Origin of the sequence: Photobacterium sp. DA100 (genome assembly GCF_029223585.1) — a bacterium.
Classification (GTDB): domain Bacteria; phylum Pseudomonadota; class Gammaproteobacteria; order Enterobacterales; family Vibrionaceae; genus Photobacterium.
In genome coordinates this window covers 2,014,042-2,129,384 of sequence record NZ_CP119423.1, presented here as the reverse complement: position 1 = coordinate 2,129,384, position 115,343 = coordinate 2,014,042, and the positions used below count along the sequence as shown (strand labels likewise).

The 115,343-nt window shown below is 46.8% G+C and carries 93 protein-coding genes and 2 pseudogenes (2 of these 95 only partly in view); 61 read left to right on the top strand and 34 right to left on the bottom strand.

The features are described 5' to 3' along the window. Positions 1 to 785 carry the 5' portion of a WYL domain-containing protein gene (locus PTW35_RS09915; RefSeq protein ID WP_281024843.1) on the bottom strand. Its footprint begins 142 nt before the window's first position, so only the first 785 of its 927 coding nucleotides appear in the window; it begins with the start codon at positions 783 to 785; its stop codon lies off the left edge, out of view. 459 nt (positions 786 to 1,244) lie between these two features. Here PTW35_RS09915 and PTW35_RS09910 point away from each other — a divergent pair, with 459 nt between their 5' ends. The 4 genes from PTW35_RS09910 to PTW35_RS09895 all read left to right on the top strand — a co-directional run bounded on the left by PTW35_RS09910 (position 1,245) and on the right by PTW35_RS09895 (position 6,511). After that, complete coding sequence (locus PTW35_RS09910; protein WP_281024842.1) at positions 1,245 to 1,742, top strand: hypothetical protein; 498 nt, start codon at positions 1,245 to 1,247, stop codon at positions 1,740 to 1,742. 134 nt (positions 1,743 to 1,876) lie between these two features. Further along, positions 1,877 to 3,601 carry a class I SAM-dependent methyltransferase gene (locus PTW35_RS09905; RefSeq protein ID WP_281024841.1) on the top strand — a complete coding sequence of 575 codons (1,725 nt, stop codon included), beginning with the start codon at positions 1,877 to 1,879 and terminating at the stop codon, positions 3,599 to 3,601. A gap of 503 nt (positions 3,602 to 4,104) precedes the next feature. After that, on the top strand, positions 4,105 to 5,682 hold the full coding sequence (locus tag PTW35_RS09900) for a BCCT family transporter (protein ID WP_281024840.1): 1,578 nt from the start codon (positions 4,105 to 4,107) through the stop codon (positions 5,680 to 5,682). A 118-nt stretch (positions 5,683 to 5,800) separates the two neighbouring features. Beyond that, entirely contained in the window at positions 5,801 to 6,511 is a 711-nt protein-coding gene (locus PTW35_RS09895; protein WP_281024839.1) for a GntR family transcriptional regulator, read from the top strand. 99 nt (positions 6,512 to 6,610) lie between these two features. Here the strand turns inward: PTW35_RS09895 and PTW35_RS09890 are convergent, their stop codons facing one another. Beyond that, positions 6,611 to 7,810, bottom strand: coding sequence for an enolase C-terminal domain-like protein (locus tag PTW35_RS09890; protein ID WP_281024838.1), 1,200 nt, complete (start codon positions 7,808 to 7,810; stop codon positions 6,611 to 6,613). 483 nt (positions 7,811 to 8,293) lie between these two features. Here PTW35_RS09890 and PTW35_RS09885 point away from each other — a divergent pair, with 483 nt between their 5' ends. Both PTW35_RS09885 and PTW35_RS09880 read left to right on the top strand, forming a co-directional pair. Next, complete coding sequence (locus PTW35_RS09885) at positions 8,294 to 9,742, top strand: PTS transporter subunit EIIC (RefSeq protein ID WP_044623447.1); 1,449 nt, start codon at positions 8,294 to 8,296, stop codon at positions 9,740 to 9,742. Positions 9,743 to 9,905: 163 nt separating this feature from the next. Next, complete coding sequence (locus PTW35_RS09880; RefSeq protein ID WP_281024837.1) at positions 9,906 to 10,445, top strand: RimK/LysX family protein; 540 nt, start codon at positions 9,906 to 9,908, stop codon at positions 10,443 to 10,445. A 90-nt stretch (positions 10,446 to 10,535) separates the two neighbouring features. On the opposite strand, the gene pepE is transcribed toward PTW35_RS09880, so the two are convergent. Both pepE and PTW35_RS09870 read right to left on the bottom strand, forming a co-directional pair. Further along, complete coding sequence (pepE, locus tag PTW35_RS09875) at positions 10,536 to 11,267, bottom strand: dipeptidase PepE (RefSeq protein WP_281027480.1); 732 nt, start codon at positions 11,265 to 11,267, stop codon at positions 10,536 to 10,538. Positions 11,268 to 11,377: 110 nt separating this feature from the next. Beyond that, on the bottom strand, positions 11,378 to 11,575 hold the full coding sequence (locus PTW35_RS09870; protein WP_281024836.1) for a hypothetical protein: 198 nt from the start codon (positions 11,573 to 11,575) through the stop codon (positions 11,378 to 11,380). Between the two features lie 507 nt (positions 11,576 to 12,082). Between PTW35_RS09870 and PTW35_RS09865 the strand changes: the two genes are divergently transcribed. The 3 genes from PTW35_RS09865 (at position 12,083) to PTW35_RS09855 (ending at position 15,631) form a co-directional block, all read left to right on the top strand. Next, positions 12,083 to 13,366, top strand: a complete 1,284-nt coding sequence (locus PTW35_RS09865; RefSeq protein ID WP_281024835.1) for an OFA family MFS transporter — start codon at positions 12,083 to 12,085, stop codon at positions 13,364 to 13,366. A 113-nt stretch (positions 13,367 to 13,479) separates the two neighbouring features. After that, positions 13,480 to 14,286, top strand: a complete 807-nt coding sequence (locus tag PTW35_RS09860) for a bifunctional 5,10-methylenetetrahydrofolate dehydrogenase/5,10-methenyltetrahydrofolate cyclohydrolase (protein ID WP_281024833.1) — start codon at positions 13,480 to 13,482, stop codon at positions 14,284 to 14,286. 175 nt (positions 14,287 to 14,461) lie between these two features. Next, on the top strand, positions 14,462 to 15,631 hold the full coding sequence (locus PTW35_RS09855; RefSeq protein WP_281024831.1) for a DUF3179 domain-containing (seleno)protein: 1,170 nt from the start codon (positions 14,462 to 14,464) through the stop codon (positions 15,629 to 15,631). Positions 15,632 to 15,693: 62 nt separating this feature from the next. Here PTW35_RS09855 and PTW35_RS09850 read toward each other — a convergent pair whose 3' ends face one another. After that, on the bottom strand, positions 15,694 to 16,617 hold the full coding sequence (locus PTW35_RS09850) for a LysR family transcriptional regulator (protein ID WP_281024830.1): 924 nt from the start codon (positions 16,615 to 16,617) through the stop codon (positions 15,694 to 15,696). Between the two features lie 201 nt (positions 16,618 to 16,818). Between PTW35_RS09850 and PTW35_RS09845 the strand changes: the two genes are divergently transcribed. Beyond that, positions 16,819 to 17,721: a S1/P1 nuclease gene (locus PTW35_RS09845; protein ID WP_281024829.1), complete on the top strand. Its 903-nt coding sequence runs from the start codon at positions 16,819 to 16,821 to the stop codon at positions 17,719 to 17,721. Between the two features lie 144 nt (positions 17,722 to 17,865). Continuing rightward, complete coding sequence (locus PTW35_RS09840) at positions 17,866 to 18,834, top strand: helix-turn-helix domain-containing protein (RefSeq protein ID WP_281024828.1); 969 nt, start codon at positions 17,866 to 17,868, stop codon at positions 18,832 to 18,834. Between the two features lie 21 nt (positions 18,835 to 18,855). Here PTW35_RS09840 and PTW35_RS09835 read toward each other — a convergent pair whose 3' ends face one another. Further along, positions 18,856 to 20,424: an amidohydrolase family protein gene (locus PTW35_RS09835; RefSeq protein ID WP_281024827.1), complete on the bottom strand. Its 1,569-nt coding sequence runs from the start codon at positions 20,422 to 20,424 to the stop codon at positions 18,856 to 18,858. 367 nt (positions 20,425 to 20,791) lie between these two features. Here PTW35_RS09835 and PTW35_RS09830 point away from each other — a divergent pair, with 367 nt between their 5' ends. The 3 genes from PTW35_RS09830 (at position 20,792) to PTW35_RS09820 (ending at position 23,727) form a co-directional block, all read left to right on the top strand. Continuing rightward, positions 20,792 to 21,547: a hypothetical protein gene (locus PTW35_RS09830; RefSeq protein ID WP_348637737.1), complete on the top strand. Its 756-nt coding sequence runs from the start codon at positions 20,792 to 20,794 to the stop codon at positions 21,545 to 21,547. Positions 21,548 to 21,915: 368 nt separating this feature from the next. Beyond that, positions 21,916 to 22,854, top strand: coding sequence for a triacylglycerol lipase (locus PTW35_RS09825; RefSeq protein WP_281024825.1), 939 nt, complete (start codon positions 21,916 to 21,918; stop codon positions 22,852 to 22,854). A gap of 3 nt (positions 22,855 to 22,857) precedes the next feature. Next, positions 22,858 to 23,727 (top strand): lipase secretion chaperone, encoded by an 870-nt coding sequence (locus PTW35_RS09820; protein ID WP_281024824.1) that lies wholly within the window; start codon positions 22,858 to 22,860, stop codon positions 23,725 to 23,727. 73 nt (positions 23,728 to 23,800) lie between these two features. On the opposite strand, the gene PTW35_RS09815 is transcribed toward PTW35_RS09820, so the two are convergent. Further along, positions 23,801 to 24,169 (bottom strand): hypothetical protein, encoded by a 369-nt coding sequence (locus PTW35_RS09815; RefSeq protein WP_039464035.1) that lies wholly within the window; start codon positions 24,167 to 24,169, stop codon positions 23,801 to 23,803. A 221-nt stretch (positions 24,170 to 24,390) separates the two neighbouring features. Here PTW35_RS09815 and PTW35_RS09810 point away from each other — a divergent pair, with 221 nt between their 5' ends. The 3 genes from PTW35_RS09810 (at position 24,391) to PTW35_RS09800 (ending at position 28,936) form a co-directional block, all read left to right on the top strand. Further along, a complete protein-coding gene (locus PTW35_RS09810) occupies positions 24,391 to 24,951 on the top strand; it encodes a glutathione peroxidase (protein ID WP_281024823.1) in 561 nt (186 codons plus the stop codon). Between the two features lie 440 nt (positions 24,952 to 25,391). After that, positions 25,392 to 27,953 (top strand): ExeM/NucH family extracellular endonuclease, encoded by a 2,562-nt coding sequence (locus tag PTW35_RS09805; RefSeq protein WP_281024822.1) that lies wholly within the window; start codon positions 25,392 to 25,394, stop codon positions 27,951 to 27,953. A 122-nt stretch (positions 27,954 to 28,075) separates the two neighbouring features. Beyond that, entirely contained in the window at positions 28,076 to 28,936 is an 861-nt protein-coding gene (locus tag PTW35_RS09800) for a DMT family transporter (RefSeq protein WP_281024821.1), read from the top strand. 7 nt (positions 28,937 to 28,943) lie between these two features. Here PTW35_RS09800 and PTW35_RS09795 read toward each other — a convergent pair whose 3' ends face one another. From PTW35_RS09795 to PTW35_RS09785, 3 genes are all read right to left on the bottom strand, one after another. Continuing rightward, positions 28,944 to 29,219 (bottom strand): hypothetical protein, encoded by a 276-nt coding sequence (locus tag PTW35_RS09795; RefSeq protein ID WP_044623440.1) that lies wholly within the window; start codon positions 29,217 to 29,219, stop codon positions 28,944 to 28,946. A gap of 155 nt (positions 29,220 to 29,374) precedes the next feature. Beyond that, positions 29,375 to 29,914, bottom strand: coding sequence for a DUF3332 family protein (locus tag PTW35_RS09790; protein WP_281024820.1), 540 nt, complete (start codon positions 29,912 to 29,914; stop codon positions 29,375 to 29,377). A gap of 245 nt (positions 29,915 to 30,159) precedes the next feature. Next, positions 30,160 to 32,145: a bifunctional metallophosphatase/5'-nucleotidase gene (locus PTW35_RS09785; protein ID WP_044623438.1), complete on the bottom strand. Its 1,986-nt coding sequence runs from the start codon at positions 32,143 to 32,145 to the stop codon at positions 30,160 to 30,162. A 665-nt stretch (positions 32,146 to 32,810) separates the two neighbouring features. On the opposite strand from PTW35_RS09785, the gene PTW35_RS09780 reads away from it, so the two are divergent. The 3 genes from PTW35_RS09780 to pepT all read left to right on the top strand — a co-directional run bounded on the left by PTW35_RS09780 (position 32,811) and on the right by pepT (position 36,535). Next, complete coding sequence (locus tag PTW35_RS09780; protein WP_044623437.1) at positions 32,811 to 33,671, top strand: MurR/RpiR family transcriptional regulator; 861 nt, start codon at positions 32,811 to 32,813, stop codon at positions 33,669 to 33,671. Between the two features lie 183 nt (positions 33,672 to 33,854). Continuing rightward, positions 33,855 to 35,216 carry a C4-dicarboxylate transporter DcuC gene (dcuC, locus tag PTW35_RS09775; RefSeq protein WP_039464047.1) on the top strand — a complete coding sequence of 454 codons (1,362 nt, stop codon included), beginning with the start codon at positions 33,855 to 33,857 and terminating at the stop codon, positions 35,214 to 35,216. A gap of 77 nt (positions 35,217 to 35,293) precedes the next feature. After that, complete coding sequence (gene pepT, locus PTW35_RS09770) at positions 35,294 to 36,535, top strand: peptidase T (RefSeq protein ID WP_281024819.1); 1,242 nt, start codon at positions 35,294 to 35,296, stop codon at positions 36,533 to 36,535. Positions 36,536 to 36,630: 95 nt separating this feature from the next. On the opposite strand, the gene PTW35_RS09765 is transcribed toward pepT, so the two are convergent. Next, positions 36,631 to 38,118 carry an alanine/glycine:cation symporter family protein gene (locus PTW35_RS09765; RefSeq protein WP_281024818.1) on the bottom strand — a complete coding sequence of 496 codons (1,488 nt, stop codon included), beginning with the start codon at positions 38,116 to 38,118 and terminating at the stop codon, positions 36,631 to 36,633. 1,072 nt (positions 38,119 to 39,190) lie between these two features. Continuing rightward, the gene (locus PTW35_RS09760; protein WP_281024817.1) at positions 39,191 to 40,120 is read right to left on the bottom strand and encodes a LysR family transcriptional regulator; all 930 of its coding nucleotides are present in this window, start codon (positions 40,118 to 40,120) and stop codon (positions 39,191 to 39,193) included. Between the two features lie 127 nt (positions 40,121 to 40,247). Between PTW35_RS09760 and PTW35_RS09755 the strand changes: the two genes are divergently transcribed. The 6 genes from PTW35_RS09755 to PTW35_RS09730 all read left to right on the top strand — a co-directional run bounded on the left by PTW35_RS09755 (position 40,248) and on the right by PTW35_RS09730 (position 47,189). Beyond that, positions 40,248 to 41,741: a DUF1254 domain-containing protein gene (locus PTW35_RS09755; RefSeq protein WP_281024816.1), complete on the top strand. Its 1,494-nt coding sequence runs from the start codon at positions 40,248 to 40,250 to the stop codon at positions 41,739 to 41,741. Positions 41,742 to 42,002: 261 nt separating this feature from the next. Further along, the gene (locus PTW35_RS09750; RefSeq protein ID WP_281024815.1) at positions 42,003 to 43,313 is read left to right on the top strand and encodes a DUF1214 domain-containing protein; all 1,311 of its coding nucleotides are present in this window, start codon (positions 42,003 to 42,005) and stop codon (positions 43,311 to 43,313) included. Between the two features lie 124 nt (positions 43,314 to 43,437). Continuing rightward, positions 43,438 to 44,250: a hypothetical protein gene (locus PTW35_RS09745; RefSeq protein WP_281024814.1), complete on the top strand. Its 813-nt coding sequence runs from the start codon at positions 43,438 to 43,440 to the stop codon at positions 44,248 to 44,250. Positions 44,251 to 44,441: 191 nt separating this feature from the next. Further along, entirely contained in the window at positions 44,442 to 45,683 is a 1,242-nt protein-coding gene (locus tag PTW35_RS09740; RefSeq protein WP_281024813.1) for an outer membrane protein transport protein, read from the top strand. 13 nt (positions 45,684 to 45,696) lie between these two features. Next, the gene (locus PTW35_RS09735; RefSeq protein WP_281024812.1) at positions 45,697 to 46,161 is read left to right on the top strand and encodes a magnesium transporter; all 465 of its coding nucleotides are present in this window, start codon (positions 45,697 to 45,699) and stop codon (positions 46,159 to 46,161) included. Beyond that, positions 46,158 to 47,189, top strand: a complete 1,032-nt coding sequence (locus PTW35_RS09730; RefSeq protein WP_281024811.1) for a biotin/lipoyl-binding protein — start codon at positions 46,158 to 46,160, stop codon at positions 47,187 to 47,189. The genes PTW35_RS09735 and PTW35_RS09730 overlap by 4 nt, the downstream gene beginning before the upstream one ends. Positions 47,190 to 47,516: 327 nt before the next feature. On the opposite strand, the pseudogene PTW35_RS09725 reads toward PTW35_RS09730, so the two are convergent. From PTW35_RS09725 to PTW35_RS09710, 4 genes and pseudogenes are all read right to left on the bottom strand, one after another. Next, positions 47,517 to 48,334 (bottom strand): annotated as a pseudogene (locus PTW35_RS09725) (IS5 family transposase); the annotation flags it as partial. A gap of 994 nt (positions 48,335 to 49,328) precedes the next feature. Further along, positions 49,329 to 51,017 carry an NAD-dependent malic enzyme gene (locus tag PTW35_RS09720; protein ID WP_281024810.1) on the bottom strand — a complete coding sequence of 563 codons (1,689 nt, stop codon included), beginning with the start codon at positions 51,015 to 51,017 and terminating at the stop codon, positions 49,329 to 49,331. Between the two features lie 377 nt (positions 51,018 to 51,394). Beyond that, positions 51,395 to 52,333 carry a LysR family transcriptional regulator gene (locus PTW35_RS09715; protein WP_281024809.1) on the bottom strand — a complete coding sequence of 313 codons (939 nt, stop codon included), beginning with the start codon at positions 52,331 to 52,333 and terminating at the stop codon, positions 51,395 to 51,397. Between the two features lie 473 nt (positions 52,334 to 52,806). After that, positions 52,807 to 54,372, bottom strand: a complete 1,566-nt coding sequence (locus tag PTW35_RS09710; RefSeq protein WP_281024808.1) for an arylsulfatase — start codon at positions 54,370 to 54,372, stop codon at positions 52,807 to 52,809. 334 nt (positions 54,373 to 54,706) lie between these two features. Here PTW35_RS09710 and PTW35_RS09705 point away from each other — a divergent pair, with 334 nt between their 5' ends. From PTW35_RS09705 to PTW35_RS09665, 9 genes are all read left to right on the top strand, one after another. Then, positions 54,707 to 56,254 (top strand): arylsulfatase, encoded by a 1,548-nt coding sequence (locus tag PTW35_RS09705; protein ID WP_281024807.1) that lies wholly within the window; start codon positions 54,707 to 54,709, stop codon positions 56,252 to 56,254. A gap of 118 nt (positions 56,255 to 56,372) precedes the next feature. Then, positions 56,373 to 58,658 carry a multiheme c-type cytochrome gene (locus PTW35_RS09700; protein ID WP_281027479.1) on the top strand — a complete coding sequence of 762 codons (2,286 nt, stop codon included), beginning with the start codon at positions 56,373 to 56,375 and terminating at the stop codon, positions 58,656 to 58,658. A gap of 102 nt (positions 58,659 to 58,760) precedes the next feature. Next, entirely contained in the window at positions 58,761 to 59,747 is a 987-nt protein-coding gene (locus PTW35_RS09695) for a MoxR family ATPase (protein ID WP_281024806.1), read from the top strand. A 12-nt stretch (positions 59,748 to 59,759) separates the two neighbouring features. Next, positions 59,760 to 60,722, top strand: coding sequence for a DUF58 domain-containing protein (locus tag PTW35_RS09690; protein ID WP_281024805.1), 963 nt, complete (start codon positions 59,760 to 59,762; stop codon positions 60,720 to 60,722). Between the two features lie 2 nt (positions 60,723 to 60,724). Next, positions 60,725 to 61,318, top strand: coding sequence for a DUF4381 domain-containing protein (locus PTW35_RS09685; protein ID WP_281024804.1), 594 nt, complete (start codon positions 60,725 to 60,727; stop codon positions 61,316 to 61,318). Then, on the top strand, positions 61,311 to 62,354 hold the full coding sequence (locus tag PTW35_RS09680) for a VWA domain-containing protein (protein ID WP_281024803.1): 1,044 nt from the start codon (positions 61,311 to 61,313) through the stop codon (positions 62,352 to 62,354). Before PTW35_RS09685 ends, PTW35_RS09680 begins: the two co-directional genes overlap by 8 nt. Continuing rightward, on the top strand, positions 62,347 to 64,047 hold the full coding sequence (locus PTW35_RS09675; RefSeq protein ID WP_281024802.1) for a VWA domain-containing protein: 1,701 nt from the start codon (positions 62,347 to 62,349) through the stop codon (positions 64,045 to 64,047). The genes PTW35_RS09680 and PTW35_RS09675 overlap by 8 nt, the downstream gene beginning before the upstream one ends. Beyond that, a complete protein-coding gene (locus PTW35_RS09670; protein ID WP_281024801.1) occupies positions 64,044 to 65,366 on the top strand; it encodes a hypothetical protein in 1,323 nt (440 codons plus the stop codon). Before PTW35_RS09675 ends, PTW35_RS09670 begins: the two co-directional genes overlap by 4 nt. A 68-nt stretch (positions 65,367 to 65,434) precedes the next feature. Next, on the top strand, positions 65,435 to 66,340 hold the full coding sequence (locus PTW35_RS09665) for a LysR family transcriptional regulator (protein WP_044624504.1): 906 nt from the start codon (positions 65,435 to 65,437) through the stop codon (positions 66,338 to 66,340). 137 nt (positions 66,341 to 66,477) lie between these two features. Here the strand turns inward: PTW35_RS09665 and PTW35_RS09660 are convergent, their stop codons facing one another. From PTW35_RS09660 to PTW35_RS09640, 5 genes and pseudogenes are all read right to left on the bottom strand, one after another. Then, entirely contained in the window at positions 66,478 to 68,178 is a 1,701-nt protein-coding gene (locus PTW35_RS09660) for an alkaline phosphatase family protein (RefSeq protein WP_281024800.1), read from the bottom strand. 90 nt (positions 68,179 to 68,268) lie between these two features. After that, a pseudogene (locus PTW35_RS09655) lies at positions 68,269 to 68,976 on the bottom strand (SUMF1/EgtB/PvdO family nonheme iron enzyme); the annotation flags it as partial. A gap of 274 nt (positions 68,977 to 69,250) precedes the next feature. Further along, a complete protein-coding gene (locus PTW35_RS09650) occupies positions 69,251 to 69,610 on the bottom strand; it encodes a hypothetical protein (RefSeq protein ID WP_281024799.1) in 360 nt (119 codons plus the stop codon). Beyond that, the gene (locus PTW35_RS09645) at positions 69,607 to 69,924 is read right to left on the bottom strand and encodes a hypothetical protein (RefSeq protein WP_281024798.1); all 318 of its coding nucleotides are present in this window, start codon (positions 69,922 to 69,924) and stop codon (positions 69,607 to 69,609) included. The genes PTW35_RS09650 and PTW35_RS09645 overlap by 4 nt, the downstream gene beginning before the upstream one ends. A gap of 17 nt (positions 69,925 to 69,941) precedes the next feature. Next, entirely contained in the window at positions 69,942 to 70,319 is a 378-nt protein-coding gene (locus PTW35_RS09640; RefSeq protein ID WP_281024797.1) for a hypothetical protein, read from the bottom strand. Positions 70,320 to 71,154: 835 nt separating this feature from the next. On the opposite strand from PTW35_RS09640, the gene PTW35_RS09635 reads away from it, so the two are divergent. The 3 genes from PTW35_RS09635 to PTW35_RS09625 are packed head-to-tail and all read left to right on the top strand — an operon-like array spanning position 71,155 to position 74,767. Beyond that, positions 71,155 to 72,489, top strand: a complete 1,335-nt coding sequence (locus PTW35_RS09635) for an anaerobic sulfatase maturase (protein ID WP_281024796.1) — start codon at positions 71,155 to 71,157, stop codon at positions 72,487 to 72,489. A 15-nt stretch (positions 72,490 to 72,504) separates the two neighbouring features. After that, positions 72,505 to 73,542, top strand: coding sequence for a tetratricopeptide repeat protein (locus tag PTW35_RS09630; protein ID WP_281024795.1), 1,038 nt, complete (start codon positions 72,505 to 72,507; stop codon positions 73,540 to 73,542). A gap of 40 nt (positions 73,543 to 73,582) precedes the next feature. Continuing rightward, the gene (locus PTW35_RS09625; protein ID WP_281024794.1) at positions 73,583 to 74,767 is read left to right on the top strand and encodes an outer membrane protein transport protein; all 1,185 of its coding nucleotides are present in this window, start codon (positions 73,583 to 73,585) and stop codon (positions 74,765 to 74,767) included. A 235-nt stretch (positions 74,768 to 75,002) separates the two neighbouring features. On the opposite strand, the gene PTW35_RS09620 is transcribed toward PTW35_RS09625, so the two are convergent. Continuing rightward, entirely contained in the window at positions 75,003 to 75,803 is an 801-nt protein-coding gene (locus PTW35_RS09620) for a LysR family transcriptional regulator (RefSeq protein ID WP_039464099.1), read from the bottom strand. A gap of 269 nt (positions 75,804 to 76,072) precedes the next feature. Here PTW35_RS09620 and PTW35_RS09615 point away from each other — a divergent pair, with 269 nt between their 5' ends. Continuing rightward, the gene (locus PTW35_RS09615; protein ID WP_281024793.1) at positions 76,073 to 77,203 is read left to right on the top strand and encodes a diguanylate cyclase; all 1,131 of its coding nucleotides are present in this window, start codon (positions 76,073 to 76,075) and stop codon (positions 77,201 to 77,203) included. Between the two features lie 121 nt (positions 77,204 to 77,324). Here PTW35_RS09615 and PTW35_RS09610 read toward each other — a convergent pair whose 3' ends face one another. Both PTW35_RS09610 and PTW35_RS09605 read right to left on the bottom strand, forming a co-directional pair. Further along, positions 77,325 to 78,266, bottom strand: a complete 942-nt coding sequence (locus PTW35_RS09610) for a LysR family transcriptional regulator (RefSeq protein ID WP_281024792.1) — start codon at positions 78,264 to 78,266, stop codon at positions 77,325 to 77,327. 196 nt (positions 78,267 to 78,462) lie between these two features. Next, the gene (locus PTW35_RS09605; RefSeq protein ID WP_281024791.1) at positions 78,463 to 79,518 is read right to left on the bottom strand and encodes a DUF1214 domain-containing protein; all 1,056 of its coding nucleotides are present in this window, start codon (positions 79,516 to 79,518) and stop codon (positions 78,463 to 78,465) included. Positions 79,519 to 79,808: 290 nt separating this feature from the next. On the opposite strand from PTW35_RS09605, the gene PTW35_RS09600 reads away from it, so the two are divergent. Genes PTW35_RS09600 through PTW35_RS09570 form a run of 7 tightly spaced genes read left to right on the top strand, consistent with a single transcriptional unit; the run spans position 79,809 to position 86,400 of the window. Further along, positions 79,809 to 80,756, top strand: coding sequence for a MoxR family ATPase (locus PTW35_RS09600; protein WP_281027478.1), 948 nt, complete (start codon positions 79,809 to 79,811; stop codon positions 80,754 to 80,756). 11 nt (positions 80,757 to 80,767) lie between these two features. Next, entirely contained in the window at positions 80,768 to 81,739 is a 972-nt protein-coding gene (locus PTW35_RS09595) for a DUF58 domain-containing protein (protein WP_281024790.1), read from the top strand. A 21-nt stretch (positions 81,740 to 81,760) separates the two neighbouring features. Continuing rightward, positions 81,761 to 82,270 carry a DUF4381 domain-containing protein gene (locus tag PTW35_RS09590; protein ID WP_281024789.1) on the top strand — a complete coding sequence of 170 codons (510 nt, stop codon included), beginning with the start codon at positions 81,761 to 81,763 and terminating at the stop codon, positions 82,268 to 82,270. Continuing rightward, complete coding sequence (locus PTW35_RS09585) at positions 82,263 to 83,297, top strand: VWA domain-containing protein (protein WP_281024788.1); 1,035 nt, start codon at positions 82,263 to 82,265, stop codon at positions 83,295 to 83,297. Before PTW35_RS09590 ends, PTW35_RS09585 begins: the two co-directional genes overlap by 8 nt. Position 83,298: 1 nt before the next feature. Continuing rightward, a complete protein-coding gene (locus PTW35_RS09580) occupies positions 83,299 to 84,294 on the top strand; it encodes a VWA domain-containing protein (protein ID WP_281024787.1) in 996 nt (331 codons plus the stop codon). Next, positions 84,288 to 84,995, top strand: coding sequence for a hypothetical protein (locus PTW35_RS09575; protein WP_281024786.1), 708 nt, complete (start codon positions 84,288 to 84,290; stop codon positions 84,993 to 84,995). The genes PTW35_RS09580 and PTW35_RS09575 overlap by 7 nt, the downstream gene beginning before the upstream one ends. After that, the gene (locus tag PTW35_RS09570; protein WP_281024785.1) at positions 84,982 to 86,400 is read left to right on the top strand and encodes a hypothetical protein; all 1,419 of its coding nucleotides are present in this window, start codon (positions 84,982 to 84,984) and stop codon (positions 86,398 to 86,400) included. The genes PTW35_RS09575 and PTW35_RS09570 overlap by 14 nt, the downstream gene beginning before the upstream one ends. Before the next feature lie 73 nt (positions 86,401 to 86,473). Here the strand turns inward: PTW35_RS09570 and PTW35_RS09565 are convergent, their stop codons facing one another. Together PTW35_RS09565 and PTW35_RS09560 are read right to left on the bottom strand one after the other, a co-directional pair. Further along, a complete protein-coding gene (locus PTW35_RS09565) occupies positions 86,474 to 87,370 on the bottom strand; it encodes a 1,4-dihydroxy-2-naphthoyl-CoA synthase (RefSeq protein WP_039464104.1) in 897 nt (298 codons plus the stop codon). A 216-nt stretch (positions 87,371 to 87,586) separates the two neighbouring features. Then, positions 87,587 to 88,582, bottom strand: coding sequence for an NADP-dependent oxidoreductase (locus tag PTW35_RS09560; RefSeq protein WP_281024784.1), 996 nt, complete (start codon positions 88,580 to 88,582; stop codon positions 87,587 to 87,589). Positions 88,583 to 88,822: 240 nt separating this feature from the next. On the opposite strand from PTW35_RS09560, the gene PTW35_RS09555 reads away from it, so the two are divergent. The 4 genes from PTW35_RS09555 to PTW35_RS09540 all read left to right on the top strand — a co-directional run bounded on the left by PTW35_RS09555 (position 88,823) and on the right by PTW35_RS09540 (position 93,851). After that, entirely contained in the window at positions 88,823 to 89,242 is a 420-nt protein-coding gene (locus PTW35_RS09555) for a MarR family transcriptional regulator (RefSeq protein WP_044623416.1), read from the top strand. A 124-nt stretch (positions 89,243 to 89,366) separates the two neighbouring features. After that, positions 89,367 to 91,745 carry a helicase-related protein gene (locus PTW35_RS09550; protein ID WP_281024783.1) on the top strand — a complete coding sequence of 793 codons (2,379 nt, stop codon included), beginning with the start codon at positions 89,367 to 89,369 and terminating at the stop codon, positions 91,743 to 91,745. 188 nt (positions 91,746 to 91,933) lie between these two features. Then, positions 91,934 to 92,992: an alpha/beta hydrolase fold domain-containing protein gene (locus PTW35_RS09545; protein ID WP_281024782.1), complete on the top strand. Its 1,059-nt coding sequence runs from the start codon at positions 91,934 to 91,936 to the stop codon at positions 92,990 to 92,992. A 10-nt stretch (positions 92,993 to 93,002) separates the two neighbouring features. Continuing rightward, on the top strand, positions 93,003 to 93,851 hold the full coding sequence (locus PTW35_RS09540) for a DUF3313 domain-containing protein (protein ID WP_281024781.1): 849 nt from the start codon (positions 93,003 to 93,005) through the stop codon (positions 93,849 to 93,851). A gap of 77 nt (positions 93,852 to 93,928) precedes the next feature. Here the strand turns inward: PTW35_RS09540 and PTW35_RS09535 are convergent, their stop codons facing one another. Next, complete coding sequence (locus tag PTW35_RS09535) at positions 93,929 to 94,210, bottom strand: DUF3861 domain-containing protein (protein ID WP_281024780.1); 282 nt, start codon at positions 94,208 to 94,210, stop codon at positions 93,929 to 93,931. A 101-nt stretch (positions 94,211 to 94,311) separates the two neighbouring features. On the opposite strand from PTW35_RS09535, the gene PTW35_RS09530 reads away from it, so the two are divergent. Further along, entirely contained in the window at positions 94,312 to 94,743 is a 432-nt protein-coding gene (locus PTW35_RS09530) for a MarR family transcriptional regulator (protein WP_281024779.1), read from the top strand. Positions 94,744 to 95,014: 271 nt separating this feature from the next. Here PTW35_RS09530 and PTW35_RS09525 read toward each other — a convergent pair whose 3' ends face one another. Both PTW35_RS09525 and PTW35_RS09520 read right to left on the bottom strand, forming a co-directional pair. Continuing rightward, positions 95,015 to 95,476 carry a TerB family tellurite resistance protein gene (locus PTW35_RS09525; protein ID WP_281024778.1) on the bottom strand — a complete coding sequence of 154 codons (462 nt, stop codon included), beginning with the start codon at positions 95,474 to 95,476 and terminating at the stop codon, positions 95,015 to 95,017. 233 nt (positions 95,477 to 95,709) lie between these two features. Next, positions 95,710 to 96,243: a hypothetical protein gene (locus PTW35_RS09520; RefSeq protein WP_039464119.1), complete on the bottom strand. Its 534-nt coding sequence runs from the start codon at positions 96,241 to 96,243 to the stop codon at positions 95,710 to 95,712. 258 nt (positions 96,244 to 96,501) lie between these two features. Between PTW35_RS09520 and hrpA the strand changes: the two genes are divergently transcribed. The 7 genes from hrpA to PTW35_RS09485 all read left to right on the top strand — a co-directional run bounded on the left by hrpA (position 96,502) and on the right by PTW35_RS09485 (position 108,395). After that, positions 96,502 to 100,341: an ATP-dependent RNA helicase HrpA gene (gene hrpA, locus PTW35_RS09515; protein WP_281027477.1), complete on the top strand. Its 3,840-nt coding sequence runs from the start codon at positions 96,502 to 96,504 to the stop codon at positions 100,339 to 100,341. Positions 100,342 to 100,666: 325 nt separating this feature from the next. Continuing rightward, entirely contained in the window at positions 100,667 to 103,093 is a 2,427-nt protein-coding gene (locus tag PTW35_RS09510; RefSeq protein WP_281024777.1) for a DMSO/selenate family reductase complex A subunit, read from the top strand. 10 nt (positions 103,094 to 103,103) lie between these two features. Further along, the gene (locus PTW35_RS09505) at positions 103,104 to 103,721 is read left to right on the top strand and encodes a DMSO/selenate family reductase complex B subunit (RefSeq protein ID WP_281024776.1); all 618 of its coding nucleotides are present in this window, start codon (positions 103,104 to 103,106) and stop codon (positions 103,719 to 103,721) included. A 2-nt stretch (positions 103,722 to 103,723) separates the two neighbouring features. After that, the gene (locus PTW35_RS09500; RefSeq protein WP_281024775.1) at positions 103,724 to 104,503 is read left to right on the top strand and encodes a DmsC/YnfH family molybdoenzyme membrane anchor subunit; all 780 of its coding nucleotides are present in this window, start codon (positions 103,724 to 103,726) and stop codon (positions 104,501 to 104,503) included. A 217-nt stretch (positions 104,504 to 104,720) separates the two neighbouring features. Next, positions 104,721 to 106,241, top strand: a complete 1,521-nt coding sequence (locus PTW35_RS09495; RefSeq protein WP_281024774.1) for a DUF1254 domain-containing protein — start codon at positions 104,721 to 104,723, stop codon at positions 106,239 to 106,241. Between the two features lie 169 nt (positions 106,242 to 106,410). Beyond that, positions 106,411 to 107,724, top strand: coding sequence for a molybdopterin-dependent oxidoreductase (locus tag PTW35_RS09490; RefSeq protein ID WP_281024773.1), 1,314 nt, complete (start codon positions 106,411 to 106,413; stop codon positions 107,722 to 107,724). Between the two features lie 20 nt (positions 107,725 to 107,744). Beyond that, positions 107,745 to 108,395, top strand: coding sequence for a c-type cytochrome (locus PTW35_RS09485; protein ID WP_281024772.1), 651 nt, complete (start codon positions 107,745 to 107,747; stop codon positions 108,393 to 108,395). Between the two features lie 36 nt (positions 108,396 to 108,431). Here the strand turns inward: PTW35_RS09485 and PTW35_RS09480 are convergent, their stop codons facing one another. Both PTW35_RS09480 and PTW35_RS09475 read right to left on the bottom strand, forming a co-directional pair. Then, complete coding sequence (locus tag PTW35_RS09480) at positions 108,432 to 109,736, bottom strand: inosine/guanosine kinase (RefSeq protein WP_281024771.1); 1,305 nt, start codon at positions 109,734 to 109,736, stop codon at positions 108,432 to 108,434. A 276-nt stretch (positions 109,737 to 110,012) separates the two neighbouring features. Then, positions 110,013 to 110,708, bottom strand: coding sequence for a DUF2786 domain-containing protein (locus tag PTW35_RS09475; protein WP_039461320.1), 696 nt, complete (start codon positions 110,706 to 110,708; stop codon positions 110,013 to 110,015). A gap of 275 nt (positions 110,709 to 110,983) precedes the next feature. On the opposite strand from PTW35_RS09475, the gene PTW35_RS09470 reads away from it, so the two are divergent. Further along, positions 110,984 to 111,946: a hypothetical protein gene (locus PTW35_RS09470; protein WP_044623407.1), complete on the top strand. Its 963-nt coding sequence runs from the start codon at positions 110,984 to 110,986 to the stop codon at positions 111,944 to 111,946. A 61-nt stretch (positions 111,947 to 112,007) separates the two neighbouring features. On the opposite strand, the gene PTW35_RS09465 is transcribed toward PTW35_RS09470, so the two are convergent. Then, positions 112,008 to 112,457 carry a DUF411 domain-containing protein gene (locus PTW35_RS09465; protein ID WP_281024770.1) on the bottom strand — a complete coding sequence of 150 codons (450 nt, stop codon included), beginning with the start codon at positions 112,455 to 112,457 and terminating at the stop codon, positions 112,008 to 112,010. A gap of 114 nt (positions 112,458 to 112,571) precedes the next feature. Next, positions 112,572 to 112,955: a hypothetical protein gene (locus PTW35_RS09460; RefSeq protein WP_281024769.1), complete on the bottom strand. Its 384-nt coding sequence runs from the start codon at positions 112,953 to 112,955 to the stop codon at positions 112,572 to 112,574. A 271-nt stretch (positions 112,956 to 113,226) separates the two neighbouring features. Here PTW35_RS09460 and PTW35_RS09455 point away from each other — a divergent pair, with 271 nt between their 5' ends. Beyond that, positions 113,227 to 113,583 (top strand): helix-turn-helix transcriptional regulator, encoded by a 357-nt coding sequence (locus PTW35_RS09455; RefSeq protein ID WP_039461314.1) that lies wholly within the window; start codon positions 113,227 to 113,229, stop codon positions 113,581 to 113,583. 120 nt (positions 113,584 to 113,703) lie between these two features. Here the strand turns inward: PTW35_RS09455 and PTW35_RS09450 are convergent, their stop codons facing one another. Beyond that, positions 113,704 to 114,456, bottom strand: a complete 753-nt coding sequence (locus PTW35_RS09450; protein ID WP_281024768.1) for a phosphatase PAP2 family protein — start codon at positions 114,454 to 114,456, stop codon at positions 113,704 to 113,706. A 105-nt stretch (positions 114,457 to 114,561) separates the two neighbouring features. Here PTW35_RS09450 and PTW35_RS09445 point away from each other — a divergent pair, with 105 nt between their 5' ends. Continuing rightward, positions 114,562 to 115,343, top strand: the 5' portion of a protein-coding gene (locus PTW35_RS09445; RefSeq protein WP_281024767.1) for a Gfo/Idh/MocA family oxidoreductase. The gene runs 178 nt beyond the window's last position; the window shows 782 of its 960 coding nt (coding positions 1–782); it begins with the start codon at positions 114,562 to 114,564; its stop codon lies off the right edge, out of view.

The following is a 115,343-nucleotide window of genomic DNA, read 5'->3' as shown; positions in this document are numbered from 1 at the left end:
AACAGGTAGCCGGCGAGGGCTGCGCGAACCTCAATCACAAGCTTGCCGTCTTTCATTTCGTAATCCAGCTCGATAGCTTCTGGGTTGCCCTGCCGCGGGTGAGGGATCAGCTCGACTTCTATGTATTTCTGCCACTGGCGATCAGCCTCGATACGCTCTTCGGCGGTAGGCTCCTCGTCAAGGATCGTCACCGAGATCACCCGGTTGCAGACTACATCCATGAATTGGTTATTTTTGCGGTCAAAGGAGCGCACGTGCCAGCGGTTACCGGAATCGACAAGGCTGTGGGGGGCGATCACACGTTGGCCTTTACCACTGGATGTGGAGATGTATTCAATCTGCAGTAATTTGTTACGGTAGATCCCTTCGCACAGCGCCGCCATGATTGGTGTACGCGGCACGGTAAGCGATGTCGGGGACTCACACTGGATGGGAAAATCCTGATGGCCAGAGAAGCCATCGCCATAACCGAGCGAGATGGTCGCCAGGGTCTTTTTCAAGTCCAGATTAAATACAGGGCAAAACTTCGGCTGCTTGTAGTACTTCTTGGAGCGCATATCCAGCTTGAGGTTATCCGGCGCTATTTCTTTATACAGCGCGAAATCCCGAGTAGTGGCCGCATGACCAACCGCAAAACGATCTATCAAATCTTTCCTTGTTACCTCACCCAAAAAGTAAAGGGCAAAGTCAATAAAGGCTAATCGCTCTCGTTGTGCCGAGCCAACGGCATTGAGTTTGGCCTCGACATCCATGTGTGATAGTCCAGCGTTGTTGTATGAAGTCATGTGTATTTATCCAGTACTTTGGCTTGCCACTAATATATACCGAAAATCAGTAGAAGCAAGGCTATTTATAAAGATAACAGCGTATTGAAGTGATTTAAGTTAATTAAATCAATGGTGTAATCATAATCAGTACTGTACTGGTTAAATTAACAGGTTTACATAATCATTATGAGTAGATAAAGTGCTTGTACTTGTTTTGAGTAGGTGTATTCATTTGTGGTACTTAGCCAGTTAATGGTATAAAGCATTAACTGATTGCGCAAAAGTGCTTTGCTTTGAAGGGATTAAAAGCGAACACGTGTTTGCTCTAAAGTCCACAAAACATTAATGGTGAAATTTTGCTGTTAATGTGGACAATACTGCGGCGAAACATAATTTTGCAGGTAAATAAAGTTTCAGCGACCTGCAAGACAAGCTGAATGGCTAGTTCTGACAATATCAATAAATAGGTGATCAACCGTGAACTTGACGAGACATCAATTGAAGCAAGCTTATCTATCGTTGAAAAATGGGGCGGTATGCTTGGACGATCACTTAGCTCAAGGTGTGTTGGTCTATGTCGAAGGATTGATGATCAGTGAAGGGATCGAGCGAGATAGTTACCTGAGCCTTGACACATTGACCAAAGTCAGTGCCAAGGTACGTATGGGGTCGTTGATGCCGATTGACTTTTTCGGGCTCAATGCCAGGCCATGTGAGGAAGACAATTTCAAGCCAATCAGCCTCAAAGTGTGCGAACTGGTCTCGCAGCCAAATGGCCAGTCAGTCCGCCGTTGGAAAACCCTGGCGAACTTTTCGGCAAGCGATTTCACCATCGCCATGGAAATCTTGCTGCTGGTGATCAGCGAGCTGTCAGCGCTTGATGATTACTCGGCAGGGGAGTGTGTACCGGCGGGAGTTGTGGCTCAGTTTCATGACTATCAATATCGACAAAGTGAACATCGATACTGCGCCTGAATTTAACAAGCCTGTAAGCATGGATCCTTCAGAAATTAACTAACCCAATAATGATAATCATCACTTTAACTTACTAAAATGTCAGGTAAAGTGATGATTAATCATCTGTAAGCCAATTCCATACCACCACTTCAATGCAAAATAGCTTTTACCATAACAATGCTTCGCGCCTTGCCAGCGACTACCAGAAACTTGTTTTTGAAAACGTGCACGCCAGTTGGAAGCGTTTTTGGCCCGTTGCTGAAGACACGGCCAAGCCACCATGTGTTTTGGATGTAGGAGCCGGCAGCGGCCGTGATGCTTTGTGGTTTGCTGAAAACGGGTGTGAAGTATATGCCGTTGAGCCAGCAGAAGCGCTGCGTGGTATTGGCAAGCGGCATACCCAAGCAAAGGAAGTTGTCTGGCTTGACGATAGCCTTCCTGAACTGAAAAAAGTCATCTCTTTGGGTATCCGCTTCGATTATATCCTGCTCTCAGCGGTATGGATGCACATACCACCTTCAGAGCGTGAACGCACATTCCGAAAGCTCAGTAACCTTCTTGCGCCAAATGGCAAGCTGATCATTACACTCCGCCATGGCGACTTTGACGATGGCAGGAAAAATCATGGTGTATCGGCAGAAGAGATTGAACAGTTTGCTAAAGAGCGAGCCCTGCATGTTTGCTTGAAAACCGAGCTCAGTAGTGATGCGATGGGACGCAGTAGCGTTCAGTGGCAGACGGTGGTGCTTAACCTTCCTGATGATGGCTCGGGGGATTTAACCAAGGTACGCCATATCATCGTTAATGACAGTAAATCAGCAACGTATAAGCTGGCTTTACTCAGGACACTTGTTCGTATTGCTGATGCCCACCCCGGAGCAGTGTTGGACCGTACCGATGGTAAGGTTGCCTTGCCTCAAGGTCTGGTTGCGCTATATTGGATCCGCCAATTCAAACGCCTTATCGATATTGAAATCGATGGTATTCAAGGTATTCAGCAAAACAGTAATACCAGCAAAGGGTTGGGTTTTGTCAAAGAAGACGGCTGGCATAAGCTCCGTCATCTATCCGCAGATGATCTCGCTGTCGGTGCATTGTTTACCGGTGAAGATGCAAAAGCGCTTCAGAAAACACTATCAGCCACGCTTGCAACCATTAAGAGTGGTCCGGTTAAGTTTATTTACCAAGGCCCGAAAGATAATCATTTGTTTGAAATGGTTGCGCCGACTCAGAAACGGAAGTTATTGAGCTCTCTGTTCATTGACAGTGAGTTCTTGGCAAGTTTTGGTACTTTTGTGCTGGATGAAAGCTTGTGGGACTGCCTGCGACTCTATAGCAGTTGGATTGAGCCATTGGTGGTTAATCAGTGGGTCACAGAGATGAAGCGATTTGAAAACAATAGGTTGAGAAACATTAATCTCCAAACCTATTACGATTGCTTGATTTGGGTCGATAAAGATCACGATACCCGAGAAGTGCGCAAGAAAGTCGATGCGCTCCGCCAGTGTGGCACCGAAATCCAGAGTGTTTGGAGCGGCACTAAACTGCGCGAGCAGTACCATGTCGATCACTGCCTGCCATTTGCCTATTGGCCGAACAATGACCGCTGGAACTTGCTGCCAACGACCACAGCAGAAAACCTCAATAAAAAAGACAGGGTGCCAAAATCCAAGCGCTTGAGCAGCTCGAAAGACCGAATCTTGGATTGGTGGCAGGCCGCCTGGCAAACCGAACAAGAGCAAACCCGCTTCTTCGATGAAGCCGTGCTCTCCCTGCCAAACTTGCCGCCGCAGTGCCGTAACTTCGAAGACGTGTTCGAGGCAATGGGGTTGCAGATCAAAGGCGTTAAAAGCCGCTTGCTGGTGGGGGAGTGGTGAGGGCTCTCCTGTTTCACTTCAGACTTTAAAACACCCTCTAAATCAACTTGTAGCCCCTAATGACTAAATGATTATCGGGGGCAGCAGTGTTGTACCTTTTCAAAACTTAGCAATATGTTTTTTTAAACAAAATCGTTAGGCAAAAAAGCTAAATTCTATTCAATGCAGTCCATTGAGTTTTGCCGCTTTGCGATATGGTCAAAGAGGAATCTTTCCGGACAAAAATATCCCAAACCATAAAATGTTTCGACCGCTAAGTAATTGGTTAGTGCGATGCTTTGTGGGGTGTTGTTTAGTGCCCGTACCAATAAATCCCGCCTGTTTCGCAAGTCTTAGTACAAAAAACCAACATATTGCTGTATTTGAATTATCTTTTAGGAGCTGTTACCCTGTGTCGACATTTTAAATTGTTTAGTGGTCTAAGTTAAATTTTCATCACCAGCAATTGAAAGGTGCTTTTCTTGGATGGGAAAGCATCAATGACAAAGCGTTTAAAGAGTATTATGGATAGTGTACTAAAGAAATATAGTATCGAGACGACCGACTATCAGGTGGGTCAGGACAACATTCAAAAATGGGGTTTTGATATACATAACCCTGTATTCGGCACCAGTGCAGGACTGATTATTCTGTTTCTCGCCGCCCTTCTTTTTATTGATCCGGAAACCGCCAAGCAAGGCTTGAACAGCCTGAAGAACGGTATCCTCAATGACTTTGATGTGTTCTTCATGTGGATCACCAACTTCTTCCTGTTTTTCTCATTGGTGCTGATGTTTTCACCGTTGGGTAAAATCCGTATCGGAGGCAAGAATGCTAAGCCGGAGCACTCTAGAGTGTCTTGGTTGGCCATGCTGTTTGCGGCAGGGATGGGGATCGGCCTGTTGTTTTGGGGAGTGGCCGAGCCGACGGCGTACTTTACCAACTGGTGGGGCACGCCGCTCAATGTCGAGCCGTATACCGAGGAGGCCAAAGCGCTGGCAATGGGCGCGACCATTTTCCACTGGGGTGTCCATGGCTGGGCGATTTACGCCATTGTAGGCTTGTCGCTGGCATTCTTTGCGTTCAACAAGGGGCTGCCGCTTTCCATTCGCTCGGTGTTCTATCCGGTATTTGGCGATAGGGCCTGGGGCTGGTTGGGGCATGTTATCGATATCTTGGCGGTGTTGGCGACATTGTTTGGCTTGGCAACATCACTAGGCCTGGGGGCGCAGCAGGCAACCAGCGGTATCAACTATGTGTTCGGCACCGAGGGCGGGATCGGCATGCAGATGGGGGTTATCGCCTTTGTCACAGCCATTGCGATTTTCTCGGTTATTCGCGGTATTGATGGCGGGGTGAAACTGCTCAGTAACATCAATATGGCGTTCGCCTTTGCACTGTTGGTGTTTGTCGCCTATGTAGGTTTCGATGTGGTGACGGTTGCACTGCCTGAAACCATCATGGCTTACTTTGGTAACATTGTTGAGCTGAGTAACCCGCATGGTCGCGATGATACTACCTGGATGCAAGGCTGGACGGTATTCTACTGGGCGTGGTGGATTTCATGGTCGCCATTTGTCGGTATGTTTATCGCCCGAGTGTCTAATGGCCGTACTGTACGTGAGTTCTTGTTCGCGGTGATCTTCATACCAACGCTGATGACTATTATCTGGATGTCGATTTTCGGCGGGATTGCTATCGATCAGGTGGTGAACAAAGTTGGTGAACTAGGTGCCAATGGCCTGAATGACATCTCGCTGACCTTGTTCCATGTCTACGATGCACTGCCATTTAGCTCGGTGATTTCAGTATTGTCTATCGGCTTGGTGCTGATCTTCTTCATTACCTCGTCTGACTCGGGCTCGCTGGTGATCGACAGTATTACTGCCGGCGGTAAAGTGGATGCGCCGGTTCCCCAACGTATTTTCTGGGCGACGGTGGAAGGGGCGATTGCCGCTGTAATGCTGTGGATTGGTGGTCAGGAAGCGCTGCAAGCTTTCCAGTCCGGCGTGGTGGCGACTGCTTTGCCGTTTAGCTTTGTGCTGTTGCTCATGTGCGTGAGTTTGGTGAAAGGGCTGAGGACTGAACGAAGCATTTACTAGGTTCACTCGGCTATGACGACAACGGCTCCAAACTGTGTTTGGGGCCGTTTTGTTTGTTTGAATACTCCCCGGGCTTTTAATAAAATAGTCACATAGCTCCTGTTATTTATTTCCCCCTATGAAGAAGTTTGAATTTGTTGTTCAAGATCTCTTAAGTAAAATTTACCAAGGTGTGATCACCGATAAACTGCCCGCCGAGCGGGAGTTGGCAGAAAACTATTCGGTGTCACGTTTTACCGTTCGTAAAGCACTTAACAAGCTTGAAGCCATTGGCGCTGTATTTGTCAGGCAAGGGGCCGGGCATTTTGTCAAAGACTCTAATCGTAACAACCCTTTGGTTTATAACTCGATTACAGAAAATAGCTTCGAGGAGATGTCGTATAAAAAAGTCAGCTTGCATAAGAAGATCACAGACTCTCACGATAAAAATTCATTCTTGATTGATGAGAATGATTATATCTGGTGTATCAAGCGATTGCGTTTGGTTAATGGGAAAGTTGTGCAGCTGGAAAGTACCAAGCTGCCGGTGAAGTTATTCCTGAAAATGAATGATGAAATTATCGAAAGCTCTTTGCAAAATCATACATTGGATCTTGGTCTGCAAATCGACAGGTATTTAACTAGCTATAAGGCGATCAATATATCGAAGGAAGAAGCAGAGCTATTGGGGTGTAAAAAAGGTATTGCGGCAATGAAGATCACTAATCGGGGCTTTTTGTCTACCGGTGAGGTGTTTATTGTCAGTGAGGTGATTGATATCGATTATCAATGTACCTATGTGATCCCGTTTAATAGTGAAAATATTAAGTTTAGGGGTAAAAAAGAATAGCTGGTTATTTCAGGAAGAAATAACGCAGCTATTTGTGTGATAGGTCTGAGTTCCTGGTTCCTAGTTCCAGGATCTAGGATCTAGGATCTTATAACCCGTTTAAGGTGTATGAATAGTGCCATCGGGCAGGCGGCTCTGCGTCCACTCGTGGGGGCGGTAGGTCACCGGGAAATCCCGAGCTGCTTGCACATCCATCTCGACGCCGATGCCGATTTCCTCTGATGCGTACAGGTAGCCGTTGCGTGGCTCCTGGGCATTAGGGAAAACACGCTGGGTATTTTCTTTGTACTCCACGTGCTCCTGAATCGCAGCGTTATGCAGGTGAACGTTCATATGGGTGTTCACTGCGGCGCCAATCGGGGTCATGTCCGGCGGGCAGTGCCAGGCAATACGTACGCCGAATGTCTGGCATAGGTGGCCCAGCTTAAGGGCCGGGGTGATCCCGCCGATTTGCGAGACATGGCAACGGATGAAATCAATCCGACGGTTGATTATAAGCTGCTTCCACTCTTCCGGGTTGTTGAATAGCTCACCCAGGCCCAGTGATACAGAGGTTTGGCTGCGGATATTATCGAGCCATTCTGTCTGGCTGGGTGGCAGAATGTCTTCAATAAAGTACGGCTTGTATTGCTCGACTTCTTTGGCGAACTGAACCGCCTGATTCGGGAACAAACGTTCGTGAACATCATGAAGAATATGGAATTGGTTGCCATATTTTTCACGAAGCAACTTGAACATGGTCAGGGTGTTCTCGGTGTATTGGTCCTGGTCGAAGTAGGAGCCTTCGGTCGGGCTTTCGGTGGTGTGGATGTTTTCTGGCACACCACCGTAGAAGCCTAGCTGGCAACGGATATGTTTGTATCCTTGCGCCAGGAAGCCATCAACAAGCTCATAGATCCCTTCCATCGTGTCGCTGGTTGCGTGGGTATAAACCGGAATTGCATCTCGCGATTTACCGCCAAACAGCTGGTGCAAAGGCATTTTGGCCAGTTTTGCCTTGATGTCCCACAACGCCATATCAACACCCGACACCGCATTGTTGATCACCGGCCCATTGCGCCAGTACGCATTGACCATCATCATCTGCCATAAATCTTCAATGTTATTTGCGTCTTTGCCAACAAGCAGTGGTTTAAGGTATTCATCCACCATGGTTTTAACGGCGAGTGGACGCTGCTGGAAAGTGGCGCAGCCATAGCCTGTAACGTCTTGGTCGGTATGGACAATAACAGTAATTAAATTGTGACGATCTGGTTTAGTAATAATGCATTCAACATCTGTGATTAAAGTTTTTTTCACAATGAATTTCTCATCTGAGCCGGAATCTTTTTTTATATATACCAATTGGAAAAGTGTTATTTCAAGCCTATTTTTTCATTAAATTTAATTGGTACGGTAACAGAGTAAAAGGAGGCAAAAAAACAGACCAATCATAGAAAATTCATTGTTTTGGTATTAAATGGCCTGATTTTCGTGATTTAACTCTCAATTTCGTCCGTTGGTTTTTTAGATTGGTTCGATATCATTTGTTTCATCAAATGGAACTTCAGGTGTTGAACAGCGCTTCAATTGTGCAAGTCGATGCACTGTCTCAGGGCCAGAAGGAAAAGAAAATAAATGAGTACGGCGTGAATGTTTTAACTGAGTTTTTTACTCAAATTAAATGAAATCATGAATAAGACATATCTTAAGTGTGAATATACCAAGCCGATTGGGAAAATACCTTTTTACAAAAGGTCGCTATTCCACTAGATTTCTTTTCTTAAAGAGAGTTATTTAAATATGCAAATTAGTGAGTCGATGGGTGGTTTTGGAAAAAAGGCATCCGCATCTAAGCAAAATGCGATGACAGAAAAGCTTTCGCTAATGATTGATGCGTTGGGTGGCATTGGCAATATTAGTGATGCAACACACTGTATGACCAGACTGAGGCTGAAGATTGCCGATCAGTCAAAGGCATCGGAAGAGACCTTGAAATCTATCAAAGGGGTTCAGGGCGTCGTCTTTGCAGAAGGGCAAATCCAAATCATTATTGGTGTTGAAGTCGAGAAGTGGCACAAAGCCTTGCAAGCTATCATGGCGGGTAGCGGCGCTGCGGTGGGCGATGAAGACAAGCCAAAAGACAAAGATGACGGCAAGTTGTTCCAGAACGTCATGCGAGTTGTTGCCGGTATCTTCGGCCCCGTTGTTCCTGCTATCGCCGGGGCCGGTATGCTGATGGGCCTGCTATCAGGGCTTATTGCAACCAATGTGATTTCTGAAACCTCCGACACGGTATACTTCTTCCGCTCAATTTCTGTCGCTGTTTTCTTCTTCCTCCCTATGCTGGTGTCATTCTCGGCCGCCAAGATGTTCCGCGTCAATGAGTACATCGCGCTGGCTGTTGCCGCGGCCATGCTGTCGCCTCAGCTGGCGGATAAAGCCGCCGCGCTCAAGGCGGCCAGTGATGCTGCAGAGCTGACGGTGCTGGGAGTCGTGCCCATTGAATTGATGAACTACGGCGGGGCTATCGTTCCGGCTATCCTGGCTGTGTGGTTGCTTTCCAAAGTCACCCCACTGGTTGACAGCATGGTACCTACGGTGGCCAAGCCGGTATTTACCCCGCTGCTTGCTTTTACCGTCACTGCCACGGCGACCCTGTCGGCGGTAGGCCCGCTTGGCATGTGGCTGAGTAATGGTGCAGGCTGGGTTGTGAGCTCGCTACTTGAGATTTCCCCTACGCTGACAGGCTTTGTGTTCGGCCTGACGCGTCCAATCACTATCGTATTTGGTATCCACCACAGCATGACGCCAATCAGCTTGAACAACTTCGCGCTGTACGGCAAGGACCTGCTGATGCCTATCATGTGCCTGGGTAACCTGGCTATCGCGGGTGCGACAATGGCAATTTGGTACAAGCAGCGCAAGAGTGTATCGAAAGAGCAATCTTCAATCACTGCAGGCTCTGGTGTAACGGCAATCCTAGGCATTACTGAGCCAGCACTGTTCGGTGTGCTGACCAAGTACACCAAAGCGATGTTTACCGCGAGCCTGGCAGCCGGCGTGTTCGGTGCAATCTCTGTCACACTGGATACCCATCTGACCAGCTACATCCTGTCATCGGTGTTCAGCTTGCCTGCTTACCTGTCAGCTGGCACACAGAACTTCATTCAGGCAGTAATGGGTGTGTGTGGTGTGTTTGTATTGTCATTTGTCCTAACGACTCTGTTCGTAAAGCTGGATGACGAGTAATACATAACAAGTAGTCAGCCTTCTTCTTCAAAGCCGCGGTTAGCAATAGCCGCGGCTTTTTGCGTTGGCAAAATTGTAAATGGTCTTTTCTCCTACTTGTTGCTGGCAAACGGCTTTGCAATGATGGTTGGAGGACGATAAAAGACCGCGGAAGGGAGTCGTTATGTTGATAAATGAAAGATCCGGCGTTGGCGCATTGGTTTTTGCTTTATTGTTTGCTGCTTCGCCAACTATCGCGGCAAGCGATTATGCCCAAGAATGCGGGGTAGAAGCTGCGGACAAAGTCGTCATCGGGCAGAAGGAAAGTTTTTATGCACCGGCGGCAAACCTCATTTTCCGCTCTCGAATTGACACGGGAGCAACCCGGACATCCATGCATGCCACCAATATAGAGATAGAAAACTTCTCGCCCGAAGCGGGTGACAATATTGGTAAAATGGTCAATTTCATAACGGCCAATGAACATGGCGAGACCGTACACATGCGCGAGAAAATCACTCATGTACGCCAGATACAGAATTCGCTTGGATCCGAGATGCGATACAGCATCGAGCTGGATTTAACCTTGGCCGAGCGTGATTATCGTGTCGAGGTTAACCTTAAAGACAGAAGCCTGATGTCCGACAAACTGCTTATCGGGCGCAACCTACTGGCCTGCAATTATGTGGTAGATGTGTCTATACACAGCACCTATGGGGTATGAGCTTAACCAAACAGGTAAACTCGCTAGGGTTTACCTGTTTGTGTTCTCGGTGCTGCTGTGGCGAAGCGGTGTTTTATCTCAAGAGAGGTATTAACCGTCCAGGCCCATTAGCTCTGTGACGTCAGAGCCGGCTTCAACCAATTTGCGCTCCTGGTTGAGCTTGAACCAGTGGAGAGGTTTGCCGTTCGCGGCTTGGTAGGTCATGGTAGCACCGGATATTGCCAGCCAAGAGCCTTCAGGAATGCCGATTACAGATTGATGCGGGTTGACCACAAGGAACTCTTCGATACGCTCGTCGCGAGTTTCGCCCATATGGCCTTCAATAGTGGCGTCAATGTAGTGCGCGTTGATCTGGAAGGGCACAAAGCCAAGGGAAGGGGTGATAGCCGCCGAGACAATACACATGTCATTGGTGGTGCGGATAGTCGGCGCGCTGATAACGGCACCGGCACTCCAGCCAATATACGGCACACCGCGTTGGGTGACAGCTTGCTGGATAGGGCCAATCAAGCCAAGGTCGTGCAAGGTTTTGTTCAATACCCAAGTATTGCCGCCACTGCAGATAATCGCGTCTGCTTGGCGTACGGCTTCTACGGGATCTTCTGCACGGTGAAGACCGCTAACTTTCACATCAAGGTGGCTTAGAGACTCGGCAATCATTGCGGTTCGCTCGTCGTGGCTGCTGCGAATAACCGCGTACGGGATGACAAGTACATTTTTGACTTGTTTACGGGTCAATACTTCTGTGATTGCTGGAAGGGCGAATTCCATCACCTTGGTGTTGCCGGCAATTTTGCCGTTACTTAATAGTAAGAGATCCATCATATATTCTCTTGTTTGGGTAAAGAGAGCTATCATATATGAATCTGTTAGCAGCTAAGGTGAACAAGAGCACAATTTTGTCTCTGCTGATCAGGCTATTTATTTACTTGTTAGTGTACCCATTTTGATGATTGATCATAGGTGGCTTCCAGTTGAAGCTGAGCGGTTTCTAATAGGCTGAGCAATTGACTCACTTTCTGGGTTTTCCCGTGGGCAACTGCTTCCCTGATTTGCTGGTGATAGTCACGAACTTTTTGAATACATTGCTGACGCTTAAATATGCTGCGTAAACCTTCTGCCTGATCCATATTAACCTCAATTTTATGCTTTGAATTATTCTGTGGATGTATACCCTGGTGACTTGGGTATATATATTTAAGCAGTAAATTAGCGGTAAAAGTTCAGGGTATTGTCAATTTACTATCAATTTATCTTTTGATTTTATTTTTAATGATAAATATAATTGATTAATATTTAGACAAATCTAAGTCGGATCTTGATTGTTTTACTTACCAAGAATGGAAAGTTAGATTGCACTATGTAGGTATGGTCGACATAACACTGCGGTTTAACCGAGTTTTTGGAAGTGTGTAAAATCATAACTAAATATTAAAGTTATTTTTTATCAGCTATTTATCTAGTGGTGATTTCGATGTTTTATATTCTTAAAAAATCGCCTGATTTCATTTTGTATGCCATTGAAAATCTTTATTTCAGTATTAACTTTTCGTAATGATGGCGTTATTTTGCCTTTATTTTTCTCACAATTAATTTCATATAGGGTATTGCTGTCTTTGAATTTTAGGTAACTCAAAATGAAAACAGCACAAGTGAAAAATCGCTGGCTAATTGCGCTATCTGCGGTAGGTATTCATATTTCAATTGGTTCTGTTTATGCGTGGAGTGTATTTTCCAATCCACTTCATGAGGCGTTTGGTTGGGATTTGCAGCAAATCTCCCTGACCTTTGGTATCGCTATTTTCTTCTTGGGCGCTTCGGCTGCCGTTATGGGTCATGTGGTTGAGAAAAAAGGTCCACGTTTCACCGGTATGATCGCTGCGACTTTCTTTGGTGCAGGTATTGCCGGCTCAGGTATTGCCGTTGCAATGGAAAGCCTATACCTATTGTATTTCAGCTACGGTGTGCTGGCGGGTATCGGCCTGGGTATGGGTTATGTAACGCCGGTTTCGACCCTTATTAAATGGTTCCCAGACCGCCGTGGTTTGGCGACAGGCTTGGCCATCATGGGTTTTGGTTTTGCGTCAATGATTGCAAGTCCGGTTATCCAAGCGTTGATTAGCGCTGTCGGCCTATCTACGACCTTCTTCATTTTGGGTGCAACGTACTTTGTTGTTATGCTTTCGGCATCGCTTTACCTTGAGCGTCCGCCTGAAGGTTGGAAGCCAGCGTCTATGGTTGAAAGTAACGAAAATGCGGCAGCTAAGAAACCTGCGGCAGACTTGAATCAATCAAGCGCAAACGATGCAGTTCGTACACCAACGTTCTGGGGTCTATGGGTGATGATTTTCATCAACATCACTTGTGGTATCGCGATTATTTCTGCAGCGTCACCAATGGCTCAGGAAATTGCTGGTCTAACAGCAATGGAAGCGGCCACCATGGTGGGTGTGATGGGGCTGCTTAATGGTCTGGGCCGCCTACTGTGGTCTGCAGCATCTGACTACCTAACGCGCCCGAACACCTTTATGCTGTTCTTTGTTATCCAGATTGCGGCTTTCTTCATGCTGCCTTCACTGTCAAACGCAATTGCATTCCAGATTGTGGTGTTCGTTATCATGACTTGTTACGGCGGTGGTTTCTCTACACTTCCTGCTTACATTGGTGACTTGTTCGGTACTAAGCAACTTGGTGCGATCCATGGTTACGTATTGACCGCATGGGCACTGGCGGGTCTGTCTGGCTCTTCTCTAGCTGCGTTTGTTCGTAACCTAACAGGCAGCTACACCATGACCATGTATATCTTCGTTGGTATCTTGTCGGTAGCCTTGGTGATTTCTGTTGTAATGAAAGCACACGTAGCAAAAGTTCTGCGTGCAAAAGCACAAGATGCGGTGGAAACACAGCCAGTTACTGCATAATCTACTAAATAGGGCAATTATGTGAGGGCAACCACATTTTAATTGTCCTATCTCAATGTTGAAGTAGAATCAGTTGGTTATAAACAAGAGATTCGTCACAAACAGTAAGTAGTATGAAAGCAGTAATTAATACACTTTATGAAGCCAAGTTGGCTGAGCTTAAAGAGAAAATCGACGCAGGCAGCGTTTCCGTTCAACTGACTATTGTTACTGTCGGTGATGATCCTGCCAGTAAGGTCTATGTGAGGAACAAGGTACGCCTGTTCGAAGCGCTTGAGCTTCCTTGCCATCACATTGTCTTACCTGAAGAAGGGACAACGCAGGCAGATCTTGATGGCTTGGCCGAGAAAGCGGATCATCCAATTTTATTCCAGCTGCCTCTACCTAATGGACTGGAAGCTCCAGACCTGCCGGCCGCGGTCGATGTTGATGGCTTTGGCTCTGAGGCGCTGGGCCAGCTAGTACTCGGGCAGAACCCGGTCTTGCCATGTACGGTTCAGGCGGCGATAGATATTATCGAAGCCCACTGTGGTGAGTACAGCTTCCCTGGCTTGAAAGTAGCCGTACTTGGCCGCAGTAATATTGTCGGCAAACCGCTAGCGATTGAACTGATCAACCGTCAGAGTACTGTATCGAGCTTCAACAGCCGCTCTGATCTAGAGGCGGTCGACTGGAACCAGTTTGATGTGATTGTGGTGGCAACGGGTTTCCACGGCACACTGGACAATACCCAGTTTATTGAAGGCCAGCTGATTATCGATGTCGGCATCAACCGTGTGGACGGTAAGCTGGTGGGCGATATCAAGCACCAGGATGGTCATCTGTCAGCGGCTGCTATCACTCCGGTGCCGGGTGGAGTTGGCCGTCTGACCTGCCTGAATGTGTTGGGCAATGCGGTTAAGCTCTGTCAGTCTAAATAAAGGCTTTAAACCTATCAATTTATTGGAAAAGCGCTACCTAGGTAGCGCTTTTTTTATATCAGAGATCGCGATATACCAAAGTTGGTATATCAACGATACAGATGGTGTGATTGCTGCTTTTATCAGCTCTTTTAGAATGCACCCATTACTTCACTTCAGTCTGTTGGAGGCGAATATGAGTGATTCTCGAAAGGTGCGTAAAATCCACTTCTATATTGTTGCTATTGTTACGGCTTTCTTTTCCATTTTTTCAGCCGTTGTGATGACCGAGCCCGGTCAAAGTTTGAATTTACCACGTAGCTGGACCGTGGCGTACTATCACTACAGTGAGTACTTTATTGCATTGAACATGGCATTGCTGGCTTACCTCTGGTATTTGCATACTAAGGCGAAGCTGTGGACGAACCGCAGGATGCGGTGGGCCAGCAAAGGTGTGTTGGTGTGTATTATTTCGGCTAATTTCTTACTGAGTTTGCTGTTTCCGCCCAGACAAACCGATGCCATTTACATGACCGTTGCCCAGGCCAACAATCAACTACGTAAAGAAGAAATTATTTATGCGGTAGAAATCAATGGTGATGTACGGGGCTTCCCGCGCTCGCACCTGAGGATCCCCCATATTGCCGGGGATACTATAGGCGGCGAAGAGGTGGCGATGACGTTTTGTGGTTTGAGCAACCTGCCTGTGGTCATCGATCAAGATATTGGACACGGTGAGAAAGCCGATCTTGGTATACTTATCCAAACCCACAATAACTTAGTGATGGTCGAGCGTAACTCCGGTGATCTTATTCAACAAATCACTATGGAAACTGAGTTTGGTGAATCTGATATCAAGCAGTACCCAAATACAATGATGACATGGGAGGCATTCAAAGAGATCTATCCAGATGCCGAGGTGTTTATCTACCCGTTTGACCGTTGGATGGACAAGCTGTTAGTCAAAGCTTTTGATAAGCCAATGGAGAAGCAGTTCGATCCGGAGCGTGGCGCTATCTTTCCGACTTTGGATATGGCCGATGAAAGGTTAAATGCCAAAGAGCAGGTATGGGGACTGAACAGCGACGGAAAGCAGATCGCCTTTACTCATGAGTTTGCCAAGCAAAACCCGGTATATGAGTTTGAAATGGCTGGGAAACCCTATGTCTTGGTCTACAGTGAAGAGTACGACATTGTGAACCTCTTCAGCCTGGAAAAAGAAGGGCAGCGAGTAACGTTTGGTGAAATAAACTTCAAGGGCGAGACAGACTCGGAATGGGGGCGCTTGGAGCAAGTGCCGACCCAGAACGGTATATTCTGGATGGTGTGGTCGCACTGGTTCCCAGAAACGAAGTTGATGAGCTAGGTAACAAGCGATAGGTGCCGAGGTTGAGGGGGGAAGTGCAGGGCGCTTCCCTTTTTTGTTGCTTATGACTGTTGTTGATCGGCGCTGGCGAAGACCTTTCGCACCAATTCTTCGAGCCAAAGGTACTTGGCACTGCGGAATAGGTTATTGTTGAAGGTCAGGCAAATCTGCATGGTGAGTTTGTCCTCGAGGCCGGCAAACTCGATGAATGCATATTCACTGGGAGAGAGGTTGGCGAGAGATGTCTTCGGGCAGATACAAATCGCATTGTTGTCGCTGATATATCTGAGTACATTGCTCAGGTACTGGCTTCTAAGCTTGGGTTTTAGCACTGTCCCTTCAGGAAACAATTGCTGGATCAGCATGTACTGGTTGTTCAAATCCGGCAAAATCAAACCAGTGATGGGATAGTTCAAGATGGTGGCGATAGGGGTGGTTTGCCCGGCTAATTCGTGCGAACTTTTGCAGACCCCTCCAATTAAGGTTTGTGCGACAGGAACTTGCCGCAATGCCTTGGGGACACCGACCGGATAGAAGCTGATCCCGGCATCCAGCTCCTGATTGATTAATTGGCTGACCGTTGCCGCGCTGTAATTGTGGATTTCAATATCGAGGTTCGGGGCCTGTTGGCTTATGGCTTCGAATAGCGCATAGCCGTGGCTTTCGGATAAGTAACTGTGCAGCGCAATACGGAACTGGCCGGACAGTTCACTGGGATTGAAGTCATCCCCTTGCAATGTACTGGCAAGAAGGGACAACACTTTCGGAAGTTCTTGCTCTAACCCTTGCGCTTTCGGGGTGAGCTTTAAGCCTCTGGGCTGGCGGATAAACAGTGGATCGTCAAAATGGCTACGGATTTTGACCAACGCACGACTGACCGCCGGTTGGCTGATCCCTAAGCGCTCGGCAGCCTTGCGAGTATTCTTTTCTTGCAGCAGGACGACTAACACTTTGAGTAAATTTAAATCGAAGTTATCCAGTTGCATCTTCTGCCTACAATGATTTTTGTTTGTCGGTTTAATCCTAGTTGATGATAGCAAGAACGTTTTGTTTGATAAATGAACGTTTTAGGTGCTGTTAATCGATTACGTGCTCAATTAAATGCTTATCAGGGATATTTTCTTGACCACGGCTGTGAGGAGGCGCAAAGTAGCGCCGAATGTAACAAAATGTAAATGTGGTCAAGTATGAAAAAAATTACTCTTGTAGCCTCGGCAATGGCAGCGTTGGCGCTAGCACCGACTTCAGCGCTGGCATGGAACTACCAAGGGCATATCACTGTGGCGGAAATTGCCTACCAGAACTTGGAACCAGCAGTGAAAGTGCAGGTTGATGAACTTGCGCACAAAGCTTATCAGTCGATGCCTCACGACGTTCAGCAGAAAATGGACAGTTTTGAGGGCGCAAGCCAGTTTGCGAAAATGGCTATGGTACCTGATCTGATCCGCAAAACACCGGCAGAGCAGGTATGGCAGCAAATGGGAGAGACAATCCCTGCGACACTGAATCAGTGGGACGAGAAAGAAACAGGTGCATGGCATTACATTAACCAAACGTACCCGGCAAGCAGCCAGTGTGACTTTGTCCATACCCCGAATATCAAGCTGGTGGCGGGTTACCTCTACGAAGACTTCAAGCACAACCCGCAGGCCGCAAGCCTGATGTTCATGAGTCATGTTGCTGGCGACTCGCACCAGCCAATGCATTCTATTTCGCAGAGCCTGAGTACAACGGAATGTGTCACAGACCTTGGCGCAAACAAGCATACGTTGGATGTCCCGCAAAAAGATCTGCATCATCTATGGGATAGCGGCATGGGTATGTTGGATAAAGCGCATAACATTCATGCCTTCGCGGCTTCGCTACAGCAAGACTTCCCTAAGGGAAACATGGAACTTGGACCAGTGGCAGACGTGGATCTGTGGGTCAAGGAAAGCTTCGCTTTGGCTGACTTTGGTTACAGTGTCGAGAAAGATACCGCGCCATCTCAAGCCTACTACCAAAAGGGGACTGAGTTGGTAAAACAGCGATTGACCCAGGCTGGTTACCGCTTGGCCGACGAGCTAAATACGGCTTTCGGCACACACTAAGCCTTTTGATCCGATAGCGTAAGCGGCATTCATATGCCGCTTTTTTTGTTGTTGATAGGAGCATTAGGTATCTCCAATTGACTCTCCAATGGCTATAATCAAGCAAAGAATCCTTATTTGGGTCATTTTGCGCCAGGAGAGCCTGTGACTTCCAATGTTAATACTACAAGTTCACAGAATTTAGTGCCTTTCATTCGTTATTTTGAAAATAATCGAATTGAGTGGAAAAGTGTTGCTAGCAAGTTCGATATCCCAGAAGACATAGGCACCAGGCAAATCTGGTTATCTTCCCAGCAAATGATGTTTTTCTTGATGGAGATGGTCCGTCAGACAAACCAGGGGGTTGGTTTAGAGGTTGGGAAATTAATCACAGTAGCTCAGATATCGCCATTTCTTGAAGAGAGCCTCAATCGTTGTCGGGATTTAGGTGAGGCGATAGAAACACTGATCAAATTGATGCCTGAGCTAAGCAGCCATGTCGTGATTTGGGTTGAGAAAATTGAAGGGTATTGGTATCTGTGTCACCGCAGTGCGTATCACCCCTCTGCTCCCGGGTTTGATCAAACAGAGTGGTTTCGCTCTTTCGCACTGCTCTCTATGTGTCGCCTTTTTCTTGGTGAACGATGGGCGCCAGAGCATGTTTATATGAGCTTCCCTGAGCACTTAACCCATGGGTTAGCCCTGTCTTTTCCAACCACACGCATGAGCTTTGCGCATCCGTATGGCGCATTAAGAATTCAGTTGGCAGATACGTTTCAGCCGATTCCGCCTGCTAGCAGCGATGTTGAATGGTCTGAACACATTAAACGCTTGTCTCATACTTACGCCATTTTGCCTTGGTTTACCGTTGACTGGTTTGCAAAGTTTCTCAATATGTCGTCACGCACTCTGCAAAGAAAGTTGGCCGAAAAGGGGCTATCGCTAAAACGACTTCGAGATGAGTCGAGATCAAAAGTAGCTAGGACGCTGCTCGGCGAAGAAGTGTTGCCGCCAGAAGAGGTGGCATGGCGGTGCGGTTATAGTGATCTATCTAACTTTAATCGTGCGTTTCGCGCTTGGACGGGAATGACGCCAGCGCAATATCGTAGGCTCAATTTAAAAAGCGCGCAGTAAAACTGCGCGCAGTGCCATGGGTTACTGACCGGTTTGGGTACGACGGATCGGTTGGCCGGCCTGAACCGTGGTATCGAGATTGGTGTCTTTAACAACAATTTCCCCATTAACCAATAGCCAATGTACCCCAACGGCTGGATGGTTTGGATCTTGGTAGGTACTCATATCTGCAATGGTTTCTGGATCAAAGACAACGATATCGGCATCCATTTCTGCTTGAAGTCGACCTTTGCGCTTCATCTGTGGAACAAAGTCTTCCAGTAGTTGTGCGGGCATGAGTGTCATTTTGCGCAATGCATCAGACATCGAGAGTAGGCCGCGCTCTCTGACGTATACTCGCAGTACTTTTGCAAAAGTGCCGTTTGAACGAGGGTGTGAGAACAAGTCTTTCGGTAAAGGCCATTCGTCACCAGCATAATTATCGACATGTCCATCTTCGTCCATGTGCATCCAAAACATCTCATCCGACTCAATAAGTACATCCGGGCTCAAAATAGAAGCGTCAAGTTTAGCCAGATCTTCTGGGTTGTTTTCATCGAGGAAATGCCAGACGATGAAGGTACCCGGGTTGTTCTCTTGGTAGTCTGCCAGTTGTTCCTCGGTCATACGCTTTTTACCCAACTGGAAGTTTTCTGCCGTTGAGCCCATACGTTCACGCCAACCTTCACCTTGGAACATTGCAGCCCCGACAACAGTACTTGCTGCGCCATATGGATAGGCGCCCACGGTAACGTTAATACCTTGATCTTTGGCCTTTTCGACCATAGGTAAAATCCTATCGATATCCTTCAAAGAGGTACTGTTAATGTGGCATAGGTGCATGTGCGCGCCGGTGATCGCCGCATTGCCAATCAATTCTTTCACTGCTTCAAATGAGCTCTGAGGCTCAGCGTTGCTGGCATAACGCACATGGGTATATGTGGCCACGCCTTGTTCAGCGGCGAGCTCTGCTAATGCGTAATATTCTTTCTGGCCGTGACCGGGTGCATAGCCTGCATTGATACCAATACCTAGTCCACCTTCATCCAAGCCCTGTTCGATTAGCTTCAGGATCTTCTCTTGCTGTTCTGGGGTTGCAATGTCCATTTTCCAATCATCACGTGACTGTGCTTTCTGGAAGTAACCTGCGGTTGCCTCTGGCTGAGTATCGCTGAATGTCGCGATACGAGCATACGTCCAACCTGCAGCGGCGCCATAGTTGAGGGGCAAGCCTTTTTCACCCTGTGCTTTGTACCAATCACTAATAGGTAGAACACCTGACTCTAGCTCAAGCATAGTGGTAACGCCTTGCATGGCTTGCATACGGTAATCACCAATGTTCTGACCATGGGCATGAACGTCAATAAAACCCGGAGCCACGACTTTACCTGTTGCATCGATGGTTGTTTCACCGCTAATCGATTCAGTGGTGATAGTCGCGATTTGATTGCCTTTAATACCGATATTGGCGATCGCATCAAATTGTGTTTCGGGATCAATGACACGACCATTGAGGATCACCGTATCGTAGTTTGCCGCGATCGCAAACGGAGATAGCAAGCCAAGGCTTAGGATTGATGCCTTTTTCGCCCATGAGTGCATAGATTTCATCTGTTTGGCTCCTGATAGAGATTGGAGGTAATGTTGATCAAAATTGATAACAATAGATTTAAAAAGAATTCGTTCAGGTTTTTGCTACAACTAAGCTGTGTCGAGTAATATAGAGAATTTAACCAATATATTTTAGGTCATAACGCGCCAATCATAATAGCCGGGTTAAAAAAGGACCAAGTTAAAGCTTATTCATGGAATAAAGAGCCTCAGAGCGTTACGGCTGTAAATTAATAAATTCCAATTTCATTGGTTGGTGTTTGTTTGTGGATGTAAAACACAGATTAAAATTTGGCGTGATATGACCTACTTGAACGATATGTAAATCCATATAGTTCACCGCGTTTTTTAATACCGGAGAACTATGATGAAATATTTTGCGAAAACATTAATTGCTACCACTCTTTTGCTTGCGGGGCTTAATATTGCGTTTGCAGCAGAAGCGGCGAACAATAACATTGATCCCTCTAATCTAACGGCTGTAAGTACCTCAGGCTATGTTGGTATGAATAACCAGGGTGATGTAAAACTTTCAGCATCGGTAGGATTTGGCTTGAATAATGGTCAAATGGCGATGGGTACGGTTGAAGGCACCATGGGAAATGATGGCAAATACAAAGATAGCCGCTTACAGTATTTCCACGTATTTAATACTGGTAACAAGTTTGCACCAACCGCAGCTGTTTCTTTAGATCTCATTGATAATAATAACTTTACCACGGCAGCAGTTGGTGCGATTTCAATGTTCGATCCAGGTATCGACAATTTTGTGGTATTTGGCCGTGTAGGTGCTTTGGTTGGACAGTATGACGAAGGCTTTACCAAAATGATGGGTGAAACCGATGACAGCATTACCGGTGGGATGGCCGCGGCATACCTTTCTTGGAAGCCTGGTGCTGATGGTACCTACCTAATGCTTTCTCCTGAATATACATATATGGATGGTAGTATTGAAACAACAACATTAAAAACGTCATTAACGGTTGGTACACCGCTTTCCGCTGATGGCAAGCGCTGGGGCCAATTTAAGATTGAGAATACATACGGGAGTATGGAAGCATCGAAAACAAAAATTGATATAGATGAAACGGTTGCATGGGCGTTTTATAAAGTATATTTCTAACTTAGGAATAAATAATCACGAAGTATCCCCACTCGTTAAATACATTTTAAGTCAGAACGGCCGCAGAGCGGATTTATTAAATTTATTGCTTTTTTATATGAGGCGCTGAAAATAGAGACGTAGCGATGGTTGTTGTGGGTACCTAAATAATAAAAGTAGGGGCTGCACTTGAGCGAAACCATAGCGGCTGCATTCTTCTGACTGATTAGCATGCGTCATGCTGGCTCTACTCTTGTTGACAGTTTAATCATCCTGTTGAATGTTGGTAACCAGTCACAAATAAACACTTTGCTTGGTAATTGCCAGATCCGACCTGTTATTTCTCTGCTAGCTTTATTTTGCTTATAAAAGTCAAAGGGAAAGACAAAATGAAAAAAATGTTGGCAGTGGTTTTATGTGTTTTCAGTCTGGGCGTCACCGCAGCGACCAGTAGCGGGAATTTAGGCAGTACAGGGTATACCGAAACGAAATATCCGATCGTACTGGTGCATGGCTTGTTTGGTTTCGATACATTGGCAGGGGTAGATTACTTCTATGGTATTCCACAGTCTTTGACCAAAGATGGTGCGACGGTGTACGTCGCACAGGTTTCGGCAACAAATAGTACAGAGGTGCGAGGCGAGCAACTGCTGGCTCAAGTTGAGCGTCTATTGGCCGCAACGGGTGGCAGCAAGGTGAACTTGATTGGCCACAGTCACGGTGGTCCGACGGTTCGCTATGTTGCTTCGGTCAGACCTGATTTGGTTGCTTCAGTGACCAGTATCGGCGGCGTACATAAAGGCTCTGATGTGGCTGATCTGGTGCGCAATACCGTAGAGCCGGGATCGCCTGCAGAAGCATTGTCAGTGAAGCTGGCAGAAGGCTTGGTTACTTTGATAGGGCTACTTTCTGGCGGAAGTGACCTGGAACAAGATCCACTGGCCTCGCTTGATGCCCTGACGACCGAAGGCTCTCTGGCCTTTAACCAGCATTACCCGGAAGGGGTACCTACAACAGAATGCGGCAATGGTGATTTTCTGGCCAGTAACGGGGTCTATTATTATTCATGGACCGGTTCATCAACCTTCACCAATCTGCTTGATCCGAGCGACGCAGCAATGACGGTGCTTGGGCTGGCGTTCGATGGGCCTAGTGATGGCTTGGTGGGAACCTGCAGTACCCACTTGGGCAAAGTGATCCGCGATGACTACAAAATGAACCACTTGGATGAAATTAACGGTCTGCTGGGCATTCACCATTTGTTCGAAACTGATCCCGTCACCTTGTACCGCCAGCACGCCAACCGCCTCAAACTGCAGGGACTGTAGGTTATGGCTAAGCGGTCAAAAGTAATTGTTGGTGTATTGGCGATTGTCGTTGGTTGGGCTGGCTACCAGTGGATCCAACAGACAGGCACGCCTGCGTCGGCAAATCTGGTACAGGCACCATCCCAGCAAGATACCGAAGTGGATGAGTCATCGAGCCGAGAATTGCTGGAGTATGCCTACTCGGCCCAGGGTGAAATTGCGTTGCCGGATATTGAGCAACGGGTAGAGGCCTATATTGAGCACTCAGGGACGTCGTTATTGGATCAGTCGTTGCTTGCCGCGTTTATCGGGTACAAGAAGGCCTTGATGGGCTTGGAAGAGCTGGCGATGGGGCAGTCGATGGGGCTGGACGAAATGGAGCAACTGCATATTGGTTTACTGGCGTTACAGCAGCAGTATTTCACCCCGGAGCAAATTGCCGCGCTATTCGGTGATGAAAATCGACTGCGCTCGATGGCAATAGAGAAAAAACGCATTGAGGAGAATGCGCTTGATGCCCAGGACGCAGAGGAGCAATGGATGGCGCTGCTAGCCGAACAGCCGGGGTATATTCGAAGGAGTGAGCAAAATACCCAGTTGATGGCAGCACTGTCTAATGACCAGCAATTGTCACAGCAGGAGCGTTACTTGCACCATGTAGCCTTGGTCGGAGAGGCCGGAGCGCAGCGCTTGGAGGCGGTTGAAGTGGAAAGGGCAGCCTTTGAGGCGTCGCTTGCAGATTACCTGACGCAAAGAAGCGTAATTTTGGCTGATGAACAGGTTGGAGAAGAAATGAAGGAGCTCCAAATTGAGCAACTGAGGCAGCAGTCGTTTGAACCTAAACAATGGAAGCGGGTGGCTGCACTTGAGCGCATCCATGACAGGCGCAGCTAATGGATTAGTTATTAGGTCGTAAATACAAAGCCCGGTTAACAGCCGGGCTTTGTTATATCGATAGGTTTTTCGTTTAGCGGGTTGCTGGCTTAAGCAGCTCACCCAGGTAGCGAACCACATGGGCGGCATCCTGCGCTGCATGGGTGATTTTCTTGATAATGGCCTCAGCGCGCTCGTCATCCTCGCTCAGCGCCGCTTTGACTTTAGCATTCATCGCCTGGGCATTTTCAAGTTTTTGCTTACAGTCTTCAAACAAAGCAGACAGAAACTCCATATCGACTTCACCCCCTTTGATAAACATGTCAGCCGCAATTCGGTACACGGTGTGGAACTTGTTGGCCATGTCTTTTTGGTTAGTCTGACCTTCTTTGGCCCAGTCTTCAGCCCAACCTTTGAAAATGATGGCGATTTGTGGGTTTGGAACAATGTTTACTTGTGGCATTCGAACTGTCCTTCGGGGGTATCAGAAGTTTTAACAGGGCAAGTGTAATAGAGCCGGCGATAGGGTTAAAGGGTAGAAGCGGTATATGCTTAATTTACGAGCAGGTTGTGATCAGTACATCGTGAAATTGCGTACACAATCATATGTTTTACCGTCTTTTTTAGCTTCTTGCTATGTAGGAGTCAACAATGCGCCTTCGCCAAATATCGCGGGAGTTGTCAGTGGCTAAGCCACATCGCCTCCTGGTTTATGCTGGCCTGATAGCAACGCTTTTAGCTGGTCCGGCAGGAGTCCAATCTCAGCCGGAATGTGAAAGTTGGCTTGATCAGCAGTTCAACAAGCTCAATTCCACTGAGACAGTCCGTCTATGCGAGCAGTTTGCCGGGCAGGTCTTGCTGGTGGTGAATACTGCGAGCCAGTGTGGTTTTACGCCTCAGTTCGAACAACTTGAGGCGGTATATCAGGACTACAAGGAACAAGGCTTTTCTGTCATAGGTTTTCCTTCTAATGACTTCAACCAAGATCGTGGCAGCGAAGAAAATTCTGCTAAGGTCTGTTATCTCGATTACGGGGTGACTTTCCCCATGCTAGAAAGAACCCACATAAGAGGTGAAAAGGCGAATCCTGTATTTCAGCACCTAGCGAAACAAACGGGAATACAGCCAAAATGGAATTTTTATAAATATATTATCGACAGGCAGGGTGAAGTGATCGCGGTATTTTCTAGCCAGACCAAACCTACGGACGCTACCATGCTTGATGCCATTGAGAAAGCGCTATAGGCATTTGCGATATAAACATTGAACATTCTGTCAGAAATACGTTCTTAATGTATCTTGGGGGCGGAGATAAAGTTGATTGAGTTACCCTGTGACTTTTTCGATGCTACCTGTGATTTTTAATCTAAAGGGCTGGAGCAAAAGTGCGCTTGCATTTTTGGCTTTTAAAATCAAACAATTGGTTTTCTATTTGTGAGCTTCAACTGTATTGATGTGTAACCTTGTGCACTTGAGTCAGGAGTTGAAGAAAAACTGCGTTTCATGTCATTTCAAATTGATATTTGTAACACTGATATATAAAAATAGGCGTGCTCATAATGATATTTTTGAAATTAAAATCAAACTTATCTTTATTAAATAATTATTCACTGAGCATGAAAATATCAGTTGGAAAAACCTGAGTGCAGGATGTGCTTGGGTTTTATTTATATCGGAGTTTACACATGACACGAATAAACGCATTATCTGGTGCTATTGCACTGGCCTTGATGTCATCGTCAGTTTCTGCACAGCTATTAATAACAGAGTACGTCGAGGGTAAAAGTTATAATAAAGCGATAGAAGTCACTAATTTGGCTGATTCTGGAATTAATCTCTCAGAATACAGCGTTAGGCTTGCGATGAATGGGGCCGATTCATTTGGTACCACCATCAACTTGAACGACGTAAATCTAGCGGGTGGCGAAAGTTATGTGCTTTACCACAGCTCAGCGGCACAAGATATTAAGGATGTCGGCGATCAATCATCGGGCAGCCTTGGTTTCAACGGCGATGATGTGGTTGCTTTGTTCGAAGGCGAGGAGCTGATTGATAGCCTAGGCCAGCTGGGCGTACGTGAAGACTTTGCCAAAGATGTCACGCTTCGCAGGGAGCCGGCTGTAACTTCAGGCAGAACCGATGTAGATAGTGAGTTTGACGTTAACGCCGAATGGGTGACTTTTCCAACAGATACCTTCGATGGCCTAGGCTGCAGTGGCCTTGAGGCGTGTGATAGTACTACTCCGCCACCGAATCCGTTTGTGTGTGATACCGATAACCTCGTCCCGATCTATGACGTGCAAGGTGATGGCAACCGTAGTCCGCTGGTACCAGAGGGAAGCTTCGAAAGCCCGGAAAAATATTTTGTCCGTGGCGTTGTCACCGCTCGCGGCGAGAGCTTGTATAAGGGCTTCTACCTGCAAGACCCGTATGGCGACGGTAATGAGAATACCTCGGATGGGGTTTTTGTCTTCTTGGGTGGTAGTACCACACCAAGTGAAATTCAGCCGGGTGCAGAGGTGTGCTTAGAGGCGACTGTTAAGGAATACTACGGCAATACTCAGCTTGATGTACGCGATAGCGCCTTCAAAGTATTGAGTACGGATAACCCAATTCCTGCGCCGACACGCTTCCGCGTGAAAGAAGGGGAAGATCTGCATACTGCGCTCGAGCGGCATGAAGGCATGCAGGTGCTGCTTGATGCTGATAGCCCGTTGGTGATCACGCGCAACTTCAGTTTTGACTATGCGTCATACCGCAATAACTTAATGCTGGCTCATAATGCTCCTCTTTATAATCCAACCCATCTTTACGCGGCTGAAACCGACGCGGCTAAAAATGTGGCTGCTGAAAATGCGATAAGTCGTGTATATGTTGAATCAGATTACAAGGCCAAAGACGGAGAAGTGCCATGGTTCGATAACTTCAACCCGGTCGATGGCTATATGCGTATGGGGGACAAGCTAACCGGATTGACGGCAATGGTCGGTTACAGCTATGGCGAATACCGTCTAGTGACGACTAACATAATCGGCAGCGGTGACTTGCTGCGTCTGCCTGAAAATGAAAGGGCCGATGAGCCAGTTACAGCAACTGAAGAGGGGCTTAAAGTTGCTGGCTTCAATGTGCTGAACTACTTTACCTCGTATGCGGAATCGGGCAATCCTAATTACATGTGCTCTGACGCATCGGTAACACCTGGTGCTAAATGCTACCGCGGCGCGCCATCGGTTGAGGAGTTTGCCCTGCAGCAAGCCAAGCTAGTCAACGCGATTGTGGCCATGGATGCTGATATCGTTACCTTGATGGAGCTGGAAAATAACGGTTTTGATGAGAACAGCGCACTGGCATCTTTGGTCAATGCTCTTAATGATGCCCAGCCGAACAAGAAAGATCACTACCGTGCGGTGAAAGTGCACAAGTCCGATCTGACATTCAAGGATGAACCTGGCTTTGAGGAGATCGGCTACTTCGGTACGGATGCCATCACTGTCGGTATCATCTATCGTCATGACAAAGTGAAAGCCAAGAACCAAGCTCGCCAGATCATGATGCCAGAGCAGCATGCGCCGCTTGCTGAAGGCGGGGTGAAGAGCGCCTATCAGCGCCATGCCATGATGCAGAAGTTTAATATCCCTGGGGCCAAGGATGATCTGACCGTCATTGTTAACCACTTCAAGTCAAAAGGTTCAACCTGCTGGGAAGACGATTTTATCTTCGGTGACGAGGAAGATGTTCAGGGCAGCTGTAATAACTTCCGAGTCTCTGCGGCCAAAGTGCTCGGCGAGGCGGTTCAGGATCTTAAGGGCGACGTGCTGGTCATGGGTGATTTGAACTCTTACGGTATGGAAGACCCAATTCTAACGCTGACTTCATTCGACGAAGCTGACCGTGGTGGGAAAATCTTTACCGCCTCTTATACTACACTGGACGGTAAAGTGTTTGAGCAAGAAGGGCAGCTAGTCAGAAAAGGCTATGGCTTAGTTAACCTCAAGCACAAGACCGACTACAGCTATAGCTTTGAGGGTGAGCTCGGTAGCCTCGACCATGCACTGGCCAGCCCATCACTAGTGAATAAGGTGGCAGCAGTAGAAGCGTGGCACATCAATGCAGCTGAAAGTAACCTGTTTGAGTACAGCAGCAAGTACACCGGCAAATTGGAAAAATCAGACAATATTTATTCGTCGTCAGATCATGACCCAATCATTGTGACACTGGAGTACAAACACAAGAACGGCAAAAAATAACGTCGTTTGAAAAGTAACAAAACAACCGGCACCCTGCCGGTTGTTTTATTTATGCCATTATTATGTTCATTGAGTATTGAAAACATAGGCCATCGACATTGCATAAATCGCCGCTGAGAATTGTGTTTCTTGTCACTTGCGCCATGCTGGCGTTTGCCGGAAATTCCATATTATGTCGACTGGCGTTAGCAGAAGGCTTTATTGACGCGGGTAGTTTTACTTTGATCCGATTGGTGTCCGGCGCTGTCACGCTAGTGCTGTTAACGCTAGCTATGTACTCAAAGGCTTCTTATTCGCCGTCGAACTGGCATAAATCCGACATGCTGGGTGCGCTGATGTTACTTGGTTATGCGGCAGCCTTTTCTTTCTCGTATATCAACATCACAACAGGTACAGGGGCATTAATTCTGTTTGCTTCAGTCCAATTCACCATGATTGGGTATCACCTATTCAGTGGCAACAAACTACAGTTTTGGGAGTGTATCGGGCTTGGGCTATCACTGAGTGGGTTTGGTTATCTGCTTGTTCCCCATGCCTCACGGCCCGATCTGCTCGCGGCGGCGTTGATGGCCATAGCCGGAATATGCTGGGCGGCTTTTACTATTTTGGGGAAGAGTTTCAGTGAACGGCCCGCAATGGTCACCATGGCCATGAGTTTTGCACTGGCAACACTGCTTGGCGGGCTGATAGCGGCAGTGTCGTTTCCTTATCTGGCGGCCGCTGCCAGTCTTTCATATCGCGGAGTAATACTTGCCGTGACTTCTGGCGCGGTGGCTTCCGGGATCGGTTACGCCATCTGGTATGCGGTATTGCCAGCGTTGTCGATATTGAAGGCGTCAGTTGTCCAACTCTCTGTTCCAGCATTGGCCAGTATCGCGGGCTGGATAGTGTTGAGTGAGAAAATTACCATCTCCACAGCAATTGCGACAACGCTTATCCTAGGCGGTATTGCACTGGTATTTGCGGCAAGAAGCAATCAGTGATGTTTGTTTATTTCACCCGAAGCAACCGGTATCTCACGTCCTCTATATGAAATACCAATACCTGTGATACTTTCATCGCTTCAACCTTTTCTAGCATCTCAGCATCAAATTGCTTCTTCTTCATCCACTGCAATGGCTGGTTGAAACTATCCTCGCTGACCACAAATGACTCATCTTGAAAGGTACTGCTACGAATATTGACAACCCAAACGCGTGATTGAAAATCAAGGACGTCTGCGGCGGCTGTTTTGAGGCGTTGCCATAATGAAGAGTTTTTGTTCATCGGTGAATCAGTGACTGTGTTCAAAGTGGGGTAGTGTAGCGTGCTTGGTGATAGGAGGCTAGGCTTGGGGGAGAGAGGCTGACGTCGTTGTGGTATGAAAGAAAGCTCCTAATGGCATATGTCAGGAGCTTTCCCAAAAGGATTCGTTGGGGGTTTTACACTGCGTGGCTGTTGAGCGCTGCTAGCTTGGCAATGGTGGTTTGGGCGACCAGTTTGCCATCCATGTAGTAGCTGACGTTCTCACCATTCTTGAATCCTTCAAGCACAGCGGTCTCGCCATTGTTGTAGACAATATGCATTTTGACAGAGTTCTCGTCAGCCTGAATCATCTCTCCGGTATCAATCTGTCGGTTGTTTGAAATAGGGCTAATAGGAGCCTCTTGCAGGCTTGGGTCAAGATCGTCATTAACCTTGATATGTGTCTCAACCTTACTGTCAAAGATATGTGGAGAATCCGTAATTGGGTTTTTACCGGTCCAAAACTCCAAAGAGTTAAATACGACGTAGTCTGCCGCACTGGTAATGCCGTAGACAGGCGCGAGAAGAAAGTTAACACCAGCACGAGCATAGCGGTTATCAACAGCTTCAACATTAAATTTCATTACTTTTCCGGTCACCGCATTACTTCCCACACACCCGGTCAGTGCTGATGCAAATAATGTTATTCCTACCGCTTTTAATACGATGTTGTTCATGTTGCTTCCTGTACAAAATAATAAGTTATTGTTTGCGCCGGGGAGTATATTTAATGTTTATTGGTGATTCTTACCAAATTGCGCCAATTATATTTAATCGTATTTTTTAGCAAGCAGGTTTGTTTTAACTTGTTGTTGTAATTGATTTATTTAAATGAAATTTTTTCTTCTGGTGTGGGAGACAAAAAAGAAGGGCCCTAAGGCCCTTCATCTAGTATTAACCAGTAATAGTGAATTAACTGATATTAGTTTGCGCGATTCAATGTCACCACATTGTACTCAAGCGGCTTAAGAGTCGGCATGTTGTCAGCGATGTAGTCGATAACAGCCTGTGCATCGGTATTGCAGCGGACGTTGTCAGCCTTACAGTTCGGCGCTTCGCCTTGGTAGTTCACCTTGAATCGGCCGCCGGCCTCTACGATGTTTTTCACTTTGAAGCCTGTTAGCTTGCCATCGACATAGGCAAGGTCGACACGGCCTGAAGACTTCTGCTGGGCAGTAAAGAGCGGAGTCCAGCCATCGTTACCCGTTGCATTGTAGTTGTTGATAGCGACGTTGTAGGTCTTGTTGTCTTCAATTGGTGTCCAGATAGGCGCATCAGCGGTGCCGGTCATTACTTCCACGTAATCCAGTTTGCCGCTTTGGTAAGGCGTGGTTTCGGTGTACTGGTAACGGATGTGGCCGCCGTATGGGAACTTACCTGCGTGAGAGCCTTCAGGTAGTGTCGCAGTGACAGTACCGTCGATCAGCTCTTTGATGTACTTGCCTTTCACCGGAACAACAGACATGAAGTTAGAGAAAGGGAGTAGCTCTAGCGATACATTACCCTCACGGTATTCTCCTGCTTCGATGTTGGTGCGAATACCACCGGCCCCAATCAACGAGAAGTCAACTTTCATGCCAGTAACAGCAACCACTTCCGGAGAGTTAGCCCAGTAGTATTGGCCAGCGGCCAGGATAGGGGCAACATCAGAGCCGTGCGCGTCTGTGCCTCCGTCACCAGGGCGACGCTCATGGTTGATTTCTTCTGGAACTTGAGCAATCACTTTACCGTAAGCTTCGTCGACAGCTGGCTTGTACTTAGTGTCGATGATTTGGCGCATTACTGCTTCTTCTTCAGTAATGGTGATGTTGTCTTCACCTTCGATGAAACTAACGACAGACGCTGTTTCAGTTGCGCTGAATTCACTGCCAGCTTCACGCATCGGGGAATGGAAGTATTCATCGTTACTTAGAAGTACATTCAAGCCGGCACAGTTGGTAACTTGGCCGTCAGCGTCAAATGTTACGTCTAGCTGACCGATGGCTTGGGCATACTGGCCTGCTTGTACTACACAGGTTTGGCTTTGGCCATTCGGGTTCTGAACCATTTGGGCGTATTCGCCACCGTGGTTGTGGCCAAGGTTGGTGAAGTCACCCAGTAGGGTGTGGGAGTGGCCACCAACGATCAGGTCGATACCGTTTACTTGTGAGGCGACCTCAACATCAACGGCGTTACCAATGTGGGTCACCGCGATGATATTGTTGATCCCTTTGGCTTGCAGCATGTCAACGGTTGCCTGCGAGGATTCCACCATGTTGTGGAATTCGACCTTACCCGTGTTAGGTGCAATGTTTGGCATGTCGTCTAGCGCGATACCGAATACCGCAACAAGGTCTTTGTCTGCAGGTAGGTTATCTAGGTCGGTGATTTTTGTTTTCTGATTACCGTCGAAGGCGAAAACAATGTAAGGCTTGAGGTTGGTTTGATCTTTGAGGTCTGGATCGTTGCTGGTGTCGATATTAGCTGCAAGAACTGGGAAGTTAATGTCACTGATGAACTGGTTGAGCTTTGTGTTGTTCAGGTCAAACTCGTGATTGCCCAGAGCCATTGCATCTAGCCCCAATCGGCTGAGTAGTTCGGCATTCATAGCACCTTCGTTTAACTTGAAGTAAGCACTGCCTTGCCATGCGTCACCGCCGTGAAGGAAAAGAAAGCTTTGGTTATTATCTTCGGCTGCTTTCTTGTATTCATCAGCCATGGTCTGTAATCGCGGGAAGCCACCAAACTCGTTGTACACTAGGGTGTCATTGGCCTTGAAACTCGATTTGACTGGGTCGAAATTTGAATGCGTATCGTTGATATGCGCGACGGTCAGGGTAAAAGAATCTCCTGTCTCGACAGTGGACTGAGCACAACCGGCCAGTGCAGCGGCGACAGAAAGCGCAATAAGAGGCTTAGAAAAGTTCATTAGACAACCTATTTATAATTATCTGTTGATGATAAATCGGAGTGAGTGGCGATTTATCCCTGAGAAAAGCCTTAAATAAGCAAGGCTTGCGAACTATATACGAGATAAAACAGAGGGGCAATTACAAAACGGAGACATAATTTCTCAGTTTTTCAATCCAGAGCAAACGTTTGTGCTTATCGTTTGCTAGATGATTGCAGGTTATTGAATGTAAAGGACAGGGGGCGAAAAATCTGGCTTTGTTTGGTGATGTATAAACTTGTAACGAAGTGTACTGAAAATTGCGCTGCTGCTTATGTGAGCAATATGGCGTTGCTTAATTGACCATGGTGGCCGCATTGGGAAAAATATCCCGTGAATAAAATTCCCCATATTATCTAAATTGATTTAACTCAAAATATAACCTGTATTTTAAATGCTCCTTATTGTGTTTCAAAAGAAATAAGAAAATAGCATTATGCTGGGGCCCAAATGACATTCTCTATAAGCATTGGCTGTTAACTTTTTGTGATGGGATAATCAAGAAAGGTTTAAAGCTTGATGATGACGTGTATTGCTTAAGCGGGTGATCACAAAATTATGCTGGGAAAATCGTATTCCCTTGCCTATTTTTCGTCTGAGTGGAAAAATTTCCCACATAAAGAGAATCACGGGAAATAAAACCCATGAATAAGCAAGAGTTTATCAGTGCGGTCAATAAATTTGATTCATATACAGCTGCAGAAAAACGAATTGCGGCATATTTTATGGACCACTACACCATGTTGCCGTTTGCAAAAATCGATGAACTCTGCAAACAAATTGGGGTAGGCAAGGCGACATTAGGGCGCTTTCTGCAACGGTTAGGATTTAGCGGTTTTATTCAATTTAAAAAAGAAGTCTCTGATGACTTGGCGCAGACGTTAACAACGCCTATCGAGCGCTATGAATATCATACCCATGAACCATCACAGGATACGATAGAAGGTCTGCTTGCGAACCATTATCAAGAAACAATAGATAATGTTGATAAGACATTCAATGGATTATCGGAGCAAGACTTTAAATCAGCCATGAAACTGATGCGCCATACAACAGGCAAGCTCTATGTCATGGGAAGTGCCTCATCAGAAGCACTGGCGACATATTTCTACTTATTGGCGAGATACTTACGTAAAGATGTGGTGCTGTTGAAAGCGGATATCTCAACACTGCCGCATCAATTGGTCGATGTGAGTAAAGATGATGTGCTGTTAGCGATTTCATACCACCGTTATTCCTCGATTACGATCAAGCTGGTGAGGTGGTTCCATGAGTGCGGTGGGCATAACATATTGGTGACGGATCAACCGGTAAACCCGTTCGTGTCATATTGCGATGTACAGTTTATTGTTGAAAGTGCAGGGAGGGGGTTCTTCAATAATCGGGCTGCGGGCTTTGCATTGATTGAGGCGTTTATTAAAGGTCTTTCTCTGCATCAAGAAAAAGATAATCGATTTAAACGAATAGAAGGATTATTCGACGAGTTCAGTGTATTTAAAAGCTAACAACTCTCCACTTTAAAATATTTTAATTAATTCAGCAGTGCAGGCTACGCGTTACTTCTTGTTGTGGGTATATATCCCTGCAGGGAGCCGAGCTAATCCGTTGTTGCGCTGTTGTGTTTATAAAATTAAAACCATTTGTGAAATAAATACAATTCCATTGCTTCTCTATTGAAGGGGTTATAAATGATTACATACCTTGCTCTTCCATCCATATTTGGTGTGGGATATTTTATCGTCAAAAAATATAATACACAGGCTGTCTTGTTTTTGGCCGGCTTGCTAATGATTGCTCTAGGGGTGATAAGCGGTAACACCGATTTCATGCCAAAGGGCGGGGCACATACTGGTTCGGTTATTGTCGACTTTTTTGAAGTGATCAAAGTGATTTCATCGACCACGCTGGCCAAGCTGGGTCTGATCATCATGGCTGTTGGTGGCTTCTCTAAATATATGGGACACATTGGGGCGGCCAATGCCATGGTGCAAATCGCGACCAAACCGCTGTCTTATGTCAAAAACCCATATGTGGTATTGGCGATGGCCTATATTATTGGCCAGCTGATTAATATCTTTATTCCAAGTGCTACAGGGTTAGCGCTATTGCTATTGGTGGCCATGTACCCGGTTTTGGTCGGTGTCGGTTGTAACCCAGCGGCCGCGGCGGCTGTTGTCGCGACCACGGGCTGTTTGGATCTTGGCCCTGCGTCATCAGCGGCGAATAAAGCGGCAGAAGTGTCAGGTATTGATGTTGCCACTTACTTTGCGAGCTACCAGCTACCGGTATCGCTGGCAGCCATGGCGGTGATTGCTGTGCTCCACTTCTTCTGTCAGCGTTACTTTGACCGCAAGGATCAGGAAAACGGTGTGACCCATGAGTTCAACCTGGATTCTAAAGAGCAGCGTGAAGCGCCAAAATGGTTCGCTATCCTGCCTGTCCTGCCTTTGATGTTGCTGTTGACCTTCAGTAAGTTCGCCATTACGTCGATCAAGATGGATGTGGTCACCGCGATGTTCATTGCCTTGTTTGTTTCTATGGTGTGTGACTTCATCTATACCCGAGACGGTAAAACGGTGGCGGCATCACTGAAAGTGTACCTGGAAGGCATGGGCGGTGTGTTTGCGGGTGTAGTAACCCTGATTATTGCCGCGCAAGTGTTCGTGGTTGGCCTAAGCGCAATTGGTTTTATCGACCTGCTGCTTAACTCTGCGGCTAACCTGGGTCTTGGCTATTCAGCCATGGTTGTGATGCTGGTGGGTATTATCATCACTATCACCATGCTTTCTGGCTCGGGTAATGCGGCATTCTTTAGCTTCTCAAACCTTGCACCAGATGTTGCTTCTCAGGTGGGTACGGCTGCAGCGCATGTCGCGCTTCCGATGCAGTTGTCAGCAGGCTTGATGCGTTCAGCTTCACCGGTAGCCGGGGTGGTTATTGCCTGTGCGGCTGTTGCCAATGTGTCGCCGATTGAACTGGCCAAGCGAACAGCAATCCCAATGCTTGGTGGCCTGCTTACCGTGATGATTTGCTCCCAAGTGATTGTGTAAGCAATAAGCATAAAAGAATAACAATCATACGGCAGAGTGAACCTCTGCCGTATTGTCGATTCAGAACGGAGCTGAAAATGAATATTGTCGAAAGATTTATCAATTATACCCGTATCAATACCACAACAAGTCGTGAGAAAGGTGCCGCTGGTATCATGCCTTCCTCTCCGGGACAGATGGAATTGGCAACGCTGATCAAGACCGAACTAGCAGGGCTTGGTCTGGAAGATATCGTGTTGCGCGATACGGCGATTCTCACCGCTACGCTGCCGGCAAATACCAATAAAGATCTGCCAACGGTTTCTTTCTTTGCCCATCTCGATACCAGTGCCGAACAAACCAGTGACACCAAGGCCAATATTGTGTCCTACCAGGGGGGCGACATTGTGTTGAACCCTGCATTGGATATTGTGCTCAAGGAGGCAGAGTTTCCGGAAATCGCCCAATATCAAGGGCAGGAAATCATTGTGACGGATGGAACCAGTTTGCTGGGCGCTGATGATAAAGCAGCCATTGCAGCGATTATGCATGCGCTTCAAGTATTGAAAGCCAATCCAGAGATCGAGCACGGCTCGGTGAAAGTGGCGTTTTTGCCTGATGAAGAGCAAGGGTTGCGTGGTGCCAAGGCGTTTGATGTGGAAAGCTTCGGCGCTGACTTTGGCTATACCCTCGACTGTTGCGGTATTGGCGAGTTTGTCCATGAAAACTGGAATGCCGGCAATGCGGTTGTAACCTTCACCGGTCAATCTGCCCACCCGATGTCAGCGAAAGGTAAGCTCAAGAACTCGCTGTTGATGGCGCATAAGTTCATCGCCATGCTGCCTGCGGGCGAGGCACCTGAGTATACCGAAGGACGAGAAGGGTATTATTGGGTGAAAGAAATGGCAGGTAACAGTGCTAAGACAGTGCTGAAGATGGACATTCGTGACTTTAGTCAGCAGGGTTATGCGGATCGTATGGCCTTCTTGCAGCAACTTGCCGATAGCTGCCAAGCGCTATGGGGAGAGGGGCGTATCGATATCGAGCTGTCTGACCGTTACGAGAACGTAGCCAATAGTTTGGAGGGAGAGGCTGGCTTCCCTATCGATATCGCTAAAGAGGCCTATCAGCGCAACGGTATCGAGATGAGGGCGATTCCAATGCGAGGGGGCTATGATGGGGCGGTGCTATCGCAAAAAGGCCTCCCATGCCCGAATATCTTTACTGGTGCGCACAACTTCCATTCGATCTACGAATATTTGCCGGTGAATTCATTGCAGGCGGCGAGTGATGTCGTGGTGGATGTGATCCGCATTACGGCCGAGAGGTTTGCCAAGTAAGCTCAAGGTGGGGGACCACAGACTTAGCTATCCGATAAAAGAAAAGAGCCAGCGTTTCTGAACGCTGGCTCTTTGTTTTTGATTCTAAGATAGAATTACTTGCTGGTAGCAGCCACAGGCTCAGTGCCTTCTGGGTGCCATGCGCCGTCTAGATCGTCCAGCTCAGGGAACTTAGAGCGGTCGAATTCAGGTGTCTTACCAGCCTTCAGCTGTGTCTCGTAGTCCTTGATAACCTTGATTGCCAGCTTAGACAGCATAACTAGAGCAACGATGTTGATCAGCGCCATCATACCCATTGAGGCATCGGCCAGGTTCCAAACAACTGGTAGTGAAGCAACAGAGCCGAACATTACCATGATAAGTACACATACGCGGAAGGCGAATAGGCCTTTCTTGGTGTTACCGTTCAGGAACATAACGTTAGTTTCAGCGTAGCTGTAGTTCGCGATGATAGACGAGAAACAGAACAGTAGAATCGCTGCAGCCATGAAGTAGGTTGTCCAGCTACCAAGCTCGTTGGTCAGGGCTTGCTGAAGCAGGCTGATACCGGTTGCTGCGTTTGGCTGATCCATCACACCGCTTAGCATAATCATTGCTGCAGATGCTGAACAGATAACGATAGTATCAACGAACACACCTAGCATCTGAACGAAACCTTGTGACGCTGGGTGGTTCGGGTTTGGCGTAGCACTTGCTGCGACGTTAGCTGCAGAGCCCATACCTGCTTCGTTCGAGAAAAGACCACGTGCGATACCGCTTTGCATTGCCTGAGCAATGGTGTAAGCCACACCACCGGCTGCTGCTTCCTGCCAGCCAAATGCGCTCTTAACGATTAGCGCTAGAACAGCTGGAAGCTCAGTGATGTTCATGATCACGATGATGAGTGCGATTGCTAGGTAGCCAATTGCCATAACTGGAACAATCTTCGCCGAAGCCGCTGCAATCTTACGCAGGCCACCCATGATGAAGAAGCCAGAGAAAGCAACAATCACAATACCCATCATGGTTTCGTCCAAGCCGAAAGAGTGGCTTAGCGCATCGGTGATAGTGTTTGCCTGAACGGCGTTGAAGACAAGACCGAATGCAATGATCAGGAACACAGAGAACAGTGAACCCATCCAGCGCATACCCAGGCCTTTCTCCATGTAGTAGGCAGGGCCACCACGGTATTGGCCATCGATATCTTTAGTCTTGTAGATCTGTGCCAGTGTTGACTCGATGAAGGCTGTAGACATACCGAATAGGGCAATCAGCCACATCCAGAAGATAGCACCTGGGCCACCGACTGTCAGAGCAACGGCGACACCAGCCATGTTACCAGTACCTACACGGGCTGCCATTGATGTACAGAACACTTGGTAAGAGCTGATACCGTTATCAACATCTTTACCGCTTTTAAGGACATCAACAGAATGGCGGAATTGGCGAATTTGGATAAAGCCGAGACGTAAAGTGAAGTAAATACCGACTGCTACCAGTAGGTAAACAAGGAGTTGGCCCCAAAGTACACCGTTAATTGCGCCGATGATAGTTTCTAAACCATCGTTCAGCGAGGTCAACCAAGTTTCGTTTGTAACACTCATACTAATTTCCTGTATATGACACTCAACCAATTAGCGGTTGGTTAAGCAAACTGAAACGTCCATTTACATGACAGTTCATGAATATGATTCTGAATTTATATTTGTTATTTGCTGGTTAGATCCAGCCATGTGTAACTTGTTGAAGTTACAATTGTGAAACATAGAATCAGGTGTTTCATCTGTAGACGGGGCTGTAAGTTAGCACGAAATTTGCCTGTTTCAGTGTGATATATGTCACGCTTTATGAATGAGAATTGTGAGGATTTGGCTTGCAGTACTTCATTCTGTTTAATTGGTTATTTAATTTCAGTATTTTATCTTGGTGTTGTGAGATTTTGGAAGGGTGTCAACTGAATGGTGTTCAATTGATGATATTTTTGTTTTTTACTCTGCGTTAACCAAAAAATGCAGAATATTTAACCGCTGGATGTTGGTTGAATTTCGATTATTCTTAACATTTGAGAATGGCTGTAAAGCTTTTTGAATGGATTGATGAATATTATTTCATGATTAAGTTAATCAAAAACCGCTCTGTAAAAGCGGTTTTAACCAGTTAAGTGCAATTTAACAGCGTGTGTTAATGAAGGAGGGAGCAAGAGGAGTTGTGTTGATATGGCACTTTACCAGAGGAATGTTTATCTTCCTGATAGGTAAAAGGTTGGGTTTCATCATTATTTGTATCAAGCGCCATCATTTCGAATCGGTGGCCGCAGATACACACATAGCCCCCCGTTTCTGTAACCAGAAACTCTTCATCTTGGCCGCACTGAGAGCAAGTTGGCAGATCCTGCATACTGTTTCCAATACCTCTATTTATAACTTACAGATAGTGGCAGGCTAAAAGCCATACCACCAGTCCATAGTAATTGCACTGTAATTTATTGAGTATCGACTTAATGTATTTTTTAGAGGAAACACAAAAATAAAGAAGATGGGGTTAGGGCAAGTTTGCATATACAAAAAAGATTGTATAGAGGGAAGGTGGAAGAAGGCTCGTCAACAGGCGGCTCTTTTAATCACAAGTCCAGCGCGAGAACTTGTGATGGGTCAAGCCTTCATGTTGAGATGCTTTTTAGATTATCTTGCATATCTCTTTGACGATAAGGCTAGAAAACCATAGGTGAGCGGGGTTGTTTCTGTTTCTCGTATGCTGAACCAGATAAATAGGTACGTGGTGTTCGTCTTTATGATCGAGTGAGAGTAGTAGGTCGAATTCGTTGCCGAAACTACTCAGGGCGCTTACACAGTTAGTACCAAACATAATGGAGTCCGAGTCCTTCATCACGTCCACGAGAACTTGTGTCTGAGAGCTTCTCAGCATTGGTTTCTTATCTAGCATCAGATCTCGGTATATATTCATGATTGGTGCGCTAAAAGATTGATATTGGTCCTCTTCTACCAGCATTCCTATTAGTGGGTAGTCGGAAGTATCATCAAGCTTAAGGTCTTCTTTCTTGAATAGAGGGTGTGCTTTCCTAGCAAAAAGTTGAGGCTTTAATATACCGATTTCTGTGGAAAGGTATTTTTCGTTAGGAGAGGGAGCGTAATGGATCGAAAAATCTAGATTTCCCTGATCAATTAAAGGGTAAGGGTTTGCTTTTGCAGGCAGTTCTGTGATTCGAGCCTTGGGGGCAACGCGATTTATTTCTAACACGAGTTTGGGCAGGAGAACGCTAGAAAGAAAGGCTGGTAATGCAATTGAGAAGCTATAATCACATTTCTCAGGGGTAAAGTCTTCGGATAGGAATACACCTTGTAGAAGAGGGATGATGACTTCAAGTTGCTTGCCGATGTGCAGGGCTTTTTCGGTTGGAATTAACCCATTGGAGACCCGAGTAAACAGAGGATCGTCGAATGTTTCTCGTAGCCGGCCGAGCGCTCTACTTACCGCGGGCTGGGAGACAAAAAGGACCTCTGCAGTGCGTGTTACGTTTTTCTCTTTGAGTAAAGTATCTAACGTAATCAACAAGTTTAAGTCGATTCTTGATAGCTGCTTATTCATCGGGTGGCTATGAGATAATTATTCACTTCGGTAATGTCAGCATATTACTATAAGTAGTTAGATGCAAATTTAGAATAATACTAGTATCAACCTCATCAACTAGAAATATATATTAAAGAGGTTGAGTATGAAATATAAATTACTCTCTACCCTAGTATTTGTTAATACTATTTCTTCAGCGACAGCTGCGACGTTTGAAGCAGATGTTCCGCCTTCTATTATTACTCCTAACCATGTTGAATCTAAGTATTTAGGTGAACTCAATTATACAGATGGCGCCCCATCGCTGGACACACACCTTAAAGCGTCAGACTTTGTTGACACTGCAGATGCCGTTCGTGTTTTTCTATCTGGTATACCGGTTGCGTCTATACAAGGGCTGTTACTCGGCCATGAAAGTGTTGGTATGGAGCCCAACAAAACCATTGCCATCTCTGAAGGGATGCTAAATGCGAACAGTATTTGGCTTACCGCAAATACGACAACCCCATATGTTTCGTCAGAAATTGATGTGAAAGATGGCCCCGTGGTGCTAGAGGTCGGTACGCCAATACTCGGTTTGGTGGATAACGCTGCGTTTAAGTTCACATCCCGAGTAGGTGTTACCCATCCTCAAGATCAAGGGAAGGGTGGCAAATATTTCTTCTATCACACATCTTATCAAGGCGAGCTGCCAAAAGGTTATATCCACGTCAAAACAGACGGTTATCAACATTGGTTGCTAGTTCGTATTATCACAACGCCTTCCACGTTAGAACATGACGTCAGCCAGCTGAAAAAAACAATGAAGCTGTATCCGTATGGCAAAAAGAACCAAACGGAGTTCTTGAATATTACCGGTATTAAGTACAACACCGTACATGCAATGAACCACGAGTTCTATGACGAAATTAATGCACTGATTCAGTATGAACCTAAGGAAATATTTGATCCTGAATGGCTATCGTTAGCGAAAAGAATTGGTATTGAAAAAGGCAAGCCGTTCCAGCCTGATGCCCGTATGCAAGGCATTCTTGAGGAAGCCGCTAAAATCGCGACAGCAGAAGCGAGGAGTTATTACTTCTACCCTGATGAATCACTCATTACTTACGAGGATAGCAACTGGTTTACTCCTTTGATTAATGGCCATGAGTTCCATGATGAAAATGGTGTCATCAATGCCGATGATCGAGCGATGTTCCACTTCATGGCAACGGGTATCACGCCAGATATGGTAACAAAAACAGTCGGCCGGGGTTCTGATTACCGAGTCGGCAACCGAGATAGTGACAATCAATTACTGGATGGTTCCGAGCACTACACTGTGACGCTACCACCAAATGCGCCAGCCACTAAGTTTTGGTCGTTTATGGTCTACGACAATCAAACCAGATCCATGTTAGAGACTGATCAAGCAAGCGCAGGCATAGATGGGCTCAGTAAGGGGCTTCGCAAAAATGAAGATGGATCGATTACGATTCATTTCGCACCGGTTGCGCCAAAAGGTTATGAGAAAAACTGGGTTCAAACCGTACCAGGTAAAGGTTTCAACGTATTGTTTCGTATGTATGGACCAACTGAAGCTTGGTTTGATGGCTCTTGGAAACCATCAGATTTTCAGAAGATAACCCGTTCTGAGTAACGACATCGAAATCCAGTTCAGCATCACCTCAAGGACGAGGTGGTCGCCAATTTATCATTCAGAAAGGTACATACTATGAAATTGAAGTCTTTGGCTCTAAGCCTATTGGACGCGACGACCCTTATGACGGGTCACGTGCACGCATCTGTAACAAACCAATCTTTTGACAATACGGACAATATACTGGCTCGAGCATCTCAAATTGAGGATCTTGAATATAAGATCATGGTGTAAAGAGCAACTCAGACCGCAATCTGGGCGATGCCAGCAGTTACTCAAGTTGATTTTCTCAAAGCGACGCGCCGCGATCTTGGTGGTGACTACAACGACGTGGTTTACATCAATAAGCCATTTGCTTCAAACAAAGGCTTTTTAACGGCCAATGACGTAGCCGCGTATGCTTGGGGAACCATTACATCACGCAATGGCCCTATCGTTATTGAAGTGCCGGCAGCTTCAGACAAAGTGAGTTACTTTGGCTCCGTGGTCAACCAATGGGAGCAACCTATTGTGGATGTTGGCCCTGCTGGTGCAGACCAAGGTAAAGGCGGAAAATATGTCTTCTTGCCACCAAACTATGAAGGTACGCCTTCAAAAGCGGATTTGGAGGCCGAAGGTTACATTGTTTCTGAAACAGAGACGTTGGATTATGGCTTTGCGTTTCGCCCACGCCTATATAATGGCGCGACCGATAAAGACGCAGGGGATTATGCAAAAGGCATTAAAATCTATGAGCTGAAAGATGCCTCTAATCCCCCTGAAACAGATTACCTCAACGCTACAAATGTTGATTATGACTGTTTGCCTTACTACAACGAGACCTTCTTCGAAGATGTGAATGATGTTGTGCAAAACAACCCAATTCGCGAACAAGACAAAGTGATGGTTTCTCTACTTAAGGAGCTTGGGATAGAGAAAGGGAAGCCATTTAATCCTACTGAGAAGCAGCTGAATGCAATGAGAGAGGGCTTGTTGCTAGTATATGCTCATATGCAAAAACGCTTTGTCACTGATGGTGATACTATCTCACCGTTGTGGAGAGATAAAGAAGGGCAGCCGCTATCAAATTGGGCATTTTGGAACTTTGGTGACCAACCATACAAAGGTTTTACCTTTGAAGAAGAAAACGAAGTGCTTGTTGATAAGCGAGCGAGTTCGTATTTCTACGTCACTTACCTGCCTAAGAAGTTTGGCGGGGAAACATTCTATCTTACTGGCGTGAAAGACAGTAATGGTGACATGTTAGATGGTGAATCGACGTACAAGCTTAATGTTCCGAAGGATACGCCGGTAAAAGATTTCTGGTCAGTGATTGTTTATAGCATGGAGACTAAAAACTTCGTCAAGAACGTGGATCGTGTCGGCTTGTCTTCTCGCAACCAAGATACGATGAAAGTGAATGGCGATGGCTCTTACGACATTTACTTTGGTCCCAAGGCTCCAGAAGGAATGGAAGAAAACTGGGTGCCGACCAATGGTGAAGATTTCTTCTTACTGTTCCGCCTGTATGGGCCAAAAACAAAAGACTTCTATAAAACCTGGATGTTGGGCGATCTAGAGAAAATAAACTAAATGGTTAATAAGAGGCAGTAATACTGCCTCTTATTAATTTCCCTTCTAGAAATACCGCTAATTATAAGAATATGGCTTAAATCCTAATTAAAATTACTTAGCAATAAATATAACTGGATATAAGATGAAAAATCATCATATGACGCTGTTGTTTGTTTTTACAGCAGCTCTTTCTGCCAATGTTTACTCATCAGAAGAAATTAAGACCAAAGAGCAGCAAGCTGCTCAATCAGCAGTGAACCCGTTGACTACCAGCTATTGGATTCCGATTCAGTATGAATACAGTGAAAATGTAGGTCCAAATAAGGGGACTAGGCATACAACGAATATACAGCCTATTATTCCATTCGAACTTTCCAAGGATTGGAATCTAATTACTCGAACCATTATTCCTATTATTTCTCAAAGCGATGTTACTCGTGCTGGTGAAAGTGAATCAGGTCTTGGGGATATCAATTCGACGTTTTTTTTCTCACCGACAGAAGCGGTTGGCGGCGTGTGGACGCATGGCTTTGGTCCGACATTTAACTTTGATACTGCAAGCCATGAAGCGCTTGGCACAAATGAAACGGGTATCGGGTTATCTTATGTCGGCCTTACCGTACTGGGCCCTTGGACGGTGGGATTTTTGGCAAGCCATACCTACTCGGTTGAGGAGGGTATTGGCGATACATATAGCACAACATTTGTGCAGCCCTTTATTGACTATACGACAGAGTGGGGCACCACTTTTGAGCTGACATCAGAAACCGCCTATGAGTTGAATAGTGATCAGTGGTCAGTGCCGGTCACGTTAACGGCTTCTCAGTATTTCGAGCTAGAAAATATACCTATGTTGCTTGGGGGAGGGGTGAAATATTGGGCTGAATCGGCAGAGTACGATCCGGAGGGAGCAACCCTAAACCTCAACTTGTACATCCTTTTGCCAAGAACATAAAAGCGCATTTATTTATATTGTAATTTTACTAAACAAACACCTCCAATCAACAGCTGAGACTATAAAAAACGGACAATGAACATTCGGTAATCAAATGGGCTGGTGCCAAGTCAGGTGGAATCAATTGCAACTATTGGTTCCCCCTGATTTTAAAGGGTTATGCAGTTAGTTAATATCTGATATGTGGTTAAATGATTGGTGGTGTCATTGTTAACGCCTTAATCTTCCTCTTATCAATAAAAGAGGCAGGTATCGACATGACAAAAAAGTACCCTATAGGGGCTTTTATCGTGGGGGCAAGCGTTACTCCTATAACATTTGCTAGTGGTATTTTTCTTCAAGAGGCTACTTATTCGAACTTGGGGACGGCTGGTGCGGGTGATGGGGTCTATATCGAGTCCGCTACTTCCATTTGGACCAATCCGGCGGTAATGTCCCATATTGAGGATGAGTTAACCACAGTTACCGGAACGTTATTAAATCTAGAGATTAATTACTACGACGATGGTAACGGTCGGGATGGTAAATCCAGCTCGACATTACCGGTTGCGGGTTTTTTTCACGTCATTGACTTAGGTAATGATTTTAAAGCTGGCCTCGCATTAGGCTCTCTAGGTGGAGCGACATTGGATTATGGTAATGAATGGCGGGGAAGGGCTCAGCTGACGGATGTTGCATTGCTAACTTATCAATTTAACCCGACACTAAGTTATAGAGTGAATGAGCAATGGTCCGTCGCTGGTGGTGTTCAGGTTAACTACGCTTTTTTACAAGGCAACACTGCTAGTATAGAGCTAGATACCTCAACCAGTTGGGCGTTTGGGTACAATATTGGCACTGTTGTTCAAGCAACCGAAAAGCTCAAGCTAGGTCTTTCGTATCGCTCGGAACTTACCCATGAGTTTGAAGGTGATGTGTATACGCAGCGTGCATCTGGTACATATAAGACTTCTTTGCCATCTCCGGCTATTTCTGATTTAAGTGTATCATATCAACTAAGTCCGCAACTCTCCTTGATGAGTTCTATCCAAAATCACCATTGGTCAGCGATGGAGTCCACCGATATTAATATGACGATAGGTAATCAACTCATTCCATATACGATAGACAGAGATTGGGATGATGTGTGGCGCGTGTCTTTGGGGGGGGAGTATCAACTTCATCAAGGCTGGAGTCTAAAAGCGGGATACGCTTATGAATCTTCTCCTTTAGATGATCCTTCAAAGCAATCACCGGACTTACCTGTAGGTGAGCAACATCGATATTCTATTGGTCTAAGCAAAAAGTTCGATGAGAGCAAGCTGGATATTTATTACGAACTTGCTGACTTCGGTAAAATTGATATTAAGCAAGAATCAATGCGCGAACTTTTCTCTCTGAATGGCCACTTTACCGGGACGGTTCACTTTATTGGTGCGGCATATACATTCTAACAAGGAAGTTACTATGAAGAAACTTATTGGTTTTGTTAAATGGTTGGTTAAAGCGATGTTCGTTTTATCGTGTTTGGTCGGCTGTTCTCTCTTTTTTTCTACGCTGTCGAAAATACATGGCAAAGCAATGCCTGCTAGTGATTTTGTTGGTGGTAACCCAACCATAATAAAGTTACTGAACTCGGAAGTTTTCATGGGGGTGATCTTTGTCGTTACTATTTCAATATTTTCATATGTAGGCTATCTATTTTGGCGACTCCATGAGGTTGCGGTTCATGAAAGTGAACATCAAAAAAGCGCGCACACAACCCTTGTTTTTGCACTTTCTCTGTGTGGCTTAATGATCAACAAAGTTTGGTGGGTTTTAGCTCTAATAATTGCCTTTACCCGTTGGGATGTTATTGGTGACGCGTTAAGTGGTGTTATCCGTAAGGGCGTATCTGGTTCTAGGCTTTCTTCAGAGGATTCTAAACAATGAAAGAGATAATGCTACCTTATGTTTTCATAATGTGGGTTCTGGTCAAAGCCGGGGTCATAAAATGGAACCTACGCAATGCAACCATGATAGTCTCTTTTGGGGCGTTCTTGGCCACTACCTTATTTACGGTTAGTCGATTTTGGGCTCCAGTAGATTTGACCGATAGCAGTACCGTCAAAGCGCCACACGCAGTGCTGAGCCCGCTCGTCGGTCAAAAGGTGAAAGAGGTCTATGTCACCCACAACCAAATGGTGAAAAAGGGCGACTTACTTTACACGCTGGAATCTACGGACTCACAGGAGCAAATCAAAGGGCTGTATGCACAACTTGAAGCGTTGAAGCATCAAAAAGAATCGACCAAATCTCAATTAAAAACCGATGAGAAGAATTTAGCTCGCCTGAAACAATTAGATGAATACAGTAGCGAGAAAGAGCGTGATGACTTAACCAATACAATTCAGCAGGGCTATTCTGAATTGTCTGAACTGAGTGCTCAGATGGTGAACATTAAAGCTCAGATTTCGGAAAGCCAATGGCTAAACGAGTTGAATAATGTTGTTGCTCCATTTGATGGTCAGATGGGGGTTGTCAATCTAGCCGAGGGCACTCGAACCGGCAATATGCATATCTATGACACGAGAAAAAAATTCTTAGAGATGCGTGTTAGCGACCAAGCTTATCGTTACATTAAAGTCGGTCAGTTTGCGGAGTTTTATGTAAACTCACATCCTGGTGAGGTATTTCGAGGGAAGGTTCACAGTATCACGAGTGGTACTGGTGAGGCTCAAGTCTCGGTTTTAAATGGCTCTAAAAGTGTTAATCAGCATGTGGCTCAAAATATGGGCTCACATGGCCGGACAGTTATCATAGAATTTAAAGAGCCTGAAGGGTATTCCATACCAATAGGTGCAACAGGTGCTGGTTGGATTTCGGCGACTAAGCCTCATCCGATCTTAGGCTTTATGGATATCATTGGCGGGGCGACGGTTCGCTTGAAAGCGCTAAAGTCGTACCTCAATGCTATATAATGACAGTTGAATAATCATGGCCGCATTAAGCGGCCTTTTTTACATCTGAACGAAGTGTTGGAGACATCGTTTTGTGGGTGCCATATTAAGGGGCAGAGAGTCAGCATTGAATGATCTTTTCCCTCAAAATTGGAGCGGTGGTGTAACCGAGCTTTGTTGTTTAAAGCTGTTCTGTTAAAAGTAGGTATCAGCGTATTGATGTTCTGTTTCGTCGTGAAGGTCGGTTCACCAATTATGGGCTTTGTTGCGTAAATTGAAATGAATACGAGCGAAGCCATCGTTGTTGATTGGTTAATCAATTGTGGTTGTTTGAGGCATGCCAAGGCTCTACAACTTATTTAAAGCAGGAACAGCGGCAAAGGATTCGCCAACCTGGGCATTATAACCTCGAAGGCTCAAGCTTGAACCAAGGACAGTCTCAAGGAGTCGTTTATATCTCGACATCGCAGTTTCAGATATCGATCGTGAGTGATAGCCAGATGTTTTCTTCCAATGCTCATTGCTTTCATAGATACGTTGGTAAGCAACAACTTGGTTTCTCGAGGCCCGTCTTCCCAGTATGTAGCCCCACTTCTTGGTGGAATGAGTGGCTGTGCTTTTTTACGCTTAATTGCTTGATAACATAGCCGTGTATCGTAGGCACCATCGCCCGATACTGACTGGATTTTACGCTGAGCTTTCTTTAATAACTCGGGAAGAACTTCACCATCAGTAACCGTTGAAAGAGAAAGTTCTGCACTAACAACCTGATGAGTATCAGCGTCAACAGCAAGGTGCAGCTTACGCCATAAACGCCGCTTTTCTGCACCATGCTTCTTGGCTTTCCATTTGCCATCACCGACCACATTTGGCCCAGTTACATCAATAGTTAGATGACGAATTTCACCTCTGACAGGCATTTTGATCGAAACATCGACGTCCTTCGCTCTTCGACTGATACGAGTGTAGCTTGGGCAACATAGTGACACATCCATTAATGTCAGCATCGAGTTGATAAAGTCTTCCGTAGCACGCAGTGATAGTCTGTAAATTAGCTTAATGATCAATGCTGTAGTGATGGATAGGTCAGAATATTGATTACTGGAACCACGCCCACCATGGTGGGAATTACACTCCCATGACGATATCGCTTCTTCATCAATCCAGATCGCCACTTTCGGAAAGAGTACAAACTGATTTACGCAACAAAGCCTCTTACCCCCGCAAAATGGGAAATTTGTATGGGTATTATCCCTAACTGGTCTTGAACACGGTATAGAGGAGGCTCGAAAAGTTCAAAAGACACTGAATGTTTCAGGACAAGGAAACGGTGTCTGGGAGCCAAAACTTTTTGATAAAAAACAGTACGAACAACTCCACAAGGAGTACATGCAAAAAGCGATTGACGGAGGCATAGTCCTTGACTATGGCTACACTGAAGGACGTATTTATACTGAAACAAAGCGTATGTCTGATCCTGTCGGTTGGGTGCGGACTTTAGAATTAACTCTTATCAGGTATCACAGGACTGAAAATGGTAAGTGCTATCAGACTACTTTCGAAGAGCAAAAGTAGACGAGTTTTGGTCAATTACAGTTTATGTCGAAGATAGTTGGTTGTTCCTTGTAGACATGAGAACTGTTTTGAACTCTCGTGAAGCAATTCAAAATGAAGATGGCACTTACACTGTATCGTGTGGTGGTGATGCACCAAATAACCATTGAGAATGGGACTGACAAAATCTTTAACTGGATGTGGAGAGCTTATGGTTCATCCTATAAAGTAAAAGCGGGCAAGTGGAATCCTATTGCCTCTTTTCACACAGTAGAACGTTAGTCAATAACTATTATGAGATAATATCTATAAAACTTTATTAATTATACCTTTTGAATTTACATAGAAGTTCAAGAGGTTTTATTGTTTTTTCAAACTTTAAAAGCTAAAGTGAATTTGAATTGGAAATTTATTCAATTAGCTTGAGATTGTTTTCGCCACTTGATTATTATTTAAATTACAGCCAATAATGCAGAGTTAATTAAACAGTATACAGTTTATCAAGATGTTAAAAAATCCCCGAGCGATAAGCTTGGGGATTTGTTTATAAGAGATAGCCTTGTGGCAGATCCTACTCTGTAATCGCTTGGCTAATGCAATCGAATATTAGAATGAAGTACGCTTGTAACGGCGGTACTCAGCATCCCAGAAGTTATCGTTAATCTTCTCTTTGATACGATCATCAGTATTCTTCGGCGCTTTACGCTGCTCAACCGCTTTCTTAGCGACAGCAAACGCAATGTGGCGAGAAACGTTCTGGATCTCTTCCAGTGGTGGAAGTAGGGCACCTTTACCGTTAATCGCTAGTGGCGAGCACTCAGCCAGCGCACGGCTACTTTCCATCAACATTTCGTCTGTAACACGGCGTGCACCGACAGCCAGAACACCTAGGCCGATACCTGGGAAGATGTAGCTGTTGTTACATTGAGCAATCGGGTAAGTCTTACCGTTGTGGACCACAGGCTCGAATGGGGAGCCGGTAGCAACAAGTGCATGACCATCAGTCCAGCGGATAAGATCAGCCGGTGTGGCTTCAACACGGCTGGTTGGGTTTGATAGTGGGAAGATGATTGGTCGCTCGCAGTGCTGGTGCATTTCGCGGATCACTTCTTCGCTAAATAGGCCCGGTACGCCAGACACGCCGATCAGTACAGTTGGCTTGGCATTACGCATGACATCCAGTAGTGAGATGTTGTTGTCTTCTGTATCCCACTCGTTGATGATTGCACGAGGCTGTACCAGCTTCTTCTGGAAGTTGATCAGGTTCGGCATGTCATCAACCAGCAGACCCCAGCGATCAACCATGTAAACCTGGCTGCGGGCTTGCTGTTCAGAAATACCCTCAGATACCATTTGTGCAATGATGGCTTCAGCAATACCACAACCGGCAGAGCCAGCACCTAGGAATGTCACACGCTGCTGAGATAGTTTGCTACCCGCCGCTTTACAAGCCGCTAGGAGCGAGCCAACAGTAACGGCGGCTGTACCTTGGATGTCATCGTTAAAGCAGCAAACCTTGTCCTTGTAACGCTCAAGCAGTGGCATTGCGTTTTTCTGAGCAAAGTCTTCGAACTGGATTAGTGCATCAGGCCAACGTTGCTTGACTGCCTGGATGAATTCGTCAACGAAGTTGTCGTATTCCTGTCCAGAAATACGAGGATGACGCCAGCCCATGTACATAGGGTCAGACAGACGCTGAGGGTTGTTTGTACCTACATCCAGCACAACAGGTAGTGTGTATGCCGGACTGATACCACCACACGCGGTATAAAGAGAAAGCTTACCGATTGGAATACCCATACCACCGATACCCTGGTCGCCCAAACCAAGAATACGTTCACCGTCAGTCACAACAATTACCTTTACGTTGTGGCGCGATGCATTGTTTAGCATGTCTTCAATGCGGTCACGGTTAGGGTAAGAGATGAATAGGCCACGGCCACGGCGGTAGATGTTGGAGAAATCTTCACATGCCGCACCAACAGTTGGGGTGTAGATGATTGGCATCATCTCTGTGATGTGGTTTTCAACCAAACGGTAGAATAGGGTCTCATTGGTATCTTGGATATTACGCAGGTAAATGTGCTTGTCCATGTCGTTTTCGAATTTCAAAAACTGCTGATAAGCACGTTCAGTTTGTTCTTCAATGGTTTCGATTGCTTCTGGAAGCAAGCCTTCCAAGTTGAAGAACATGCGCTCTTCGACAGAGAATGCACTACCTTTGTTAAGTAGGGGAGTTTCTAGTAACGCAGGGCCAGCGTAAGGGATATAGAGTGGGCGTTTATCGTTATTCATGCAATAGACTCTGTTTCGTTGGTAGTAAAGAAATGGGCTGCCGTAAGCTTTTCCATTTAGGCGCTAATCGTAGATCTACCGTGCTGATTATTCAAAGGGAAAGCGCAGAAATTTCGAGGCCTAGATCAAGTTTTGGATGGGTTTTTATCGTCATTAACACGGTATAAATTTATTTTGTAATGCAAAAGATATTTATGTTTTGCTAGTGTTTGTCATGTTTTGATTTTGTTTGATCTTATGTTGCGCGAAATGGTGTGTTTTCTCGCTGTTACATCTGCATACAATGTTGCGTTGGTGTGGTGTTGTGTTTGTGTGTATTTTGTTTGTTTTGTTGCCGTTATGTTTATTTTGTTGTGGTTGTTTGTGGTTGATTTGTTTTAACTGGTTAGCGGTGGAAAAGGCAGTCTAAATACGTTCATAGCGTCCTTATCGTCATAACCTAATCGTTTTATCCGAAGCAGAACAAAGTTGAGAAACTCTTGAGTGACCAACGATAAATATTGGCGGGGGGGATGCACAATCCAACCGAAGTTATAGTTGGGCGAATAGCTATGGATGACTTGTTCGAGAAGATTCTTTTGGGCGAATAAGTCGCCAACTCTTTGTGAGATCAATATCAGGCCATGGCCTTGGATCGCGCTTTCGATCAGCAGAGGAACACTGTTAACTGTCAAATTACTCGAGAGTTGAATTGATTGGCCGTTATCATGAGATAGTTTGTTAAGCAGCTCACCATTACTGAAGCGATAGATGATGAAATTGTGCTCAGGTAACTGATCCAAACTGGCTGGAGTGCCGTGGTTTAATAGGTACTGAGGTGAGGCGTAAAGCCCATATGGCTCTTCTTGTATTTTGTGGGCAATCAGGTTTTCTTCTGTTCGAGTATTCACAACCCGGAAAGCAACATCAATTTCATTCTTAATCAGATCCAGTTCATCGTTGGAGCTAATGACTTCCACATTGATGGCTGGGTGCAACTGCATAAACTCCAATACCAATTTTCCGATATTCATCATCACTGGTGAGATCATGATTTTAAGCCGGCCAACGAGTTCTTTTTCGGGGTGCTGAAGCTTACTGATTGTTTTATCTAGAGTATGAATGAGGCCCACGGTTGCGTTATAAAAGTCATTTCCGGCAGCTGTGAGCGTAATATGGCGACTATGGCGGTGAAAGAGTTTGATTTTTAAGTCACTTTCCAGCTGTTTAATCCGTCGGCTGATATTGGATTTAGGTAAATCTAGCCATTTGGCGGTTTCTGTCAGTGAGCCAAACTCTGCTACTTTGTGAAATAGTTTAATGTCTTCAGTTTTCATTCAATGTTTGGCTTCAGTTTGTTGTACTCGGTTCTAGTTTATCAAACAACAATTCAATTATCGTTCTGTATCTTAGAACGAAGCGTTCCATTTGGGCTGGTTTATTGGTGACGGACAACTGCTTATACTCTCGCCGGCTTCATGACATTGTCATGATGGTCAGTGTTGGTTGGTAGTGTTGAAAAGTAATGGCTGAAAACTGTAAGCACAAAGTTGTGGTAAGAATTAAGAGAAGATGGTGGCAAAGGTTTTTTTATAAGCAGGTTTATCGGTGTAACTGCTGTTATAGGGAGTTCAGGCTTTGAGCTTGGACAAAGAACGGACTCGAAACCTTGTGCAGAGGAAAAGTGCCAATCACCTGCGTAATGTAAAGGCTAGATTTATTGATAAATATCATGCCGTTCCTGAAAGTAAAACAAAACGCCCGCATTCATAGAGCGGGCGTTTTAGTGATTATCCAACAGGAAGGACAATTACTTCATGGTTTCAACTTTCTGCTGTAGAGCATCCAGCTGTTTTATCTTGCCCTGAAGGCCCATAGATTGGTAGTTGATAGATGCTGGGTTCATCAACTGGCCTTGCTGCATTGGGTAATCAGGCAGTGTCTTGAAGAAATCACCGATCACGTCCTGAATCGGTACGAATAGCCACATGTTGTCCGCCATCCAGCGTAGGTACATACCAGATTCATGTGGTGCTTTTTCAAATGGGTCAGCACGTAGGTGAATGATCTGCGGCCAGTTCTGCTCAAAGCGAACAGCATCAGAAATGTTACCTTTCATGACGGCAAAGTTCAGCTTCCAATCATGCCAGCGAACCGCATTCAGCTCACCATTGGCAGAGAAGTAAAGCAAGGATTCACGAGGGCCTTTGTCTTCTTTACCTTCAAAATAAGGTTTGAAGTTATAGCCATCAATGTGAACTCGCCATTCCTTACCGTTAGCTTTATAGCCGTCAGCCAGTTTTTCTTTGACATCCGGTACACCGGCAGCAGCCATTAGCGTTGGTAGCCAATCTTGGTGAGCCATCATGTCATTGAAGCGAGAGCCTGGTTCAATAACACCCGGCCAACGTACAAGCTGAGGTACGCGCATACCGCCTTCCCAGGTTGTACCTTTTTCACCATGGAATGGGGTTGCACCGCCATCAGGCCATGTTGCGGTTTCAGCACCGTTATCCGTTGAGTAAATAACGATGGTGTTATCGGCAATTTTTAGCTCGTCTAGCTTGTCGAGCAAGATACCAACATGATCATCATGCTCTAGCATGCCATCGGCGTAAATACTGATCCCCGATTTGCCTTGGTACTTCTCTTGTAGGCGCGTCCAAACGTGCATGCGGGTAGTGTTGTGCCAAATGAAGAAAGGCTTGTCGGCTTTTACCGCTTTTTCCATAAAGGCAAGTGATGCTTCCAAGAACTCCTCATCCGCATGTTCCATACGCTTGCGAGTCATCGGGCCAGTGTCCTCAATCTTGCCATCCGCGTAAGACTTGATCACACCGCGTGGACCATAGTTTTTGCGGAACTCAGGATCTTTCGGATAGTAGTAGGTTTCAGGCTCTTCTTCTGCGTTGAGGTGGTAGAGGTTGCCAAAGAACTCATCAAAGCCGTGGGCAGTCGGTAAGTGTTGGTCTTGATCACCTAGGTGGTTCTTGCCAAATTGCGCGGTCATGTAACCTTGCTCTTTTAGCAAGTCAGCAATGGTTGGAGCCCAGTCAGGAATACCGTGTGTTGAGCCTGGCATACCAATAGTAAGAAGGCCGGTACGGAAAGGTTCCTGCCCGGTAATAAATGACGCACGACCTGCAGTACAAGATTGCTGTCCGTAGTGATCGGTAAACAGTGCACCTTCATTAGCGATACGGTCGATATTAGGGGTTTCGTAACCCATCATACCCTGGTTGTAGGCACTGATGTTCCAGTAACCGACATCATCACCGAAAATCGCCAGGATATTTGGTTGGTCTGCCGCAACGGCAGCACCGGAGGTTGCAAGCACCCCGAAACCGACGGCCAGTTTACTTACTTGGTTTGCCATAGTAACTCCATGCAAAATTAGAGAGTTGATTTGTTGTTGGGGCTAAGTTACTGGCAACTAAGGGTCTCTGTCGCTTTATAGCAGTTATAACCTTTAGTTAAGTGGCTGATGTAATGCTCTGTTTTATATGGCTTTATTTGATGTAAGAGGCAAGGTGAGCAAAATCCTGTTTGTGATATTTGTCACATCATCTTTCTGCGTTGCTTTTTTAGCGCGGTGTATTTCCCGGTAAATAAACGCCATTAATTTTACCGATGTAAGTCGCGGAACGACTCATTGTGAGCTATTAATTTTTGTTGCACGGCACCATTTTAACTTAGTGACTGAGGTTTATATGACAGCGAGAAAAGGCTTCAAAAGCCGAATAATGATACTTGCGACCCTGTTGGTCAGTGCCGCAAGCAGTAGTATCGCAGCAGAGAAACCCAATATTTTGGTTATTTGGGGGGATGACATCGGGCAGACCAATCTTAGTGCCTACACCTTTGGGTTGGTTGGTTATAACACGCCGAACATCGATAGCATTGCCAAAGAAGGGATGATGTTTACCGATTACTACGGTGAACAGTCCTGTACCGCCGGTCGTTCGACGTTTATTACCGGGCAAACGGTATTGCGAACTGGTCTAAGTAAAGTGGGCCTGCCTGGTGCAGATCTCGGCTTGCAGGCGGAAGATGCCACTATCGCTGAGCTATTGAAACCCCTGGGTTATATGACAGGGCAGTTTGGCAAGAACCACCTTGGCGATAAAGATGAACACCTGCCGACCAACCACGGTTTCGATGAGTTCTTCGGCAATCTCTATCACCTCAACGCAGAAGAAGAACCCGAAAATGTCGATTACCCTAAAAACCCTGAGTTTCGCAAGAAATTCGGGCCACGTGGTGTGATTCGCTCCTACGCTGATGGCAAAATCGAAGATACCGGCCCGTTGACCCGTAAACGGATGGAAACTGTCGATGATGAAACCCTTGAAGCGGCATTGGACTTTATGGATCGTGCAGTTAAAGCCGAGAAGCCTTTTTTTGTATGGTGGAATGCGACCCGTATGCATTTCCGGACCCATGTAAAAGAAGAGAATTCGGGTAAGACGGGTATTAGCTTCTATGCCGACGGTATGGTTGAGCATGACAACCACGTCGGTGTGCTGCTGAAGAAAGTCGATGATCTCGGTATCAAGGACAATACAATTGTTTTCTATTCGACCGATAACGGCCCACACATGAACTCGTGGCCTGATGCCGGTTTAACCCCATTCCGTGGTGAGAAAAATACCAACTGGGAAGGGGCATACCGAGTGCCTGCCATGGTGCGCTGGCCGGGCAAGATCAAGCCGGGTAGTGTGTCCAACGAAATCATGCACCATATGGACTGGATGCCAACTTTCCTCGCCGCCGCCGGTGATGATCAGATCAAAGAGAAATTGATAGAAGGCTATCAGGCGGGTGACAAGAATTTTAAAGTCCATCTTGATGGGTACAACTTCTTGCCTTATTTAACCGGGGAAGTCGATACTGGTCCACGAGAAGAGATCTTCTATTTTACCGATGACGGCGATCTGAGTTCACTGCGCTACAACAACTGGAAGATTGTTTTCTTGGAGCAGCGAGCCAAAGGGACACTGCGGATTTGGGCTGAACCTTTTACCCCGCTCCGTGTACCAAAGATCTTCAACTTGAGGATGGATCCTTACGAGGTGGCCGATATAACCTCCAATTCTTATTACGACTGGATGCTAGACCGTGCCTTTATGCTGGTACCAGCACAAGCCTACGTGGCTAAGTTCCTAGAAACATTCAAGGCGTTTCCGCCAAGGCAAAAAGCGGCAAGTTTCTCTCTCGATCAGGTGATGGAAAAACTCCAGCAGCCGCCAAATAAATAAGATGTTGAATTTAGGGCTCTTCGGAGCCCTTTTTTTTGTCTCCATGCTCTATCTTTAATCAATGGCACAACAATCTTTCATGGAAGCCTATTCAAGGATGATAAAAGCGCAAATCGGAATGTTGATGGCATTGCCGCTGTGCTGGTTGATAGTTTTCGTCATGACGCAGCCGGCAACAGCACAGTCAGTGAATTATGTGGGCAGTGAAGCCTGTATCGATTGTCATAACCGACAAGTAGAGGCGTGGCGAGGTTCGCACCACGAGATGGCAATGAAGCATGCCACTGCCACATCGGTGTTGGGCAATTTTTCCGATCAGAGTTTGCAGCACGATGGCAAAACAAACCGCTTTTTCAGCAAAAACGGGGAATATTGGGTCAATATTGCGGGGGCTGATCAAAAGTTTGCTGATTTCAAAATTAGCTATACCTTTGGTGTCTACCCTCTACAGCAATATATGGTTGAGTTTCCCGATGGCCGGATTCAGCTAATTCCCTTTGCATGGGATTCCCGCGCGCCGGAGAAAGGGGGGCAGCGTTGGTTTCATTTATACCCAGAGCTGACACCAGCGGATGAGTTCTACTGGACCAATGCGGGGCAAAATTGGAATTTTATGTGTGCGGATTGCCACTCAACCAACATCAAGAAAAACTACAATGAAGGGTCCAATTCATACGATACGACGTGGTCTGACATCAATGTTGGCTGTGAAGCTTGTCATGGCCCGGCGAGTGGTCATATTGATTACATTGCAAGGGGAAAGGGTGAACAGTCTACGTCAGAATCAGAAGGCCTAATGGATGCACGACAAGTGGGGTTCACCCGAGATCTTGGCGTACAGGTCAAACAATGGGTTGCAAGGGAGGGCGATAAGACATTACAGCCCCAATTAATAGAACCGACAGAACAAACGCAGACCTGTGCTCAATGCCATAGCCGGCGAACCCAACTCAACCAGACAGCCGATCATGTTAAAGGCTCTTTTCTGGATAGGTATCGCCTGAGCTTGATCACCCCGGAGCTTTATTATCACGATGGCCAAATTTATGATGAGGACTATGTGTATGGCTCGTTTCTGCAATCACGGATGGCCCAAAAAGGGGTGACCTGCACCAACTGCCATGATCCCCATACGGCAAAACTAACCGTTGCTGAGGAAGCGGTCTGCAGCCAGTGCCATGTATCACCCGAATATGCGTCAAGTGAGCACACCTTGCACCAGCCGGGAACCGAAGCGGCCAAGTGTACGACCTGCCACATGCCAGAGACGACGTATATGCAAATTGACCCGAGGCGGGATCACAGCTGGCATGTTCCTCGACCTGATTTGAGCCAGCATATAAAGACGCCCAATGTGTGTACCGGTTGCCATCAAGATAAAACCAACCTGTGGGCGGACAAAGAGTTAGGCAAGCGTTTCCCCAACTCGGCCTACCGCCATCAGCAGCATTTCGGTGTCGCGTTCTATGCCGACAGCATCAATCACCAAGCCGCTCCCGACGCACTTTCGTATACCGCACAAGACTCAAGCCTGAGCGACATTATTCGCGGCTCGGCATTGTCCCGAATGGCTGGTAATACCGGACAAAATACCCTGGTAGCGTTGGCGCGAGCGGTAAAGCATGACAGTGAGCTGATCCGGTTGGGTGCGATTGAGGGGGCGTCGGGATACGGCTGGCCGGAGCGATGGCAGATCCTATCGCCCTTGTTAACAGACCCGGTACTGGCAGTAAGGACAGAAACGGCCGGGGCTTTGGTCGAGTTTTGGCAGCAGATGCCGCTGCAACAAAGAGACCGTCTCAACGGGCCGCTGCAAGAGTATATCGAAATCCAGAAATTTAACGCCGATAGAGGCTTTGGCCGGACCAATTTGGCCAATGTGTATCGTGCGATGGGGGAGATGGACAAAGCGGTTTTATGGTATCAGGGGGCTATCGAGGTTGAGCCTTACTTTGCTAATAGTTACGTCAATCTGGCGGATCTGTACCGAAGCCAGAATAACGACGAGCTTGCCTTGCAAGTTTTGCAGCAGGGGATGGAAGCCCAGCCGAATGACAGTGCGCTCCCTTACAGTGCAGGTTTAGCACTGCTTCGGACGGGTAAGGCGGGAAAAGCGAACCAGTATTTGAAACGAGCTGCTGAAAAGGCCGTTGGAAATGCGCATTACTGGTATGTCTATGGTTTGGCGTTGGAAAAAAGTGATGTGCTGGCCTCAAGCCGGGCATTGTCTTCTGCGTTTGATATCAGTGGCAACCCGCAACACCTATATGCTCAGTGTGAAGTATTGGCACGAAATTACCAGTTGGGTGAAGTGGCTGCGGAATTTGAAAGCTGCACTCAACAACTTGGTCAAATCGTTGCGCCGGAGGTTGTTAAACAGTTGAAAGTACGGGCTGGAAATTAGCTTGGCTGTAATGGCTATTATAACCAATAGTTATCGGTCTTGCAGGTACGATAGTGGCAATTGAACAATGGCGTAATTACGTAACATAGGTGAGGGTAAGTCATGAACCAAGCACAACAGGCTATCAAGCAGCTCATTGAGCAAACAGAAAAAAGTGTGATTGGTCAACGCCATGTTGTTGAAGCTTTGGTTATTGGGTTAGTGGCTAACGGTCATATCTTGCTAGAGGGGCTACCCGGTACGGCTAAAACACGGTCGGTAAAATCATTGGCAAATTTGCTCAACACTGATTTCGGACGAATTCAGTTTACTCCAGATCTCTTGCCATCGGATGTGACAGGAACAGAGATCTATCAGGATCTCGACGGTAAACCTCAGCTGCATTTTCAACCAGGGCCAATCTTCAATAGCATTGTCCTGGCCGATGAGGTCAACCGTGCACCGGCAAAAGTCCAGGCGGCTTTGCTCGAAGCTATGGCTGAGGGAACAATTACCGTAGGCGATACGACTCATCAACTGCCTGAACTTTTTATGGTGCTGGCAACCCAGAACCCTGTAGAGCAAGAAGGGACATATCCGTTGCCGGAAGCACAGATGGACCGCTTTATGATGAAGGTTACCGTCGAATACCCTGAGGATGATGCAGAGCGTGACATTATCCGTTTAGTCCGAGGAGAAGAGTTAGGTACCGAGGCTGCCCGAGCGCAAGATGAAGCGCTGGGAAATATCGACGCTGATGTGGTACTCGAAGCCCGCCGCCAACTTCCCCACATTGCCGTTTCTGATCTGGTTGAGCGTTATATTGTCGCTTTGGTTATGGCGACCCGTAAACCAGAACGTTACCCCGACTCCAATTTGGTCAAATGGATTGAGGTCGGCTCGAGCCCTCGAGCCTCCATCGCCTTGGATAAATGTGCCCGTGCTTATGCATGGCTACAGGGGCGTGATCATGTTTTGCCTGATGATGTACGTGCCATGGCACCCATGGTACTGGGGCACCGTTTTACACTGACCTACGATGCACTGGCTGACGGAATTAATCATCTGAGGATTGTCGAAGAGCTGCTTGACCATGTAGAGATCGGATAATCGGGGGGCACTATGGCAAAGCCAAACATTGCTCCTCAATCAAAAGGGCTCGATGGTCGGATTTATTGTGATTATTCGCGCTTGGTGCGTCTGCAGTCCCAAGTCGGAACCTTTAGTCTACTTCCGCACTTGAAAGCCGGCAGTGTACTATCGGGCAGGCACAATTCTTTGTTTCGCGGCCGAGGTTTGAACTTCGAAGAACTTCGCCATTACCAACTGGGTGACGATATTCGAAACCTAGACTGGAAAGTCACATTGCGTACCGGCAAACCGCATGTACGTAGCTATACCGAAGAAAAAGACCGCAATGTGATCATCTGTGTCGATCAGCGTAGCCAAATGTTTTTTTCGTCAACCCAGGTGATGAAGTCGGTCATTGCAGCGGAAATCGCCGCCATGTGTGGCTGGCGGGTTTTGAAAGATGGCGATCGTGTCGGTGTGGTTGTCGCTTCCGCAGAGAAAATCTATCACTGTCAGTCCCAGCGCTCGCAGCATGCGTTCATGGCGCAGCTCAAATTATTGGCGAAAGCTAACCAGCAGTTAAGTGTTGATACCACCAATAGTGAAAGGGTGAGCTTTTCACTTTGGCTGGAACAGCTTAAGCGGATGAATTTAGCCCAATCAACCCTGGTTTTTATTACCGATTGGCGTGATTGCGACGAGCATCACCTCGAGCAGCTCAAGCAGCTGCAAATCCATAATGATGTGTTGGCCGTGCTGGTTAACGATCCGCTTGAGCAAACCCTGCCGGGAGAGCTGGCCAAGTCGAACTGGGTTGTGGGGGATGGCCAGTATCAGCTGACTCTTGATAGCAAGGAAAAAGTCGCTCAGGCCAGTGCGACTTTGAGCGAGCGCAGTGTGCTTACTCGCCAGTCTCTGACCCGCCTGATGGCGTTGAAGCAATTACCGTTTATTGAGCTGGATACCTCGGGATCACATATCGCCCAGTTCCAGCGGCTTGTTGGGAGGCAGTAGCCATGAGCATCGAACATTCGCCTCCTAGCACCTACATTCTGCGTGAATTGTATGATGTTACCGTACCTGAAAGCGTCAGTTGGATACCACAGACGATAGGCTGGAAAGTCCTGCTTGTCTTGTTGTGCGTTATTGCCGGCTACCTTTGCTATCGCCGGCTAGTACGCTGGTGGCATAACCGTTATCGAGCTGAGGCGCGGACAGCGGTTACTCGCTTGCCTATGCATCGAGGCCTTGAAGGCAGTGTAGATAGTGGCGCTTTCGACGGTGCTTTATTTTCAATACTGAAAATTGTTCTGGTTTATTTGGAGCCAGCCAACGCTAAGCTATTTGGTCACGCCTTTTTGCAAAAGCTTGATGAGCTAGGCAATGGCAGAGTGACCTTCCAGGATGAGCTTGGTACCCGGTGGGTTCAGTCATTGGTTGACCCTTCAATCACCCTTGGTAGGGAAGAACAAGCACTGCTACGCGAGAAAGCTTTGTGCTGGATTCGGGAGCACGAAGGCCGGTCAATGACGAAACATGTCTCGCTCAGAGCGGCTTTGGCCAAGCTGCTCAATGGAAATAAAAAACAAGGGGAAGGCCACCATGTTTAATTTCTCATTGTTCGATCTGGAGTTCGTTTACCCATGGTGGTTTTTGGCGTTGCCATTCCCCTTGATTGTCTTCTATTTCGTGCCGGCATACCGCACCAAGCAAAGCGCAATAAAAGTGCCTTTTTTCAGTCAGCTTATAGAAGCCCTGGGCGAAGTGCCGTCAGCGGGGGCAAGCCAGCTGTCACCATCCTGGTGGCAGCGAATGACTCTGGTGATTTCTTGGATATTGGTGATTACCGCTTTGGCCAAACCGACAATACTGGGAGCGCCACAGATCCGGGAGAGCTTCGGTAGGGACGTGATGGTGTTGGTTGATCTGTCTGGTTCGATGGCCGAGCGGGATTTCTCCTCTTCAACGGGAAACAATGTCTCCCGCCTGGATGCCGCCAAGGAAGTACTGGCCGACTTTGCCAAAACACGACAGGGCGACCGCTTGGGGCTCATTTTGTTTGGTGATGCCGCTTTTTTGCAGACCCCGTTTACCGCCGATCAAGACGTATGGCTTGCGCTGCTTAATCAAACAGAAGTAGCGATGGCCGGTCAGAGTACCCATCTAGGTGATGCCATGGGACTGGCAATAAAGGTGTTTGATCAAAGCCATCAAGAAAAAGGGGACGAAGACCGGGAAAAGGTGGCGATTGTGCTGACCGACGGCAATGACACTGGAAGTTTTGTTGAACCGATAGAAGCAGCCAAAGTGGCTAAAGCTAAGGGTGTCAGGATCCATATGATAGCGATGGGGGATCCGCAAACGGTTGGCGAGGCTGCATTGGATATGGCAACAATCAATCGTGTTGCCAATGAATCTGGCGGGCAGGCATTTGTTGCGCTCGACCGTGAATCGCTGCTGGGGGCTTATCAAGAAATCGGCAAGCTAGAACCTCAGCTCTATGAGAGTTCGACCTACCGCCCTAAACAAAGTATTCACCACTACCTGATTGCAATAGTCGTGGTGATGTACCTTATTGCCTTTACCATGGCGACGCTGAACCGTGGTAGAAGGCTTGGTCAGGGCATGGAGAAAAACAATGTTTGATAGTCTCAGCCTGCAGCAGGCGATCAGCCAATTTCATTTCATCAGGCCGTTGTGGCTGTTGGTGCTTGTACCGATGGGACTGTTGTTCTGGCTCCGCTGGCGTGAAGCCAACCAACCGGGCTGGCAAGAAGTATTGCCCAAGCACCTCCGTCAGGTATTAACCATTGGGGAAAAAGGTTGGAGCAAGCAACTCCCCCTTAAATTGCTGATGGTGATTATTGCGATGGCCATCCTGATCTGTGCTGGGCCGACCTGGCAACGCCAAGCCTCTCCGTTTGGTGAAGACAAAGCGTCATTGCTGGTGTTGCTCGACAGCAGTGAGTCAATGTTGCAGCAAGACCTGCCGCCAAGTCGACTGGAGCGTGCCAAGCAGAAGGTGCGCGATCTACTCGAGTTACGACAGGGAGGGAGCACGGGGTTGGTTGTGTATGCCGGATCTGCCCATGTCGCAATGCCGATGACTCAGGATACCAAGGTGTTCGAGCCGATTTTGGCTGCAATTTCTCCTGATATCATGCCGGCGGAGGGTAAATTTGCCGAAAAAACCTTACCGCTTATCGAGCAGTTGCTGCAGGGAAGACCCGGTTCGACGGTATTGTTGGTATCTGATGGTGCAAATCCTAATACCATTGCTGCTTTTAACGCATTTTTCAGCGACAAGCCTTACCAGTTAATGATTCTGGGCGCGGGCAATCGGGATGTTGTCAGTAGTGCCCCTGCTGACTTTGCTTCCCTACGCCAGTTGGCGAGCGAAGTTGGGGGGCGTTTCATCGAAATCACGGTAGACAATAGCGATGTTGAAAGGCTCAACCGCACAGTCGAGCGAAATATGCAGCTAAATGGCGAGTCTTCTATGCCCTGGCAAGATATGGGCTATCAGCTGTTGTTACCGATTGCTTTGGCGATGCTGCTTTGGTTTCGAAAAGGCTGGTTGGTGCAATGGTGCGTCGTACTGTCACTGACCGGAACGCTATTGGCGGCGCCTGCGGTTAATGCTGAAACCATTATTGCATCCAAGGCGCAAACTGCGGAACCCGCTGAACAAGTGACAATTTGGGACAAAACGGTTCAAGGGTGGTGGGATTTGTGGTTAACTCCCGATCAGCAAGGCCAGCGCCTGTTCAACCAAGGACAATATCTTGAAGCGGCAAAACATTTTGTTGACCCACTGAGGAAGGGAACCGCCTACTATTACGCCAGTGAGTATAAGCAAGCCCACCGTGTTTTTTTGCAAATGGATACCGACTTTGGCTTATACAATGCCGCCAGTGCGTTGGCTCGAGAACGTGAGTATCTAGCGGCAAGAGATTTATTACGGTCCTTGGCAGAGAAGGATACCTTGTCGACTGAGCTGCGACCAAGTGTTGAGCATAACCTAAAAGTCATTAGCGGTATTGTCGATGAAATCAACCGTACCAGTGAGAGCCAGGCCGGGACCACAGATGGGCCGGAAGAGTCCTTCGAACTAAGTGATGACAAACCTCGCACAGCGGAAGGTGCCGATGAGCAGACTGCAGCTGAATTAATGATTAAAGAAACACTGAATGCTAATGAGATCTTGGGGAGCAATGAGCTCGCTGACAAGTGGTTGAAGCGGGTCGAGGCCGATCCAAAGTATTTCTTGCGGGCAAAATTCCAGATCCAACGTAATCAATCAAATCAACCAAAGGAAGGCGGAGAATTGCAGCAATGACATCGCTATTTCCAGCAACGTGGTTACCACATTGGCAGAAATATTTAACCTCTGTAGCCGCCATTATTTTTGTCTTTTTTGCCTCTCTTGCCAGTAGTTTGAGTTACGCTGTAACGATTCCGGATTTACAGCGTAGCAATGATGTCGAGATTAAGGCATGGCTGGCAGTAAACAGTACCGATGAGTCCGGTAAGAAAGTGCCTTCCTTTAGTGTAAATGAACAGGTGATTTTATACATTGAAGTTGCGACCCCGCGTTGGTTTACCGGCGGAACGCAGATAGAGCCAGTGGAGATCCCCAATGTAATTGCCAAGCAGCGCAATCAGCTCGCGACCAATTATACCGAGCGAAAAGGGGGGGTAACATGGTCACGGCAACGGTGGGAAATCACCTTGTACCCGATAAAGTCCGGTTCCTATTCAGTACCTTCGCTGGCGGTGAATGTACAAGTGTCAGCACCTGATGGTTCCAATGTATCGGGTACCATGTATACCCAGCCTTTGGCTTTTGATGTCAACCTGCCGTCAGGGTTGCTCAGTGATCAAACGCCTTGGTTTACTGCCACAAATGTGCAAGTCAAACAGGAGTGGCAGCAATCGAGCGAAGAGCTGAAAGTCGGCGATGCAATTACCCGCAAAGTGACGATTCAGGCCCAGGACACGCTTTCCGTCCTCCTGCCAAACCTGCTCACAAGGGAAGCGTCAGATTACTTTCAAGCTTATCCCCAGCCTCATCGTTTGGAAGACTCACAAACCCGAGGAAACTATCAGTCTTCCAGGGTTGAGGAAACCGTGTATGTGATCCAGCAGGGTGGCGACTTTAGTTTCCCAGATCAGCAATTTCAGTGGTGGAATGCCCAAACTAATCAACTGGAAACCGTTACCGTTGAGGGTAAGCAATTCCACGCCCGCCATACACCAGCCTCATTTGTGAAAGCGAACCTGCGTATCCTGATTGCTGCCATGACCACAATGGGCATCGTGCTAACCGCTTTCTCGCTTGGCCGACGTTATTATCGCACTCGCCCCAGACCACCATGGCTTCTGTTCTGGCTTGATGTCAGGGGAGGAAAGTGGGCTCAGGCCAGGACGAAACTTTATCGGCAATTGCGCCTTTTAACCAATCAGCTTGAAATGAATAAAGCAAAGGATACTAGCGACTGGTTGATAACAAGTGGTCAGCTCCAGGCTGGCGATGAGAAAGCGCACGTGTTTAAGAAAATGTGGCGGTTGATCCGTGCCCAGCGGCAATCTGGTGGAAGGTTTAAGCTGCCAAAAGTATTACCTAAGCTAGATGAGGTTCACAAGGCGCGATATTAGTACTTCAAGTTACTGATAATTAATGTCTATCATTGGAAGGGTATTGAAATATTAAAATGGCAAGAGAGATGAAAAGTACTGATCTTAACCTCATCCCCATATTTGTCGCTGTATATGAAGAGCAGAGTCTGTCAAAGGCGGCGGTTCGTATGGATGTTAGCCAGCCAGCTGTGAGTAAGGGGTTAAAGCGTCTGCGGGAGATTTATGATGATCCCCTGTTTCATCGCAATGCTAATGGCGTGGAACCAACCGCTTTTGCCAGTGATATTTATCCGGCATTGGCGGCATCTCTGAAGAATTTCAGTTCTACGTTATCAGCTTCAAGGGAGTTTGATCCAAAAACATCAAGGCGGATATTTTCGATTGCCTGTGTATCGGTTGCTAGCTTCAGTATTATCCCCGTTTTGGTCGAGCAAATTCGCCTGGAAGCACCGAACATCGCACTGGAAATTCACCCGTTGTTTACCGAGGATATGGAGGCAGACCTACGTTTGCAACGTTATGACTTGGTGATAGATTTACCACCACGAGGTCGCAGCCTGCTCAAATCGCAGGTTTTGTATTCGGAAGAATTGAGTGTGGTGTGTTGCAAACATCACCCTCGTTTGACGGACTCGGTCACCATCGAGCAGTTCCTTGCCGAGGATCACGTCGTCGTTGCCCGATGGCATGCCCGTGGCAGCTTATTAAATGCCGAAGATATTCCGGAGCTTGATCAGCGTAATATTGTTGTTCGAGCACCGGGAGCGGTGGAAATGCTGCCAATTATTGCCGGTTCAGACATCATTGGTATGTTGCCAAAGTCCACTATTGAATCTTTTTCGGAGTTTTATGCGATCAAGGCTTTGCCGATGCCGTTTGGCCAGGATCTTTATGATCTTTGTGCGATATGGCACCCAAGTCGTACGACAGAAACCAGTCACCGCTGGTTGAGGCAGCTGTTGTTTAAAGTGGTAAAAGAAAATTTCCTCTAGCTTATCGATATAACCGTAGCCTGCTTCCTTCGGATATTGGTTAAGTTAGGTGTGGTCCAGTAATCCATAAATGTTTTGCCTGAAACTCAAAGAGCCTACTGTTTTAGTAGGCTCTTTATGTATGCGCTGCAGCCTGATCAGTGGTTAGAATTGATTTCTTTCAAGACTTTACCCGTAGCCCCGCTTGGCTGGGTAATGCCCAGCACATTCGACAGAGTTGGGGCAATATCATAAGGGGTTATTTCACGAGACACCTTTTGGGCGTCTATCTGGTAACCGGCAAAAATGACCGGTACATGGGTATCGTATCGCCAAGGTGAGCCGTGAGTTGAAGCAATGGTCAATCCGTCCATATCATTGATATAGGTACGTGGGGTAAATACCAGGTAAATATCACCGGAGCGCTGTGGGTGAAAGTTGTTTTTTACCAGTTGCATCAAGCGAGTATTGGGTAGGTTATTTTGCATGACGTCTGTACTTGTAACTGCTTGCTCTATTCCTTTGATCTTTGTTATTTCCTCAGCAACTACCCTCTGGACAGCTTCAAGAGAAGCGCCCTTGGCCTTAATAACCTCATGGTTGAGGTAAACATAAGGCTGTGAGTACAAGCGCACCGCGTTTTCATCCAGGCCAAACTCCTTGTTTAATCGGCTGACAAGCTGCTCGTTGATTAAGGCATCCTGGTTGAAGTACTTAGCTGTTTTGTAACCTAGCGCATTTACCGTCGGTGCAGCTTCCGGCACTCCATGATCGGCGGACAGGACGATTAAGGTATTATCCAGCCCGACCTGCTTTTCGACATCGGCCAGCAAGTTTGCAAGCGTGCGGTCTAGGCGGATTAAGTTATCCTCCGTTTCCAGGCTCGATGGCCCGTACATATGGATGACATAATCATTGGAGGAAAAGCTCACGGCGAGGTAGTCGGTAAAGTCACCTTGGCCAAGTTTCTCTTGCTCCATAAGGGCTGCGGCAAAATCCGCAGTAAGCTCATCACCTGCCGGGCTTAAGGTCAGCATGGTGCTGTAATACTGGAAGCTCGAAGGGCCGTAAGGATGGGGGAAAGTACGTTTAAAGCCAGCAAGGTCAACCTTGTGCTCTTGAGGGCCTTCCTTAAGGGTGTACTTATCCCTTTCAAGGCTGAGTTCCCATTTTTGCTTGCTATAGCGGGCAGGATAGCCTTCGGTATTCCAAGCTGTCACCCATTCAGGGTATTCATCAAAATAATAATTACTGGTGACAAACTCGGATTGGGCCTTAGAGAACCAGAAGGCCTTGCCTGAGTGGCCTGCCAGCGATATGGCACCGCGGTCTTTAACGGAGACCGAGAAGATTTTCGATTCACCGTTGCTGGCAACCGCCAGCTCATCGCTGAAGGTAGTTGATAGGATAGGGACAGGTGATCGGCCATCAAGTTTCGCGGTTTTTTGAGTGGGGTCGATCTCTGTGGATTGGTTAACCCCTGCACCCTGTGTCAACATGGTGTAGTCGCCGTCTTCAACGTTGTAAACCAAACGCTCTTTTTGGCGATCGTACCAAACGTTACCCACCATGCCGTGTACACTAGGCGGCGCTCCGGTAGCCAGTGATACGTGGCCAACAATGGTTTCAGTGTTGCCATGCTGGTAATGAGCATTGGTGTAATAGGTGCCTTCATCCATGAGATAACGAAAGCCCTTATCGCCAAAGTTGTGTTTATAGCGGTCCAGCAAATCACCGCGTAGGCCATCGACAGTGATCTGAAGTACCAGTTTTGGCGCTGGCGGAGGTGCGGCGACGGCATTTACGCTGATTAAACTTAAGCTAAGACATAACAGGCGAGGTACTGTTGCTATCTTCATTGATAGAAGCTCCATTCTGGTGAAATCGAACACTTGAAGTGTAGAAGAGAAAACAATGGGCCTGACATCCAGGGCCATTAATTTAGGGGACTATTTGGTGTCGCGCACTAGCCGTAACCCCATGTCGGCCATAATGATGTTTTGGCTGGCAAAATCTCGCCGGTAACTTTCAGACAGGGTTTCGTCATAGGCAAAGCTGCCACCGCGAACAGACTTGTGCGCAAGGCCGATTTTGGAGTCTTGTGCATTATTCGGATTATCGGTTGGGCCGTAGCGATAGAAGCCTTCGTCGTAGGCATCGATGACAAACTCCCCAACGTTACCTGTCATATCATAGAGGCCAAGTTCGTTAGGTTTTTTTTGGCCGACCGGGTGGGCGCGGTTGTTGGCATTTTCGGAATACCAAGCAACGTCATCAATATTGTCAGAGCCGCTGTAAATAAAACCTTGACTCTTGTTTCCACCTTTGGCGGCATACTCCCATTCGGCTTCTGTAGGCAGGCGGTAGTTGGCTCCGGTCAGGCTATTTAGCTGTTCGATAAAGTAATTGGCTTGCTGCCAGCTTAGATTGTTGACCGGCACGTCGGGATCGCTGAAATAACTCATCGAAGAGCCCATTACACTTTCAAATAACGACTGCGTGACTTCGAACTTTGAGATGTAGAAGCTATCGACCGAAACGGTTCTTGCCGGCGTTTCGGCCCTGCTAGCTTCTGGTAAGTTCGACCCCATTTTGAATGTCCCGCCCTCGACCAACACCATGTCCGCTTCTATTTGCTGCATCACAGGGTGGGGCGGAGAGGCAAACAGTTCATTGTTGACCCAAGACGTAGCAGCTATCAAGATGAGTCCGGATAGGGTGAAACATGCAACTCGCTTAAATGTTGCTGATGGCATAAGAGGCCTCCGTGAATCAACAAGCAGATCATTGAATTTAGAGGTCTATTGTAAGCAAAATTCCCATTCCTAAAGGTTATATGCTGTATAACTCGATATTGAGTTAAGTTGTTGAATTTAATAATTAATTATTGGTGTTGATTTGTGGGTTCTAACATTACTTCCTGAAAATTGATTATAAGGCGGACTTTATTCCATCATTGACTTTTTTAACTGTCATATCTTTGAACTGTAAAAGTTGCAGTTTCATGTCTAATTCTTTGGCTTCAGCCATGCCCTTTACAATCCAATTTGTAATGGAATTGCTGAATTTATCATTAAATTTTATTTTGAAACTACAAGAGTAATTTGCCACTATAGCCTTGGACTTAATAACAAATATTGAGTCGTTAGGGTAGGTGAAGTCAACGCTGACGGAGACTGTAACATTAATTAAAGAGCTACTAATGATATACCCCTCCTTATCTTGCATTAAAACATATGGTTCCTTACATCCAAGGTTAACCATCATAGCTATCGCTTGTTCAGTTTTCATTTTTCATCTCTGTTTATTGTGTTTGAAAAATCTTCATGTGCTTCTTTAAATTGAGTGATAAGCCAAGTCATTATGCACTCTTGGCCGTTAAAGAAAATTCGGCTATTTTCGTTACTTTGCGGTTTATATATTTCCACGCAAGTTAACCGGGGACAGATATCATTTATATTTATGATTAACTGATGGTTTGACATTACACCATGAACACAAACCCCATTTGTAGAACCGCGAATTTTAATAATCTCAATGTTGAACTTTTTAGCAATCCTAATGATTTGGTTTAATTCTATTATCTGTTTCTTGTTGCTTTCCATGTTTTACTTAATGTTTTTTAATGATTAGTTGTGAGGTTTAGTGCTTCTTCTAAGCTGATTTCATTTATTACTCGATTGATTCTTATATCCATTAATACTATGTTTTTGATATTGATATCAATCCAATTTGAAAGATTTAATGATTTTTCATCACTATACTTAAGATTAAAAGCATTAAACTCATAAACACTACTGTTTATACATTTGATTGTAATCATCGATTTGATTGCTTCAATTCGATTAATTAAAATGTTAATTTTCACATTGGTTAACCTACCAGTAACCGAAAACTCCTCAATATTTTCAAACATGCATTTAGTATCAGTGATGCCAAGCTTAGTAAGCTTGGCAATGATCACTTGGTTTTGCATATACAACGCTTGAACTGAAATCATTATATTGTACCTAAATTACTAGTATTTTTTCCTTCTGCCACTGTCAATCCAGAGGTTTTTTATAAACAACATTTCCTTGTATGGCCCTTTCTTCGGCTCAAAAGGTAAGCTTATGTTCGCAGGATAATTTGCATCGTATTGCGAGCTAACAATAGTTTTCAACGACAAAACTCCACAGTTATCAATAGCTCTTTTCAGAGTGGCATGAGTCTTGACCGCTAAAACATCTTTAGTGTCATAAATCATATGTTTAACTAAGCAATATTTTTAACCTGTATAACCAATGCGCAACAAGTATATATATCGGGTTGGACAATGCGACAAAGTGAGCATGAAAGTGCGTAGATCAAAGCAAATCTAGTAATCGGATAAGTGCTATTATGACAGACTTCACAAATGACTAAAAATCCATACGTTGAAATCATTTATGTGGGTTTTTTCATACATGCAATATGTCGCAACGTTTGAAGGGTGGGGCTGGATCTGTGGATCTATGGCATACCTTTTGTGCTTTGAACGTCATTTGGCGATGAATGGTGGCTCATTTTCACTGAGTGTTTATGCCTGTTGCCTTCATTTTTCTTGTTTTCTTAATGTGTTGAAATTGATAAGAGCGCATCTGTCATCATCAAATTGAAGCTCTGCCGGTTTTCGTGTTGAGCCTTGCTTAACTATCTTGATGGTATTATCAATCTTCTGTTGGTTTTAAGTTGTTGTTTTTTAGGGATGGCGAGGCTTTATCCGCAATAACTAATGGTTATAAGGGGTATAACGAGCATCTGTGTGTGGCACGTTTTATGATTAGCTTACTGAATTGTTCATAAGTAGGTGGAATATGCTGATTACTCAGGGCCCGCAATACAACGGCAAGGCATCGAAGCGATTGCACGTGATGGCAAAACCCATTGGTGCCGCGTGCAATATTGATTGCACCTATTGCTATTACCTGAGTAAGCAGGACTTACTTGAATATAAGAAGGGGTGCTCACCGCAAATGGATGAGGACACCTTGGAAACCTACATACGGCAATACATCGAAGGCCAGAACACACCTGAGATCATTTTCTCATGGCAGGGCGGTGAGCCGACGATGCTCGGTGTCGACTATTTTCGAAAGATTGTCGAGTTGCAAAAAAAATACCAGCCACAAGGCATCGTTATCTCCAATGATCTGCAAACCAATGGCACTTTACTCAATGATGAGTGGTGTGAGTTTCTGGCACAGAACAATTTTTTGGTAGGGCTGAGTATTGATGGCCCAGAAATGCTTCATAATGCCTACCGTACTAACCGGGCTGGACGCGGAACCTTCAAGCAGGTAATGGCGGCGGTAGAGCTGCTTCATAAGCACAGGGTGAAATTTGCCACGCTGACCTGTATTAACAATCTGACCAGCAAGAATCCGCTCGAGGTGTATCGTTTTTTGCGAGACGAAGTACGTTCACCCCAGATCCAATTTATCCCTATTGTTGAACAGAAGACGTTCCGAACCACTGCGCCCCAGAAATGGAAACCGCAAGAGCAGCTTCGCCAGGGAGATAAAAGATTAAATCCATGGCACAAAAACGCTGTCGTGGAGCCATGGTGTGTATCGGCCGAAGGGTGGGGTGATTTTCTTATCGCTGTGTTTGACGAATGGGTGCAGCACGATATTGGCAACGTCTTTGTGCAGTATTTTGAAGCCTGTGTTGAAACCTGGATGGGGCGGAAAAATCCACTTTGTACCTTGGGGGAGATCTGCGGTAAAGGGTTGGCGATGGAGCCAAACGGCGATGTATTTACCTGTGACCATTATGTGTACCCTGATTACCGGGTCGGCAATATTCATCATCAGAAACTAGATGAGATGGCGTACTCCGAAGCGCAGCAGAAGTTTGGCTTTGCTAAATCACGCACCCTTACCAGCCAGTGCCAGCAGTGTGACTATCAGTTTGCGTGTTATGGCGAATGTCCAAAAAACCGGTTTATCCGTACCAAAGACGGAGAGCCGGGGCTGAACTATCTGTGTGCAGGTTGGAAAAAGTTTTTCTCGCATGCGGACAAAGCGTTGTCCTTGGTGTTGCGTGCAACGGGTAACCCTGTTGCCCACGGTAAATTTTCGGATGCTGTGCTGAAAAACGCTATGCCTAAAACGGCGTTACGTCAGCCGTTTTTTCCAACCCGATTCTAGTGTGAGGTAAAGACGATGAAAAACACAGTGATTGCTATGCTTTTGGGGACGTCATTAGCCTTGCCGTCGTTTACCGGAGCAGCAGCCTTGCAGAGCACTCCTCAATTGAGTCGTGATACTGGTATGGCTAACCAGTCATCTAGCCAACAACAGCAAGCAACACAGATTCAACAGTGGGTGATGATCGCGCAAGATCATCGTCAAGATGATGGAAAGCGAGCCGATGCATTGAGGCAGTTGGCCCGATTCCCTAACCAAAACAGCCTGGTTGCAGTGGCGCGAGGCCTCCAAGATGAAAACCCTCGAGTGCGCGAAGCTGCGGTAATAGGGGCTGAGCCGTATCAGTTTGCTCACCGTTGGCGCATGCTTTCGCCATTGCTCCAAGATGTTGATCAGCAGGTACGCTTGACCGCGACCACCAACCTTATTCGCAGTTATGGGGAGATGAACGCTGAGCAGCAAGCGCTGATGGACCCAGCCGCCGCCGAGTTAATCAATTACCTCAGGCAGACACCCGATCAACCGACCCAGTTGCTATTGGCCGATATATATCGCTGGCATCAGCAATTTGATGAAGCGCATCAAATCTACTCTGCGCTGCAAAAAAGCGAACAGCAAACCGCGCAAATATGGCTGGGGTTGGCGGATAACTTCCGAGCCCAAGGGGATGACCAACGAGCTAATAAGGTTCTAAAAAAGGCGCAGCAAGTATTTCCGGACGAAGCGAACCTGTTCTATTCACAGGCCTTGACTTTGGTGAGGCTTAATAAAAAGGCACAGGCGGCTGAGGCAATGAAGAAAGCAACGGAGCTTGCGCCGGAGAATAGTTACTTTTGGTACTTAAATGGTGTGCTGCAAGAAGCAGTCAATGTCGATGAGGCAACAGCATCATTTGAAAAAGCCTATGAAATCTCAGGGGCGCCCGAGCAATTGTATGCCGTGTGTGATATTTACGTGCGGTATAACCATCTCAATGCTGATGCATGCCTGGACTCTCTGGGTGAAGTTGCCCCCGCTTTTGTTATAGACGAACTAAAATCTAAACGGGGCTAATAAGCCCTATTGACAATTAAAAATAATAAAGAGGGAGCAAATGCGACCATTAAAATCAGCACTGGCAGTGATGTCGGTATTGTCTTTACCTGTTCATGCGAGTGGTATTTTCCTTCAAGAAGCAGTTACAGCGAATGCGGGAACAGCGGGAGCGGGAGATGGTGTCTATACCGGATCGGCGGCGGCGATGTGGGTAAACCCTGCGACAATGAGCGGGATGGGGGAAAGTTTAACTACATTCAATCTGCTCGGCTTTGATCTCGAAATGAAATATCGCGACAGCGGTGATAATGGTGATGGCAAAGCGCACTCGGTACTGCCATCCGCTGGTGCATTTCATGCCCGTCAGCTAACAGATGATATTCATATCGGTTTTGCCCTTGGTGCGGTTGGCGGTTCTAGCCTGTCTTATGGGACGGAGTGGGCGGGTGCGGCAGCGTTGGATGAAATTACCTTGACCGCAATGCAAATCAACCCGGCAATTAGCTATCAAATCAACCCGCAATGGTCGGTTGGGGCGGGCGTGCAGCTAAGTTGGGCCTCGCTAGAGCAGTCAACAAGCCTGCTCGATATTGATAAAGATACCGACTGGGCGTTCGGGGCCAATTTTGGTGTGATGTACCAGCATGATGAGCGCTTGGCAATCGGCGCGAGTTACCGAACTAAATTGGAACATGAATTTGGTACCCGCGTATCGGGGCCCTTAAATGGCCCAGTTATCAGCAGCCTGCGTACGGATATTACCGTGCCGGCTATTGCCGATATCAGTGCCAGTTATGCGGTTAACCCGAAGTTAGATCTACTGGCATCGGTGCAGTGGCACCAGTGGAGTGAGTGGGATAATACGGTGATGGAGTTTGGCTTCGTCACAGACAGAACGAAAACAGTAACAATTGATCGCGATTGGGATGATGTGTGGAAATTTGCACTGGGGGCCGATTATCAGTTCAATAGCCAGTGGCGACTTAAAGCGGGCTTCTCCTACGAGACATCACCACAAGATGAGCCAACCAAGCAGTGGGTAGATGTTCCGGTCGGCGAGCAATACCGTTATTCGGTCGGTGCAGCAACCAAGTGGAATGATGTCACTATTGATATGTTCTACGAGTACACTGACTTAGGTGACGTTGACATCGACCGACAGTTCCAAAACCCTGTGCTTAATGACATAACGGGTACGTTTGATGGCCGTATTCACTTTTTGGGGGTAAGCTTCACGTATTAAATGACGTGAGTTAACGCATTAAAAAAGCCAAATCTTTATGATTTGGCTTTGTTTTTTTTTGCATTACGCGCTAATGCTTTGCTTCTGACACTTTTTAGGTGCTGTTGCACTAAAAACTTAACTCGTTGGGAATCGTTCATCACTTATCTAAAAGGTTGAAAATTTAAAAGGATTATATAAGTGATTATTGTGGAATTGATGATATCCGAAATTCCCATAAGAATAGTCTATTTAGTTAGTAGCCTTCGAAGGTTTCAATAATGGGCACTAGCAGTTTTGTAAGCCATTGAATCTTTTCAGATTGACGGCGAGAGGCTTTGGTAATGATTGCGACGGTAAGATCTAAGTCATGCTCAAAGCTTTGCTCTCTGTCTGGGGCATAGCGCAGGGTATAGTGCTGATCCATCAGTTGAGTAGTAAGAATATGGTTGTCAGTGTATATTTTCGGCTCAATGGCTGGGTCTATCATCTCATAGCGGTTAACAAACTCATTGACGCCCGATATAACGTATTTTATGTAATCTCCATTCTTGTTTCCTTCAAAATAAGCACAGCCTCTGAAAAGTGGTTTTTGATGTAGTGTTTGTGCTTTATTACTTAAGAGATGTATCCCGATGTCTACAACTTCTTGTTGTATCATTGTTTCGCTAAGTGCATTCCACTGACGAATATCAATGACTGCATCGCATTCTTTGCGAATGGCATCAATGATATCTTTACCAATGGTAATGAGGTAGGGTTCGACAATATGTAAAGTAATTTTATCGATAAATTTGGGGTTAAACTCCTCAGGCTCAAGGGCTTGGTTGACTTGCTCTAAAGCAGCACGAAGCTTCGGCTCAACACTTACTGCATAGGAAGTCGGGGTCAACCCTTCCGCACTTCGAACAAAAAGCGGGTCATCCAATTCTTCACGTAGCTGAGCGAGCACTTTGGACACATAAGACTGAGAGCGCCCCAATTTTTGAGCGGCCCGGGTCGTAGAGCAAGTCTGCATTAGCGCAAGAAACACATGGAGCGTATTTAAATCATTCATAATCCAATAATATCTATTATTCCATAAATGAATTATCTACCAATATTTGGTGAAATGAAAGAAGATTGATGTACAGCTTGGTTGGAATAACGGTAATTCCAAATATAATTATGAGTAAGTTATAATCACGCCGTCATTCGCAAAAGAGAGACTGTCTTTTCTATCTCGAGATAGAGCTCTGAGTGACAGCAAATAAGAACCAATATGCTAGGGATTTGCCTTTATGTTTATGATGTAAAGGCTTTTTTTATTTATGTTTTACGGAAAATATGAAGCTAGAACAACATATAAAGAAACATAATGGAAAGTCAATCTTTCAGGTCATTATTGCTGTCATATCTATATCAGTGATTTTGTCACAAGTGACTGAACTCTGGTTGGATGAGAGTATTATTATTGATAACGAAATTGAAAAAGAGCATGTAAAACAGTTACTTCTTTTAGCTATTCCGTTTGTTGGTATCGGTTTGCTTGTTGCTGGCCGATTTTTTGGACAGGCTGCTATCTATCAGAAAATGGCGATCTTGGTCATTGTGAGTATTGTTGCTACCATACACACTTTATCCATATCCATGTTTTCAGATATTTCAATAATTAGTTTGATACTGATAACCTTGGTAGCAAAATTATTGATTTTTTCACCAGCTTTTTCATTGTTGGTTTATGCAAGTTATGTTTTTCAAGCTAATATAATGGTTGTTGTTTTTCATTCTGATATTGTTTTATATTCTAACTATTATTTTTCATTGTCTGCAACGTACCTCTGGCTAAACTATTTATCCATCAATAATTATAAGTGCTTTGTTAATGACTATTTGTATGAACAGAAGAAAAAAACATTGATGGCAAGAGCAGTACTTTTAAATAGGGAAATAGAAGCTAAAAATATCATGCTCAATTACCATGCTTATATTGACGAGGTAACCGGCTTATACAACAGAAGGTATCTGCAAGAGAGAATGACCTTGCTAAACCAAGACCGCCAATCATGCCAGCTTGGTGTATTACTTATCGATATTGACCATTTCAAACAGGTTAATGATGTTTATGGCCATGCCATAGGGGATACCTACCTGAAGCAAGTATCTCAGGCCCTACGGACTGTCTTCAAACGGCATTCGGATGTGATTGCCCGCTATGGTGGTGAAGAAATCGTTGTGCTTTTGACGGGTCCGATGGAGTCGGGGCTGGACATCTTAGCCAGCCAAGCTTGTGAGGCTGTGAGACAATTAGGTTTGCAGCATCCTCGCCAAGCGACTTTGAGTATCAGTGCAGGGGGTGTATACATAGAGGTACCCACCGAGCCAGTTAAGGCTTATCTCGATATCGCAGATAACTGTATGTATAAAGTGAAGTCCCGTGGGCGGGATGGGTATTACATCGAGTCGATAACAAAGTGATTGGTTAATTAAAGGCCCAGAGAGATGAGGAGAACTCATCAATTTCGACATTTCTGATAAGTGGCCTTTTATATCTCTTCAAGAAGCGTTTAAGTTTGCTACTTTGTGTTTCTCACCGCGACTAAGCGTCAACTAGTACCGATTTTGTTTGCTCAAGTACAAGTTCTCTAAACCATTGATGTGCAGGGCTATTTAAGGTCCTCTTATGCTCAATTAAGTAAATGGAAAAGTTTAACTCTAGGCTGTCTTTCGTCAATGTTAAAGGTATGAGTTCATTACTCACTTTAGCAAGTAAGTTAGAAGATACTAATATCGTCGGGGTTTGTTTCATTACCTTAATGAGGGAATTAAGTTGACCACTTTTAAATGCGATATCTCTATAGAGGCCATGGCTTTCTAAGTATTGATCTACTGGGTTGTGGCTCGCAGATATTGAGCGGATATCCAACGTGAGGTCCACAAACCGATAACCAAGGCACTCCTCAAGTGTAACAGCCTCTTGACTGGCCAAAGGATGATGCCTACAAACATAAAATGTTGGATGGATTTTGCCTATCTCAGTACAAATGAAATCCACTTTGTTGATTGGTTTTTCTATGTGAAGAGTAAAGTCAATGGTTCTCTCGACTAACTGCTGAGTCGGGTTCCTGGTAGTGGGGAACTCGACCAGGCTCGCTTTAGGTGCTTGGTTGAAAAGTGCTACGCCGAGTTTTCCACATATCAACTCGCTCATTAGAGGAGGGGCTGAGACAGCAAAAGTATGTTTGCAGCTTTTAGGGCTGAAACTGCAGGAATCTACAATGTTTTTTATATTGAATAGAGCCTCATTGAGCGCAGCTTCGAGCTCCAATGCCTTTTGAGTAGGCACTAGGCCACTAGGTTCTCTATAAAAGAGAGGGTCATGAAAGATATCTCTTAGTTTACCTAAGATTCGACTCATGGCTGACTGAGAGAGATAGAGGGCGGAAGCGGCCCGGGTTACGTTCCTCTCTTTTAATAGAACACTTAAAGATACCAGAAGGTTAAGATCAATACGTGATAACTCTTGTTCGATAGTTTTCATATTATCCTTAGAAAATGTTCATTTTAAGCAAGCCAATACAGATGTTTTTGAATTATAGGATAGCTTCTTTATTTAAGGTAGGCTTGGGTTCAAAGTCTTTGAACAGAGGAGGTTATTTTAATTATTAATACCTTTAGCTTAATATTCTTGATTGACGATAAAATAATAAAGGCCACGTTGAGTGGCCTTTATTATTTTATTGTTTTTCTTTTACGAATGGTAAGATTCGGTAGCCGTCTTTTACCTTTTGGCTAGGGATGTAATGACGGAATGCTAAGTTAAACTCACCGGACTTATTTTGAGTTTCTAAGTTATTTGGTGCACCAGAACCACAACCAAAGCTTACCGTGTAGGTGCCATCTGTATTGCGATCCGCAGTATTTGAGCTGATATTGGCCACATCATTGAACATGAAGCCTTGTTTGTTGTAAACAGTTACAGACCAAAAAGCTTGGTCTTGAGGATCTTCAAACGTTGCTTGATAACACTTGTTGGCTGGGTAGTTACCTGATACTTCGTAAATGTTATCAACTATTTGTGCACCACCCCAACCAACAGCGGCACCAACAGCATATTTCTCCTTAGTGAAGAGCTCTTTTGACGCATCATTTGGCGCGGTAAACATTCCTACTAATGCTGTTGCTCCGTCACGTTTGAAAATGGCAGGCATCTGGGCTTTCAATGCATTTTCCGTCTGCTCAAAAGATGCTTTGTTGACCTGTTCTGCCGTGAACACCTTGTTTGACTGAGCCGTAATGACCATTTTGTCTTGTATTGCGTGAGCTTCAGATTTTGTAAAGGTTGAGTCAAGACGGACAATAATGTAGAGGTGATCGCCTTTTGTCGTGTTGAGCTCAAATGTACCTGCACCATATTTCATTGGCAGAATGCGGTGATCTTCCGTGACACCTTGAATAGACATGTATTTCCCTTTTGGGATTTCTGGCAGAGTAACTGTTGCGCCCTCTGATACATCTATTACTGCCAAGGAGTAATAAGTGTCTCTATTCATTCGCACCACATCCTGTTCATCCAGTGGTGTTAGCTCACGCTTATGGCGAAAATTGTTTACCCCAACAACTTCTTGGTTTTTAACAAACTGACGAGCGGACTCAAGGGTAGGGTAGTTTTCTGATGTTGCGATAACGCCATCTTGGTTGAAGTAATCACTCAAGGTACTTACTTCCGCAGACAGTGTTGGAAGTGATAAAAGGCTGAGTCCAGCCGCGACGGCAATTGCTATCTTTTTCATTTTTATTCCTAAAAATTATTGGATTTAAAAGGGGCTAAATAACACGATATCAATGATATTTTAGTTTTTAACTTTGTTGAAGCGATTAATGCTGATAATTGATATGACTAATTTGCATAGAGATTAATGTAAGTTTCATTGACTGTCTGATGATTATTGGATGATACTTATTCTATCTATTTAACTTTTTCTTAGATATATGGTTTATTTTAAATAGTAAGTGTTTATGTTTTATTTGTCATGAAGTTTATTATTGGTGGTAGATTAGTTTGAATACATCATTAAATAAAATGCTCTTTATTAAGGAGCAGTTAACGAAATCAGTGATTGGTCAAGAAAATATGGTAGACACCTTATTAATTGCTTTGCTGACGAATGGTAATGTTTTACTTGAGGGCTTACCTGGTACTGCCAAGACACGCTCTATAAAAGCGCTATCTAAGATCTTGGATGTTAGTTTGGGGCGCGTGCAATTTACACCTGACCTTTTGCCGTCAGATGTAACAGGTACTGAGGTATATCAAGATGTTGATGGTAAACCGACGCTGACGTTTCAAGCAGGCCCTGTATTCAACAATTTATTGCTGGCAGATGAAATCAACCGTTCCCCGGCCAAAGTTCAAGCCGCCTTACTAGAAGCTATGGAAGAACGACAAGTGACGGTAGCGGGTAAAACCTACCGACTACCAGAACCATTCATGGTGCTTGCAACACAGAACCCGGTAGAGCAAGAGGGGACGTATCCTTTGCCAGAAGCTCAGATGGACCGCTTCATCATGAAAATTAATCTCGATTATCCCGATTTTATGGCAGAAGAGCGGATCATCAAGATGGTTCGAGAAGAGGAGGAACCTCAAGGTAATGAGATTCAACCTATTGACCCTCGGTGTATTTTTGACGCTAGAAAACAGATACGCGAGATTCACTGCAGCGACGCTGTATTGAAATACATCGTCGCCATCATTGTTGCTACTCGAGAGCCTGAGAATTACAGCGAATCTGAATTGGCGAACTGGATTGCTGTCGGTTCTAGTCCCCGTGCAACTATCGCATTAGATAAATGTGCCCGCGCTATGGCCTGGCTTAAAGGGAAGCAGTTTGTCGATCCTGATGATGTTCGAACAGTCGCTCACAGTGTGTTACGACACCGGCTCATCCTCTCATACGATGCATTGGCAGAAGGTATCAGCCCTGACCGCGTCATTGATGAAATTCTTACACAAGTTGCAGTGGCATAAGGGCAGTGGGCATGACGTTACGTTCTTTTGTAAGAGCCTCGGCAACAAAGCCGTCCGAACCAGATCCCAATATCTATACATCGCTCAAATCACTACAAAGCATGAAGTTTAAAGCAACAGGTTTTGACTTTCTTCCTCACCAACCGATTAACAGTTTATTGGCAGGACGCCATATGTCGAAGTTAAGAGGGAGGGGGTTGAACTTTGAAGAGATGCGCCATTATCGAATTGGTGACGATATTCGAACGATGGACTGGAAAGTGACGATGCGAACGGGTAAGCCGCATGTAAAGATATTTTCTGAGGAGCGCGAACGGAACGTATTTCTGCTTGTTGACCAAAGAAGCAATATGTTTTTTGGCAGCACCCATAAAATGAAGTCGGTGATTGCAGCTGAGTTGGCGGCACTTATTGCTTGGAAAGCTGTAGGCTCAACCGACAGAGTGGGGGCGATTGTGTATAACGACTCCGGAGCCGTTCCCATTGCGCCGCAACGCAGCGCGAATCATGTGCTTAAGATTCTCAACCAGATAGTGACCATGAATCACAAGCTGAGAGTGGGGGCGGCTAATGACTCACAACAAGGCTCTTTTGCAAAGTTATTCCACCAAGCGAAGCGATTGGTCAAGCATGATAGTTTGGTGATTTTTGTGACTGACGGATACGGCTACAACACGCACAGTGAAGAGCAGTTCAAAGTACTTTGTCAGCACAACGATGTTGTGTTTTGCCATGTATCCGATCCGCTTGAGCACCAAATGGCTGAGCTAGGAAAGGCGGTGTTCAGCGACGGTCACAACCAAATCGTGTTATCGGGGCGAGACCTCGAGTTAAGAGCCGAGTTTGCGCGAGATGTCACCCGCGCGATCGAGCAGTTCACCGATACAGCACGTAAGTATCGAATTCCCGTTTTGAAATTAAATACTGTTGTGCCTGCAGATTACCAACTCAGAAAAGCACTCAGTGCTTGCCGACAAGCTTAAAGATTGGGGAGGGTATGTTGTATGACTATATCGACATCACTTGAGACAATTTTGCCACTCGGAACGAACCCTTTGCTCAGTAATCTAGCAGAGGCAGGGGGGCCTGAGCGGATTTCTTGGCTGCCTAATGCGCCCGGTTGGTTCGTGTTATTGGCTATTTTACTTTTCTGGATTGCGTTTCGAGTCTATCTGCGAGTCAAGCGATACATTGCCAACGCATATCGACGTGCTGCATTACATGAACTTCAGCAGTTACAGCATATGGATGTAGGTCTTAGTCGGTTACCCCAGTTACTTAAACGGACTGCGCTTTATGCATTTCCTCGTCAAGAGGTGGCACCATTGATTGGCCAAGACTGGGAGAAGTGGCTAGATGCCCATTGTCCTGACAGTCAATTCTCCACTCGATACTCGGGGATGCTCGCCACGCTAGCTTATAACCGTGCTGAGTCTAACTCCGAGCTGCAATGGCAGGAATGCTTCAAAGCAGTCCGTCATTGGATCCAACATCATGAGGTGAAGCGTGATTGAGTTTGATGCGCCTTGGGCGTTTGTGTTGATTGTGTTGCCTTACTTCGTATATCGTTTCGTCTCTCCTTACAAAGAGCAAAAAAGTGCCTTGCAAGTCCCGTTTTTTGAACGGCTGTTATCAATCTCCGGTGAAGAAGCGTCGGAAGCCGCAAGCCTTTTGCAACGTCGTAAAGTGCAGTGGATCTTAGTTATCGTAAGCTATCTCGCTCTGGTTGTAGCGCTTGCTAAACCAATGTGGCTCGGGGATCCCGTCGAGCAAAAGAAATCAGCCAGAGAAATTATGGTGGCGCTTGACCTTTCTGGTTCAATGTCTGAGAGAGACTTTACCGATAAGCAGGGCCATAAACACGATCGACTAACGGTTGCAAAACAAGTGTTGGGTGAGTTTGCTGCTCGTCGTCAACACGATCGTTTAGGCCTCATTCTCTTTGCCGATGCGCCTTACGTGCAGGCCCCTTTTACCGAAGATATTGCGACTTGGCAATCCTTGCTCACTCAGGTGCAGTTGGGGTACGCGGGGTTTCAAACGGCATTTGGTGATGCCATTGGGTTATCAATCTCGCTTTTTGAGCAAGAGCAGAGCAAGCAGCGTGTAATGATTCTATTGACGGATGGCGACGACACCAGCTCTAAAATGCCCCCCTTAAAGGCTGCGGAAATTGCAGCCAAATATGGTGTGAAAATTTATGCGATCGCAATCGGAGACCCAAGTACCGAGGGACGTTACAAAATGGATCTGCCAACACTAGAGAAAGTGGCAGCAATTACAGGGGGCCAAATGTATCACGCCATGAATCGCTCTGAGCTGGAGCAAGCCTATTTAGCCATCGAGCAGTTGGAACAGAAGGAGTTTGAAGTTTTGACCCATCGGCCTAAGTACAGTCTGCACCACTGGATATTTGGTTTTAGCCTCGTGACACAATTAGTCGCGCTTATGCTCATTATGCTGGTACGTCTTACCAAGGGTAAGCGTCGTCAAATGAACATGCACACTATCCAGAAGCATGCACAAAAAGAGGAGAGATAGAGTGAGTGATCTATTTATTTTCTTTGATGGTGGAGAGCTATCTCAATTTCACTTTTTGCGGCCATGGTGGTTGTTAGCGTTTTTACCGATGCTAGGCCTGTATTACGTCTTAAAAAAACAAGACGATGTCATGTCTCAATGGCAACGGGTTATGTCTAAAAATGTGATTGAACATCTTACCGTAAAACGAAGTGGGCATGGCGTGATTACCCCTAATCGGCTCTTTGTGTTGTTTTCAGTCTTAGCGACATTCGTGATGGCAGGACCGTCTTGGCAGCAGCAAGTGTCTCCATTTTACGAGGACAATGCAGGGCTGGTCATTGCCTTGGATGTGTCAGCCAGTATGAATGCCACTGATATTGAGCCCACACGTTTAGAGCGAGCGAAGCAAAAGATATCCCAATTAATTCAATTGCGAGGAGACGCTAAAACCGGCTTGGTTGTTTTTGGGGGTAGTGCGCATGTTGCAATGCCTATGACGAAAGACAGCGAGTTAATACGTTACTTTTTGGATGTATTAGATGAGAACTTGCTTCCTATTAAAGAGAGCAATCCTGAAGTGGTAATCCCGCCGGTTGTGAAAATGCTGAAACAAGCGAAAGCACCCTCTACGGTACTTCTAGTGACAGATAAAACAAATACGTTAGCCATTGAAAAGATGAAATCCGAGTTCAAAGAACTCAATCACCAAGTTGTGGTCTGGGCGATGAGAGAGAGCGGCCAGAGTGGTGGTTTAAAGCAATCTGCTAGTGTTCCGAAGGAGAGCCAGACGCAACTGAATAATCTATCGATGTTAGCCGAGGCAGGGCATGGCAAGTTAGTTACGTTCATGCGTAATAGTGCCGATGTCGAGCAAGTACAAAGTCTGATTAAAAATAATCTATTTGCCGTCAACGATACTGAGCAACCCTGGCTTGATGCTGGCTATTTATTGCTTTTTATGTTGTTGCCAGTGCAGTTGATGTGGTTTAGGCGTGGTTGGACATTGCAATGGTAAAGGAAGTGACTTTGATTAGGCGAAATCAAACCTACGTTGATGCAGAGAACCACACTTATGGTCTAGTGGGCAGTTTGACCTCGACGTTTTCTGTAGTACTAATGAAGCTAATAAAAAATAGGCTTAAACTGATGACTTTGCTTGTCCTTTCATTGCCTGTTTGGTATTGGCAGTCGTCAACCACTTTTTATCAGGCGTGGTTTTCTAAAGATCAGCAGGCGGCTCTCTATTTTGAACAGGGTGAATTTAAACAAGCGGCACAGCTGTTTGAGGAGCCTCAATGGAAAGCGTATAGCACCTATTTATCTGGCGATTTTGTAACTGCAATCGAGCTTTTAGGTGCATTAGATAATGACAAGGCTCAGTTTGCTCTTGCGAATGCTTATGCTCACTCCATGCAGTTTGATCAAGCATTGACTATATATGAATTTATGAAGAACAAACCTGAGTTTGAATCTATTGCGACCAACAATATTACAGTGATTCAGATGGCCATAGAGAAAATAAAAAATTCGCCGCCTGAAAAACAGGGCAACGAAAAAGTGTTGGATGATCGCCAAATCGTGAATGACAACGATCAGGAAGGGGAAAGTAATAGCGTCGTTGTTTCTGATCAGTTATGGCTGAAACAAGTACGCCAAAACCCATCAAAATTCTTAAGGCAAAAGTTTCAGCAGGAGTACGCGAGTGAGCATCTTTAATCAGAATGTTTTTTGTGCGTTGAACCGTTTTAGGTTTAGTTGTTGGCTTAGAGTCTACGGTATATTTCTGCTCTCCGCTTTTTGGTGTGCACCAAGTTTGGCTAACCAAGCGCAGTATACAATGTTTGACTTAATTGCCGATGAGCAAGTACGAGTAAATGTCTTACTTCGCACAGATAAAAGTGTCGTACCAAAGGAGCGTATACCGATTGAGGTTAAGGTTGAAAGTCAATTTCCCATCATAGAAGACATGAAGTTGCCTTATTTGGATATTCCGGGGGCTGTGGTAGTCAATGAAGAGCCAATAGTTACCCGCTCTCAATATCAGCATGATGGCAAGACATGGTACACCCAAACTTCAACGCTATCGGTGTACGCAATGCATGCAGGAGCGTTCAGCTTAACCAGTTTTTCCTTGCCGCTATCAGTGAAAGTTCATAACGGCGATATAATAAGGGGAAGAATTGAAAGTCGTCCCGTAGAATTTTATGTCGAGAGTTTTGGCCAGTATGAATCTTTAATGCAACACGGGGTTGTCTCAGATGAGGCTGAACTCTCTCTCATGATTGAAAAGGGTGATGGGAAACCGTTAGAAGAAGGCGGTTTTGAAATTGGTCAAGCTGTCACTCTGACTTATCGATTATCAGTAGAAAACTCGCACAGTATGTTATTGCCACAGTTTGAGATTGAGGACCCGAAAGGTGTTGAAGTATACAGAAAGCCAGCAGAGAAAGAGGACATTCTGAGCCCACTCACGCATGAGAACACAGCCGTACTTACTCAATCATTCACCTATGTTTTTCAGCATGAAGGGACAGTTAAGGTACCCGAACAGACGTTGAGCTGGTGGAATTCCAATACGCTGAAAGTGGAAACACTCAAAACGTCAGCGCACTACTTTCAGGTTGGGGAGGTGAGTGTAGCCGATAAGGCAAAGGCAAAAATTATTCAGTGGTTTGATTCGCACTATCATCAAACCAAATGGTTGAATGAATATCGCGAGTATCTTGCGGCTGGAACGCTTATTTTAAGCTTTCTCTCATTCTTATTCTTCGCGAATCAACGTAGAGCACGTAGCTATCGGGGTGAAAGAGGGAAGCCTGAAAGTAAAGAGCTCAAGCAAACCTTTTTAGACCAGTGTGACCGTGCAGCTTACCCAGAAGCGGTGCAAACGTTATATGAAATAGCCTCACGTTTAGGGGGCTCACGATCGTCGCTGAGTCATGTTTTGGATAACGAGAGTCGTCAAGTTTGGGAAAGGTTGTTAGAAATGGCTTTTAATAATCAAGCATTGTATGTTGTCTCAATAAAAGAGGCTCAGCAATTACTGAATGCACTTGTTATCAGTGTTGAAAAAAAGCCATCTAAATTTATGTTTAATTGGGATTTGAACCGGGATAAGTAATTGGTTAATAAAAAGCCCTGAACAATCAGGGCTTTTTATTATTAGAAACGATAACGGCTAAGAATCGATGTGGTTAGTAATGCCAAGGGAATTTGCTGAAGTCTTGGTCACGTTTTTCCAAGAATGCATCTCGGCCTTCCTGTGCTTCATCGGTGCCGTATGCTAGGCGGGTCGCTTCACCAGCGAATAGCTGTTGGCCGACCAAACCATCATCCGGCAGGTTGAAGCCGTATTTCAGCATGCGCATTGCGGTAGGCGACTTGCTGTTGATCTCTTTCGCCCAGCGCAGAGCTTCTTCTTCCAGCTCGAAGTGGTCAACGACTTTGTTCACCATGCCCATTTCATAAGCTTCTTGAGCGCTGTAGTTAAAACCACAGAAGAAAATTTCACGGGCGCGTTTCTGGCCGATCATTTTAGCCAGGTAGGCAGAGCCGTAGCCAGAGTCGAATGAAGCAACATCTGGGTCAGTTTGCTTGAAAATAGCATGCTCTTTTGACGCCAGGGTCAGATCACAAACCACATGCAGGCTATGGCCACCACCGACGGCCCAGCCCGGCACGACAGCAATAACCACTTTTGGCATAAAGCGGATCAGGCGCTGGACTTCAAGAATGTGCAGGCGACCCATGCGGGCTACATCAGCCTTGCCGGCTTCTTCGCCTTCGTATTTGTAACCGTCTTTGCCGCGGATGCGCTGATCACCGCCCGAAGAAAATGACCATTGGCCTTTTTCAGAAGGACCGTTACCGGTGATGAAGACACAGCCTACATCAGACCATTGGCGAGCATGGTCAAGTGCCGTGTATAGCTCGTCTACGGTTTTAGGTCGGAAGGCGTTTAGGCAGTCTGGACGGTTGAAAGCAACACGGACAGTACCTTGGTCTTTTGCACGGTGATAAGTGATATCTTCAAAATCGAACCCTGGAACTTCTTCCCAAAGTTCTGGATTAAAAATCTCTTTGCGAGTCATGATGACGATTGCCTCATTGGAAACGATGATGTAAGGCTAGGGAGTTACAGCCAAATGTCAATGGTTTATGAAAGATTGTGACTAGAAGGCGAGGGTTTTGGGTGAGGTGGGGTATTTATCCAGCAACTGTGTGTGGATTTGCTTCTTACTGGCCCGCTAGCCACCAACAATACGGGTACGGTTGGTGGCTTAGCCAATTATTTAAAGCGACAAGAATTATAACTTAACGAGCATCTTGCCTTTGTTTTTGCCTTCGAACAGACCGATAAAAGCACGCGGTGCCTGTTCGATACCCTCGAACACGGTCTCTTCCCATTTGACTTTACCTTCGGCGATCCACTGGCCCATTTGGTTGGCATACTCGCCGTAGTGCGCCCAGTGATCAAACACGATGAAGCCCTGCATCTTGAGCTTCTTGATGATCAGCATTGACAGATTACTCGGTCCGGGCTGTGGCTCGGTAGCATTGTATTGCGAAATCAGACCACACACAGCAATGCGGCCATAATCGTTCATATTGTTAAGGGCTGCTTCTAGGTGCTCGCCACCGACATTCTCAAAGTAAACATCAATCCCCTGAGGAGCGGCTTCAGCGAGGGCTTCAGTCAGGTTGGTTGCCTCTTTGTAGTTGATGACCGCATCGACGCCCAGTGAACGCAGATACTCGGCTTTCTCCTGTGAACCAACAGAGCCAATCACGGTACAGCCATGCATTTTGGCAATTTGGCAGGCGATGCTGCCCACAGCCCCCGATGCTGCAGAGATAAATACGGTGTCAGACGGCTGCAAGTCGGCAATACGGAACAACCCGGTCCAGGCCGTCATACCCGGCATCCCCATGATGCCGAGAAAGCTCTGATCTGGCAGGGTGGTTTCAGGTAACCGGGTCAAGCCAGTGCCGTCGCTGATGTAATGGGTACGCCAGCCCAGCATGCTGCTAACCTTGCTGCCAACGGGAAAATCCGGGTGGTTAGACTGGATAACCTCACCAATCGCTCCGCCTTCTAGAGCTTCGCCGATCTGGAAAGGCGGCACGTAGCTTTTGCGGTCGATCATGCGGCCTCGCATGTAAGGGTCGACCGACATCCAGGTATTCATCACCAAGATTTCACCATCTTTAGGCTCAGGCAGATGGATTGTTTGTAGGGTAAAGTTGTCTGCTGTCGGTGTGCCTGCTGGACGGGAGGCAAGGTGGATCTGCTGGCTGTTCATTCTCAATCCTTATCAGTTCGTTTTGATACTGTTTACTGCCGGAATATGATTACTGTCGAAATACTTATTGCGATAAATGTTAGCGCGCAAACTATTTGTCTAATAACTTAATGGTAGATTTCTGAACTTGCAATAGGTTTGCGAAAAAATAATTTGCGCGCAATGTATTTTGTTCTTCGTTGATTCTGCTATTATCGCAACTGAAATGATAAATGCAGATGAATAGACTCGGATTTTAGTATGGCCCAGAAGCTTTCTGACAATGTGTGTTTTGCCTTGTATACCGCGTCGAATGCGCTGGTAAGGGCCTATCGTCCTTTGCTTGACGAATTTGATTTGACCTACCCGCAGTACATTGTGATGCAGTCGCTTTGGTATAGCGATGGGGTCAGCCTAAAAGAAGTCTCCAACAGTACGCAATTGGACTCGGGGACACTCACGCCCATTGTTAAGCGCCTAGAGGCGAAAGCCTTGTTGACTCGAAAGGTGTCTGCCCAAGATGAGAGAAAGAAAGTCATTTCCCTTACCGATAAGGGATTACTGTTGCGTGATAAGGCGAAAGATCTGAAATCGCAATTGGAAGCGAAATCAAGCATGCAGCCAGAAGATGTTGAGATGCTGCGAAAACTCTGCCTGGAGTTGGCAGACAAGCTTAGCTAGTTAGTTGTGAACTGCCAGGGCAGGGCTTGCCGCAACCATAAGCAACTTGTCACTAAGTTAGCCATGACATCCCTGCCAAAACTTGCCACAATAGCGGTTATGTTGTTGATGCAAAACCGTTGCTATGTCTATCTCTCTACCTATCGATTCGCTTAAAGCGGATTTTCTTGAGCGCCTCAGCCTGTCACACCTTGTCGTTTCTGCCGAAACCGGTTCGGGTAAATCAACCCGGTTACCTGTTTGGGCCGCAGAGCGAGGTCGGGTCTTGGTGGTTGAACCTCGGCGGGTTGCCTGCCGCTCGCTGGCTGAGTTTGTTGCCAGTGAAAGGCGTGAGGACGTCGGCCAGACGGTCGGATATGCCATCCGATTCGAGAATATGTTCTCTGATGATACGCAAGTAGTTTTTGTCACTCCCGGTGTGGCCCTGCGTTGGCTAAGTGAAGACGGTCTGGCCAGTTTTACCACGGTTATCATTGATGAATTTCACGAGAGACGATGGGATACCGACTTGCTGCTGGCTATGCTCAGGCATAAAGATAGCCACAGATTGGTCGTGACATCGGCCACATTGGACAGTGAACGGTTGGCGACGTACCTGCAGGGGGAGTGCCTAGGGGCGAAGGGACGCACTTTCAACGTTGCTGTAGAGCATATTGCCTCTGACAGCCGCAATATGCCGGATATCCGCCATATTGAAAACAAGGTCAGAGAGGCAATCGTCACTCGCTATGAAGCGCATCAGGATATTTTGGTGTTCTTGCCGGGGCGCAAAGAGATAGCGCAATGCCTATCATCGTTGAAACAGGCGTTTCGAGATCAAATCGACTTGGGCACACTTGATATCATTCCGCTGCATGCGTCAGTCAGCGATAATGAGCGACACCGCGCCTTGACTTCAAGTGATAAGCAACGAATTATTCTGGCGACCAATGTGGCGGAAACCTCTCTGACGATCCCCGGCGTGACCTTAATCATTGATACAGGTCTCGAGCGCAGGACTCACCAACGGAACGGACGCACCGTGCTAGGCCTACATGCCATTTCCAAGGCCAGCGCAGAGCAGCGCAAAGGGCGAGCAGGGCGTGTGACTGACGGTACCTGTGTCAGGTTATTTGGCAAGGCGGCACCGCTGGAGTTGATCACGCCGCCCGAAATGCACCGTGAAGAGCTGGTTGAGCCCATGCTGGCCGCAGCCTGCTGTGGTTACCCGCTCGATAAGCTCTCCTTTGTTGATGCCGTTCCGGAAAAGTCGTTGCTGCTTGCCAGAGAAAAGCTTCTCCAGATGCAGGCCATTGACGATGGCGGGCTGGCGACTGAGCACGGCCAAATCTTGTATCCGTTGCCCATTGATACCCTGTTTGCCCACCTGATCACCGCCATGCCCGATAGATCTAGCCGCGAAGCCATGGTGGACTTGGCTGCGTCGCTAAGTGTCTACCAGCGGATTTGGCAAATGCCGTCTGGTGAAGAAGCTCGTGAAAAATTGGCCCAATGGGAACCCAAGCACTGCGATGCGATGGCACTTATCAAGCTGTTGCGCGGAAGTGAGCCGGAGTGGTTATCCTTTGATAAGGATGTCTTGGCGGAAGCGAGAATGCTATCAGAGCAAATGCGTGAAGCACTGGAGTTACCAGCCCTCGAGGTGGCCACATCCGTAAAGAGAGATGCATGGCTGATGGCGGTGATGAAGGTCGCACCTGAGTTGGTATTTGTCCGGCGCAAGAAAAGACGCCAGGCATTGGGCAATGGCTACAGCGAGGTGAACACTGGCCGTGATAGCCGCTTCCCTGACAACGCTGAAGCAGCGATTGTGTTTGATCAGTTTGCGCTGCCCGGTAAGGGGGTGAAGCAGAATTTGGTATTGGCCACCTGCATGGCGCCGATTGCTTTGGAACTCATGAACCAGCTGGGGATGGGGGAAGATGTTTTTGGCGAAACGCGTGTGACGGATGAGGGGTGTTTGGTCGAAAAGCAACGGGTTTATGCCGGACGGGTGATCCAGACTGATTGGGTTGCCCCGGAAGGTGCTTCTGCCCATGATACCTTTGTCGAGATGATCCTTGATGGTTCAATCTTGCCTGGCTTGGGCGAGAAAATTTCAGTGGATATTCATCAATGGAACCTGTATTTGGCTCTGGGCAAATATCAAGCCGATGTCTGTAACCGTTTACCAGAGCCAGTTGCAGTGCGGAAGTGGCTTGGTGAGCAGATAGCAGCGCTTGGGGTTGAATCAGCCGACGACTTCGAGCTGTTTACCTGTGATGACTTTGTCTTTGATGGGATCCCGGAATGGGAGAGAGCCGATTTTGATCAGGCTTATCCCTACCAAGTGATATTGACTGATCTCACTATGCGAATTGAATACCATATCGGCCGTAAGCTGGTTTTGGCGGTTCATGAAAGCGGAAACCGTAAAGCTGATCCGAAACGTTGGGAGCTGCCGAATTGGCAGGGGTGGAAAGTACAGTACCGCAAAGCCAGTCGTACGGTAGATGTGCGCTAGAGCGGTTGTTTAATGAAACCACAAGCTCCGATGATGTTGCCCTGAGTGCCATATGAGAAATTCAGTAAGTTGAATGGATTTGATCAGAACTGAATTTCTCTAATTCATAGTATCTATTCATGAACTTACGTAGATTACACCCATCGCATTAGGGAATGCCTTTATTACTATTTGCATAGGTGTAAAAAATGAAGATACGTAGCATTGTTCTGTCACTGTTAGCATCAAGTGTTCTGGCCTCGGGCGTGATGGCAAATGAGGATAAGAATAATTTATCTCTTTCGACTAACCCAGTGCCACTTTCGACAGCAGTGAGTTCAGAGTTTTACGAATTTTCTAAGACTATTCCGGCGCCAGATTTGACTGCGTTGGAGAAGAATATTCCAGCAACCAAAGCTGAGTGGCGCAAATTGATTGAGGCTCGAGACCAGGTTGCAATTGAAAGAGCGGCTAAACTCGCAAATGATTTGGAAGTGAAGATCGAAAAAGGCACGGTTGCTGGAGTTGATGTCTACTGGATCACCCCTAAAACAGTTGCCCCAGAGTTGGAAGATAAGCTATTTGTTGCCGTCCAGGGCGGGGCATATATGCTGAACAGTGGTCTGGCATCAACAACGGAAGCAATGATCATTGCTACCCAGACACAAATTCCTGCGCTGGCAATTGATTACAGAAAAGCGCCTGAATTCCCAGCCCCGGCTGCTCGCAACGACATCATCAATGTCTGGAAGGAGCTGCTAAAAACACGTAATGCTGACACTATGGTCATGGGAGGTACATCTGCGGGTGGTTCATTAAGCGTTCTTGCTACGCAGGAGATGAACTCGCAGCGTATAGCCACACCGTCTGCGCTGTATGTGGGGACGCCAGGTGTCGATATGACCATGACAGGTGATAGCCGATTCATTAATGAAGGCCTCGATCATATTCTCGGCAGTTGGCGCGGAATGTCTTCGGCAATGGTTGATGCTTACGTGGGCGAGCTCGAACTGAATGATCCTGTTGTCTCACCAATTTATGGCAGTTTTGATAACTTTCCTGCGGTATATCTGATCACCGGGACACGAGACTTGTTGTTGAGTGATACGGTTCGACTTCACAGAGAGCTCAAGCGAGCAGGGGCTGATGCGGAGCTGAATGTTTATGAAGGGCAGTCACACGCGGATTATATTGTCGCACTGGGCACTCCAGAGTCGAATGAGCATTATGGGGAATTGAGTGAGTTTATTCGCAATAGTTTGCTGTAGTGCTTGAACATTGACCAATAGCCAAAAAAGCCAGACTTATGTCTGGCTTTTTTGGCTGGCTTGGGTCGGTAATGTTCAGCATCATCTTTTTTCGAAGCGTGGAAAAATGGGCTCTAATCGACCATTATTCTTATGGTTGTTTCCTTGTGGAGAGGAATATGAAGAAGCTCAAAAGAAACACTTGCTCTACGGTTACCTATTCAATTCCATGGGTTTTGCTGATTTTTTGGTTGGTTCTGGTTGTACGACCTCAGAAACCACGCAAAAAGAAGAGTTTTCAGGCTTTCTAAGTGATTATTCGCAATTGGAAAAAGGCACCAGCCTTGATGGTCAGGCTGTTGTACTGAAATGGATCAGCCCAACTTTACCAGCTCGCAAATATACTAAAGTCATGCTTGATCCTGTTGTGATATATCCGGCCCCAAAACCTGGTCCGCAATTACGCGCTGAGGTGCTAAAGAGTATGCTGGCCTATTTGAATAAAGCTGTAGAACGAGAAGTTAGTCGGAATTATGAGATTGTTACCGTGCCGGGGAATGACGTTGTCCGCCTTCGCTCAGCGATTACTGGTGTGAGGACCAAAGCGGAAGATTTGGAAGTCTATGAATATATTCCTATCGCATTGGCATTGGCGAGTGTTTCAACTGCAACCGGAGCCAGAGACCAAATGGTAGAGCTGTTTTTAGAGGCAGAACTTACAGACAGCTCGTCAGGTGAAAGGTTGGCTGCTGCTGTCAAAAAAGGGTTTGGTGAGCCAGTAGAAAATACCAGTGATCAGGTAGAGCTTGAAAACGTTAGGCCGGTACTGGATAGCTGGGCACGCTCTGCAGCAACGTTGTTGGATTCGACAATTAAATAGCGTTACTGCATTAGGCGTAAATCTGAAGCTGCCTGTTTGTAATAGGGCAGCTTTGATTCAAATTCACTAAGTTATTGTTATTCTTTTAGTTTACCTTTCAAATTCTGCATAAATGTTTTGAAGTGCGGGAAGAAGTCGGCAAACAATGGATGTTTTCGATCTTTCATCATCATAGGGCCCAGAAGGCGCAAAGCAACACCAAGTCGTGTTGAGTCATTACTGTTCAAACCGCTGCCTTGTTTGATTGCGTCGACAATGGCAAACATATCTTCTCGATCTTGAATCTCAAACTGAATGGTTTCTGCATTATCTGTATTGGTGTGTTCGATAGTAATACGGTAGTTATGAGGGTGTTTCATTTTCTTCTCCAGTCTTGAATTTGTCCTCAACTAAGTTGATAATGTCAACTATAATAGTTTGGTTGATAAAGTCAACCATGTTGTGATTTGAGGGAATCAAGATGTCAGAGCCAAAGTCACTAGAGGGCGTGTTTCACTTAGTCCATATGATCAAGCGCCACATGCATGAACAGATTGAGCAACTGGACTTGAATATTTCGCCTATGCATATGCGGGTTCTTAAAATTATTAATAAACAGCAAACATGTACTGCAGTTGATATTGCCCAGCTCTTAAACCGTGACAAAGCACAGGTGACCCGTTTGCTGAACGAATTGATCAAGCAAACCCTGATTGAAAAAGTGCCTAACCCAGAAGATAAGCGCAGCCAACGCCTGTTGGTCACCAGTGAAGGTATGGAGGTTCTGGCGCACCTTACGACTATTGACGGCAACATGAATAATAAGATGATGAAAGGCATTTCTCGCGAGGAGTTGAAAGAGTTCGAACGAATAACAGGCTTAATGACAGAGAACCTTGCGAGAGCAGATTAAATCAATTGCAGAAGTAAGCTGATAGTAGGACATGGGCTGTTGGCTTTGATGTTCTCCTGGTAGCATTACTGGTTGAGTTTAGCCTTGTACAACCGCAATTGATTCATGAGCATGTTCAGGATGAGAATAGGTATGAGACCATGACATTTTGTATCTCCCTAAATGAACATCTGCTATTTAGGGAGATATTGTATTGTGGGCTTGTGCGGCATAGTTATGTTGCTGATGCCGTTCAGAAATTTGTTCGCTAGTTCTACTATGTAACTTACCGCTAATTTGGCTTCAAACTATTTTGTACTGACAATTTCGCCCGGATAAACTCGGAGTGGTCGACATAGATAAGCTCGGCCACTTGGCGAATCACCGCTTCTTCCATCGGGTCCAACACATCATCGGCGTATGCGACTTGCCACATGGCTTCGATGAGTTCGAAGCGCTGTTCTGGCTCGAGCGAGCGTAGTTTGCTGGTAAAGTCGTACAGGGAAACCGACGATTTGCTCTGCATAAGCGCTTTTTCGATAAGCGCATCGGCGTTTTCTTCGCTGATATCGAGCAGGTTAACGAGTTGGTGGCGTTTGGCCTGCATCTCTCTGGGATCGTCACTGTGATCTGCGTTAGAGACTTCGCACAGCAAACATGCCATTGAGAGGTGGAGGGTCGGGGTATCGACAGCGCCGCCACCCGTTCCTTCATTCATGACTTGGCGGAAAATAGTACGTAATTGTTTGAACATGCTGTGCCTCAAATTTCACTTTTATTAAGTATAAGACTCCTCCGAAGGGCTGGGAGTTCCTTGGTCACAGTTTAATTGGATGTTTAGTCAGCAACGATTAATAAAAAAGCTCAGGAGTGACGAGGGGAAATCTTAGGGCTTGGACTACATATAGCCTGATGCGCTGCAGGGAAAAGAAAAGCAGCCTGGAGCTGGGCCCCAGGCTACAAATATCGAACCAACCGTGTTCTGGATTAGAAGCGGGCGTTGATAATTGGGAATACAGGGATGTCTTTGCTGATGAAAGTACCAGATTTGTCGTAGTTGATCAGACCAATCTGAACACCTTTTTCGATGCGGTCTGTGGCGTTGATGAAACCAAGCTGAAGACCGTTTAGGCTACCTGCGTAGTTCAGGGCACCGAATTGAAGACCAGTGAATTGGCTGCCAGTGTAGTTGGCAAAACCGATATCAGCACCTGCCGCTGTGTTGTCGTTCCAGTTCGCTAGACCGAATTTAACACCGGTAGAATCGCCAGTAACGCGGTTGGCACCAAACAGGATACCGAAGCTCAATCCTTTGAAAGTCTGAGATTCCGCAAGGCCAAGCATAGGCAGCTGGAAACCTGTTACAGATGGAGTCTGCCCGTATAGAAGGGAAGCGCGGAAACCGTGAACATTACCGTCTGGTAGGTTGTTGCCTGGTACTGAAAGTTGAACAGGTTGGTTAGCAAAAGCAGGTGACGCCACCACTGCTGCTAGCGCAAGGCTAACTAGTGTTTTTTTCATTTTTTATACTCTATGTATGAAGTTGCGACAAAATAATACCTGAAGACATAAAAGTGCTGCAAACAATGGCTAAAAAAACTTACATGTTTTGGGGGGTATATTCTCTTTTGCCGCAAAACCACAGAGTTGTGGTAGAATTCGTGCAATTTTGTGAAATACCCAGCTGAATTATCAGGAATTCCATTGACTCAGTCGAATACTCCTCAGGCTAACGTTTTAAACAACGAGAAAACACTTAAAGCCGCGATTAAAGATTGCATGATGCGCGATCAGTTTCGTTTGCACAAACGCGTGCAAGGTGCGGCAAGAATCAAGAATGAACAAGCAAAGCATGCTGTGTTTGATGAGATCGCGCTAGATATCGCGAAATCGATGCAGACCGTGCAGATGCGTACCACCCAGCGTCCGACCATTTCTTACCCAGAACTTTTGCCGGTCAGCCAGAAAAAAGACGATATCGCAGAAGCAATCAAGAACAACCAGGTTGTGATTGTTGCTGGTGAAACCGGTTCGGGTAAGACCACCCAGCTGCCAAAAATATGTTTGGAGCTTGGCCTTGGTACCAAGGGCATGATAGGTCATACCCAGCCACGTCGATTGGCGGCACGCTCTGTGGCCAGCCGTATTGCCGAAGAGCTTGAGTGCGAACTGGGCTCGTATGTGGGCTATAAGGTTCGATTCAACGACAAGGTATCGGATCGCAGCCAGGTTAAGCTGATGACTGATGGTATCTTGCTGGCGGAAATCCAGAATGACCGCTTCTTGAATCAGTATGACACCATCATTATCGATGAGGCGCACGAACGTAGCCTGAATATCGATTTTATCATGGGCTACTTGCGCGAGTTGCTGCCAAAGCGACCTGATCTCAAGGTTATCATTACCTCGGCGACGATCGACCCAGAGCGATTCTCCAAACACTTCAATAATGCGCCGATCATCGAAGTGTCGGGTCGGACTTATCCGGTTGAGGTGCGTTACCGTCCGGTATCTGAAGACAGCGAGGACAGCGACCGCGACCAGCTTCAGGCCATTTTTGACGCGGTGGACGAACTGTGTGATGAAGGTCTGGGGGATATCCTGATCTTCATGAATGGTGAGCGTGAAATTCGCGACACCGCCGATGCGTTAGAGAAGCGAAAGCTGCGGGATACTGAAATCCTGCCGCTCTACGCCCGGTTGTCCGCAGGTGAGCAGAACCGTGTCTTCCAGTCTCATGCGGGGCGCCGTATTGTCCTGTCGACCAACGTTGCCGAAACCTCGTTGACAGTGCCGGGTATCAAGTATGTTATCGACCCGGGTACTGCGCGGATCAGTCGCTATAGTTACCGAACAAAGGTTCAGCGCCTTCCTATCGAGCGTATCTCGCAGGCGAGTGCCAACCAGCGTAAAGGTCGATGTGGTCGTGTCGCGGAAGGTATTTGTATTCGCCTGTACTCGGAAGAAGACTTCCTGTCTCGTCCAGAGTTTACCGATCCGGAGATCCTGCGTACCAACCTAGCATCGGTCATCCTGCAGATGACGGCGATTGGCCTTGGTGATATCCAAGCCTTCCCGTTTGTAGAAGCGCCGGATAACCGTAATATCCAAGACGGTATCCGCCTGCTCGAAGAGCTGGGAGCCATTAACACCAAGGCGAAAGATCCACGCAAGCGTCTGTCTGCGATTGGCCGGCAGCTAGCCCGTTTGCCAATCGACCCGCGCCTGGCCCGCATGGTGCTGGAAGCCCCGAAGCATGGCTCATTGCGTGAAGTCATGATCATCGCGTGTGCCTTGTCTATTCAAGACCCGCGCGAGCGTCCTTCTGACAAGCAGCAAGCCTCGGATGAAAAACACCGCCGTTTCTACGATAAAGAATCGGACTTCGTGACGTTCGTTAACTTGTGGGACTACATTCAGGAGCAGCAAAAGGCGTTGTCCGGCAACCAGTTCCGCCGCCAGTGTAAGAAAGACTACCTGAACTACTTACGTGTTCGTGAGTGGCAGGATATCTACTACCAGGTGAGCCAGGTTGTTAAAGAGCTTGAGTTCCGCATCAACGAGCAGGAAGCGAGCTACCAAGGTATTCATACTGCGATTTTAGCCGGTATGCTTTCGCATATTGGTCTTAAAGATCAGGAAAAGAATGAGTACCAGGGAGCCCGCAACGCACGCTTCAACATCTTCCCTGGCTCCGGCATTTTCAAGAAACAGCCTAAGTGGGTCATGGTGGCCGAGCTGGTGGAAACATCACGCTTGTGGGGCCGTATCGCCGCTAAGATCCAGCCGGAATGGGTGGAGCCTTTAGCCGAGCACCTACTCAAGCGTAGTTACAGCGAGCCGCATTGGGAGAAGAAACAAGCCGCCGTCGCCGCGTTCGAGAAGGTGACGATTTACGGTATTCCGATTGTTGCCAAGCGCAAGGTCAACTACGGCAAGATTGACCCGGTTATTTCACGCGAGCTGTTTATCCGCTCTGCGCTGGTGGAAGGTGACTGGGAAACCAAGCACAAATTCTACCAGCAGAACCGTAAACTGCTGCGTGAAGTTGAAGAGCTGGAGCATAAGTCTCGCCGCCGCGATATCCTGATTGATGACGATGAGCTGTTCAATTTCTATGATCAGCGCATTGACCACACAGTGGTATCAGGCCGTCACTTCGACACGTGGTGGAAGAAGGCGTCCCGTGACAATGCCGAGCTGCTGAACTTTGAACGCGAAATGCTGTTCAAGGGGGATGCTAGCCATGTCACCGATTTGGATTATCCGAACTTCTGGCACCAGGGTAACTTGAAGCTCAAGCTGAGCTACCAGTTCGAACCGGGCGAAGATAGTGACGGTGTAACCGTGCATGTTCCTCTGCCTATCCTCAACCAGGTTGAGCCAGATGGTTTCGACTGGCAGATCCCAGGTTTGCGCCAAGAGTTGGTGGTTGCTCTGATTAAATCGCTGCCGAAGCCTGTTCGCCGCAACTTTGTCCCGGCGCCAAACTACGCGGATGCTTTCTTGGCCCGTGCAGAGGCGATGGCAATGCCGCTGCTTGACTCGCTGGAGAAAGAGCTCAAGCGTATTTCGGGTGTCACTGTGTTGCGAGAAGACTGGAACCTTGAACAGGTGCCGGATCACTTGAAGATCACTTATCGGGTGGTCGACCATCGCAACCGCAAGCTGCGCGAAAGTAAAGATCTCTACAGCCTGAAAGATGGCCTGAAAGAGAAGGTGCAAGAAACGCTGTCCAAAGTGGCGGATGATGATATCGAGCAGGAAGGCTTAAAGACATGGAGCTTCGGCGAACTGCCTGAGCGTTACCAGCAAAAACGTGGTGGTTTCGAAGTGAAAGCTTATCCCGCGATTGTTGATAACAAAGATTCCGTTGGCATCAAGTTGTTTGAAACTGAAGAAGAGCAGCGTACCGCGATGCAACAGGGCCAGCGCCGCTTGGTGTTGTTGAATGTGCCTTCGCCAATCAAATATCTTCATGCTAATTTGCCGAATAAGTCGAAGTTGGGTCTGTACTTTAATCCGTACGGTCGGGTAATGGACTTGATCGATGACTGCATTGCCTGTGGTGTCGATAAGCTGATTGAGGAAAAGGGTGGCTTGGTATGGCAGCCTGAGGCTTTCGAAGCCCTCAAAGAGCACGTGCGTGCCGAGCTGGGTGATACTGTGGTTGATATTGCAAAACAGGTCGAAGAAATCCTGACAACAGCGTTCAATATCAACAAGAAGCTGAAAGGGCGTGTTGATTTGACAATGGCCTTCGCGCTATCGGATATCAAGGCCCAGATTGAAGGCTTGATTTTTAAGGGCTTTGCCACTGAGTGCGGTTGGAAGAAGTTGCCAGATATTCTCCGTTACATGCGTGCGATCGAGCGCCGTATGGAGAAACTGCCAATCGATCCGAACAAAGACCGTATGCATATCATGAAGATCGAATCTGTGGTTTCGGATTACAAGGAGCTGCTGAATAAGATCCCTAAGGGCCAACCTGTGCCGGAAAAGGTGAAGGAGATCCGTTGGATGATTGAAGAGCTACGTGTCAGTTACTTTGCTCAGCAGTTGGGTACGCCTTATCCGGTCTCGGACAAGCGAGTGCGTAATGCGATTAACGATTGTTGATTGAATACAATTAACGGCCGATCTTAATTGAGAAAGCAACCCTATCATTGGGTTGCTTTTTTATATATATCCGACGGTTAACCATTCTCGTTTACGATTTTTTCTGATTAACATCAAATATTCTGTGAGCGAATATCTGCTGCTCTTGGTGATCGAAATACCACTTTATGGCTAGGTGTTTGGGTGCTGATAAAACTATTGATATTAGTCAATATTCATAACCAAGACCGTTTTACTCTGATTCTAAATATACCCAAGTAGCCACCAGCGCAGAATTTGGCAGCTAAGGCCACTTGGGTATATTAATCTAATCAAGGCGGTGGCAATGGATAGTCATAAATTTAGGGCCTTCATGAAGGGATTGTCTCGTCGGCAATTTCTTGGGCATTCGGCCAAGGCTGGGGGGATGGCGGCAATTGCAGCGAGCGTCCCACTTCCTTTTTCAAGTACAGCGCAGGCGCAAGCTCCAGCGAAAGAGTCAGCGGAAAAAATCACCTACAGTGCCTGCTTGGTAAACTGCGGCAGTCGCTGCCCGCTCAAAGTGCACACCCAAGATGGAGTCGTCACCCAGATCTCGACCGAGAGCGGGATTGATGATGCGGCATGGGGACAGCACCAGATCCGCCCTTGTCTGCGAGGGCGCTCAGTTAAATGGAAAACCTACAGCCCAGATCGCTTGAAGTATCCGATGAAACGGGTCGGAAAGCGTGGTGAAGGGAAATTTCAGCGTATCAGCTGGGATGAAGCAACGACGATTATTGCAGATAAGCTCAAGTACACCATTGAGAAATACGGTAATGAAGCAATTTATTATCAGTATGGCTCGGGCTCTACCGGGGCAAACCTGCTTGGTCGAAATGCTAACAAACGCTTCTTGAATACGGTGGGGGGATTCCTTGAGCAGCATGGTACCTATTCGACTGCGCAAATATCGACGGTCGAGCCTTATGTTTATGGCAGTGGCCAAGGCAGTTTAATCTCCAATATTGCCCATTCAGATTTGGTGGTGATGTTCTGCCAGAACTTGGCAGAGACCCGTATGTCTGGCGGGGGCCAGATTGCTGAAGCGTTCGAAGCGTTGAAGCGCAGCAATGCCAAGGTCATCATTATTGACCCCCGCATGTCCGACAGCAGCATCGCGTTTGATGCCGAGTGGATCCCAATCAAGCCGGGTACGGATGCGGCACTGGTTGCTGCGCTGGGCCATACCTTGGTTGTTGAAGGATTAGCCGATGATGCGTTTATCAATCGCTATTGTGTTGGTTGGGATGGCAGTACATTGCCGGCCTCCGCACCAGAGAATGCCTCCTACAAAGATTACATCATGGGTAATGGGCCGGACGGTATTGAAAAGACGCCTGAGTGGGCCAGTCAGATATGCGGGATCTCACCGATTAGGATAAAACAATTGGCTAGGGAAATGGCCGGGGCTAATGCGGCGTGGATTTCACAAGGGTGGGGCCTGCAGCGTACCGCCAACGGTGAACAATCGGCACGTGCAATCATGATGCTGCCTGTCATGACCAAGCAATTTGGTAAGCTAGGTACCAATACAGGTAACTGGGGCAGTAGTGTTAAGTATGCGGTGCCCGGATTTGCCACGGCCAACCCGGTGAAGACATCGATCCCTTGCTTCCTCTGGACAGATGCGATCACCCGCGGGACTGAAATGACCGCTGAAAACAGCTTTATTCGCAACAAGGACAAACTGGAAACCAACATTAAGTTCTTGTGGCATTTTGCTAGCAACGTCACCATGAACCAGCACTCGGATCTCAATAAAACCCATGAAATACTGCAGGATGAATCCATGTGTGAATTTATCATGGTGTGGGATCACCATATGACCCCCTCGGCGCGCTATGCCGACATTTTGTTGCCTGATGTCACGACTTTGGAAACCAGTGATCTTATCGATAACTCCTATGCGACAGGGGCCTATCATTATGTGACCCGCTTGCAGCCAGCGATAGAGCCACTGTGGGACAATCGTCCGACCTATGATGTATTGGCCGATATTGCAAAAAAAATGGGGACCTATGACGCCTTTACCGAAGGACGGACTTACGAGGAATGGATTGCACACAGTTACCACAATCTGCGCAAGAGTAACCCGCACCTACCTGAGTTTGCAAAAACCGATGGCATGGGAGTAATCGATCGCAAACTGGCCAAGGCCGAAGACCATATTGCGCTTAAAGCCTTCAGGGATGATCCGCAGGGTAATCCACTCAAGACCCCGTCAGGCAAAATTGAAATGTACTCTGAACGCCTGGCAAACATTGGCGATACGTGGGAGTTGCCAGAGGGCGATAAGATCACCGCTGTTGCTGAGTATTGTGAGAGTTTCGAAGGCTTGGGTGAACCTGAGCGCATGAAGCAGTTCCCATTGCAGATGATTGGCTTCCATACCAAAGGCAGAACCCATTCTACCTACCATAATGTGCCGCAACTTCGCGAAGCGGTTCGAGATGAAGTATGGATGAACCCAGTAGATGCCGAGTCACGGGGCTTGCTCCAAGGCGATCGTGTATTGGTGTTTAATGACCGCGGTGAAATCCATATGCCAGTGAAAGTTACTGCACGGATCATTCCGGGGGTTGTCGCCGTTCCGCAAGGGGCTTGGTATCAACCGAATAAGCAAGGAATCGATGTCGGAGGATGTATCAACACCCTGACGACACAGCGGCCTTCTCCTTTGGCAAAAGGTAATCCGCAGCATTCTAACTTAGTGGAAATCCGAAAGGCTTAGGGGGTGAGAAATGGCGCAATATGGATTTTATATTAATTCTGCAAAGTGCACCGGCTGTAAAACCTGCTCGGTGAGCTGCAAAGACAAGAAAGATCTGGGTGTTGGCCCTAAGCTTCGTCGCGTATATGAATACGGCGGTGGCACATGGCTACAGAAAGAAGGGCTCTGGCAACAAGATGTTTACAGCTATTATGTATCGGTTGGCTGTAACCACTGTGATGAGCCAGCCTGCGTGCAAGGCTGTCCGACAGGTGCAATGGCGAAAAGGGAGCAAGATGGACTGGTCGTTGTTGATCAAGACCAGTGTGTTGGCTGCCGGTATTGTGAAATGCGTTGCCCTTACGGCGCGCCACAATACGATGCCGAAAAGAAGGTCATGAGCAAATGCGACGGTTGCTTCGACTTGCTGGAACAGGGTAAATCCCCCGTCTGTGTCGAGGCGTGTCCGCAGCGTGCGATTGAGTTTGGGCCGATTGCTGAATTAAGACAAAAGTATGGTCAGCTTAACGAAATAGCACCATTGCCTAACGCGAGCCTGACCAAACCTAACTTGGTTATTCATCCGCACTCGAAAGCAAGGCCAAGCGGAGATAAATCAGGTGCGATTCAAAACCAGGCGGAGGTATAACCATGCATGAATTACCTTTGGTGTTTTTCACCGTATTGGCTCAAGCGGCAGCAGGAGCTTATTTAATATTACTGTTGAGCCAGCCTCTCAATGGTATGGATGAACGCAAATTGTCTATTGGTATACTGGTGTCCATGGCTTTGCTGTCAGTAGGGATGCTCGTTGGTATGTTCCACCTTGGTATGCCAATACGCGCATTGAACCTACTGGCTGGTATTGGTCGCTCGCCAATGAGCAATGAAATTTTGCTCGGTGGGGCTTTTGCCGGCTTTGGTGTCTTGGTCGGTTTGGCCGGGTTCTATGGCAAAGGAACCGCGGCACAAAGAAAAGCATTGCGTTGGGTAACCGCGGTCTTTGCTATTGCCTTTGTCGCCACCATTCCTAAGGTTTACCAATTGAGCACGGTGGCTGCATGGAATACACCGCACACCACCATTCAGATGCTGGTATCAGTCTTTATTACGGGTGGGGCGTTGGCGGCAGTATTAGGCGCGTTCCGTCATGGCATTGCAGTATCCATTGCTGCGGTGTTTGTCACATTGGCACTGCGTTTTGACTATATCACCTTTGTAACGGGAGTAGAGCCGGTATTGGCCGCTCAGCAGAGCAGCCTTTGGGTTACTCAAGCTATCGCGCTGTTAATTGGCGGTGCGCTGGCCTTCTTTGCCCTCATGAAACAAAAATCGGCCCCACCGATACTGCTGTCTGTTTGCAGCTTGGTGATAATTGCTGAGCTTGTCGGGCGGGTGAGTTTTTATAATTTGTGGTCAATCACCATGTAACCGCAATGAATGTGAACATTAGAAAGCAGGCCAGGAGAGAATCTTGGCCTGTTTTTTATTTGGCACTAACAAAATGAGGAACAGAAATTTGTGGCGAGGATTGATAAAAAATGAAGAGTTTTTTGATATTGATCTTATTGAGTTTCGCGAAAGTCAAAATTGATATCTACATTTAGATATGTCGATTATCTCGTCACTGATCATGCAGGAAACACTTATGATAAAGACGCCGCTGAAACGTGTTGCTCTGATAGCAGGCTTACTGGGGGCATCGGTTGTATATTCAGCAACCAATACCAATGATACCGATATCCCAGCGAGTATTCTGACGCCTGATAAAGTGGAAACGAGCATCGGTACGCTAACCTTCAAAGATGGCGTACCCAGTGAGCAAACTATCGATGTGCTCTATACGAATTTAGATACTATTCGTGCCACTGAAGTCTTTATGAATGCCATTCCTATGGCCTCGTTAGAGGCGCTGAGGATCGGCCATGAACACATGGGCGTGACTCAATCCAATCAGGTGCTGCTGTTTGATAACTTGATGGATTCAAAGCCGCTTTTTCTGACGGGTAATACAGACACGGTGTATGCATCTGCCTTTTTGGATCTTGAGCGCGACGGACCGACGGTGGTCGAAATTCCGCCGGGTATGGGGCCAACGACCGTGAACGATGCCTTCTTCAGGTTTGTGACCGACATGGGGGCCGTTGGCCCAGACCGGGGGAAAGGGGGGAAATACCTGATCCTACCGCCTGACTATGAAGGTGACGTTCCACAGGGCTATCATGTTTCGCAATCAACCAGTTACGTGAACTGGTTTATCGCGCGTGGTTTCTTAAAAGACGGTAAAACAGATGCGGCTGTAAACGCCTACCGTACTGGCTTGAAAATATATCCGTTATCGAAGAAAGATGCGCAACCGGCGATGGAGTTTATTTCCGGCAGTGGGAAATCCTTCAACACCATTCACGCCAATGACGAACACTTTTACGATGAAATCAAAGCTGTGATTGATAAAGAGCCGATAGAATTCATTGATCCAGAGTTACGAGGCTTGATTGCATCGATTGGTATCGAAAAAGGCAAACCGTTTAACCCCGATGAACGCATGCAGATGATCCTCAAAGATGGTGCGGCAATCGCTAATGCAACTGCACGGGCGCTGATGTTCAAGCCGCGCAATGAAAAAGCGTATATTTGGGATGATCGTAATTGGAAAACGGCCTTTATCGGCAATGATTACCAATGGTTGATTGATGAAGGCAATGGTGGGCGCAACCTTGATGCGCGTACATACTTCTTCTACATCGCAACGGTAAACACACCGGCGATGGCACTGAAGATGGTGGGTAAAGGCTCGCAGTATGCGGTTGTTGATAAGACGGATAATGGGGAGTTCTTTGATGGTGGCAAGAATTACAAGTTGACTATTCCGGCTGATGTGCCCGCGAAAAACTTCTGGTCGGTTGTTGTCTACGATACCCAGACACGCTCGGAGCTGCAAACTAGCCAGCCGTTCCCGAGTAAAAACGACAAGCGTGATAATATGGTCGAGAACCCAGATGGTTCGGTCGACTTGTACTTTGGTCCATCAGCGCCGAAAGGGAAAGAGTCAAACTGGATCCAAACAGTACCAGAGAAGGGTTGGTTTGCAATTCTGCGTTTATACGGCCCCCTTGAGCCGTGGTATGACGGCAGCTGGAAGCCCAGTGATATAACCGAAGTGAAGTAATTAATTAGCCGGTCAGCCTAAAGACCGGCTTTTTTATGCCTAAATTGCAGTGCATGTTGTTAAGGCTGTGAGTCGTCGACTAATGTTAACGATATCAAAATAGTTGGACTCTCAATGTGTAGAGGTCGGTTATGAAGGTACTCGGCCGTTAATGACAAAGGAACGTAATATGAATGAAAAAGACAAAGGCAAGCGGCATGGGATTTATAAGTATTATGAAAACCACCCGGATTCCGCTGATGAAAAAATTTTCGGCAGAGTGAGTTACCCAGACCGGCGCGGCTTTTTGAAGGGGGCGGGCTTGGCAACCATGGCCGCTGTACTTGGCGGTGCGATTCCCTTCCACCGGAACATGCCTTCGGGGATCATTCCGGCAGCGTTTGCCGAAGGGTTGGACGATGTCGTGATTGACGGCAAAGATGGCCTGACAGTGCTCAACGACAGGCCGATGAATGCCGAAACGCCACCTCATCTTTTGAACGACGATATTACGCCGACTCAACGACACTTCATTCGCAACAACGGAATTCCTCCGACAGATGTGGATCCGGAAACATGGCAGTTGACCATCGACGGGCTGGTGGAAAAACCGTTGACATTGTCTATTGCCGATCTCAAGAAAAACTTCGAGGTTGTTGAACAGCAACTGGTTGTGGAATGTGGGGGCAATGGCCGTGCTTTCTTCGATCCCAAAGCAACAGGAAACCAATGGACCTACGGTGCGGTTGCTTGCTCAAGCTGGACCGGAGTCAGACTTGCTGATGTCATCAAGGCTGCCGGTGTTAAGGAAGGTGCGGTGTATACCGCCCATTATGGTGCTGATAAACACCTATCCGGTAAGGAGGACAAACTGCCCATTTCGCGTGGAGTGCCGATACAAAAGGCAATGGGAAGTGAAAATCTTATCGCCTTTGCCCAAAACGGCGAGGCGTTGCACCCAATGAACGGTGCACCGCTACGGTTAGTTGTACCTGGCTGGCCCGGCTCATGCTCACAGAAGTGGTTGACTCGAATTCAGATTAGGGATCAGGTTCATGACGGGCCAAAAATGACCGGTACGTCATACCGCGTTCCCAATAGGCCAGTTGCTCCCGGAGAGGACGTGGCCAAGGAAGATTTCGAGATCATAGAAAGAATGCCGGTGAAGTCGCTGATCACATCCCCGCAAACCAATACCGAAGTGAGTGGTAGCGAAGTGCAGGTGCGCGGTCACGCATGGTCGGGGGATCGCAAAGTGTATAAAGTGCAGATATCCATTGATTTTGGTGCCACCTGGCTGGATGCAGATCTCTCTGCCGCGGCCAACAAGGGGGCCTGGCAAACCTTTAACGCCAAGGTGACATTTCCCTTGCCGGGTTATTATGAGATCTGGGCCAAGGCGACGGATGATCAAGGGATCAGCCAGCCATTCGCCATTGCGTGGAACCCGAAGGGTTACCTCAACAACACCTATCATCGCGTTGCGTTAGTAGTGAAAGGGTAAGCGCATAGAAGGGATGCATAATGTTGCGGATTGCTTTGATCGTATTTGAAATTTTGTACCTGTTCAGCGGAGCCGCATCAGCCAGTGAAGATTTAGTTGTGGCCGGTGAACAGAAAGCAAGGGTATGCAAGGCGTGCCACCAGTTTGAGCCCAACGGCACCGTGGTCGTTGGCCCACCTCTATGGGGATTAGCTGAGCGGAACATCGCCAGTTTCGAGGGGTACAATTACAGTGTCGGCATCAAGCAGCATCAGGGGAAATGGACGGCGGAAAAGCTCGATGCCTTTTTGGCGTCACCTGCGAATTTTGCCCCAGGTACCAACATGGTCTACCCCGGTGTGAGTGACCCTGCTGCACGTGCAGCCATTATTGCTTGGTTGGCGACAAAAAACCCGGTGCCAGCAGACTGGGTGGCCGCTTTTACTGCAGGGGAGCTCAGGTCGGACGGGGCTGCCGGGCTATTACCGGGCGAGAATGTCGAATTGGTCGCGGCGGTTTGTTCTGCCTGCCATTCTTTGCATCTGGTCACGCAGCAGGGGCTGAGTAGGCAAAGGTGGAGCGAGACCCTGGAGTGGATGGTGGAAGAGCAAGGCATGGATGAGCTTAGCCCCGAGGAGCACGAAGCCATAATTACCTACTTATCGACTTATTACGGACAAAAAAACCGATAAACAGTGTTTATCGGTTTTTTTCATTAAGCGGTGCGATCAACGTTCCCAGTAGGCTTCTTCCAGACAGTCTTCGCGCTCTGGCAAGCCACGTGAAAGGCGAGGGGCGTGCTGGGTCAGTACTTCATAGCTGACGCGGTTTGAGTACTGACAGATCTGAGAGAAAGAAGAGTAGCTCAAGAACTCAGCGATATGTTTGCCCGAGTTAGGTACATTTGCCTTGTGGAAACGGTTAGCTGACATGTCGTGCAGCAAGGCAGACAGCGCAGCATCACCGGCACCATTGGTGTTCTTAATTTCTACCGGGCCACCAAGGTAAGGGGCAATATGCGAGTATACGCGGATTGGGTTCTTACATGTATTCTTCTTCATTGGGCGGCTGAATTCGTATTTGTTGAAATCAGCAATACGGCCCGGCAAAAGAGGTAGCGTTGATTCGCGCTTGAGCTCATAATCGGTGTAACCAGCCATGTAAAGCCCCACCGGACCTGCTGTACACAGAACCAAGTCGACCCATTCAAGAGCCTTATCAGCTGCAATTAGCGGATCTTTTTCGCCGGTTAGGGCCTCGGCTTCTTCTTCGTTCATCGCCACGCAGGTAACGTGATCTTTTAGGAAGTCAATCCACCAATCTTGCATGCCTTCAATGACATACTTGGTACCTAGGGTCAGGACAACAGGTACGTTATGTTTCTTGGCGTATTCGATAGCTTTCAGTGCCGAGTCTTTCATTGGATCGCCCGGCTTGCCTCGAACCAGGTAGGAAGAAAGAACAAGTGCAGAAGCATTTTCAAAAGCACTTTCTGGTACGAATTCAGGCTTAAGCTGATTCATTTCCCCTTCGTTGATCGCAAAAGTTCGTTCACCGTCTTCGGTGATAAGGGTGTAGCAGCGACCAATTGGGCCATCAACAGGTTGCAAGAAGTCTAGATCCATGCGGCTAGAGGTATTGCATAGGTAGCGGTAAGCGTACGATCCAATCTTAAGGTCTTGACTCATTACGCCAAGAAGAATTGACTTGTCATCCGCAAGAACTGAGTAGTTGTGTAGGGTGTTACCAATGGTATCACCTGGGTACTCATGGCTGATAAGGTTGCGCTCTTTCAGCTCTTGGTAAAGTAATTCAGCTTTGTCTTCAGCGAGAACCAGTGAATGACCTTTACTAAGGTTGTGGCGGGCCAGGAATTCATCGTCGATTCGTGCTTCGATATCCACGATAGTTTGGCCGACACCCACAAGGTGAGTACGAGATAGCGGATTTTCTTGCTGGATTTGAGCTACTAATGGATCGCGGGCATTGACTGGGAAGTAATGCTTGGATTTACGCTGACCAGGGAATTTCATGTTTGAAGGCTATCGGTTAAAGGGAATTTTGTTTCATTGTATCATAAAAATGAGATTTATATCCCAATTCATGACGCTAACAAGACATTTTTAGATTGGTTGCTGGTTTTTTATTCAGAAAAAAACAGCGTGTCGATTTTCAATCTATAAATGCTTATTTTGCAAACAAAAAACAGCCACGATTTGGGCTGTTTCTTCGCAAGCAAAAGATGATTATACCTGATCTTTCATATGATACTCAACGGCAACAGATTGCTGCTTCGAGTATCATGATTATTACGAAAGCAGCTTAGGTTGAAATGCTTTTTCTCCGGCAACAGGGCGGTTCACTGAAATCGCACGGCCTTTCTTCATTCCTTTTTCGTAGTCATCGGTAAGGGCATTCATAGCCTCCTGAAGCTGCTTTTTGAAGGTTTCTCGGTCAAGGTTCTTGAACTCTTTGTCGATGAAGTTTGTCATGCGCTTATCATGGTCGTCATCGGTGTTGAGCTCGGGGAGCTTCTCCAGGGCGCCTTCAAGCCAGCCGGCAAGAAACGAGGATACCCGGCGAGACACTTCAGCATTGCTGGTTCCGGTGCCCTGAAAGCTGTTTCTGAATTGGCCCGTTTGCTGGTTCATTTCACGATATACGATGTCAAAAGCAAAGGCAGCAAAGATCGCACGCTCAGCGACACCAATGAACTCGGCCTGCTTGAGTCCTTTGTGGTTTGTCAGCACACATTCAACACCAAAGCGGCGGTTGATGCCACGGATGATCTTCAATATCTGCTGGCTGATGTCGGCCGGAAGCAGGGTCTTCGTCTTGGTTTTGCCCATCTGGATAAACTCGATGTCATCTTGCTCAAGGCCGTATTTCAGCATCAAGCGATGCGCCATTTTTATGGCTTGCGCGGCTTCATTGACATTGGCGGAGTTACCCAGCTCGAGGCATTTTGCAATTTTTTTGAGCGCCTTTCGCTTCTGTTCAGACATTCGATTGCACCATGATTGAAAAGGGCACACATTTTAACGTGTTCCCATAGTCAGCACAATTGTCTTGCGCGGATAGTTTATTCAGTTTTTACGGGAAAAATATACACCTCTCGCAGCAGTAAAACACTCCGTCAGCGATGCTGGCACTGAGTAACAGGGAGCGCTGATTTTGTTGTGCTCGGTGGTTAATATCAAACAGTTGATGACGCTCCTTCTTGAGTCTTGGCTATCGGGAACGCATAATATTCACAGTTTTCACTTCAGGTATCTTTGCTATGACAGCGACCTACCAATCCGTTGACGTACCCTTTGAATATCGCCATACCTGTTGGTTCTGCGGTGAGCCCTATTTTGAATCGTACGCTTTCATGCCGTCGCCTAATTATGATCACCAAACCTTGCCAGTGCTCCTGCCTAGCTGCCAGGAATGTTACGGCCTTTGTAAAGGGATAAAAGCCAGTGATTTGGAATTGCTACGCGATAAGGTGAAAGAGCAGCTCCATCGCAAATACCAAAAGCATTTGCAGATAGGGGTGAACTGGACCAAGGAGGAACTGGAGCAGTCGGAGTTTGAAGGAAAAGCTCTCGAAGGCTTTCGCGAAAGTGCTTGGGCCATGTTTGAAATTGCCAAAGCTCGGGTGAACTACCAAGGCTGGCCCCTGACTATTGACGGGTTACCGGTTGCGGCCTTGAGTACTGGTTTTCATATTCAGTTTGATGGTATTACCTATACCAGCCTGAGTCATGCTGTGGAGCAACTGGCAAAAGCTTATAATATTCCGCAGCAATATCTTGAAGACGTTGTTGAAGTCGTTGGGCGTGACCGTTTGTCCTATGCTGTCCGTTTTGCCAAAACTACCTATGGGTATTCGGCCGCTGAGCGCGAAGCCAGTATCGATAGCCTGAAAGCCCTACTTGCGGAAGAGGCGGCCATGTCATTGCCAGAGCAGAAGAAAAGTAAGGGGGTTGATGTGAAAGTTGGCGATATTGCCGAGTTGATTTTGCATCGAACCCTCATTCCAACGCATGCTACGCAATGGGTCCTCAGACAAGGTATCAAAACCCTGAATCAGTTAGCCGAGCAAGAAGATGCGTTCTTTGAGCATTTTGGTTCCGATTCAGAATTGACCGCATTTAGTTATTTTACTGCCATGCAGGTCTATCTGGAGCATCGAGAGCTTGAGCCGGACTGGGCCGAGCAGCAAGATCCTAATCGTCAGTGGTTTGATATGCTGTAGCTACTGTGTCAATCCCTACCAAAGGCGCCAAACGGCGCCTTTGGTCATATATGGTCAGCGATTATTGATTATGACGTGACCATACCATAGTACGGCCGTTCTCATCGAAGGCCAGCACTTCATAAGGATCTTTCTGATCGTTGTACTCCATTCCTGGCGAGCCCATAGGCATTCCCGGAACTGCCAGACCGATCATACGTTCAGGCTTCGATTCGATAAAACGAAGGATGTCTTCAGCCGGCACGTGGCCTTCAAAGGTATAACCCTCAATTTCTGCAGTGTGGCAAGAGGCATAATTAGGGCGGATACCCAAATCAATTTTGGTTGGTGTCATATTTTCTTTGTACACCATTTCTAGCTCGAAGCCATTATCTTCCATGTGCTTAACCCACTCTTTACAGCAGCCGCAGTATGGCGACTGGTAATTCGTCCCTTTGATCACTTGGGCAAATGAGAAGGTACTGGTTACAATCAGTGCAGTTGCAATTAGGGCTTTCGAAGACGTTTTCATAAATATATCCTGTCAATAAGTTGTTGATTTTAAGTGTTTTAACTTGCTTAAGAGAAGGCTTTACTGCGCTTACAACATGTGTGCGCAAGAGGCTGGGTTTGTGGCCAACCACAATTAAGCAGTGACAGGGGGGCGGAATATGGCTCTTTTGAACAGACGATTGGAGCCTTCAAATTCTTTGTAATAGTGCAGGCCTTCGAGAGGCGCGACAACAAGCTCATCGGCGAGGATGGCCGGCGGAACTTGTCCTGAGTGGCATTGGTTGTCTTGGCAGCACTTATCTGAAGATGCAGTGCCGGCCGTATCGCAGTGTTCACCGGGTTGGGAAGCCAAAGTGATGATGCTGGCTTTCTGTGTACAACAGGGTGATATTAATGCAGTTGCGCTACAGCCATGGGCGTCCATCGAGGGGTATTGAGGCGCAGCTGCACGTGATGCTACTGAAATAAACAGCATCATGATGATGACAATGTTGGCAATCATCTTTTGTAGGCGCATAGATAACCCAATTCAAACGGACAAGCACATTATATCCGGCATTTTCGAAATTGAGCAATCTCAACAGCAAGCCGGGCTCGTTTTTGGACAAAAAGTAACAAGTCCATGATCGGACATTATTTTTCCATTTTTTGCGCTCAACCCTTGTGTGACGTGGCTTGGAAAGCGATGAAGCCTTACTTTTCTCTGACAAAACCTATTGTGCGATCGGCTTAAATAAGTGCAACGAAAAAATACAAATGCGCGTGGCACAGTGCGCAAGGAAACTATGATGCAATATACTGAACAAGACCGTCAGGTTCTTCATGATACTTGGATGAGCTATAAGGCGAAAATGCGAGTGACTCAAATTGAGATGGCAAAGCGTCTTGGGGTCAGCCAGTTGGTTTTTTCTGACATCCTTCGTGGCAGTGTTCCGCTAGAGCACCGGTTTGTCACTCAGTTCTGTAGCTATATTGGCGTCGACCCTGTGCTGACACTGCCTTCGCTTCGTAATCAGGTTGGTGCCGAGCTGCCAAGTTCCGTCACTCTAACCAACACTTTCATTGTTGACGGCGATATTAAGAATGTACGATACAGTGGCAATCAACTGGTTGTTGAATATGTACACAGTGTTGAAGTGCATTAAAAGAGGCTGATATTAACTAGGCTGTTTATTGACACCTCTGCGGTTGGTTTTCAAGTAAAACCAGTCGCAGAGGTGTTTTTGTTGGGGAGAGGACAGGTCCGTCGGGTAGTGGGGGAAGCGCTATCTTCGTTGCAGGATTTTTTGCGAATTAGGCTGGGCTGCCGGGGATACCCCCCATTCAGGGATACACATGTACAAGCATGCGGCCCCAAAAATGGATGCCAGTAGGTCTGACGGCCAGTGCATACCAAGCCAAATGCGGCTGATCCCAACGCCTACAGCCCAGATAATGATGATACCGGCCGGAATAATTTGGCGGCGTCTTAAAAAGAAACCTCCCCAAAAAGCCACACATACAGCGGTAAAGATAGTGTGCCCGGAAGGTAGCGAATAGTTAGTTTCACCTTGCCAATGAGCAATACGCCACTGGCTGACACTTTTGCTTGCCTGTTTTACCGCCGAATCTTTCTCTGTATCGCTCAGAGCATAAAAGGCCTGTGGGCTATCCACGATATGCATGGATTGCAGTTGATGGGTGTATGGGCGCGGAACCTCTGTAATATGTTTCATCACGGTTTTTGCCACAAAGCTAAGTGCGAGCAGAAGGGCAAACTGAACTCCCAGCTTGAATAGTGCCTTCCTAGGCAGCTTGAGCACCACGGGAATAAGCATGAAAACGGCGACAGAGACCAAAAAACCAGGGTTCCCGGCAGAGTGGGTTAACAGCGAGAAAAACATGCCGCTAACGGCCGATACAGGTCCATCCAGGTTAGCCTGAGAATAGAATACCAGCACGATGGATAACAGGGTGGTCATCAGCAGCAACGCGATAAGGCCGGGTATTTTTCTTTCAATGAATGGACGGAGGAACATAATCAATACACTTCATAAAATGGAGACGGGATTCTAGCAGAGTTTACTGTTTAAAAAGTAAAATAAGTGTCATAAGTCGTTAGATTAAGTTTAGTAGGGAATAAGATGAAGATAGCCGCAATAGGATTAGGCGATATCGCTGTAAAGGCATATTTGCCGGTACTTACCCAACTGGAGAATGTTGAGTGGGTTTTTTGCACACGTAACCCAGAGCGTTTGCAGCGGCTGACGAAAAAATATCATGTTACTGAGGCCTATACTGATTATGCGGATCTGGTTAAAGCCGATATCGATGCCGTTATGATCCACAGTGCAACGGTTTCACATCCTGTGTTGGCTGCCTTTTTCTTGAATCTCGGGCTACCGGTGTTTGTTGATAAGCCTCTGGCTGATAACTATGAGCAATGCGAACGTCTCTACGATTTGGCTGAACGTAAGCAGACCCCTTTGTTCATGGGGTTTAACCGCCGCTATATACCCCTGTATAAAACCCATCTTCCGGGTCTGGCTGGTGTAGACGCGTTGCCTGAAACCCAACCATCTTCAGAGCCATTGTTATCATTGCGCTGGGAGAAGCATCGCCATGACTTACCGGGTGAAACTCGAAGCTTCATCTTTGATGACTTCATCCATCCGCTAGATAGCATCAACCTCAACGCAAGCATTGCACCTGAAGAGCTCTACATTACGACTCAGTCAGCCCAAAACGTGGGCCGAAATCTACTGGGGCGACTGGATGTGCAATGGCAACAGGGAGAAACCTTGTTTCATGCCTCAATGAACCGCCAGCACGGGGCGACGATGGAGACAGTGACAGCAAACTACCGCAATGCCAGCTACCGATTTGACTCTTTCGCTGAAGGAAGCCGCTGGCTTAAAAACAAAGA

Bases quoted from the DNA above. Each gene is read 5' to 3' on its own strand.
- PTW35_RS09905 (WP_281024841.1), top strand. From the start codon at position 1,877: ATGCAAAATAGCTTTTACCATAACAATGCTTCGCGCCTTGCCAGCGAC.
- PTW35_RS09900 (WP_281024840.1), top strand. From the start codon at position 4,105: ATGGATAGTGTACTAAAGAAATATAGTATCGAGACGACCGACTATCAG.
- PTW35_RS09895 (WP_281024839.1), top strand. From the start codon at position 5,801: ATGAAGAAGTTTGAATTTGTTGTTCAAGATCTCTTAAGTAAAATTTAC.
- PTW35_RS09885 (WP_044623447.1), top strand. From the start codon at position 8,294: ATGCAAATTAGTGAGTCGATGGGTGGTTTTGGAAAAAAGGCATCCGCA.
- PTW35_RS09880 (WP_281024837.1), top strand. From the start codon at position 9,906: ATGTTGATAAATGAAAGATCCGGCGTTGGCGCATTGGTTTTTGCTTTA.
- pepE (WP_281027480.1), bottom strand. From the start codon at position 11,267: ATGGATCTCTTACTATTAAGTAACGGCAAAATTGCCGGCAACACCAAG.
- PTW35_RS09870 (WP_281024836.1), bottom strand. From the start codon at position 11,575: ATGGATCAGGCAGAAGGTTTACGCAGCATATTTAAGCGTCAGCAATGT.
- PTW35_RS09865 (WP_281024835.1), top strand. From the start codon at position 12,083: ATGAAAACAGCACAAGTGAAAAATCGCTGGCTAATTGCGCTATCTGCG.
- PTW35_RS09860 (WP_281024833.1), top strand. From the start codon at position 13,480: ATGAAAGCAGTAATTAATACACTTTATGAAGCCAAGTTGGCTGAGCTT.
- PTW35_RS09855 (WP_281024831.1), top strand. From the start codon at position 14,462: ATGAGTGATTCTCGAAAGGTGCGTAAAATCCACTTCTATATTGTTGCT.
- PTW35_RS09850 (WP_281024830.1), bottom strand. From the start codon at position 16,617: ATGCAACTGGATAACTTCGATTTAAATTTACTCAAAGTGTTAGTCGTC.
- PTW35_RS09845 (WP_281024829.1), top strand. From the start codon at position 16,819: ATGAAAAAAATTACTCTTGTAGCCTCGGCAATGGCAGCGTTGGCGCTA.
- PTW35_RS09835 (WP_281024827.1), bottom strand. From the start codon at position 20,424: ATGAAATCTATGCACTCATGGGCGAAAAAGGCATCAATCCTAAGCCTT.
- PTW35_RS09830 (WP_348637737.1), top strand. From the start codon at position 20,792: ATGAAATATTTTGCGAAAACATTAATTGCTACCACTCTTTTGCTTGCG.
- PTW35_RS09825 (WP_281024825.1), top strand. From the start codon at position 21,916: ATGAAAAAAATGTTGGCAGTGGTTTTATGTGTTTTCAGTCTGGGCGTC.
- PTW35_RS09820 (WP_281024824.1), top strand. From the start codon at position 22,858: ATGGCTAAGCGGTCAAAAGTAATTGTTGGTGTATTGGCGATTGTCGTT.
- PTW35_RS09815 (WP_039464035.1), bottom strand. From the start codon at position 24,169: ATGCCACAAGTAAACATTGTTCCAAACCCACAAATCGCCATCATTTTC.
- PTW35_RS09805 (WP_281024822.1), top strand. From the start codon at position 25,392: ATGACACGAATAAACGCATTATCTGGTGCTATTGCACTGGCCTTGATG.
- PTW35_RS09795 (WP_044623440.1), bottom strand. From the start codon at position 29,219: ATGAACAAAAACTCTTCATTATGGCAACGCCTCAAAACAGCCGCCGCA.
- PTW35_RS09790 (WP_281024820.1), bottom strand. From the start codon at position 29,914: ATGAACAACATCGTATTAAAAGCGGTAGGAATAACATTATTTGCATCA.
- PTW35_RS09785 (WP_044623438.1), bottom strand. From the start codon at position 32,145: ATGAACTTTTCTAAGCCTCTTATTGCGCTTTCTGTCGCCGCTGCACTG.
- PTW35_RS09780 (WP_044623437.1), top strand. From the start codon at position 32,811: ATGAATAAGCAAGAGTTTATCAGTGCGGTCAATAAATTTGATTCATAT.
- dcuC (WP_039464047.1), top strand. From the start codon at position 33,855: ATGATTACATACCTTGCTCTTCCATCCATATTTGGTGTGGGATATTTT.
- pepT (WP_281024819.1), top strand. From the start codon at position 35,294: ATGAATATTGTCGAAAGATTTATCAATTATACCCGTATCAATACCACA.
- PTW35_RS09765 (WP_281024818.1), bottom strand. From the start codon at position 38,118: ATGAGTGTTACAAACGAAACTTGGTTGACCTCGCTGAACGATGGTTTA.
- PTW35_RS09760 (WP_281024817.1), bottom strand. From the start codon at position 40,120: ATGAATAAGCAGCTATCAAGAATCGACTTAAACTTGTTGATTACGTTA.
- PTW35_RS09755 (WP_281024816.1), top strand. From the start codon at position 40,248: ATGAAATATAAATTACTCTCTACCCTAGTATTTGTTAATACTATTTCT.
- PTW35_RS09750 (WP_281024815.1), top strand. From the start codon at position 42,003: ATGCCAGCAGTTACTCAAGTTGATTTTCTCAAAGCGACGCGCCGCGAT.
- PTW35_RS09745 (WP_281024814.1), top strand. From the start codon at position 43,438: ATGAAAAATCATCATATGACGCTGTTGTTTGTTTTTACAGCAGCTCTT.
- PTW35_RS09740 (WP_281024813.1), top strand. From the start codon at position 44,442: ATGATTGGTGGTGTCATTGTTAACGCCTTAATCTTCCTCTTATCAATA.
- PTW35_RS09735 (WP_281024812.1), top strand. From the start codon at position 45,697: ATGAAGAAACTTATTGGTTTTGTTAAATGGTTGGTTAAAGCGATGTTC.
- PTW35_RS09730 (WP_281024811.1), top strand. From the start codon at position 46,158: ATGAAAGAGATAATGCTACCTTATGTTTTCATAATGTGGGTTCTGGTC.
- PTW35_RS09720 (WP_281024810.1), bottom strand. From the start codon at position 51,017: ATGAATAACGATAAACGCCCACTCTATATCCCTTACGCTGGCCCTGCG.
- PTW35_RS09715 (WP_281024809.1), bottom strand. From the start codon at position 52,333: ATGAAAACTGAAGACATTAAACTATTTCACAAAGTAGCAGAGTTTGGC.
- PTW35_RS09710 (WP_281024808.1), bottom strand. From the start codon at position 54,372: ATGGCAAACCAAGTAAGTAAACTGGCCGTCGGTTTCGGGGTGCTTGCA.
- PTW35_RS09705 (WP_281024807.1), top strand. From the start codon at position 54,707: ATGACAGCGAGAAAAGGCTTCAAAAGCCGAATAATGATACTTGCGACC.
- PTW35_RS09700 (WP_281027479.1), top strand. From the start codon at position 56,373: ATGTTGATGGCATTGCCGCTGTGCTGGTTGATAGTTTTCGTCATGACG.
- PTW35_RS09695 (WP_281024806.1), top strand. From the start codon at position 58,761: ATGAACCAAGCACAACAGGCTATCAAGCAGCTCATTGAGCAAACAGAA.
- PTW35_RS09690 (WP_281024805.1), top strand. From the start codon at position 59,760: ATGGCAAAGCCAAACATTGCTCCTCAATCAAAAGGGCTCGATGGTCGG.
- PTW35_RS09685 (WP_281024804.1), top strand. From the start codon at position 60,725: ATGAGCATCGAACATTCGCCTCCTAGCACCTACATTCTGCGTGAATTG.
- PTW35_RS09680 (WP_281024803.1), top strand. From the start codon at position 61,311: ATGTTTAATTTCTCATTGTTCGATCTGGAGTTCGTTTACCCATGGTGG.
- PTW35_RS09675 (WP_281024802.1), top strand. From the start codon at position 62,347: ATGTTTGATAGTCTCAGCCTGCAGCAGGCGATCAGCCAATTTCATTTC.
- PTW35_RS09670 (WP_281024801.1), top strand. From the start codon at position 64,044: ATGACATCGCTATTTCCAGCAACGTGGTTACCACATTGGCAGAAATAT.
- PTW35_RS09665 (WP_044624504.1), top strand. From the start codon at position 65,435: ATGAAAAGTACTGATCTTAACCTCATCCCCATATTTGTCGCTGTATAT.
- PTW35_RS09660 (WP_281024800.1), bottom strand. From the start codon at position 68,178: ATGAAGATAGCAACAGTACCTCGCCTGTTATGTCTTAGCTTAAGTTTA.
- PTW35_RS09650 (WP_281024799.1), bottom strand. From the start codon at position 69,610: ATGAAAACTGAACAAGCGATAGCTATGATGGTTAACCTTGGATGTAAG.
- PTW35_RS09645 (WP_281024798.1), bottom strand. From the start codon at position 69,924: ATGGAAAGCAACAAGAAACAGATAATAGAATTAAACCAAATCATTAGG.
- PTW35_RS09640 (WP_281024797.1), bottom strand. From the start codon at position 70,319: ATGATTTCAGTTCAAGCGTTGTATATGCAAAACCAAGTGATCATTGCC.
- PTW35_RS09635 (WP_281024796.1), top strand. From the start codon at position 71,155: ATGCTGATTACTCAGGGCCCGCAATACAACGGCAAGGCATCGAAGCGA.
- PTW35_RS09630 (WP_281024795.1), top strand. From the start codon at position 72,505: ATGAAAAACACAGTGATTGCTATGCTTTTGGGGACGTCATTAGCCTTG.
- PTW35_RS09625 (WP_281024794.1), top strand. From the start codon at position 73,583: ATGCGACCATTAAAATCAGCACTGGCAGTGATGTCGGTATTGTCTTTA.
- PTW35_RS09620 (WP_039464099.1), bottom strand. From the start codon at position 75,803: ATGAATGATTTAAATACGCTCCATGTGTTTCTTGCGCTAATGCAGACT.
- PTW35_RS09615 (WP_281024793.1), top strand. From the start codon at position 76,073: ATGAAGCTAGAACAACATATAAAGAAACATAATGGAAAGTCAATCTTT.
- PTW35_RS09610 (WP_281024792.1), bottom strand. From the start codon at position 78,266: ATGAAAACTATCGAACAAGAGTTATCACGTATTGATCTTAACCTTCTG.
- PTW35_RS09605 (WP_281024791.1), bottom strand. From the start codon at position 79,518: ATGAAAAAGATAGCAATTGCCGTCGCGGCTGGACTCAGCCTTTTATCA.
- PTW35_RS09600 (WP_281027478.1), top strand. From the start codon at position 79,809: ATGCTCTTTATTAAGGAGCAGTTAACGAAATCAGTGATTGGTCAAGAA.
- PTW35_RS09595 (WP_281024790.1), top strand. From the start codon at position 80,768: ATGACGTTACGTTCTTTTGTAAGAGCCTCGGCAACAAAGCCGTCCGAA.
- PTW35_RS09590 (WP_281024789.1), top strand. From the start codon at position 81,761: ATGACTATATCGACATCACTTGAGACAATTTTGCCACTCGGAACGAAC.
- PTW35_RS09575 (WP_281024786.1), top strand. From the start codon at position 84,288: ATGGTAAAGGAAGTGACTTTGATTAGGCGAAATCAAACCTACGTTGAT.
- PTW35_RS09565 (WP_039464104.1), bottom strand. From the start codon at position 87,370: ATGACTCGCAAAGAGATTTTTAATCCAGAACTTTGGGAAGAAGTTCCA.
- PTW35_RS09560 (WP_281024784.1), bottom strand. From the start codon at position 88,582: ATGAACAGCCAGCAGATCCACCTTGCCTCCCGTCCAGCAGGCACACCG.
- PTW35_RS09555 (WP_044623416.1), top strand. From the start codon at position 88,823: ATGGCCCAGAAGCTTTCTGACAATGTGTGTTTTGCCTTGTATACCGCG.
- PTW35_RS09550 (WP_281024783.1), top strand. From the start codon at position 89,367: ATGTCTATCTCTCTACCTATCGATTCGCTTAAAGCGGATTTTCTTGAG.
- PTW35_RS09545 (WP_281024782.1), top strand. From the start codon at position 91,934: ATGAAGATACGTAGCATTGTTCTGTCACTGTTAGCATCAAGTGTTCTG.
- PTW35_RS09535 (WP_281024780.1), bottom strand. From the start codon at position 94,210: ATGAAACACCCTCATAACTACCGTATTACTATCGAACACACCAATACA.
- PTW35_RS09530 (WP_281024779.1), top strand. From the start codon at position 94,312: ATGTCAGAGCCAAAGTCACTAGAGGGCGTGTTTCACTTAGTCCATATG.
- PTW35_RS09525 (WP_281024778.1), bottom strand. From the start codon at position 95,476: ATGTTCAAACAATTACGTACTATTTTCCGCCAAGTCATGAATGAAGGA.
- PTW35_RS09520 (WP_039464119.1), bottom strand. From the start codon at position 96,243: ATGAAAAAAACACTAGTTAGCCTTGCGCTAGCAGCAGTGGTGGCGTCA.
- hrpA (WP_281027477.1), top strand. From the start codon at position 96,502: ATGATGCGCGATCAGTTTCGTTTGCACAAACGCGTGCAAGGTGCGGCA.
- PTW35_RS09510 (WP_281024777.1), top strand. From the start codon at position 100,667: ATGGATAGTCATAAATTTAGGGCCTTCATGAAGGGATTGTCTCGTCGG.
- PTW35_RS09505 (WP_281024776.1), top strand. From the start codon at position 103,104: ATGGCGCAATATGGATTTTATATTAATTCTGCAAAGTGCACCGGCTGT.
- PTW35_RS09500 (WP_281024775.1), top strand. From the start codon at position 103,724: ATGCATGAATTACCTTTGGTGTTTTTCACCGTATTGGCTCAAGCGGCA.
- PTW35_RS09495 (WP_281024774.1), top strand. From the start codon at position 104,721: ATGATAAAGACGCCGCTGAAACGTGTTGCTCTGATAGCAGGCTTACTG.
- PTW35_RS09490 (WP_281024773.1), top strand. From the start codon at position 106,411: ATGAATGAAAAAGACAAAGGCAAGCGGCATGGGATTTATAAGTATTAT.
- PTW35_RS09485 (WP_281024772.1), top strand. From the start codon at position 107,745: ATGTTGCGGATTGCTTTGATCGTATTTGAAATTTTGTACCTGTTCAGC.
- PTW35_RS09480 (WP_281024771.1), bottom strand. From the start codon at position 109,736: ATGAAATTCCCTGGTCAGCGTAAATCCAAGCATTACTTCCCAGTCAAT.
- PTW35_RS09475 (WP_039461320.1), bottom strand. From the start codon at position 110,708: ATGTCTGAACAGAAGCGAAAGGCGCTCAAAAAAATTGCAAAATGCCTC.
- PTW35_RS09470 (WP_044623407.1), top strand. From the start codon at position 110,984: ATGACAGCGACCTACCAATCCGTTGACGTACCCTTTGAATATCGCCAT.
- PTW35_RS09465 (WP_281024770.1), bottom strand. From the start codon at position 112,457: ATGAAAACGTCTTCGAAAGCCCTAATTGCAACTGCACTGATTGTAACC.
- PTW35_RS09460 (WP_281024769.1), bottom strand. From the start codon at position 112,955: ATGCGCCTACAAAAGATGATTGCCAACATTGTCATCATCATGATGCTG.
- PTW35_RS09455 (WP_039461314.1), top strand. From the start codon at position 113,227: ATGCAATATACTGAACAAGACCGTCAGGTTCTTCATGATACTTGGATG.
- PTW35_RS09450 (WP_281024768.1), bottom strand. From the start codon at position 114,456: ATGTTCCTCCGTCCATTCATTGAAAGAAAAATACCCGGCCTTATCGCG.